This is a genomic window from Methylobacterium sp. 190mf, assembly GCF_900107945.1.
Lineage (GTDB): Bacteria > Pseudomonadota > Alphaproteobacteria > Rhizobiales > Beijerinckiaceae > Methylobacterium.
The window spans coordinates 1-104,886 of the sequence record NZ_FNVI01000024.1 but is presented as its reverse complement, the minus strand read 5'-3'; the positions used below and the strand labels follow the sequence as shown (position 1 = coordinate 104,886).

General features: G+C 70.2%; 104 protein-coding genes, 1 tRNA gene and 2 pseudogenes. 55 read left to right on the top strand and 52 right to left on the bottom strand.

What is annotated here, in order from left to right; all coding sequences use genetic code 11:
• On the bottom strand, positions 1-1,245 hold a 1,245-nt coding region (locus C4T42_RS24710; protein WP_103986036.1), incomplete at its 3' end, for a CHASE3 domain-containing protein.
• Positions 1,246-1,492: 247 nt separating this feature from the next.
• Between C4T42_RS24710 and C4T42_RS24705 the strand changes: the two genes are divergently transcribed.
• Positions 1,493-3,826 (top strand): EAL domain-containing protein, encoded by a 2,334-nt coding sequence (locus tag C4T42_RS24705; protein ID WP_020093570.1) that lies wholly within the window; start codon positions 1,493-1,495, stop codon positions 3,824-3,826.
• 7 nt (positions 3,827-3,833) lie between these two features.
• Here the strand turns inward: C4T42_RS24705 and C4T42_RS24700 are convergent, their stop codons facing one another.
• Positions 3,834-5,648 carry a thioesterase family protein gene (locus C4T42_RS24700; protein ID WP_026604997.1) on the bottom strand — a complete coding sequence of 605 codons (1,815 nt, stop codon included), beginning with the start codon at positions 5,646-5,648 and terminating at the stop codon, positions 3,834-3,836.
• Between the two features lie 197 nt (positions 5,649-5,845).
• Positions 5,846-6,730 carry a LysR family transcriptional regulator gene (locus C4T42_RS24695; RefSeq protein WP_020093572.1) on the bottom strand — a complete coding sequence of 295 codons (885 nt, stop codon included), beginning with the start codon at positions 6,728-6,730 and terminating at the stop codon, positions 5,846-5,848.
• Between the two features lie 213 nt (positions 6,731-6,943).
• Between C4T42_RS24695 and C4T42_RS24690 the strand changes: the two genes are divergently transcribed.
• The 5 genes from C4T42_RS24690 (at position 6,944) to C4T42_RS24670 (ending at position 12,557) form a co-directional block, all read left to right on the top strand.
• Positions 6,944-8,254: a dicarboxylate/amino acid:cation symporter gene (locus C4T42_RS24690; protein WP_020093573.1), complete on the top strand. Its 1,311-nt coding sequence runs from the start codon at positions 6,944-6,946 to the stop codon at positions 8,252-8,254.
• Between the two features lie 52 nt (positions 8,255-8,306).
• Positions 8,307-9,146: a bifunctional allantoicase/(S)-ureidoglycine aminohydrolase gene (locus C4T42_RS24685; protein WP_026604998.1), complete on the top strand. Its 840-nt coding sequence runs from the start codon at positions 8,307-8,309 to the stop codon at positions 9,144-9,146.
• Entirely contained in the window at positions 9,143-9,655 is a 513-nt protein-coding gene (locus tag C4T42_RS24680; RefSeq protein WP_020093575.1) for an ureidoglycolate lyase, read from the top strand. The genes C4T42_RS24685 and C4T42_RS24680 overlap by 4 nt, the downstream gene beginning before the upstream one ends.
• A 230-nt stretch (positions 9,656-9,885) precedes the next feature.
• Positions 9,886-10,920 (top strand): TRAP transporter substrate-binding protein, encoded by a 1,035-nt coding sequence (locus C4T42_RS24675; protein WP_020093576.1) that lies wholly within the window; start codon positions 9,886-9,888, stop codon positions 10,918-10,920.
• Positions 10,920-12,557 carry an acyl-CoA synthetase gene (locus C4T42_RS24670; protein WP_020093577.1) on the top strand — a complete coding sequence of 546 codons (1,638 nt, stop codon included), beginning with the start codon at positions 10,920-10,922 and terminating at the stop codon, positions 12,555-12,557. The genes C4T42_RS24675 and C4T42_RS24670 overlap by 1 nt, the downstream gene beginning before the upstream one ends.
• Before the next feature lie 523 nt (positions 12,558-13,080).
• Here the strand turns inward: C4T42_RS24670 and C4T42_RS24665 are convergent.
• From C4T42_RS24665 to C4T42_RS24655, 3 genes and pseudogenes are all read right to left on the bottom strand, one after another.
• A complete protein-coding gene (locus C4T42_RS24665) occupies positions 13,081-14,973 on the bottom strand; it encodes a TRAP transporter large permease subunit (protein WP_103986031.1) in 1,893 nt (630 codons plus the stop codon).
• A 247-nt stretch (positions 14,974-15,220) separates the two neighbouring features.
• A pseudogene (locus C4T42_RS24660) lies at positions 15,221-15,603 on the bottom strand (LysR family transcriptional regulator); the annotation flags it as partial.
• Between the two features lie 122 nt (positions 15,604-15,725).
• Positions 15,726-16,013 carry a hypothetical protein gene (locus C4T42_RS24655; RefSeq protein WP_042670616.1) on the bottom strand — a complete coding sequence of 96 codons (288 nt, stop codon included), beginning with the start codon at positions 16,011-16,013 and terminating at the stop codon, positions 15,726-15,728.
• A gap of 464 nt (positions 16,014-16,477) precedes the next feature.
• Between C4T42_RS24655 and C4T42_RS24650 the strand changes: the two genes are divergently transcribed.
• Positions 16,478-16,708: a hypothetical protein gene (locus tag C4T42_RS24650; RefSeq protein WP_020093582.1), complete on the top strand. Its 231-nt coding sequence runs from the start codon at positions 16,478-16,480 to the stop codon at positions 16,706-16,708.
• A gap of 11 nt (positions 16,709-16,719) precedes the next feature.
• On the opposite strand, the gene C4T42_RS32070 is transcribed toward C4T42_RS24650, so the two are convergent.
• From C4T42_RS32070 to C4T42_RS24640, 3 genes are all read right to left on the bottom strand, one after another.
• Positions 16,720-16,860, bottom strand: a complete 141-nt coding sequence (locus C4T42_RS32070; RefSeq protein ID WP_012319948.1) for a hypothetical protein — start codon at positions 16,858-16,860, stop codon at positions 16,720-16,722.
• On the bottom strand, positions 16,860-17,105 hold the full coding sequence (locus tag C4T42_RS24645; RefSeq protein WP_026604999.1) for a hypothetical protein: 246 nt from the start codon (positions 17,103-17,105) through the stop codon (positions 16,860-16,862). Before C4T42_RS24645 ends, C4T42_RS32070 begins: the two co-directional genes overlap by 1 nt.
• A 311-nt stretch (positions 17,106-17,416) precedes the next feature.
• Positions 17,417-18,634 carry a flagellin gene (locus C4T42_RS24640; RefSeq protein ID WP_103986030.1) on the bottom strand — a complete coding sequence of 406 codons (1,218 nt, stop codon included), beginning with the start codon at positions 18,632-18,634 and terminating at the stop codon, positions 17,417-17,419.
• A gap of 361 nt (positions 18,635-18,995) precedes the next feature.
• Here C4T42_RS24640 and C4T42_RS24635 point away from each other — a divergent pair, with 361 nt between their 5' ends.
• Both C4T42_RS24635 and C4T42_RS24630 read left to right on the top strand, forming a co-directional pair.
• The gene (locus C4T42_RS24635) at positions 18,996-19,565 is read left to right on the top strand and encodes a glycosyltransferase (RefSeq protein WP_020093585.1); all 570 of its coding nucleotides are present in this window, start codon (positions 18,996-18,998) and stop codon (positions 19,563-19,565) included.
• Between the two features lie 49 nt (positions 19,566-19,614).
• Positions 19,615-20,412, top strand: a complete 798-nt coding sequence (locus tag C4T42_RS24630) for a glycosyltransferase family 2 protein (protein ID WP_103986029.1) — start codon at positions 19,615-19,617, stop codon at positions 20,410-20,412.
• Between the two features lie 53 nt (positions 20,413-20,465).
• Here the strand turns inward: C4T42_RS24630 and C4T42_RS24625 are convergent, their stop codons facing one another.
• The 3 genes from C4T42_RS24625 to C4T42_RS24615 all read right to left on the bottom strand — a co-directional run bounded on the left by C4T42_RS24625 (position 20,466) and on the right by C4T42_RS24615 (position 24,498).
• Entirely contained in the window at positions 20,466-21,677 is a 1,212-nt protein-coding gene (locus tag C4T42_RS24625) for a hypothetical protein (protein ID WP_042670630.1), read from the bottom strand.
• 189 nt (positions 21,678-21,866) lie between these two features.
• Positions 21,867-24,179: a Tex family protein gene (locus C4T42_RS24620; protein ID WP_042670622.1), complete on the bottom strand. Its 2,313-nt coding sequence runs from the start codon at positions 24,177-24,179 to the stop codon at positions 21,867-21,869.
• A gap of 76 nt (positions 24,180-24,255) precedes the next feature.
• On the bottom strand, positions 24,256-24,498 hold the full coding sequence (locus C4T42_RS24615; RefSeq protein WP_020093589.1) for a hypothetical protein: 243 nt from the start codon (positions 24,496-24,498) through the stop codon (positions 24,256-24,258).
• Between the two features lie 427 nt (positions 24,499-24,925).
• Between C4T42_RS24615 and C4T42_RS24610 the strand changes: the two genes are divergently transcribed.
• Positions 24,926-25,126 carry a hypothetical protein gene (locus C4T42_RS24610; RefSeq protein ID WP_020093590.1) on the top strand — a complete coding sequence of 67 codons (201 nt, stop codon included), beginning with the start codon at positions 24,926-24,928 and terminating at the stop codon, positions 25,124-25,126.
• Positions 25,127-25,149: 23 nt separating this feature from the next.
• On the opposite strand, the gene C4T42_RS32065 is transcribed toward C4T42_RS24610, so the two are convergent.
• The 3 genes from C4T42_RS32065 to C4T42_RS24600 all read right to left on the bottom strand — a co-directional run bounded on the left by C4T42_RS32065 (position 25,150) and on the right by C4T42_RS24600 (position 29,283).
• Positions 25,150-25,317 carry a hypothetical protein gene (locus tag C4T42_RS32065; protein WP_020093591.1) on the bottom strand — a complete coding sequence of 56 codons (168 nt, stop codon included), beginning with the start codon at positions 25,315-25,317 and terminating at the stop codon, positions 25,150-25,152.
• A gap of 185 nt (positions 25,318-25,502) precedes the next feature.
• Positions 25,503-27,662: a glucans biosynthesis glucosyltransferase MdoH gene (gene mdoH, locus C4T42_RS24605; protein WP_181049212.1), complete on the bottom strand. Its 2,160-nt coding sequence runs from the start codon at positions 27,660-27,662 to the stop codon at positions 25,503-25,505.
• 52 nt (positions 27,663-27,714) lie between these two features.
• The gene (locus C4T42_RS24600; RefSeq protein WP_042670625.1) at positions 27,715-29,283 is read right to left on the bottom strand and encodes a glucan biosynthesis protein D; all 1,569 of its coding nucleotides are present in this window, start codon (positions 29,281-29,283) and stop codon (positions 27,715-27,717) included.
• Positions 29,284-29,450: 167 nt separating this feature from the next.
• On the opposite strand from C4T42_RS24600, the gene C4T42_RS24595 reads away from it, so the two are divergent.
• The 3 genes from C4T42_RS24595 to C4T42_RS24585 all read left to right on the top strand — a co-directional run bounded on the left by C4T42_RS24595 (position 29,451) and on the right by C4T42_RS24585 (position 30,982).
• Positions 29,451-30,044 (top strand): HPF/RaiA family ribosome-associated protein, encoded by a 594-nt coding sequence (locus tag C4T42_RS24595; RefSeq protein WP_026605000.1) that lies wholly within the window; start codon positions 29,451-29,453, stop codon positions 30,042-30,044.
• Between the two features lie 144 nt (positions 30,045-30,188).
• A complete protein-coding gene (ptsN, locus tag C4T42_RS24590; protein ID WP_020093595.1) occupies positions 30,189-30,656 on the top strand; it encodes a PTS IIA-like nitrogen regulatory protein PtsN in 468 nt (155 codons plus the stop codon).
• Positions 30,656-30,982, top strand: coding sequence for a hypothetical protein (locus C4T42_RS24585; protein WP_020093596.1), 327 nt, complete (start codon positions 30,656-30,658; stop codon positions 30,980-30,982). The genes ptsN and C4T42_RS24585 overlap by 1 nt, the downstream gene beginning before the upstream one ends.
• 26 nt (positions 30,983-31,008) lie before the next feature.
• Here the strand turns inward: C4T42_RS24585 and C4T42_RS24580 are convergent, their stop codons facing one another.
• The 3 genes from C4T42_RS24580 to ftsE all read right to left on the bottom strand — a co-directional run bounded on the left by C4T42_RS24580 (position 31,009) and on the right by ftsE (position 33,594).
• Positions 31,009-31,785 (bottom strand): YdcF family protein, encoded by a 777-nt coding sequence (locus C4T42_RS24580; RefSeq protein WP_020093597.1) that lies wholly within the window; start codon positions 31,783-31,785, stop codon positions 31,009-31,011.
• A 151-nt stretch (positions 31,786-31,936) separates the two neighbouring features.
• Entirely contained in the window at positions 31,937-32,905 is a 969-nt protein-coding gene (locus C4T42_RS24575) for an ABC transporter permease (protein ID WP_103986028.1), read from the bottom strand.
• Positions 32,902-33,594, bottom strand: coding sequence for a cell division ATP-binding protein FtsE (gene ftsE, locus C4T42_RS24570; protein ID WP_020093599.1), 693 nt, complete (start codon positions 33,592-33,594; stop codon positions 32,902-32,904). The genes C4T42_RS24575 and ftsE overlap by 4 nt, the downstream gene beginning before the upstream one ends.
• A 181-nt stretch (positions 33,595-33,775) precedes the next feature.
• Here ftsE and C4T42_RS24565 point away from each other — a divergent pair, with 181 nt between their 5' ends.
• Both C4T42_RS24565 and C4T42_RS24560 read left to right on the top strand, forming a co-directional pair.
• The gene (locus C4T42_RS24565; RefSeq protein ID WP_042670636.1) at positions 33,776-34,552 is read left to right on the top strand and encodes a zinc-ribbon domain-containing protein; all 777 of its coding nucleotides are present in this window, start codon (positions 33,776-33,778) and stop codon (positions 34,550-34,552) included.
• A gap of 122 nt (positions 34,553-34,674) precedes the next feature.
• The gene (locus C4T42_RS24560) at positions 34,675-35,616 is read left to right on the top strand and encodes a helix-turn-helix domain-containing protein (RefSeq protein WP_020093601.1); all 942 of its coding nucleotides are present in this window, start codon (positions 34,675-34,677) and stop codon (positions 35,614-35,616) included.
• Between the two features lie 5 nt (positions 35,617-35,621).
• On the opposite strand, the gene C4T42_RS24555 is transcribed toward C4T42_RS24560, so the two are convergent.
• From C4T42_RS24555 to C4T42_RS24545, 3 genes are all read right to left on the bottom strand, one after another.
• Complete coding sequence (locus C4T42_RS24555; protein ID WP_026605001.1) at positions 35,622-36,794, bottom strand: glycosyltransferase; 1,173 nt, start codon at positions 36,792-36,794, stop codon at positions 35,622-35,624.
• Between the two features lie 104 nt (positions 36,795-36,898).
• Positions 36,899-37,306: a thioredoxin family protein gene (locus C4T42_RS24550; protein ID WP_020093603.1), complete on the bottom strand. Its 408-nt coding sequence runs from the start codon at positions 37,304-37,306 to the stop codon at positions 36,899-36,901.
• 123 nt (positions 37,307-37,429) lie between these two features.
• Positions 37,430-37,744: a hypothetical protein gene (locus tag C4T42_RS24545; protein WP_020093604.1), complete on the bottom strand. Its 315-nt coding sequence runs from the start codon at positions 37,742-37,744 to the stop codon at positions 37,430-37,432.
• A gap of 223 nt (positions 37,745-37,967) precedes the next feature.
• Between C4T42_RS24545 and C4T42_RS24540 the strand changes: the two genes are divergently transcribed.
• The gene (locus tag C4T42_RS24540) at positions 37,968-38,645 is read left to right on the top strand and encodes a TetR/AcrR family transcriptional regulator (RefSeq protein WP_020093605.1); all 678 of its coding nucleotides are present in this window, start codon (positions 37,968-37,970) and stop codon (positions 38,643-38,645) included.
• A 57-nt stretch (positions 38,646-38,702) separates the two neighbouring features.
• On the top strand, positions 38,703-39,164 hold the full coding sequence (locus tag C4T42_RS24535; protein ID WP_026605002.1) for a DUF2852 domain-containing protein: 462 nt from the start codon (positions 38,703-38,705) through the stop codon (positions 39,162-39,164).
• Between the two features lie 62 nt (positions 39,165-39,226).
• Here C4T42_RS24535 and C4T42_RS24530 read toward each other — a convergent pair whose 3' ends face one another.
• Positions 39,227-40,918, bottom strand: a complete 1,692-nt coding sequence (locus tag C4T42_RS24530) for a methyl-accepting chemotaxis protein (RefSeq protein WP_103986027.1) — start codon at positions 40,916-40,918, stop codon at positions 39,227-39,229.
• 468 nt (positions 40,919-41,386) lie between these two features.
• On the opposite strand from C4T42_RS24530, the gene upp reads away from it, so the two are divergent.
• Positions 41,387-42,022 (top strand): uracil phosphoribosyltransferase, encoded by a 636-nt coding sequence (upp, locus tag C4T42_RS24525; RefSeq protein WP_103986026.1) that lies wholly within the window; start codon positions 41,387-41,389, stop codon positions 42,020-42,022.
• Positions 42,023-42,031: 9 nt separating this feature from the next.
• Here upp and C4T42_RS24520 read toward each other — a convergent pair whose 3' ends face one another.
• From C4T42_RS24520 to kaiC, 4 genes are read right to left on the bottom strand one after another with little or no spacing between them, the layout of a single operon-like run.
• Positions 42,032-43,783 carry an ATP-binding protein gene (locus C4T42_RS24520; RefSeq protein ID WP_103986025.1) on the bottom strand — a complete coding sequence of 584 codons (1,752 nt, stop codon included), beginning with the start codon at positions 43,781-43,783 and terminating at the stop codon, positions 42,032-42,034.
• Complete coding sequence (locus C4T42_RS24515; protein ID WP_020096506.1) at positions 43,783-44,055, bottom strand: circadian clock KaiB family protein; 273 nt, start codon at positions 44,053-44,055, stop codon at positions 43,783-43,785. Before C4T42_RS24515 ends, C4T42_RS24520 begins: the two co-directional genes overlap by 1 nt.
• 41 nt (positions 44,056-44,096) lie before the next feature.
• A complete protein-coding gene (locus C4T42_RS24510) occupies positions 44,097-44,438 on the bottom strand; it encodes a circadian clock KaiB family protein (protein ID WP_056528328.1) in 342 nt (113 codons plus the stop codon).
• Positions 44,435-46,123, bottom strand: coding sequence for a circadian clock protein KaiC (kaiC, locus tag C4T42_RS24505; RefSeq protein ID WP_181049211.1), 1,689 nt, complete (start codon positions 46,121-46,123; stop codon positions 44,435-44,437). Before kaiC ends, C4T42_RS24510 begins: the two co-directional genes overlap by 4 nt.
• A gap of 247 nt (positions 46,124-46,370) precedes the next feature.
• Between kaiC and C4T42_RS24500 the strand changes: the two genes are divergently transcribed.
• The 4 genes from C4T42_RS24500 to C4T42_RS24485 all read left to right on the top strand — a co-directional run bounded on the left by C4T42_RS24500 (position 46,371) and on the right by C4T42_RS24485 (position 49,909).
• The gene (locus tag C4T42_RS24500; RefSeq protein ID WP_103986023.1) at positions 46,371-46,997 is read left to right on the top strand and encodes a DUF938 domain-containing protein; all 627 of its coding nucleotides are present in this window, start codon (positions 46,371-46,373) and stop codon (positions 46,995-46,997) included.
• Between the two features lie 119 nt (positions 46,998-47,116).
• Entirely contained in the window at positions 47,117-48,358 is a 1,242-nt protein-coding gene (locus tag C4T42_RS24495; protein ID WP_103986022.1) for an ABC transporter substrate-binding protein, read from the top strand.
• Positions 48,359-48,479: 121 nt separating this feature from the next.
• On the top strand, positions 48,480-49,493 hold the full coding sequence (locus C4T42_RS24490) for an NAD(P)H-quinone oxidoreductase (RefSeq protein ID WP_020091846.1): 1,014 nt from the start codon (positions 48,480-48,482) through the stop codon (positions 49,491-49,493).
• A gap of 113 nt (positions 49,494-49,606) precedes the next feature.
• Positions 49,607-49,909: a hypothetical protein gene (locus C4T42_RS24485; protein WP_020091847.1), complete on the top strand. Its 303-nt coding sequence runs from the start codon at positions 49,607-49,609 to the stop codon at positions 49,907-49,909.
• 45 nt (positions 49,910-49,954) lie between these two features.
• Here the strand turns inward: C4T42_RS24485 and C4T42_RS24480 are convergent, their stop codons facing one another.
• From C4T42_RS24480 to C4T42_RS24435, 10 genes are all read right to left on the bottom strand, one after another.
• The gene (locus C4T42_RS24480; protein WP_026604743.1) at positions 49,955-50,836 is read right to left on the bottom strand and encodes a 3-hydroxybutyryl-CoA dehydrogenase; all 882 of its coding nucleotides are present in this window, start codon (positions 50,834-50,836) and stop codon (positions 49,955-49,957) included.
• A 183-nt stretch (positions 50,837-51,019) separates the two neighbouring features.
• Positions 51,020-51,973, bottom strand: a complete 954-nt coding sequence (locus tag C4T42_RS24475; RefSeq protein ID WP_020091849.1) for an FAD-binding protein — start codon at positions 51,971-51,973, stop codon at positions 51,020-51,022.
• 66 nt (positions 51,974-52,039) lie between these two features.
• Positions 52,040-52,789 carry an electron transfer flavoprotein subunit beta/FixA family protein gene (locus tag C4T42_RS24470; protein ID WP_020091850.1) on the bottom strand — a complete coding sequence of 250 codons (750 nt, stop codon included), beginning with the start codon at positions 52,787-52,789 and terminating at the stop codon, positions 52,040-52,042.
• Positions 52,790-52,956: 167 nt separating this feature from the next.
• Positions 52,957-53,529: a cob(I)yrinic acid a,c-diamide adenosyltransferase gene (locus tag C4T42_RS24465; protein ID WP_020091851.1), complete on the bottom strand. Its 573-nt coding sequence runs from the start codon at positions 53,527-53,529 to the stop codon at positions 52,957-52,959.
• Between the two features lie 13 nt (positions 53,530-53,542).
• Entirely contained in the window at positions 53,543-54,172 is a 630-nt protein-coding gene (locus C4T42_RS24460; RefSeq protein ID WP_020091852.1) for an acyloxyacyl hydrolase, read from the bottom strand.
• Positions 54,173-54,310: 138 nt separating this feature from the next.
• The gene (locus C4T42_RS24455) at positions 54,311-54,496 is read right to left on the bottom strand and encodes a twin transmembrane helix small protein (protein ID WP_020091853.1); all 186 of its coding nucleotides are present in this window, start codon (positions 54,494-54,496) and stop codon (positions 54,311-54,313) included.
• A gap of 67 nt (positions 54,497-54,563) precedes the next feature.
• The gene (locus C4T42_RS24450; RefSeq protein WP_244603273.1) at positions 54,564-57,212 is read right to left on the bottom strand and encodes a TIGR02302 family protein; all 2,649 of its coding nucleotides are present in this window, start codon (positions 57,210-57,212) and stop codon (positions 54,564-54,566) included.
• Positions 57,213-57,348: 136 nt separating this feature from the next.
• The gene (gene phaZ, locus C4T42_RS24445; RefSeq protein WP_020091855.1) at positions 57,349-58,557 is read right to left on the bottom strand and encodes a polyhydroxyalkanoate depolymerase; all 1,209 of its coding nucleotides are present in this window, start codon (positions 58,555-58,557) and stop codon (positions 57,349-57,351) included.
• A gap of 235 nt (positions 58,558-58,792) precedes the next feature.
• Entirely contained in the window at positions 58,793-59,038 is a 246-nt protein-coding gene (locus tag C4T42_RS24440; protein WP_020091856.1) for a hypothetical protein, read from the bottom strand.
• 170 nt (positions 59,039-59,208) lie between these two features.
• Positions 59,209-59,418 (bottom strand): hypothetical protein, encoded by a 210-nt coding sequence (locus C4T42_RS24435; RefSeq protein WP_020091857.1) that lies wholly within the window; start codon positions 59,416-59,418, stop codon positions 59,209-59,211.
• Positions 59,419-59,796: 378 nt separating this feature from the next.
• Here C4T42_RS24435 and C4T42_RS24430 point away from each other — a divergent pair, with 378 nt between their 5' ends.
• The 3 genes from C4T42_RS24430 (at position 59,797) to C4T42_RS24420 (ending at position 60,811) form a co-directional block, all read left to right on the top strand.
• The gene (locus tag C4T42_RS24430; RefSeq protein WP_020091858.1) at positions 59,797-60,450 is read left to right on the top strand and encodes a Maf-like protein; all 654 of its coding nucleotides are present in this window, start codon (positions 59,797-59,799) and stop codon (positions 60,448-60,450) included.
• The gene (gene yacG, locus C4T42_RS24425) at positions 60,447-60,632 is read left to right on the top strand and encodes a DNA gyrase inhibitor YacG (protein WP_020091859.1); all 186 of its coding nucleotides are present in this window, start codon (positions 60,447-60,449) and stop codon (positions 60,630-60,632) included. Before C4T42_RS24430 ends, yacG begins: the two co-directional genes overlap by 4 nt.
• Before the next feature lie 103 nt (positions 60,633-60,735).
• Positions 60,736-60,811: transfer RNA gene (locus tag C4T42_RS24420), tRNA-Phe, on the top strand.
• Positions 60,812-60,915: 104 nt separating this feature from the next.
• Here C4T42_RS24420 and C4T42_RS24415 read toward each other — a convergent pair.
• Positions 60,916-61,668 (bottom strand): Crp/Fnr family transcriptional regulator, encoded by a 753-nt coding sequence (locus tag C4T42_RS24415; RefSeq protein WP_020091860.1) that lies wholly within the window; start codon positions 61,666-61,668, stop codon positions 60,916-60,918.
• A gap of 212 nt (positions 61,669-61,880) precedes the next feature.
• Here C4T42_RS24415 and C4T42_RS24410 point away from each other — a divergent pair, with 212 nt between their 5' ends.
• On the top strand, positions 61,881-62,858 hold the full coding sequence (locus C4T42_RS24410) for a phosphoribosylaminoimidazolesuccinocarboxamide synthase (RefSeq protein ID WP_020091861.1): 978 nt from the start codon (positions 61,881-61,883) through the stop codon (positions 62,856-62,858).
• A 54-nt stretch (positions 62,859-62,912) separates the two neighbouring features.
• Here C4T42_RS24410 and C4T42_RS24405 read toward each other — a convergent pair whose 3' ends face one another.
• The 3 genes from C4T42_RS24405 to C4T42_RS24395 all read right to left on the bottom strand — a co-directional run bounded on the left by C4T42_RS24405 (position 62,913) and on the right by C4T42_RS24395 (position 65,901).
• The gene (locus C4T42_RS24405; protein ID WP_020091862.1) at positions 62,913-63,194 is read right to left on the bottom strand and encodes a DUF2312 domain-containing protein; all 282 of its coding nucleotides are present in this window, start codon (positions 63,192-63,194) and stop codon (positions 62,913-62,915) included.
• A 54-nt stretch (positions 63,195-63,248) separates the two neighbouring features.
• Complete coding sequence (locus C4T42_RS24400) at positions 63,249-64,454, bottom strand: alpha/beta hydrolase (protein ID WP_103986021.1); 1,206 nt, start codon at positions 64,452-64,454, stop codon at positions 63,249-63,251.
• An 82-nt stretch (positions 64,455-64,536) separates the two neighbouring features.
• Complete coding sequence (locus tag C4T42_RS24395) at positions 64,537-65,901, bottom strand: MFS family transporter (protein WP_091677151.1); 1,365 nt, start codon at positions 65,899-65,901, stop codon at positions 64,537-64,539.
• 23 nt (positions 65,902-65,924) lie between these two features.
• Here C4T42_RS24395 and C4T42_RS24390 point away from each other — a divergent pair, with 23 nt between their 5' ends.
• A complete protein-coding gene (locus C4T42_RS24390; protein ID WP_348529875.1) occupies positions 65,925-67,025 on the top strand; it encodes a DUF1236 domain-containing protein in 1,101 nt (366 codons plus the stop codon).
• Positions 67,026-67,079: 54 nt separating this feature from the next.
• Here C4T42_RS24390 and hrcA read toward each other — a convergent pair whose 3' ends face one another.
• Positions 67,080-68,135 carry a heat-inducible transcriptional repressor HrcA gene (hrcA, locus tag C4T42_RS24385; protein WP_020091867.1) on the bottom strand — a complete coding sequence of 352 codons (1,056 nt, stop codon included), beginning with the start codon at positions 68,133-68,135 and terminating at the stop codon, positions 67,080-67,082.
• Between the two features lie 167 nt (positions 68,136-68,302).
• On the opposite strand from hrcA, the gene rph reads away from it, so the two are divergent.
• Genes rph through hemW form a run of 3 tightly spaced genes read left to right on the top strand, consistent with a single transcriptional unit; the run spans position 68,303 to position 70,856 of the window.
• Positions 68,303-69,016, top strand: coding sequence for a ribonuclease PH (rph, locus tag C4T42_RS24380; RefSeq protein WP_026604745.1), 714 nt, complete (start codon positions 68,303-68,305; stop codon positions 69,014-69,016).
• On the top strand, positions 69,013-69,642 hold the full coding sequence (rdgB, locus tag C4T42_RS24375; protein WP_020091869.1) for an RdgB/HAM1 family non-canonical purine NTP pyrophosphatase: 630 nt from the start codon (positions 69,013-69,015) through the stop codon (positions 69,640-69,642). The genes rph and rdgB overlap by 4 nt, the downstream gene beginning before the upstream one ends.
• A 26-nt stretch (positions 69,643-69,668) precedes the next feature.
• Positions 69,669-70,856 carry a radical SAM family heme chaperone HemW gene (hemW, locus tag C4T42_RS24370; protein ID WP_244603272.1) on the top strand — a complete coding sequence of 396 codons (1,188 nt, stop codon included), beginning with the start codon at positions 69,669-69,671 and terminating at the stop codon, positions 70,854-70,856.
• On the opposite strand, the gene C4T42_RS24365 is transcribed toward hemW, so the two are convergent.
• The gene (locus C4T42_RS24365) at positions 70,857-72,119 is read right to left on the bottom strand and encodes a penicillin-binding protein activator (RefSeq protein ID WP_103986019.1); all 1,263 of its coding nucleotides are present in this window, start codon (positions 72,117-72,119) and stop codon (positions 70,857-70,859) included.
• 135 nt (positions 72,120-72,254) lie between these two features.
• On the opposite strand from C4T42_RS24365, the gene rsmI reads away from it, so the two are divergent.
• Positions 72,255-73,226: a 16S rRNA (cytidine(1402)-2'-O)-methyltransferase gene (rsmI, locus tag C4T42_RS24360; RefSeq protein WP_020091872.1), complete on the top strand. Its 972-nt coding sequence runs from the start codon at positions 72,255-72,257 to the stop codon at positions 73,224-73,226.
• Positions 73,223-73,612, top strand: coding sequence for a YraN family protein (locus C4T42_RS24355; protein ID WP_020091873.1), 390 nt, complete (start codon positions 73,223-73,225; stop codon positions 73,610-73,612). Before rsmI ends, C4T42_RS24355 begins: the two co-directional genes overlap by 4 nt.
• Positions 73,613-73,650: 38 nt before the next feature.
• On the opposite strand, the gene C4T42_RS24350 is transcribed toward C4T42_RS24355, so the two are convergent.
• The 3 genes from C4T42_RS24350 to C4T42_RS24340 all read right to left on the bottom strand — a co-directional run bounded on the left by C4T42_RS24350 (position 73,651) and on the right by C4T42_RS24340 (position 76,456).
• Positions 73,651-74,040, bottom strand: coding sequence for a response regulator (locus C4T42_RS24350; protein ID WP_012319888.1), 390 nt, complete (start codon positions 74,038-74,040; stop codon positions 73,651-73,653).
• Between the two features lie 270 nt (positions 74,041-74,310).
• Entirely contained in the window at positions 74,311-75,420 is a 1,110-nt protein-coding gene (locus C4T42_RS24345) for a L,D-transpeptidase (protein WP_043712288.1), read from the bottom strand.
• 76 nt (positions 75,421-75,496) lie between these two features.
• Entirely contained in the window at positions 75,497-76,456 is a 960-nt protein-coding gene (locus C4T42_RS24340; protein WP_020091875.1) for an extensin family protein, read from the bottom strand.
• Between the two features lie 183 nt (positions 76,457-76,639).
• Here C4T42_RS24340 and C4T42_RS24335 point away from each other — a divergent pair, with 183 nt between their 5' ends.
• On the top strand, positions 76,640-78,709 hold the full coding sequence (locus tag C4T42_RS24335; protein WP_103986033.1) for a M3 family metallopeptidase: 2,070 nt from the start codon (positions 76,640-76,642) through the stop codon (positions 78,707-78,709).
• Positions 78,710-78,793: 84 nt separating this feature from the next.
• On the top strand, positions 78,794-79,687 hold the full coding sequence (locus C4T42_RS24330; protein WP_020091877.1) for a hypothetical protein: 894 nt from the start codon (positions 78,794-78,796) through the stop codon (positions 79,685-79,687).
• A gap of 3 nt (positions 79,688-79,690) precedes the next feature.
• On the opposite strand, the gene C4T42_RS24325 is transcribed toward C4T42_RS24330, so the two are convergent.
• Positions 79,691-79,909, bottom strand: a complete 219-nt coding sequence (locus tag C4T42_RS24325; RefSeq protein ID WP_012319883.1) for a hypothetical protein — start codon at positions 79,907-79,909, stop codon at positions 79,691-79,693.
• Positions 79,910-80,083: 174 nt separating this feature from the next.
• A complete protein-coding gene (locus C4T42_RS24320; protein ID WP_012319882.1) occupies positions 80,084-80,476 on the bottom strand; it encodes a DUF2267 domain-containing protein in 393 nt (130 codons plus the stop codon).
• A 216-nt stretch (positions 80,477-80,692) separates the two neighbouring features.
• Between C4T42_RS24320 and C4T42_RS24315 the strand changes: the two genes are divergently transcribed.
• The 6 genes from C4T42_RS24315 to C4T42_RS24290 all read left to right on the top strand — a co-directional run bounded on the left by C4T42_RS24315 (position 80,693) and on the right by C4T42_RS24290 (position 88,021).
• Positions 80,693-81,436, top strand: coding sequence for a (Fe-S)-binding protein (locus C4T42_RS24315; RefSeq protein WP_020091879.1), 744 nt, complete (start codon positions 80,693-80,695; stop codon positions 81,434-81,436).
• Positions 81,433-83,004, top strand: a complete 1,572-nt coding sequence (locus tag C4T42_RS24310; protein ID WP_020091880.1) for a lactate utilization protein B — start codon at positions 81,433-81,435, stop codon at positions 83,002-83,004. The genes C4T42_RS24315 and C4T42_RS24310 overlap by 4 nt, the downstream gene beginning before the upstream one ends.
• Complete coding sequence (locus C4T42_RS24305; RefSeq protein WP_020091881.1) at positions 83,001-83,606, top strand: LUD domain-containing protein; 606 nt, start codon at positions 83,001-83,003, stop codon at positions 83,604-83,606. The genes C4T42_RS24310 and C4T42_RS24305 overlap by 4 nt, the downstream gene beginning before the upstream one ends.
• 218 nt (positions 83,607-83,824) lie before the next feature.
• Entirely contained in the window at positions 83,825-84,685 is an 861-nt protein-coding gene (locus C4T42_RS24300; protein ID WP_020091882.1) for a transglutaminase family protein, read from the top strand.
• Between the two features lie 716 nt (positions 84,686-85,401).
• Positions 85,402-87,132: a dihydroxy-acid dehydratase gene (gene ilvD, locus C4T42_RS24295; RefSeq protein ID WP_020091883.1), complete on the top strand. Its 1,731-nt coding sequence runs from the start codon at positions 85,402-85,404 to the stop codon at positions 87,130-87,132.
• Positions 87,119-88,021 carry a tetratricopeptide repeat protein gene (locus C4T42_RS24290; RefSeq protein ID WP_020091884.1) on the top strand — a complete coding sequence of 301 codons (903 nt, stop codon included), beginning with the start codon at positions 87,119-87,121 and terminating at the stop codon, positions 88,019-88,021. The genes ilvD and C4T42_RS24290 overlap by 14 nt, the downstream gene beginning before the upstream one ends.
• Before the next feature lie 35 nt (positions 88,022-88,056).
• On the opposite strand, the gene C4T42_RS24285 is transcribed toward C4T42_RS24290, so the two are convergent.
• Together C4T42_RS24285 and xth are read right to left on the bottom strand one after the other, a co-directional pair.
• Entirely contained in the window at positions 88,057-88,680 is a 624-nt protein-coding gene (locus C4T42_RS24285; RefSeq protein ID WP_020091885.1) for a glutathione S-transferase family protein, read from the bottom strand.
• Between the two features lie 23 nt (positions 88,681-88,703).
• The gene (gene xth / locus C4T42_RS24280; RefSeq protein WP_020091886.1) at positions 88,704-89,498 is read right to left on the bottom strand and encodes an exodeoxyribonuclease III; all 795 of its coding nucleotides are present in this window, start codon (positions 89,496-89,498) and stop codon (positions 88,704-88,706) included.
• A gap of 95 nt (positions 89,499-89,593) precedes the next feature.
• On the opposite strand from xth, the gene C4T42_RS24275 reads away from it, so the two are divergent.
• Complete coding sequence (locus C4T42_RS24275; protein WP_020091887.1) at positions 89,594-90,280, top strand: ceramidase domain-containing protein; 687 nt, start codon at positions 89,594-89,596, stop codon at positions 90,278-90,280.
• 139 nt (positions 90,281-90,419) lie between these two features.
• Here C4T42_RS24275 and C4T42_RS24270 read toward each other — a convergent pair whose 3' ends face one another.
• Positions 90,420-91,520 (bottom strand): site-specific integrase, encoded by a 1,101-nt coding sequence (locus C4T42_RS24270; protein WP_103986018.1) that lies wholly within the window; start codon positions 91,518-91,520, stop codon positions 90,420-90,422.
• Positions 91,521-91,652: 132 nt separating this feature from the next.
• Complete coding sequence (locus C4T42_RS24260; RefSeq protein WP_103986017.1) at positions 91,653-92,120, bottom strand: helix-turn-helix transcriptional regulator; 468 nt, start codon at positions 92,118-92,120, stop codon at positions 91,653-91,655.
• A 129-nt stretch (positions 92,121-92,249) separates the two neighbouring features.
• On the opposite strand from C4T42_RS24260, the gene C4T42_RS24255 reads away from it, so the two are divergent.
• The 14 genes from C4T42_RS24255 (at position 92,250) to C4T42_RS24190 (ending at position 103,022) form a co-directional block, all read left to right on the top strand.
• On the top strand, positions 92,250-92,474 hold the full coding sequence (locus C4T42_RS24255) for a hypothetical protein (protein ID WP_146074031.1): 225 nt from the start codon (positions 92,250-92,252) through the stop codon (positions 92,472-92,474).
• Between the two features lie 129 nt (positions 92,475-92,603).
• Entirely contained in the window at positions 92,604-92,873 is a 270-nt protein-coding gene (locus C4T42_RS24250; RefSeq protein WP_181049210.1) for a hypothetical protein, read from the top strand.
• Positions 92,874-92,950: 77 nt separating this feature from the next.
• Positions 92,951-93,355 carry a hypothetical protein gene (locus C4T42_RS24245; RefSeq protein ID WP_139257122.1) on the top strand — a complete coding sequence of 135 codons (405 nt, stop codon included), beginning with the start codon at positions 92,951-92,953 and terminating at the stop codon, positions 93,353-93,355.
• A complete protein-coding gene (locus C4T42_RS24240) occupies positions 93,339-93,686 on the top strand; it encodes a hypothetical protein (RefSeq protein WP_146074030.1) in 348 nt (115 codons plus the stop codon). Before C4T42_RS24245 ends, C4T42_RS24240 begins: the two co-directional genes overlap by 17 nt.
• Positions 93,686-94,984 (top strand): SNF2-related protein, encoded by a 1,299-nt coding sequence (locus C4T42_RS24235; protein WP_103986012.1) that lies wholly within the window; start codon positions 93,686-93,688, stop codon positions 94,982-94,984. The genes C4T42_RS24240 and C4T42_RS24235 overlap by 1 nt, the downstream gene beginning before the upstream one ends.
• Positions 94,981-95,520, top strand: a complete 540-nt coding sequence (locus C4T42_RS24230; RefSeq protein WP_103986011.1) for a hypothetical protein — start codon at positions 94,981-94,983, stop codon at positions 95,518-95,520. The genes C4T42_RS24235 and C4T42_RS24230 overlap by 4 nt, the downstream gene beginning before the upstream one ends.
• Positions 95,520-96,791 (top strand): DUF2800 domain-containing protein, encoded by a 1,272-nt coding sequence (locus tag C4T42_RS24225; RefSeq protein WP_103986010.1) that lies wholly within the window; start codon positions 95,520-95,522, stop codon positions 96,789-96,791. Before C4T42_RS24230 ends, C4T42_RS24225 begins: the two co-directional genes overlap by 1 nt.
• 11 nt (positions 96,792-96,802) lie before the next feature.
• Positions 96,803-97,423, top strand: coding sequence for an ssDNA-binding protein (locus C4T42_RS24220; protein WP_091928156.1), 621 nt, complete (start codon positions 96,803-96,805; stop codon positions 97,421-97,423).
• 66 nt (positions 97,424-97,489) lie between these two features.
• The gene (locus C4T42_RS24215) at positions 97,490-97,936 is read left to right on the top strand and encodes a hypothetical protein (RefSeq protein WP_146074029.1); all 447 of its coding nucleotides are present in this window, start codon (positions 97,490-97,492) and stop codon (positions 97,934-97,936) included.
• Positions 97,929-98,216, top strand: coding sequence for a DUF2312 domain-containing protein (locus tag C4T42_RS24210; protein WP_103986008.1), 288 nt, complete (start codon positions 97,929-97,931; stop codon positions 98,214-98,216). Before C4T42_RS24215 ends, C4T42_RS24210 begins: the two co-directional genes overlap by 8 nt.
• Before the next feature lie 173 nt (positions 98,217-98,389).
• The gene (locus tag C4T42_RS24205) at positions 98,390-98,731 is read left to right on the top strand and encodes a hypothetical protein (RefSeq protein WP_103986007.1); all 342 of its coding nucleotides are present in this window, start codon (positions 98,390-98,392) and stop codon (positions 98,729-98,731) included.
• On the top strand, positions 98,731-100,983 hold the full coding sequence (locus C4T42_RS24200; RefSeq protein WP_103986006.1) for a DNA polymerase: 2,253 nt from the start codon (positions 98,731-98,733) through the stop codon (positions 100,981-100,983). The genes C4T42_RS24205 and C4T42_RS24200 overlap by 1 nt, the downstream gene beginning before the upstream one ends.
• Positions 100,984-101,226: 243 nt before the next feature.
• A complete protein-coding gene (locus tag C4T42_RS31590) occupies positions 101,227-102,066 on the top strand; it encodes a hypothetical protein (RefSeq protein WP_146074028.1) in 840 nt (279 codons plus the stop codon).
• Between the two features lie 14 nt (positions 102,067-102,080).
• Positions 102,081-103,022 carry a methyltransferase domain-containing protein gene (locus C4T42_RS24190; protein WP_103986004.1) on the top strand — a complete coding sequence of 314 codons (942 nt, stop codon included), beginning with the start codon at positions 102,081-102,083 and terminating at the stop codon, positions 103,020-103,022.
• 601 nt (positions 103,023-103,623) lie between these two features.
• Here C4T42_RS24190 and C4T42_RS32785 read toward each other — a convergent pair.
• A pseudogene (locus C4T42_RS32785) lies at positions 103,624-104,886 on the bottom strand (collagen-like protein); the annotation flags it as partial.

The following is a 104,886-nucleotide window of genomic DNA, read 5'->3' as shown; positions in this document are numbered from 1 at the left end:
GGCCAGGAGCTTCATCTCCGAGGCCACCACCGAGAAGCTGCGCCCGCTCTCGCCGGCCGCGGCCGCCTCGATGGCGGCGTTCAGCGCCAGCAGGTGCGTGCGCTCCGAGATGTCGTTGACCGTCTCGATGATGTCGCCGATCGTCTGGGTCTTCTCCGACAGGCTGACGATGTTGCCCGCCACCGCCTCCGCCTGCTCGCGGATCGCGTCCATGGCCTTGGCGGTGTCGGACACCGCGCGCAGCCCCTGGCGCGAGGTCTGGGCGGTGGCCTGGGCGGTGGCGATCACCTCGGTGGCGCGCTTGGAGATCTGCGCCCCCGAATGGGTGATCTCGTCGACCGTGGCGGCGGTCTCCTGCACGGCGGCGAACTGCTGCTCGACCGAGGCCGCCTGCTCCTGCGCCGAGGCGCGGATCTCGGCCGCGGCCGCGTTCAGGTCCGCCGTCGCCGCCCGGTTCGTCCGCGCCAAGTCCGACAGACCCGAGACCATCGTGTTCAGCGTCGTGCTCAGACGGCCCACTTCGCCGCCGGCGCGGACATCGAGCGTGCTCGACAGGTCGCCCTCGCCGACCCGTCCCACGAAGCCCATCACCGCCACGAGAGGCCTGACGACGAGGCGGTTGATGGCGACCCCGATGCCCAGGCAGATCAGCAGCGTGATCAGCGTTCCGCCCCAGAGGGCGAGGCCCTCGTTGCGCTCGCTCCGCGCGACGCGCTCGGCCAGCGCGGCCCGAACCGCTCCTTCGAGACCCTCGATGGCCGCGAGCTTCTCGCGGAAGGTGTCGAACAGCCGCTTGCCCTGACCGTCCGCCTCGATCTTGACCGCCTCGTCACGCTTCGCCGGATCGGCCGCGATTCGCACGACGACCTCGCCGACCTCGGTCTGCCAGCTGCGGGCCGCGGCCACCGCGTCGGCCAAGAGGCGCGTCCGCTCGGGATCGTGGCCGATCAGGGTCCTGAGCCTGTCGATCGCCTCGTCCAGTGTCTGGCGCCCCGTGCGGTAGGGCTCCAGGCTGCCGTCGCGGCCCGTGATCAGGTAGCCGCGCAGTCCGGTCTCCTGATTGAGCATGGCCGCGCGGAAGCCGTCGAGGGCGCGGATCAGCTGGTTGGACCGGCTCCGGGCATCGGTCGCGTCCCGCAGCTGATCGGCCGTGATCAGGACCGCGCCGCTGGTCAGGACCGACACCAGGGCGATGACACCGATCGCACCGCCCAGGATGCGGTTGAGGCCCAGCGTTTGCGGCATCGTCTGCTTCATCCTACTCGGCCCCGCGGACGGCTCTGGCTGAGCCGCGACCGGGGCGCGCTCGCCTCTTAGCGCCGCCGCCCGGCGGATGCGAGCCGCAGCGCCGGGTGCTGGTGCGATATTTACGAGTTGTAAACCGACGAGCGACTTGTACTTGTGCAAGCGAGCGATTGTGTATGCATCTAAATAGCGAGAGCCGCAGTTTTCGATCGTAAAGGTTTTTCAGAGGGCGTTTGCGTCGCGCGAGATGTTGATTTCTTTCCTGATCGATACCGATCGCAAAGCGGATCCACTCGACGCGAACCTTCGCGCGCGGGCCCGCGTCGAGCAGCTCGACGTCGCGCTCCGCCTGGTTCCCTTCACGATTCTTGTGAGCCTCAGCGTCGTACAGGTCATCGTTTATCTGTTCTGGCAACCGGGCAACCGGGTCTACCTCGCCGGGCTCGAGGCGCTCGTCCTGCCCCTGGCGGTGGTCTCGCTCCAGCAGTGCTGGCGCTGGCGCTCCCGTCCGAAACCCCTCGAAGTGCCGTCCTCATTCGTCCAGGGCGTGGTGCTGGCCGCCCAGGCCTACGGCCTCCTGCTGGCCTCCATCCCGGTCATGCTCTTCGCCGGGGCCGACGCGCACGGGCGGCTCCTGATCGCCTCCAGCATCGCGGGCCTGATCGCGACCGGCATGAGCGCGGCGGTGCTGCCCCGCGTCGCCATCGGCTATTCCGGCCTGATCATCCTCGGCTCATTCATCGCCCTCGCGACGACCGGGGAGCCCTTCTACATCTACGTCGCGGTCCTGCTGTTCTTCTACGCGATCTTCATCTGCTTCACGATCGTGCATCTCAGCCGGCTGTTGACGATGCGGGTCATCGCGCAGATTGAGCTGGAACGGCAGCAGGAATTCACCCACCTCCTGCTCAACGAGTTCGAGGAGAGCGCCAGCGACTGGCTCTGGGAAACGGATGCCGACCTGCGCCTCCAACACGTCTCGCCGCGCCTGATCGAGGTCGCCGGCTCCTCCGAGCGCCAGCTGATGGGCCTGCCCCTGGAGCGGCTGCTGCTGCCGCCGGTGGCGCCGCCCAGGAGCCACTCGAGCACCACCCTGTGGGGCTGCATCGCCGAGCGGCGCGCCTTCCGGAACCTGCACCTGCAGCTCGACATCGCCGGCGAGCGGCGGACGTGGTGCCTCAGCGGCAAGCCGACCTTCAACCGGGCCGGCGCATTCTCGGGCTATCGCGGCGTCGGCTCCGACGTGACCGAGAAGCGGCGCTCCGAGGAGCGGCTGTCGTATCTCGCCCTGCACGATTCCCTGACCGATCTGCCCAATCGGGTCCTGTTCCATCAGCTCCAGGAAACGGCGCGGGAACGGCTCGCGCAGGGGGACCGGTTCGCCGTGCTCGCCCTCGACCTCGACGAGTTCAAGAGCGTCAACGACACCTTCGGCCACGCGGCCGGCGACAGGCTCCTGAAATCGGTCGCCGAGCGGCTGCGGAGCTTCGAGGCGTCCGATGTTCAGCTCGCCCGTCTGGCGGGCGACGAGTTCGCGGTCCTCGCGACCGGACGGAGCGCCCGTGACCTGCACGGCATCGAGTCGCTCGCGAACGGCATCGTCGAGGCGCTCGCGTCGCCCTTCACCATCGACGGCATCCGGCTGACCGTCAGCGTCAGCATCGGGATCGCGATCGCCCCGCAGGACGGGTGCCAGGAGATCATGCGGCGGGCCGACCTCGCCCTCTACCGCATGAAGAGCGAGGGCCGGAACGGCTACCGCTTCTACGAAGCGGAGATGGATGAGCGGATCGAGGCGCGGCGCGCCCTGACGGCCGACCTGCGGGGCGCCCTCGATCGGGACGAGTTCGTCCTCTACTTCCAGCCGATCGTGGCGGCCAAGGAGTGCCGCGTGCGCGGCTTCGAGGCGCTGATCCGGTGGAAACATCCGGTGCGCGGCTTCGTCTCGCCCGGCGAGTTCATCCCGCTCGCCGAGGAGACCGGGGTGATCATACCGCTGGGCGAGTGGATCCTCCGCGAGGCCTGTCGGATCGCGGCGGGCTGGCCGGGAGATGTCCGCATCGCCGTCAACCTGTCCCCGCGGCAGTTCCGCCACTCGGACCTGACGCAACTCGTCCGCTCCGCGCTGCGCACGAGCGGGCTCGCCGCGCCGCGCCTGGAGCTGGAGGTGACCGAATCGGTGTTCCTGGAGGCCACGCCGGCGATCAACGCCACGCTCGCCAAGCTCCGCGAGATGGGCGTGCGGCTGTCCCTCGACGATTTCGGGACAGGCTACTCGAGCCTGAGCTACCTGCGCCGGATCGCCTTCGACAAGATCAAGATCGACCAGAGCTTCGTCCGCGACCTGCCGCAGGAGCGGAGCGCTGCGGCGATCGTGAACGCGATCATCGACATGGCGACGAGCCTCGACATGACGATCACCGCGGAGGGCGTCGAGACGGATGCCCAGCGCGCCTGCCTGCTGGAGCAGGGGTGCCACGAGTTCCAGGGCTACCTGTTCAGCAAGCCGCTGCCGGCCGAGCAGGCCGCCGCGCTGGCGCGTAGCGGTCAACTCCTCCCGGCGGCGGTTCAGGCGGCGTGAGGCGCGTTCAGACGCCGAGCGGCGCGACGCCGGTCGTGCCGCTCCCGCCCGCGACGGCGTGCGGGGACGTCTTCGGCCAGTAGGGCAGGAAGCCCTCGATGATCGCCCGCGGAATATCGAGCGGGCGATAGTGGACGGTGTCCACGAACATCAGCGACTGCTCGCCCCGGCCGAGGAGGCCGTTGACCTCGCTGTGGATCTCGTGCGCCAGGGTCACGAACTTCCTGTTGTGGCTCGCGATCGAGATACGGACGGTGACCGGCTCGAACTCCATCGCCTCCCGGCGGAAGTCGTGCTGGAAGGACTTCGTCAGAATGTAGAAGTCCGTCGATTTCAGGTCGAAATCCGGCATGCAGATGTTGAAGAACAGCTCGCGGGCCTTGCCCACCCAGCGCACGTAATTGGCGAAGTAGACGTTCCCGACCGAGTTGGTGTCGTCGTAGGTCGGGATGAGGCGCAGGACGAACCAGTGCCCGTCGAACCCGTGCGACGCGACGGCGTCGGTCTGGTCCAACGCCACGGGCACCGGCGCCGCCCGCGGCGCCCGCTCCGCCGCCGGGATCAGCTCCGCGACCGGCGGCGGCGCGCGCCAGCCGAGGACCTCGGCGATCATCGGGAGAGCGCCGATCAGGCCGATCAGCGGCGCGATGGCCAGCAGCGCCCAGCTCGGGGCCAGATAGCCTGTCACGAATATCAGGCACGCCGTCGCCCCGATCATGGAGGTGAGAACCGGGTCGTAGCGGCGGGTCGCGCCGAGCGTCTCGCACACGAGACACGCCGCCGCCCCGACGAGGAGCGTGGCGAAGGGCATCATCAGGTAGAGGAGCGAGAGGTTCGCCCAGATCGCCGCCGCCGCTGTGGCGAGCGCGGCACCGAGGATCCAGACCGGCGACGCCACGAGGCCGGCCGGCACGAAGGCGAGGAGCGGGGAATTGCTGCGGGCCGTGACCGAGATCCCGAGCCAGCGCGTGGCGCTGTAGAAGCTGTCGATCGTGGTCGCGGCGGCGATCGCCGTCCAGATCACGAAGGCCACCGCGACGCCGGTCGCGGGTTCGCGCCCGATCGCCTGCGCCACGGCCGCGTAGGCTCCCGACAGGCCGTCGGACGAGACGACCGGCATGCCGAGCCCCGCCCGCGCGGCGATGAGCGCGTTGATCGTCAGGAGACCGAGGAAGAGGAGCGCGCCGGTCACGTAGGCCGCGCGCACCGACCCGCCCGAGCGCCGGATCTCGACCGCCCGCTGCCACTGCTGGATGTCCATCCAGGGGCCGAGCAGGAAGCCGACCAGCGAGGGGACGACGAGCCCGTAGAAGCGCTCGTCGAAGGCCTGCAGCGGGACGTCCCAGCCGTCCCGCTGCGCGGACAGCCCGCCGAGCAGGATCACGCTCGCGGCGAGCCCGACCGCCAGCGCCCCGCAATGGACGATGCGGATCCCGCGCAGCGGGACGGCATGGCCGAGCGAGCAGGCGACGAGGACCAATGCGATCACGCCCACGGCGGCGTCGTGGCCGAACAGGGGAAGCCACGCGTAGGCCGCGAAGCCGAAGATCGTGATCGCGACGGCGAAGAACTGGGCTCCCATGAACAGGAGCGCGTAGGGGCCCTGCACGGCGGCCACGATCGCGTCGATATTCCGACGCGGCGCGCCGAGCATCCAGCCGAACAGGCCGAGACCGGTCGCGTTCGGCAAGGCGAAGGCAAGGAACCCGAGCCAGCCGTATGTCAGCGTGACATGGATCGCGTAGAAAAACCCGAGCCCCCAGAACCACGACAAAGCAATCGTGGGTGCCCAGGCCGCGGAGCGGATGAACTGGGAAGGCATTGTGGCTTCAAGCGCTCCGGACCTTAAGCTGCAATAGCGTATCAGATTCGTTTCGGGAATATGGCGAACCCAAAAGAAGGCGGATACAAGAAATTCAGTGAGGGAAAAGCATCGGGCTGCTCCGCCACGGCCGGCGATCCGAGGGGGGCGCGTGTCCTATAGGCACCCGCCACGGCGCCGAGGCCCGGGTGATCCGCCTAGTCGGCGAGCGTCTTCCGACCGTCGCGGACCAGATCGACGAAGTTGCAGACCAGGGCGGCTTTCGCGGGCGACCACAGCGCGAAGACGTCGGCGCGGATGCGGGGTCCCTCGAGCGGCCTGTAGACCACGTCGGCATGCGCCAGCCGGGCGACGTATTCCGGGATGATGGCGATGCCCAGGCCGGATGCGACGAGGCTCGTCAATGAGGCCGCCTCGACGGCCTGATGGGTGATGGTGGGGACGAACCCGGACTCGACGCAGCAATCCCAGAGATACTTGGCGAACAGCGAATCGGACATCCGGAGGAACACGAACCGCTCGTCGCGCAGGTCGGCGAGCCGGAGGCTGCCCCGCGCGAGACGGTGCCCCCTGGGAAGGACGACCTGCACGGTCTCGCTCCACGCGCGGACCCGGACCAGATCGGCATCCTGCGGCGGGGCTCGCAGGAAGCTGACGTCGGTCTGCCCCGCCTTCAGCATCGCGATCTGGCGATCCGGCGACATCTCGTGGATTCGGAGATCCACCGCGGGATAGACCTGCGCGAAATCCCGGATCGCGTGCCCGAGCGGCCCCGCGAGCATCGAGCCCGTCAGGCCGACATTGATGATGCCGGCGGTGCCCCCGCCGATCGCCCGGGCGCGCTCGACGGCCTCGGCGGCCCGCTCCAGGAGCCCGATCGCCTGAACGTGAAAGTCATGACCTGCCCGCGTCAGCGCCACGCGCCGGGTCGTCCGCTCGAAGAGAGCCGTCCCGATCTCCGCCTCCAGATCGCGGATCTGCTGGCTGAGCGGCGGCTGCGCGACACCGAGGCTCTCCGCGGCGGCGGTGAAGCTCAGGTGCTTCGCCACAGCGACGAAGTAGCGGAGATGGCGCAGTTCCATGGGCGGATTAAAACTCTGAGCGTTTCAAACTAAATGAAATAGATATTTGACGTCTAGATCGTTCGGCACGATTTTGCCGCCGGGAAGGCCGAGCAGGCATCGCTTTGCACAATGGCGCCGCGCCGCGCGGTCGGGCTCGACCGGACCCGCCCATGAGAGGCGGGACGATCGCGGTCGGGTCGGGTCGGGTCGAGCCTTCCGAGGGAGATCGCGATGAAGCGCTTGTACGGGTCGCTGTTCGGGCAGGTTGTGGCCGCCCTGATGATCGGCATCCTCGTCGGCCGGCTCTGGCCCGACTTCGCCGTCACCCTCAAGCCGCTGGGCGACGTCTTCATCAAGCTCATCAAGATGGTGGTCGCGCCGCTGGTCTTCGGCGTCGTCGTGCACGGCATCGTCGGCGCGGGCGACCTCCGGAAGGTCGGTCGCGTCGGGCTCAAGTCCCTGATCTACTTCGAGGTGGTGACGACCATCGCGCTCGCGCTGGGGCTCGTCCTCGCCTACGTGTTCGCGCCCGGTCACGGCATGAACGTCGATGTGGCGACCCTCGATGCCAAGTCGCTCACCAGCTACACCGACCGCGTCGGGCAGGTGACGGGCACCGTCGACTTCCTGATGAAGATCGTGCCGACGACCTTCATCGACGCGTTCGCCAAGGGCGACATCCTCCAGGTCCTGCTCCTCGCGATCCTGTTCGGCGCCGGGCTCTCGCTCCTCGGCGAGCGCGGCAAGCCGCTGGCCGACAGCCTGGAGCGCATCACCGAGGTCCTGTTCCGGATCATCGGCTTCATCGTGCGGCTGGCGCCGCTCGGCGTGCTGGGCGCGGTCGCCTTCACGGTCGGGAAATACGGCGTCGGGTCCCTGAAGCAGCTCAGCATGCTGGTGATGCTCTTCTACGCCGGCGTCGCGCTCTTCGTGGTCGTGGTGCTCGGAAGCATCATGCGGCTCGCGGGATTCAGCCTCTTCAAGCTGCTCGCCTACCTGCGCGAGGAGTTGACCGTCGTCGCCGGCACCGCCTCGTCGGACTGCGTGCTGCCGCAGGTCATGCGCAAGCTGGAGCGGCTCGGCATCAAAGAATCCACCGTCGGCCTCGTGATCCCGACCGGCTACTCCTTCAACCTCGACGCCTTCTCGCTCTACCTGACCCTCGCCACCGTGTTCATCGCCCAGGCGACCAACACGGACCTGTCCTTCGGCCACCTGATGCTGATCCTCGGCATCGCGCTCCTGACCTCCAAGGGCGCCCACGGCGTGCCCGGCTCGGCGATCGTCGTCCTCGCCGCCACGTTGTCGGCGGTGCCGGAGATCCCGGTGATCGGGCTGGTCCTCGTCCTATCGGTCGACTGGTTTGTCGGCATCGCCCGCGCCCTCGGGAACCTGATCGGCAACTGCGTCGCGACCGTCGTCATCGCCGCCTGGGAGGGCGACATCGACCGAGTGCGGGCCAATCGCGTCCTGAACGGCGAGGACACCACCGACACGGCGGAGATCCTCGAGGCGCCCGTCGCCGAGCCGCGCACCGCGTGACCAGATCCCCGACAGACGTTTACAGCTTGAAGTCGAATTCTGGAGACCGACCATGAGCGCTGGAGCCTACAACCCCCCGTGCGGTGGCCTACCCGGCCAGACGCGGCTGATGACCGGCCGCGCGGTGTTCACCGAGGCCTACGCGGTGATCCCCCACGGCGTCATGAGCGACATCGTCACCAGCCTCCTTCCGGGCTGGGACAGGACCCAGGCCTGGATCGTGGCCCGGCCGCTCTCGGGCTTCGCCGAGACCTTCGCCCAGTACCTCATGGAGGTCGCCCCCGGCGGCGGCAGCCAAGCCCCCGAGCCGGAGCCGCAGGCCCAGGGCGTCCTGTTCGTGGTCGCCGGCACGGCCAGCCTCACCCTGGAGGGCGCGCGGCACGCCCTGCGGCCGGGCAGCTACGCCTACCTCGCTCCCGGGGCGGCCTGGGCGCTGCGCAACGACGGCGACGCGCCCGCGCGCTTCCATTGGATCCGCAAGGCCTACCAGCCCGCCGCCGGCCTCGACGCGCCGACGTCCTTCGTCACCCACGAATCGGCGGTCGAGCCGGCCGGCATGGTCGGCACCGACGGCGCCTGGGCGACGACCCGCTTCGTCGCCTCCGACGACCTGCGCCACGACATGCACGTCAACATCGTCAGCATGCGCCCGGGCGCCTCGATCCCGTTCGAGGAGACCCACGTCATGGAGCACGGACTGTTCGTGCTGGAGGGCAAGGCGGTCTACCGGCTCAACCGCGACTGGGTTGAGGTCGAGGCGGGCGACTTCATGTGGCTGCGCGCCTTCTGCCCCCAGGCCTGCTACGCGGGCGGGCCGGGCCCGTTCCGGTACCTGCTGTACAAGGACGTCAACCGCCACCCGGCGCTGGCGCCGCGCGGGCTCGGCCGGTGAGCGCTGGCGCCCGCACGGTCGTCGCCCGGCCGCTGACGGCCGAGGCGTTCGCGCCGTTCGGCACGGTGATCGACGTCGCCGCGGTGGCGCCGCGGCCGATGAACGGCGGGATGGCGCGGCGCTTCCACGATCTGGCGGCGGTCGAGGTCGTGGGCGAGGGGTCGCGGGTGGTGATCGGGCTGGTCGAGGCGCAGCCCTACCCGGTGCCGCTGCGGCTCGGCCTGGTCGAGCGGCACCCGCTGGGCGCGCAGGCGTTCCTGCCGCTGAGCGTGGCGCCGTTCCTGGTGGTGGTCTGCCCGGACGCGGAGGGCCGTCCCGGCCCGCCCCAGGCCTTCGTGACGGCGCCGGGGCAGGGGGTCTGCTACGCGCGCAACACGTGGCACGGGGTGCTGACGCCCTACGGCCAGCCGCAGGACTTCGTGGTGGTCGACCGCGGCGGCCCGGGCGTGAACCTCGAGGAACACACCTTCGAGGAACCCTGGACGGTGCATCTGCCCGGCCAGGACTGAGGCCGAGCGCGCCATCCGCGCCATCGTCGCGTCGCCACGGTCTCGCGCGGCCGGGGCCGCCTCCGGTCGCCCCGTATCAGCGGCGGCCGGATGCAATCATTCCCGGGGACGCGGCCGCGAAAGTCCGTTGACTGGCACCGGTCAGCGGCTATCGAGGCCGCAATCAGGAGTCCGCACCAACGCGGACCCGAGGAAACGTCGGGCCCCGCGCCCGCACCGGAAAGGCCGCCATGTCCCCGTACCGCACGCCCCTGTCCCGCCGCCGATTCCTGGCGACCGGCTCGACGGCCCTCATCGCCGGTACCGTGGCGGCACCGCACGTGGCGCGGGCGCAGAAGGCAGAATTCACGTACAAGTACGCCAACAACCTGCCCGACACGCATCCGATGAATATCCGCGCCCGCGAGATGGCGGAGGCGCTGCGCACGGAGACCGGCGGCCGGTTCGACCTCAAGATCTTCCCGACGAGCCAGCTCGGCTCCGACACCGACACGCTCAGCCAGCTGCGCTCGGGCAGCGTCGAGTTCTTCACGATGTCGCCGCTGATCCTCTCGACGCTGGTGCCGAACGCGTCGATCAACGGCATCGGCTACGCCTTCCCGAGCTACGACGCCGTCTGGCCGGCCATGGACGGCGAGCTCGGCGCCTGGGTCCGCCAGCAGATCGCCAAGGCCGGCCTCGTCGCCATGGAGAAGATCTGGGACAACGGCTACCGCCAGACCACCTCGTCGACCAAGCCGATCGCCACGCCCGACGACTTCAAGGGCTTCCGGATCCGCGTCCCGGTCTCGCCGCTCTGGACCTCGATGTTCAAGGCCTTCGACGCGGCTCCCGCGTCGATCAACCTGAACGAGACCTACTCGGCCCTGCAGACCAAGATCGTCGAGGGCCAGGAGAACCCGCTGGCGGTGATCTCCACGACGAAGTTCTACGAGGTGCAGAAGTACTGCTCGCTCACCAACCACATGTGGGACGGGTACTGGTTCCTGGCGAACCGCCGCGCCTGGGAGCGCCTGCCGGCGGACCTGCGCGAGACGGTGGCCCGCCACATCAACGCCGCCGGCATGAAGGAGCGGGCGGACGTCGCCCAGCTCAACGCAAACCTGCAGGCGGACCTGTCGAAGAACGGGATGGTCTTCAACAAGCCCGACCCGGAGCCCTTCCGCGACAAGCTGCGCAAGGCCGGTTTCTACGCCGAGTGGAAGGGCCGGTACGGCGACGAGGGCTGGTCGCTGCTCGAGAAGGCCTGCGGGAAGCTCACCTGATGAGCGCCGCGGGGGCGCCGCGCGGCGGGGTCGCGCCGTGCTCCCGGCGGGTGATGAATCTCGCCCATTTCCTGCGCCGCGCCGCGCGCCGGTTTCCGGACGCGGTGGGGCTCGCCTGGGGCGCGCGGCGCTGGACCTGGGCCGAGCTCGACGCCCGGGTCGACGCGATGGCGGCGGCGCTCGCCGCCCGTGGTGTGACCAAGGGTGATCGCGTCCTGGTCCAGGCACGCAACAGCAACCAGCTGTTCGAGTCGATGTTCGTCTGCTTCCGGCTCGGCGCCGTCTGGGTGCCGGCCAATTTCCGGCAGACGCCTGCGGAGATCGCCTATCTCGCCCGTGCCAGCGGCGCCTCGACGCTGATCTGCGGCGCGGGTTTCCCGGAGCACGCCGCCGCGGTGCGCGAGGCCTGCCCGGATCTGGACCGCGTCGTGGCGATCGGCGACGCGGCCTTCGGGGCCGGCTACGACGCGCTCGTCGCCGACCATCTCGGCGCGGCCGCGCCCGTCGCCGATGTCGAGCACGACGATCCGTGCTGGTTCTTCTTCACTTCCGGCACGACGGGCCGCCCCAAGGCGGCGGTCCTGACCCACGGCCAGATGGCCTTCGTCATCACCAATCACCTCTGCGACCTGATGCCGGGCACGACGGAGGCCGACGCGTCCCTGGTCGTGGCGCCGCTCTCGCACGGCGCCGGCATCCACCAGCTCGCGCAGGTCGCGGCCGGCACCAAGACGGTGCTGACCGCGGGCGAGCGGCTCGATCCCGAGGAGGTCTGGGCTCTCATCGAGGCGTGGCGCGTCACGAATCTCTTCACCGTGCCGACCATCGTCAAGCTGCTGACTGAGCACCCCGCGGTGTCGACGCACGACCATTCCAGCCTGCGCCACGTCATCTACGCGGGCGCGCCGATGTACCGGGCGGACCAGCAGCACGCGCTGCGAGTGCTCGGGCCGGTGCTGGTGCAATACTTCGGCCTCGGCGAGGTGACGGGCAACATCACGGTGCTGCCGCCCCGCCTGCACGCGGCCGAGGACGGGCCGGACGTCAAGGTCGGCACCTGCGGATTCGAGCGCACCGGCATGCAGGTCCAGATCCAGGACATGCAGGGGCGCGAGTGCCCGCCGGGCGTCACCGGCGAGATCTGCGTCTGCGGCCCGGCCGTGTTCGCGGGCTACTACGACAATCCGGAGGCCAACGCGGCGGCGTTCCGCGACGGCTGGTTCCGGACCGGCGATCTCGGCCATCTCGATTCCGAGGGCTTCCTGTTCATCACCGGCCGCGCCTCGGACATGTACATCTCCGGCGGCTCCAACGTGTATCCGCGCGAGATCGAGGAGAAGCTCCTCACGCATCCGGCGATCACCGAGGCCGCGATTCTCGGCGTCCCGGATCCCGGCTGGGGCGAGGTCGGCGTCGCGGTCTGCGTCGCCCGTCCCGGGGCCGCGGTGCAGGAGGGAGAGCTGATCGCGTGGCTGTCCGCGACTGTCGCTCGTTACAAGCTGCCTCGGCGCGTGTTCTTCTGGGAGGCCCTGCCGAAATCCGGCTACGGCAAGGTGACAAAGCGCGCGATCCGCGAGGGACTTGAGGCGCGGGGCGACCTGCCCCTCGCCGGGCAGGCGAGGCCGCAGGCCCGATAGGGCTGTCGCGATCCCATCCGGTTGATGCGGCATCCCGTCTTTGCGAGCGGAGCGAAGCAATCCAGTCAGCGCCACGATCTCAGTGGACGCGCCGCCCTGGATCGCTTCAATTCGCTCTCGAGGACGCCAGCGGCGGAATCGGCCTCCATATGCGGGATGCAGTTTCAGGAAGTCGCATCGACCTAAGGGGGTCCGACCGGTGGCAGGCATTCCGAGCGGAAAGTCGGGCCGGTCCACATCCCTCCGCGCACATCATGATCTCGTTGCATGACAGCTCCGAGATGCAGACCCTGACATGTCCCCGGAGCTGCGCGCATATTGCAGTGCAGCACGCCGGGCCCCCGCCCGGCCACGATCGGGATCTCGGCACGATGACCACCCTCGCGAATCTCGTCAGCCGGCTCGAGGGTGCAGTGCGGCGCGCCGCGGCCGAACGCTACGCCGAGCAGCGCGAGCGGATCGCGCGGACCGGCGGCGCCGGCATGATCTGATCGCGCGCGGCGCGTCCCCGCGGTGGAGATCGTCAGAGGAAGCCGATCGAGAACCAGGGGACGAGGATGATGGCGAGCAGCCCGATCAGCAGGGCCAGGATGTAGCCGACGATCGGGCGCATCCCGGCATCGGGATGGATCCGGCTGATGGCGCAGGCCGCGTAATAGCCGACGCCGAAGGGCGGGGCGAACAGGCCGATGCCCATCGCGAGGATGACCACCATGGCGTAGTGGACCTCGTGGACCGCGACTGCCCGCGCGATCGGGAACAGCAGCGGCCCGAACAGCACGATCGCCGGGATGCCCTCCAGCACCGAGCCCAGGATGATGAAGGCGAAGGCCGAGACGAACAGGAACCCGAGCGCGCCGCCCGGGAGGCTCTTCATCACCTCGGCGAGCGTCTGCGAGAAGCCCGACTGCGTCAGCGCCCAGGCCATCCCGGTGGCCGCGCCGATGATCAGCAGGATCGCCCCCGACAGGGTCGCGGTGGTCACCAGCATCGGGTAGAGCCGCCGCCACTCGAACTGACGGTAGATCAGCAGGCCGGCCAGCGCCGCGTAGACGATGCCGATGGTCGAGACCTCGGTGGCGGTGGCGATGCCCTCGACCACGGCGAAGCGGATCACGAAGGGCAGCGCGAGTGCCGGGATCGCCACCAGGAAGGCGCGACCGATGACCCGGCCGGACGGCCTGGCGACGTGGCTCAGGTCCTCGCGGCGGTAGCGCCACCAGACCAGCGCGCACAGCGTCGCGGCGAGGACGAGGCCAGGCATCAGGCCGCCGGTGAACAGCGCGGTGATCGACACGCCGGTGACCGAGCCGATGGTGATCAGCACGATCGAGGGCGGGATCGTCTCGGTCTGCGCGCCGGTGGTGGCGAGCAGGGCGACCAGATCGCCCTCCTTGGCGCCGCGGGCCTTCATCTCGGGGAACAGCACGGGGGCGACGGCGGCCATGTCGGCGGCCTTGGAGCCGGAGATGCCCGAGACGAGGTACATGGCCCCGACCAGCACGTAGTGCAGGCCGCCGCGGACGTGACCGAGCAGCGAGGCCAGGAAGCCGACCATGGCTTTCGCCATGCCGGTCATCTCGATCAGCAGGCCGAGGAACACGAACAGCGGCACCGCGAGCAGGATGAGGTGGCTCATGCCCTCGTCCATGCGGCCGACCACCACCATGGAGGGCGCGTCGGTGGTCAGCGTGATGTAGGCGAAGGTCGACAGGCCGAACGCGAAGGCGATCGGCACGCCGGAGAAGACCAGCGCGCCGACGCCGACGACGAAGAACAGCAGCAGGTTGAGGTTCCCGAGGTTGGCGAGCCACGGCTGCAGCGCCAGGAGCGCGGCGGCAACACCGCCCCCCAGGATCAGCGCCCCCACGGTCAGTTTCCAGTCGGCGGTCTCCAGGAGTCGGATCAGCGCCACGATCAGCATGAGGCCGAGGCCGATCGGCAGGGCGGCGGCGCGCCACGCGTTGTTCAGCTCCAGCGCCGGCGTCTGCACGAAGGTCTCCTCGCTGGCGAACTCGAAGGCCGGCTCCAGCAGCAGGGCGACGAAGATCAGGCCGGCGACCAGGGCGACCGTCTCCAGGAAGGCGCGCAGGCGCGGGCCGCTCATGGCCACGAAAGCGGTCATGCGCATGTGCTCGGCGCGCCGGAAGGCGACCACGGCGCCGAGCATGGCGAGCCACAGGAACAGGATCGAGGCGAGCTCGTCCGACCAGATGATGGGATCGCGGAACACGTAGCGGCTGACGACACCGCTGAGCAGAACCGCGATCTCGGCCAGGACGAGCAGTGCCGCCGGGATCTCCACGAGGTGGCCGAGCCCGGCATCCACCCGGCGCAGCCAGCCCCGGGCGCGCAGCGGCGGTCCCGAAAATTCAATCCCCGCCGTCGACTCGACGGCCGCAACATCGATCTGCATGGCGCCCCTCCGTCGGGGCCGCTCCCGATGCCGCTGGCGGCGGGATCGACCCCACATGCGTCTTCGCGTGTGTCTTGCGGTGCGTCTCGGCGCGCCTTCGTTCTCCGATACCGTTATCCGATCCTGCGGAAAACGGTCCCGGTCAGTTTGCCCGACGCATCTTCACGATGCGACCGCGCCCCATCGCCGTACTTCGTTTTCCAGTCCTTGTGGAATCTCTGCCGTTCAGCGGCGCGCGAATCCGCGCCAGCAGGTCGGCCGGCTCGCGGATGCGGGCCGCCCGAGCGGGTCGCGGAGCGGCGTGACAGTTTCCTAACCCAGCGGCATCCGCATTAAATTTTCGCCGCGGGGTGATCCTGAGACGTTGTCGGCGTCGAACGCGTCGGTGATGAGGTGGGCATAGTCCATGCGGGCGGCGACCCGCACCCCGAAATCCGGATGGGCGCTCAGGAATCGCGCCGGCCGCAGCGCCACGAGGTCGGAGGCGCGGTTCGACTCGGCGGAGGCGCGCCCGACATGGTCGCGCAACGCCTATCCCGCAGGGGTCCGCGGGATGCCCTGACCCACCTGCTCGAACAGAACGACGCCCAGCGTCTCTTCCGTCCTGCGCGATGCCTGACTGACTGCGCTCGGGGGAGAGGTTGGACGGCGGAGAGGGGTACGGACGGCCTCATTCCGGGCAGGATGGGCCGCGACCGGTGCCGCTGGGATCGGGCCCGGGCCGGCGATACGCCGGTCGCGGCGCGCCGGGATCAGGCCGACCGGTGGCCGCGGACCCGGACCGGCGCGGCGACCGGGACGATCTTGCCCTGCTGGGCAACCTCGCAGAGGACCGCCACCATCGTGTCGGCCTGCGTCTCGAGGTCGGGCGGCCCGACATCGTCGCGCGTGTTACGCCAGGCGATGAAGATGCAGGCCAGGATGGCCGACGCGCTGGCTGCCAGGGGTGCGATGATCAGCGCGGCGAGGGCGCTCACCGGCGCCAGGATCGTGGCTGTCGCGAGACCGCTGACGATGGCTGCGGCTATCAAGACGATCATCGGAGCCTCGCCCGATCTGCGTGGCCGGATCCCGTGCCCGTCCACCGTCCTAGGATCACGTCACAAAAGTTTACGCTTCGTTAACGGGAAGCTTCCATCCGCTAATTCCGTGGCAGCTGTCCCGCCGATTGCTTGACGATCGCCCGTTCAGCGCGCGCGAGGACAGGTCGGGGCGCGGATTCGTGCCCCCGGCTCCGGTCAGCCGGGTCGCGCAACACGACGAGCTGCGCCGTGGCCGGCCCGATCGCGGACGCCGGCACGCCGGTGGCCCCGGACTGTGCGGAGACTGTTCACGCCTTCGTGAGGTTACGCGCTGCAATCCGCTCGCGCAGTGTGTCGACCACATGCCCAGAAGTGTACAAACTGATACGATCGGATCAGGCCTAGTACAGGGCGATCCCTTGCTGCTCAGGGTTGGGCAATGATAGCCCTTGCGCGCCCGGCGTGTAGGAATTCTGTCTCCAATGGCCATCGATGTTCGAGCTGTCGCGCGCCTGCGCGAGATCGCAGCCGTCATTGGCTGTCCGGTCGAGGCCTTCTACGGACCGGATGGCGAGGCCGTCGACCTCGGCATGACGCACGAACTCTTTCACCTCTGGCACGCGATACAGGATCCGAATGCGCGTCAGCGGGTCCTGAACAGCGCGCGGCGTGAGGCTCTCGGCGACGCGGTCCCCGGGACGGCCGCCGAATAGCCGCCGCGCCGTCAGCGCCCCTGTGCGATCCAGCCCAGGACCGTCGCGCAGCGCTCGGCCTGCTCGCGGGTCAATCCCGACGCGACGGCGGCGCCGTTGCGGTAGACCACGAAGGTCCCGTCGTCGGTCGCGCGGATCTTGACGGACGCCATCACTCGGCTCCCGACGTGAGAGCCCGAAGCTGGGAGAGGCCGGCCGCGGTGATCTGCCAGACCGCCACTGGACCACCCGGATCCTCGAGCGGGTCGATCCGCCGGAGATGGCCGGTGCTCTCGAGCGCCGTCAGTCGGCTGTGGTCGCCGGGCCAGGACGCGTCCGCCCTCTGACGGATCGTGATCTGGTAATCCCGTGCCTCCGCTGCCTTGTTGAGGAGACGGCGCTGGTGGTTCACTCGCATCGGCACTCCGGCTCAGCTCGGGTCGGTACGCAGTAACTACGGACAGGCTGGCCGATACGGTTAAGCTTGGCAACCCCGCGGTCGCAACGGGCTCTGGATCGTCCTGTTCAGAGGGCGGGCGGCGGGAGCTTCGGATCACCGGCGCGGAGCCGCCCTGCCGCGTCGATCCTGCGCGGCGCTCCCTCGAGCCGGGGCGGTTGCCGGCGCGACGTCGGTTTCGGATGCGGGGCTCCACGATCGCGGGCGCGGACATAGTGAAAGGCCGACCGGGTTGCCCCGGCCGGCCTCTGTCGCTTCGCGGTGCGTGTCGCTTACCGCAGGAGCTGGAGGACGCCCTGCTGGGCTGAGTTGGCCAGCGACAGGGCCGAGATGCCCATCGACTGGCGGGTCGACAGCGCCTGCGAGTTGGCCGCCTCCTGGTTCAGGTCGGCGTTCGTCAGGTTGGCCGAGCCCGTCTGCAGCACGTTGATCAGCTGCTTGGAGAAGTCCTGGCGGTTCTGAACCACCGATAGGTTCGAGCCCAGGGTGCTCGCCGCGGAGTTCAGGGCGTTGCCGGCGGTGGTCAGGGTCGCCAGGGTCTTGTTGACGTCCGAGTTCAGCAGGAAGTTGCCGAGGCCGTTCTGGCTGGTCGAGTTGTTCGAGTTGGTGATCGACGACAGGCCGAGGCCGCTGGCGGTGGCGTCGACCGAGGCGACGTTGAGGTTCGAGCTGCCGGTGTCGTTGAACTTGATGTTCAGGTCATTGCCCTTGCCGGCAATGAGGTTGACGCCGTTGTAGCTGGCGTCGCTTGCGAGCTGCGTGATCTGGTTGAGCAGGTTGTTGTACTGATTGGCCAGCGAGGCGCGCTGCGTCACGCCCGAGATCGACAGGTCGCTGGACACCACGGTGCTGGCGGCGGTGCCGTAGGTCGAGGCGGTGGTGGCCGAGGCGGTGAAGCCGAGCGCCGTCTGGCTGCCGGAGTTCTGGAATTCTACGTCCGCCTGGGCGTTCAGGACGATCTTGGTGCCGGTGCTGTCGACCGAGAAGATCGCGCCGGCGCCGAAGGCGCCGCTCGACGAGGTCGAGGCCGAGCTGACCGCGGCGTTGAGGGCGGCGACGGTGGCGTTGATGCTGGAGGAGGCGGCGACCGTGGCCGAGACCGAGGTGCCGTTGATGGTCATGAGCACGGTCTGGGAGGCGGTGCTGGCGCTGTAGGCGTTGGCGGCGGTGCCGGTGGTGGAGAGCTGGGTCGAGAGCGCCTGGTTGGCGATCGACTTGGCTTGGTTGACGAGCTTCTGGATCGAGGTGATGCCCTGGTTAGCGGCCTGGATCGACTGGATGCCGTTGGAGACGCCGTCGAGGAGCGAGTTCAGGCTCGAGGAGCGTCCGTCGAGGGCCTGGGAGGTGAAGAAGTTGGTCGGGTTGTCGAGGGCGGAGTTGACGGTCTTGCCGGTCGCGAGCCGGTTCTGGGTGGTCGCCATCAGCTGGGCGGTGTCCTGCAGCGAGAGCAGATTCTGGCGCGTGGCGGCCGACAGGGTGATCGAGGACATAGGTCTTATCTTTCTGATTTGATGCACCCGTTTCTCGGGTACGCCAGTAATCGTCCTCCAAACGTTTCGCGGGGGTTAAATCAATTGCCGACTCCCAGTGTGTCCAAAGTGATCGTTAATGAATCGATCCTTGAGGCGCTAAGTATTTACGGATCGCGGAGTGTGTTCAAGATCCATTAACCATCCGCAGCCATAAGCTGTGACGCAAACCAAGTCTGTCGCGCCTGCCCGACCGGGGCCGATCCGGTTCGGTCGGCGCGGCGGGTGCGGGACGCACCTTGCAGGGAGCTCAGATGTGATCGCTCAAGCGTCCGGTGATGTTGGCGCCGCGACCCCTTCCGCGTCGCCGAAGTTGCCCCATGTGGCGATCGCGATCCCCTGCGGGACCATGGTCCACGCGGACTTCGCCGTGAGCCTCGGATCGATGATGCACTCGCTCGGCGAGATGCCGATGTCGATCGTCGTCGGAAAGTCGTCGATCGTCGCCGATGCCCGCAACCTCGGCCTCGAATACGCGCAGAAGTACGGGGCGGAGTACGTCCTGTTCATCGACAGCGACATGACCTTCCCGAAGGACGCACTCCTCAAGCTCCTCGTGCGGCAGGTCGACATCATCGGCGCGACCTATTCCCGCCGCACCGCCCCGTTCCACTTCCTGGGCGACATCCTCCCGGAGCAGCCGGCCGACGCGCCGAAGGGTCTGCTGGAGATGTCCCGGATCCCGACCGGCTTCCTGCTGATCAAGTCCACGGTCTTCGAGAAGCTGAAGAAGCCCTATTTCCGCTTCCGCGTCGACGAGGAAGCTGGCGTGAACATCGGTGAGGACTTCGACTTCAGCGACCGGGCACGCGCCGCCGGCTTCCGGATCTGGTGCGATCCGTATCTCAGCAAGGAGCTCGGCCATATCGGCGAGCAATCCTTCAAGCTCTGACAGCGTTCCGCGCCGCGGCGCGCGACCCCCGACACGGTGAGGCGTGGGAATGAGGATCGCGATCATCACGCCGTCGAGGCTCAAACCCTCGACCCTGGCCGGAAAGGCCGGCCAGTACTTTTTGGAGCACGCGATCGCGAGCGCCAACGCCCAGGAGCTCGACCGGCCGGCGACGATCCACTTCTTCGTCGGGATCGATCCCGGGATCGAGATCCCGGCGCGGCTCGCCGCGCACCCGCAGGTCACCTTCGCGCGCGGCCCGCAGAGGGGCCAGATCCCCGCACTGAACGCCGCCATCGGCGCCGTCGACGACAGCTGGGACCTCGTCGGCTTCCTCGAGGACGACGATCACTGGCTGCCGGCCTATCTGGGCTTCGCGCTGAGGGCCCTCGAGAGTTTCGATTTCGTCTCCTCGACGCAGCTCGAGACCGACGAGGCCGGCGAGGTGGTGCGGATCAACGACTTCGCGACGCCGTCGGGCTGGCTGATGCGGCGGGCCACTTTCGCGCAGGTCGGCGCGATCAGCCCGGCCGCGAAGTGGCACTACGACAACGAGTGGCTCGGCCGCCTCGCCGAGACCGGCCTGCGCCGCGCCCACCTCGTCGAGGCGACGGCGCCCGTCACGCTGCAGGACGCGATCCAGGTCCGTCCGTGGCTCGCCAACGTCCTGCGCAACGGCGGCCCCAACGTGCAGCTCGTGCGGCACGGTTTCGTCCTGCCGCTGGTGTGCCGCCTCGTGCATCCAGGCTCCGGGACCTCGGATGTCGGCTCGGGCGGCACCTCCAAGGCCGAGAGCAACGCCGAGTACCAGCGGCTGGTCGACCGCTTCGGTCGCATCCCCTGGTGAAGGCGCCGGGTGAAGCACCCGACGCCCGCAGCCCCCGTCCCGAGGCGGCCGACCTAGGCGGCCCGCCGCCGAGCCCGCCCCCGCAGCGCGTCCTGGAACGCGGCGAAGACCCGGCGCATCTGCGGGGCCTTGTAGGGAAACAGCTCCACCGAATCCATGTCGTGGACGACCATCCCGGTATCGGCCTCGAAGACCAGCAGACGGCCGTCCGCGCTCTCGGCGCAGTCGATGATCAGGTAATCGAGGCCGATCCTGCGGTGGATCTCGGCGAACGCGGCGCGGTGGCGCTCGGCGAAGTCGGTGTCGAACGTGGCCATGGCGGCGGCCTCGACCTGCCGCTTCACCGGATCCTCCAGCATGCCGGCGTTGAGGTAGTGGATCATCCAGTGATCGCGGATGGCCATGTGGCAGAGGTAGGGCACACCGTCGATCAGTACGATGCGCAATTTCCGATAGAGGCCGTCGGGACCGCGGTAATCGCAGAACTGCGTGACGTAGAACGCCTCGGCCTCCGTCTGCGCGAGGTAGAGATGCAGGTCCTCCGACCGGTCGATCTTCTGGAGGTCGTTGCCGGCGTGCGTGTCCAGAGGGCGCACGAGGAGCGGGTATGTCGGGCCCTCGGCTCTGCGGGACGCCGCGGCGCTCAGGATGGAGCGGCTCACGCGGACGACCTCCGGCGCCAGGATCCCATCCGCCCCGCGGAGCGCGTCCGCGATCCCGTGGCGGGACGTCTTGAGGACGTGGCGCGGGTGATTGACGATCGGCCGCGTCCACTGGTCCGCCGCCGCCGCGAGGGCTTCCAGGAGCGGCTCGGCGGTCCGCGCGTAGGCGATGCCCGTGACGATGACGTCGTGCGCCGGCAGGTCGTGCGGGATCGGCTCGCCGGGGCGGAGATAGAGGTAGGTGAGGCCGAAATCGCCGTCGTTCAGCAGGAAGTCGATCGGCGTGTTGGCCATCAGGTCGCCGGCCGTGACCAGGACGAGGACGCGGATCCGCGCCTGATCCGGGTTCGAGCGCAGCGAGAAGACCCGCTGTCCGTCCAGCACCTCGCTCTGGAGTGCGAGCCCCTCGGTGAAGCGGTGCTTCAGCAGCAGGATCGTCGCCATGTCCAGCGCCGTCCCGGCGTCGAGGGCGGAGTCTCCGCCCTCGGCAAGGATCTCGGCGGCCAGGGCGGCCATGTCGGCGCCCTCGAAGGCCGCCCGGATCAGGCGGGCCGGGCCGATCATCGGGTTCGGGTTGTCGATCCCCGCAACGTGCGCTTGCATCAGAGCCTCCGAGCCGTGGGGTCGCCGCAGCGATCCCGGAACCGCGATCAAGTGTTTCGAATCGCGCTCCGCGGCACGACGAACGCACTCTGACCGCACGGAGGTTTACGAAGCGCTAACCATGTTCTCGGTTCACCGGCGGCAGTCCCGGCCGCGACGCGGAGGCCGTGCGCGCGCGTCAGGCGTGCCTCACTCGCGCCGCGGCGCGGCGCCCGCGCGCCGGAGAGCGTCGGCCAGCGCCCTGCCGGGGGCCTCACCCGGGCTCGGTCGGCTCCGCGGCGCGTCCTGCCGCGGCTCGGCCGTCCTCCGGATCTGCTGGCCCGGCTCGACGGGATCGTCGAGCCGCAGCGACAGCGCGATGCGCTTGCGCGGGACGTCGACGCTGAGGACCAGCACCCGTACGACCTCGCCGATCCGGACGACCTCGGTGGGCGACGCGATCCGCCGCCGGGCCATCGCCGAGATGTGGACGAGCCCGTCCTGGTGAACGCCGATATCCACGAAGGCCCCGAAGGCCGCGACGTTGGTGACGACACCCTCGAGCTGCATCCCGGGCTTCAGGTCCCCGATCGTCTCGACGCCCTCCTGGAAGCGCGCCGTCTTGAATTCCGGCCGCGGGTCCCGCCCCGGCTTCTCGAGTTCGGCGATGATGTCGCGCACGGTCGGCAGGCCGAAGCGCGCGTCGACGAAGGGCTCCGGCGCGAGGCGGCCGAGGAGGGCGGCGTTGCCGAGCAGGACGTGGATGTCGCTCTTCGTCGCCTGGAGGATGCGGCGGACCACCGGATAGGCTTCCGGGTGGACGCCAGACCCGTCGAGCGGGTCGTCACCGCCCTGGATGCGGAGGAAGCCGGCGGCCAGCTCGAAGGTCTTCGGGCCGAGCCCCGGGACCTTCTTGAGCGCCGCCCGCGTGCGGAACGGGCCCTGGGCGTCGCGGTGGGCGACGATCCGCGCCGCCATCGCGCCGCCGAGGCCGGAGACCTGCGCCAGCAGGGCCGGGGAGGCGGTGTTGACGTCCACCCCGACCGCGTTGACCGCGTCCTCCACCACCGCCGAGAGCGACCGCGACAGCTTCGCCTCGCTCACGTCGTGCTGGTACTGCCCGACGCCGATCGACTTGGGGTCGATCTTGACCAGTTCCGCCAGGGGATCCTGGAGGCGCCGGGCGATCGACGCGGCGCCGCGATGGGACACGTCGAGGTCGGGCAACTCCTTGGCGGCGATCTCGGAGGCCGAGTAGACCGAGGCGCCGGCCTCGGAGACCACGACCTTCGCTAGCGGCAGGTCCGGGTTCGCCGCGATGATCTCCGCGGCGAGGCGCTCGGTCTCGCGGGACGCGGTGCCGTTGCCGACGGCGAGAAGCTCCACGCCGTGCAGCCGGCAGAGCCGGCCGAGCGTCGCGACGGCCTCCCGCCAGCGCCGCTGCGGCTCGTGCGGATAGGTCGTCTCCACCGCGACGACCCGCCCGGTCCGATCCGCCACCGCGACCTTCACGCCGTTCCGGTAGCCCGGATCGAGCCCCATCGTCGCCCGCCCGCCCGCCGGAGCGGCGAGGAGCAGGTCCTTGAGGTTCCCGGCGAAGACCGATAGGGCCTCGTCCTCGGCCCGCTCGAACAGCCGGCCGCGCAGGTCCTGCTTGATCCCGGCCCGGATCTTCGTTCGCCAGGCCGTGCGCACCGTGTCGAGGAGCCACGCATCGCCGGGACGCCCCCGCGCCGCGATCTCGAAGCGGCGGCAGATCGCCATCTCGAAGGGCCCGGGAAGGCCCGGCGCCGACTCCTCCCCCTCCGCGGCGAAGCCGACGTCGAGGACCTCTTCCCGCTCACCGCGGAAGATCGCCAGGATCCGGTGCGAGGGCATGCGCTCCAGCCGCTCGCTCCAGCCGAAGTAGTCCGAGAACTTCGCCCCCTCGTTCGCCATGCCCTTGCGCACCTGCGAGACGAGCTGGCCGGTCCGCCAGTAATCCGCCCGCAGGCGCCCCACGAGGTCGGCATCCTCGCCGAAGCGCTCGATCAGGATGGCGCGGGCGCCCTCCAGCGCGGCCTCGGTGTCCGGCACGCCCCGCGCGTCCGACACGTAAGCGGTCGCGACCGCTTCGGGCGCGCGGTCGGGACGGCTCAGCAGGGCCTGGGCCAGCGGTTCGAGGCCGGCTTCGCGGGCGGATTGCGCCTTCGAGCGCCGCTTGGGCCGGAAGGGCAGGTACAGGTCCTCCAGCCGCGCCTTCGTGTCGGCGGCGTCGAGGGCCGCCGCCAGGGGCGGGGACATCTTGCCCTGGGCCGTGATGCTCGCGACGATCGCGGCGCGCCGCTCGTTGAGATCGCGCAGGTAGGACAGGCGCTCCTCCAGCCTGCGCAGCTGCGTGTCGTCGAGGCCGCCCGTATTCTCCTTCCGGTAGCGCGCGATGAACGGCACGGTCGCGCCGCCGTCGAGGAGCGCGACGGTGGCCGCGACCTGCGCCTCCCCGACACCGAGTTCCTCGGCGATCAGAGCGTTCACGGATTTCATGGGTTCTCCGACTGGGCGCGCGGCGACGGACGGGCTGCCTGGGTGGAGCGCCAAGCCGTCGGAAACAAGGCACCGGTCAGGGGCGCGGCTGCGCGTCCGCTCCGGCCTCGGCCTTTACGGCCCGGGCACAATCCAGGATGCGGTGCCGGGCATCGGGATCCTTGATCGAGAACCACAGGGTCAGCAATTCTTCGGTCATCGAACGGTCGTCCTGCGGGTCCGGATCGAAGAAGACGTCGACCGAACATCCGAGAGTTTCGGCCAGATCGCCGAGAAGGCGGCGCGACCGTTCGTTCGGGACTCTGCTGTGATCTGCCATCACGTCGATCCGCCTCGCAGCGCCACCGGGTGCTGCCGCCAGAATGCCCTCGACCCCGCCCGCAACGGGTCAGAGCATCGAGATCCAGACAATCCAGTCAAGTCCACGCGTCGCAGGCCCGTCGCGGCGTCGGCCGCGCGGATGCCGAGGCGGCTGTCACGGAGCCAGCGCAGTTCCTGGGGATAGCTGGCCGGCTATCCGCTCAACCTGGCACGGATTTCGCACCCGATTGTTCGGGTCAGATCTCGATGGATAGCTGGCACGATGCTGAACCATCGATCTCCCCGCCCTCCGTCCACGAAGACAATAGTCTTCAGCGGAAGTTCGCGGCGGCCGGCGCGCCTTGACGGTCGCGAAACAACGTCATCCGGATGTCACCCGCGGATGCAAATCTTTCGCTTCGCATGTCCCGGACAGGGAGGCGTCCGTGCAATTCGAGATACGAGAGCGTAGCCGGTCGCTGTGGTCCTGGGTTCTCGTCAACGAGACTGACGAGCCCGTTCTCGAATCGCGACGCAGCTTCCCGTCCCGCGCCCAGGCCACGGCGGCGGCCCTGGCCTTCTCCCAGCTCGTCTCCCGTGCGGGGCGCAGCCTGGGCGGCGGCCCGCGTCAGGTCGGGTTCCTCTGACGGTAGCTTGCTCCGGTCCGGTGTCAGGTCGTCCGGATCCGGTGGCGCACGAGGCTCACGAGACTCGTGGCGGCGATGACGCAGCCAACGCCCATCGCGCCGAGGCAGCTGATGGTGCGGATCGGCTCGCCGCGGGCCAGGACGATGGCCACCGCGAGCGGCAGGAGCAGGAACACGAACAGCAGGGTCATGACCGGATCCGAATGACGATGCGCGAATCTAGGACCCGAATGGTTAATCACTTCTCACGGCTCGGTCCGGCTGGCGGCCTCGGTGGACCTCACGATCGGGGCGCACCGACACGTCTTCGCGAGCGGCGCTGAGCGATCTCGGGCGCGCGCCGCGACCCGTCACTCGGCGGGCGGACGGACCGCGATCACCGTTCGCGCGCGTCGAGGCGGACGAGACGGTCGACCAGGGCCCGGTCGTGCAGGAGCGCCATCCGCTCCTTCGGCGAGAGCCACGCCTGCGCCTCCGCCACCGTCTCGGCCTCGCAGACCTTGGCGGTGGCCAGGGTCTGGTCCGGATCGATCGCGCCCCGGGGCCGCCGCTGTCCGAGGGGCAGCATCCGCGTGTGGTCACGCGCGAGGTCGGGATCGGCGTGTAGGGCCGCGAGGGCATCCGTCTCGTCGAACCCGTGCTCCGCGTTGCGGGCCGCGAGGGACGCGGCGCGGACCGCGATCTCCGGCGGGGTGGCCTCTTCCGGCGTAGCGAGGAGCAGGCGTCGCTTGAGCGCCAGGCCGAGCCCGAGCTGGCCGCTCGCCCAGGAGATCGGGATCGCCAGTACGAGACCCAGGATCGTCGGGCTCATCCAGAGGAACAGCGAGGTGGCGATCGCGAAGGCGGCGACGCCCGCCACCAACCCCAGCAGCGTGTGCCAGCGATGGCGGACGACGATGTCGCGCAGCGGGATCGAGCCGTCGTCCCGCCGCTGCGGGTTCCATCCCGTGTCCCGTCCGAGCAGGATGCCCATCACGGAGCCCGACTGGATCACCATCGCCACCGGCGCCACCAGGGCGGATAGCAGGATCTCGACGAGGCTCGACAGGACGAGCCGTCCGGCGCCGCCGCAGGCGCGCCGCACCGGGCCGTCCAGCAGCGCCAGGATCAGGCCGAGGAACTTGGGTGCCAGCAGCACCGCCATGGTCAGGCCGAACAGCTGGAGCGCGCGGACCGGATCGAAGCGCGGGAAGACCGGCGAGAAGCCGGCGCCGCCGAAATAGTCCGGCCGCTCCGTGGCCGTCTGAAGCACCAGCAGGATACCGACCACCAGCTGCAGCAGCCACAGCGGTGAGGCGAGGTAGCCGGCGATGCCGGTGGCGAAGTGCTGCCGCGTCGCGGGATGCAGCCCGGCGGCGCCGATCACCCGCGCGTGCTGGAGATTGCCCTGCGCCCAGCGCCGGTCGCGCACCGCCACGTCGATCAGCGAGGGCGGGCTCTCCTCGTACGAGCCTGGCAGGCGATGGAGCATGTACACCGCCCAGCCCGCACGGCGGATCAGGGCCGCCTCGACGAAGTCGTGGGACAGGATGTGTCCGCCGAAGGGCGGCTTCCCGGGCAGGTCCGGCAGGCCGCAGGAATCCGCGAAGGCGCGGGTCCGGATGATCGCGTTGTGACCCCAGTAGTTGCCGTCCCGGCCCGACCACGCGGCGAGGCCGGCGGCGATCACCGGGCCGTAGATCCGGGCCGCGAATTGCTGGAGCCGGGCGAACAGGGTGTTGCGGTTGATGATCAGCGGCAGCGTCTGGATGATCCCGGCGTCGAGATCCGCCTCCATGGTGGCCGCGAGCGCCACGACGGCAGATCCGCTCATCAGGCTGTCGGCGTCCAGCACGAGCATGTGGTCGTAGCGCCCGCCCCAGCGGGTGACGAAATCGCCGATGTTCCCGGCCTTGCGGTGATGGTTCTTCGGCCGGTGCCGGTAGTAGAGCCGGGCCTCGGGGCCGAGCCGGCCGCGCAGGTCGAGATAGGCCCGCTCCTCGGCGATCCATGCATCGGGCTGGGTGGAGTCCGAGAGGACGAACCAGTCGAAATGATCGCCCAGCCCGGTCGCCTCGACCGCCTCGCGCATGGCCTCGATACCAGCGAAGGTGCGGGCCGTCGCCTCGTTGTAGACGGGCATCAGGACCGCGGTCCGCGTGCGCAGCGCGGCCGGGTTCGGCGCCGGCCGGGGCCGGCGCAGCAGCGTCGCGAAGCCGAGCACCGCGCTGGTGAAGGCGAGCGCGATCCACGAGAAGGTCAGGCAGAACAGGACGACCAGCACGAGCTGGAGGGCGGTCGGGCTGCCGGAGACCGACACGGTCTCGACCATCTGCCAGCCGCCGAAGGCCGTGAGCGCCAGGGCGCCGCCGAACACCAGGATCCGCTCAGGCCAGGGCGTCCGGACCCGGCGCTCCGGCCGGTGACCGAGCCCCGGATCCCAGCGCGCCAGATCCTGGACGGGCATCGACAGGGGAGCCTCGGGCGGCAGATAACGGCCGCCGTCGGTCACGGTCTCGCGCCCGGAACCGGCGTCCGTCGCTGGCGGCAACATCATGGTCTCGTCCAGTCGCACGGGGGAGGCCGTTCCTCAGCAATCGGGTCGGGGTTCAGGGTGTCCAGCGAAACAGCCAGGTCTCGCTGGCCCGGGCCTGGCCGCGCCGGAGCGCGAGACGCAGCTCGCTCGCGCGCTCGCTCCCCGGATCGAGCTCGAACAGGATCCGCAGCGTCTTACGATCGGGGTACCGAAACCGTTCCTGGCGCGTGATCGTCCCGGCCGAGGCGCCGAGGTCGACGTCGATGTCGCCGGGCTGGAACAGCGCGTCGCCCTCGAAATCGACGGCGAAGAGCCGGCGGTTCCCCGTGCTGCCGTGGCCGCAGCGGCTGTCGCGCACCCGGGCGATCTCCGGCGGCAGCGGGTCCGGCCAGCCCTTGGACCAGTGCTGCCGGCACTGGAAGCGCATCTCCGCGCCCTTCGCGAGCTTCGCCTTGGGCCGCCAGTAGGCGAAGACGTTCTCGTTGAGCTCGGAATCGCTCGGGATCTCCAGCAGCGTGACCGCGCCCTCGTTCCAGTCGTCGAGGGGCTCCAGCCAGAGGGACGGTCGCTGCTCCCAGTGGCGCCGGTCGTCCTCGAAATCGTCGTAGGCGCGGGCGCGCTGCATGAGGCCGAAGCCCTTGGGCCCGCGATCCACGAAGGCCGAGACCTGCAGCGCCTCGGGATTGTGAACCGGGCGCCAGATCGGCTCGCCGTAGCCGTTGTGGATCGCCAGGCCCTCCACCGAGAAGGCCGCGGCGCGCAGGTCGTCCACGCGGTTCCGGTCGAGGGGCCCGAACAGGTAGCTGCCCTGCATGCCGCCGAGACCGATATGGTCGAGCTCGGCGCGGGCGAAGACCGTCCCGTCGATCTGCGCCGTGGAGACGTCGCGGCCCGGCGTCAGCGTGATCTTGAAGGCCGCGGTCGCCGATTCCGATTCCGCGAGGGCGTGGACGATGACCGGCTGGCCCGCCCGCGGCGCCTCGACGAACAGGGCCCGGAACAGCGGGAATTCCTCGCCGCGGGAATCCGCCGGCCGCAGGGCGAGCGCCCGGGCGTTGATGCCGAAATCCTGGCCCTCGGCGACAAGGCGAAAGAACGAGGCGCCCTGGAACAGGGCGAAGTTCGACAGCCCGTCGGCACCGTCGAACCGGGCGCGCAGGCGGAAGCCCGAGAAGGCGGTGTCGGCGGTCAGGTCGGGCAGGTCGAGGCCCGGCGCCGCGATGGCGGACTTGTCGTACCCGACCGGCTGCACCACGCCGTTCTCCACGACGAATAGCGACACCGGCGTCTCGAAGATCGAGCCGCGCAGCAGCGGCTCCAGGACGTAGCCGGTATTCCGGTCGGCCCAGACCGCGCGGCCCTCCGCGGGACGGATCGCCTCGTAGGCCTCGCGGGAGAGGTTCTTGAGAACCGTCGGCACGTCGCCGGTCTTCGGGGCGGCGTAGGGGGCGGCGGCCCGGGCGCGGGCGAGGTCGGTCAGCGTGCCCGCCGCGAATGCCTCGCCGGCGCCGGGCAGGGGCGGGGCCTTCTCCGGGTCGGCCGCCCGCGCGGCTGCCGGGAGCAGGCCCGCGGCAGCGCCGAGCGCGCCCCCCAGGACGGCGCGGCGTGTCGCGGTGGCGGAGAATCCGGGATCGATCATCATGCAGGCGGTCGTCTCACGTCGCAAGGCAAGGTGCGGGAGGCCCCGTGTATACGGACAGGCCGGCTGAACCCAGCGTTAAGCAAGCGCTTGAACCGCAAGGGGCTCCGTTGACTTAACCCGAGCCGGCTCTCTAATTCGGCCGACTGCATCGGAACGGGGGAGGCAGCATGGGATCGTTGCGAGTGACTGGCCACGGCGTGGATCTCGGCGAGAGTCTGCGCGGCCGCGTCGAGGAACGGATGTCGGCGATCCAGGCGAAGTATCTCGACTCGCACATGCACGATTCCTGCAACGGCCACGTCACGCTCCGGCGCGACGGCACAGCCTTCCGGACGGATTGCGTCCTGCACCTCGTCTCCGGCCTGACGATCGAGGCCAACGGCTTCGCGCACGACGCGCGGTCGAGCTTCGAGCAGACCGCGGAGCGTCTGGAGACCCGTCTGCGGCGCTACAAGCACAAGCTGAAGCAGCACGCGACGGGCCCGGGGGACGACGCGGCAGTCGAGGCCGCCTACGCGGTGTTCGCCGCCCCGGAGGTGGAGGAGGACGACGCCGCCGAGGGCGACGCCCACCCGCCGATCGTCGCCGAGAGCACCAAGACCCTCCAGCGCCGCACCATCGGCGAAGCGGTGACGGCCCTCGACATGACGGGATCCCCAGTGGTTGTGTTCGTCCACGCTGGCACCGGCCGCGTCAACGTCGTATATCGGCGGAGCGACGGAGCGATCGGCTGGGTGGACCCGCCGAACGCCACCGAGTGACGCCGCGGGTCGGGAGGAACGGAGCCGGAACCGGCTGGTTTCCCCGCTTATTGAATCTGGTGGGGGCGCGGCCGGAACGGTCGTCGATGCCCCTGCGACGAGGCCCGCTTCCTCGCGAACGGGCGACGGGGCAACGGTCGTTCGATGCCAGTTCTGGAATTCCTCGACCCCGACTCGGTCGTGCCGGCCCTGCGCGCCCGCGCCAAGAAGCAGGTGCTGCAAGACCTCGCCGCGCAGGCTGCGCGGCGCCTGCCCGCCCTCGGTGAGCGCCCCGTCTTCGACACGCTGCTCCAGCGCGAGCGGCTCGGGTCGACCGGCATCGGCGACGGCGTGGCGATCCCGCACGGCAAGCTGCCCGGTCTCGACCGTCTCTTCGGGCTGTTCGCGCGCTTCGACCGGCCGGTGGACTTCGAGGCGCTCGACGGGCAGCCCGTGGACATCGCCTTCCTGCTGCTCGCGCCCGAGGGCGCCGGCGCCGATCACCTGAAGGCCCTCGCGCAGGTCGCCCGCATCCTGCGCGAGCCGGGCATGCTCGCGCATATCCGCGCCGCCCGGGACGCCGGCGCGCTCTACGCGCTCCTGACGCGCTCGACGGCACCGCAGGCCGCGTGATGATCCAGAGCTTCCGAACGGCCGCCGCCCTGACCCTCGCGGCCGGCATCTCCGGCGCCGCCGCCCAGGGCGAGACCACCTGCGCGCGCGACGTCCTGGTGGCGCAGTCGATGCAGCGCCAGGCCCTCGAGCAGCTCGAGCAGGCGGACGGGGACGACGCCAAGAACTGCCGCGTCTGGCGGCGCCACGTGGAGACGATGCGCCGCGTGGCGAGCGTCTACGGTCGCTGCCTGTCCGGTTCGGAGCGCGGCGAGCGCCTCGCCCAGGTCCAGGGGTCGGACCGCGAGTTCTCGGCCGCGATCAAGGCCCGCTGCAAGGGGCTGTAGGGGCGGGGGTGGCGCGCGCCGCGCCCTCAATCCACGCCGCGGAGCATGAGCGGCTCGGCCACCATCTTCACCGGCTTGCCGCGCCCGATCAGGATCGCCGCGCGGGAGCGTTCGGGATCCGCCTCGAAGCGCGTGCGGACCCAGCTGACCAGGAACTTCATGTATTCCGAGGCCAGGAGGCGCGCGGCCGGCGGGTTCTTCCACCAGCGATCGGCATCGAAGGCCTCGCTCACGACCGGATGCGGCAGGACGCGGTCGCTGTCCTGGAGGGCGTGGTCGAGTTCGACCAGCGTCCGCGGCATGTGGTAGTTCGAGGTCACGACCGCGACGGTGCTGAACCGGTGCGCGCGCATCCAGCGGCGCGTCTCGATGGCGTTCCCGATCGTGTTGCGCGCCCGGTAGTCGAGATCCACGCAGCAGGCGATCAGGGCGCGCTGGGTCGGGTTCAGCCGGGCGATCTCGTCGCGGCTGGTCCGCTCGTTGACCCCGGTGATGAGCAGGCGCCGCCCGTAGCCGCCCGCGAGCAGGTCGATCGCGTCGCCGATCCGCTGGGCACCGCCGGTCAGCGCGACGATCCCGTCGGCCCGGTCGGTCGGCGTCCGCTCCTGGCGGGCGAGCGCGCCGACGAACACGAGAAAGCCCGCGAACAGGGCCAGCATCCCGAGCCCGGCGCCGAGGCCGCAGGTCCAGAGCGCGATCCGCCGCCGGTCGCGCGGGCGCGCGGCGGCGCGGCGCGGGAGACCCCACTCGTGCCAGGCCCAGCCGACAACGTCGGTCGAGGGCGGATCCGATGCGCGCAGCATACGCGTGGTCATCCTCCGGAGAATCGGCGCCGATTGCGGCGGCTCGGAGGCCGGCGCGGTCGGCTGTTTCCACACCGCAACGATAAAGTTTCCAGATGGTAAACGCGCTCGGAAGCCCCCCTATTTCCACGTCTTCGTGACGCAGCAGGGATCAGGCCAGGAAGCGCCGCACGGTCACGCGCGAGACGACGCCCGTGACGAGGGACGCGATCACGCCGATCAGGATCACGCTGGCGTAGCCGCGCAGGCCGATATGGAACGCGCCGAACAGCGCCTCGACCTCCTGACCGGCCGGTCCGGAGCGCGCGGCCCGGGCGAGGAGCCCGGCGATCACGAAGGCCACGAGGGCCAGACCGGCGCCGATCGCGCCGCCGCGCAGGCCCAGGCCGAAGAACCGCCGCTGGAACGCGCGGGCGATGTAGTCGTCGTCGGCGCCGACGAAATGCAGCACTTCCACCACCTCGCGGTTGCTCGCCATGGCGCCGCGTGTCGCGAAGGTCACCGCGAGGCCGGTGGCGATCAGGACGAGCAGCACGAGCCCGATCCCGATCCCGACGAAGGCGTTGGCGGCGGTCGAGAGCCGCTGCAGCCAGAGGGCGTGGTCGTCGAGGCTGGCGACGCCCGGCAGCGCCTCGACGAGGCGTGATCGCAGCCGCTTCAGGTCGGCCGCCTGGCTGCTGGAGAGCTTGAGGGCGATGAGCCGCGGCACCGGCAGGTCGGACAGGTCGAGCCCGGTCCCGAGCCACGGCTCGAGCAGGCGCTCCGCCTCGGCCTTGCTGAACACCCGCGTCTCCGCGATCCCGGGTTCGGCCTTGGCGATGCCGTCGGCGCGCGCGACGTCGGCGTCGACGTCGCGGCTGGGACCGGGCCGGACCTGGATCGTGACCTCCCGCGCCACGTCGCCCTGCCACTGGGCGGCGTTGGTCGCGACCATCTCGGCCGCGCCCGCGCAGAGGCCGGCGAGGAAGGTGAGGATCGCGATGACCGCCGCGAGGGAGCGCCCCGCCGCCGTGTCGGTGGGCACCAGCGGCGCGTTGCGGCGCAGGTTGGCCGGCATCGACGGGTCGGGCGGCACGGCCGATCCACCGGCCTTCGTCCGCGGCATCGCCTGAGTGCTCATTCCTCGATCCGCAGCCGGCCTTCGCCCAGGACCATCCGGCGGGCATCGACGGCGTCCATGATGCCGAAATCGTGGGTGGCGATGATGACCGAGGTCCCGAGCTTGTTCAGCTCCAGGAACAGGCGCAGCAGCCGCCGCCCGAGGCCCGGATCGACGTTGCCGGTCGGCTCGTCCGCGAGCAGCAGGTCGGGCCGCGCGATCAGCGCGCGGGCGATGGCCGCGCGCTGCTTCTCGCCGCCCGAGAGCAGCGGGGGCAGGGCGTGCATGCGCTCGCCGAGGCCAACCCAGCGCAGCAGTTCCACCACCTCGGCCCGGTAGCTGGCCTCGGCCCGGCCCTGGACGCGCAGGGGCAGGGCGACGTTCTCGTAGGTGGTCAGGTGGTCGAGGAGCCGGAAATCCTGGAACACCACGCCCATCCGGCGCCGGAGCCCGGTCAGCGCCTTCGCGGAGATGTCGCTCACCTCCTCACCGAAGATCGAGACGAGCCCGCGGGTCGGCCGCACCGACAGAAGGATCAGGCGCAGCAGCGTCGTCTTCCCGGCGCCGGACGGGCCGGTCAGGAACTGGAAGGAGCGCGGCGCGATGCGGAAGCTCACGTCGGACAGCACCTCCGGCCCGAGGCCGTAGCGCATGCCAACATTCTCGAACTGCACCACCGGCCGCTCCGCGCCGGGCAGCAGGCTCTTCATGCTCGCCTGTAGGTTCAAAGCCGTGCCGTATCTCGTCTGTCCGTCCCTCGGGAATCGCCGGAGCGGCGGGCGTTTTCAAGGCCTCGGGGATTTCACGGCCCCTTAACCCTGTTCGGGCACACTTCTTCAAGCAATTCACAGTCCGGCCCGGTCGCGGCCGATCGATGCGAGTATGGCGCGGATGCTGATCGCCTGCCCGAGCTGCGCGAGCGAATATCGCATCGACGCCAGCAAGGTCGGCATGGAGGGCCGTTCGGTCCGCTGTGCCGCCTGCCGCGAGACGTGGTTCATCTCGCCCGCCGACGTCCTCGCCGGCCACGAGGCGGAGCTCGCCGCGCAGGCCGAGACCGATCCCCTCGCGGACGCGGCCTGGGAGGAGGCGACCGCCTCGGTGCGGAATGCCACCGACGTTCCGGCGCCCGAATCCCGACGGTCCGCCAAGCGCAAGTCCGCCGGGAAGGCCGCCGGGAAGGCGCGCCGCGCGATCCCGGGTCTGACCCCGTCGCTGGCTCTCGGCCTGACACTCCTGGCGGCGATCCCGCTCGTCTGCCTCGCCCGGACCAGCGTGGTCCGGGCCGTCCCGCAGACCGCCTCCCTGTTCGCGCGCATCGGCCTGCCGGTGAACGTGCGCGGGATCGAGATCCGCGACGTCGTCGCCTTCAACAACCCGGCCGAGGACGACAGTCCCGCGGAACTCGTCGTCGAGGGCGACCTCGTCGGCGTCGCGCGCTCGGACGCGCCCGTCGCGCCGCTGAGCGTCGAAATCCGCGACGCCGGCGGTCGGACGATCAAGACCTTCACGGTCGCGCCGCCGCGGACGATCCTCGCCGCGACCGAGACCGCGCGATTCCGCGCGAGCCTGCCGTCGCCGCCGGCCGCTGGGCGCGCGGTGGTGCTGCGTTTCGCCGACGCGTCCGCGACCCGCTCCGACCCTCGGGTGGCGGCGGCGGATCGGTGAGGCAGGTCCGCGCCGGCAATTAGCTCAGGTTGCGCCTCTCCCGCGGATCGGCAACCTTCTCGACGGCGCTCCCGTTGCGGGCGTGAGCGTCGGCCGACGTCGGCGTATGGGATCGCCGTGCCTTGAGTGTTCGCGAAACCGTTCCCATCGTCGTCGAGACGACCGACTCGGTCGATCAGAAGCGCGCCTTCGACTACTGGCGCAGCACGGCACTGGCGCGCGTCGACGCGACGCCGCTGGCACCCGACATCCCGTTCGCGGCGGGCCGCCGGCTCGCGATCACCCGTCACGGCGCGATCCTGCACACCCTGAGCAAACCGATCGGGGTCGAGCGCACGACGCAGCACGTGCGCCGGGACGGGCGCGACGACATCGCGATCGTGCTCCTCGTCCAGGGCAGCGGCTACATCGAGCAGGGCAACAGCGGCGCCGTGCTGGGCGCCGGCGACATCGCCGTCCATGCCATGGACCAGCCCTTCGCGATCGGCAGCCGCGATTCCTACGAGGAGATCCGCCTCCAGGTGCCGCGCGCCGCCTTCGTGAGCCAGGTCGGCAGCGTGCACGCCTTCGCCGGGCGCGGTCTCCGCGCGACGCCGCTCAGCGGCCTGTTCGCGACCTATCTGCGGTCGTTCTCCGAGACGGTCGGCGGTATGTCGGAGGCGGAAGCCGGCATCGCCCTCGAGGGCGTCCTGCACCTGCTGCGCGCCCTGGCCGACCGCCAAGGCGAGACGGCCGGCGACGAGCTGTCCGGGGACGCCGTACGGGCCCTGGCCCTCGCCCATATCGAGCGCCGACTGCACGATCCCGCCTTCGGGCCGGAATCGCTGCCGACGGCTCTGCGGGTCTCGCGAAGCCGCCTCTACGCGGCTTTCAGCGGCGACGAGGGCGTGGCGGCGAAGATCCGCGACGCCCGGCTCGACCGGGCCTACAGGCGGCTCCGCGGCGGCACGCGGATCGGGTCGGTGATGACGAGCTGCGGCTTCACCGACGCGGCCACCTTCAGCCGCGCCTTCCGCCGCCGGTTCGGCGTGGCGCCTCGGGACGTGCTGGAACGCCGCCCCTGACGGAGTCAGATGCGGCTGCCGCGCGGGTCGGAGACCGTCCGCCCGGGCGCGACCGCGCCCGCGAGCCGCTGCGCCACGCCGATGAACCCCAGGCCGAGGCGGATCGCGACGACGCCGACCCGCGCGATCCGGATCTGCCCGGGCAGCTGGCGCGGGCCGATCGGGCGGTAGGCGAGGCGCGGGCTGGCGCGCTCCGCCTCCGCGATGGCCTGACCCAGCGGGAGGGACGCGATGCGCCGCGCCTCCGGCGGAACGATGCCGATCGCCCGCGCCCAGCCGTCGCTCCGCGCGAGCGCCCCGCGCCCGTGCATCTGGCGGAATCGCCGCCGCCAGAGGTAGCGCCGCACGGCGCGCGGGAAGGTCTCCATCCGGGCATCGCAGAGCGCGTCGGGCTCCTCGCAGCGGGAGCGGATCGTGTCCGCCACGCCGCCCGGCGCGCGCCCGGCGAGGCGGGCCGAGATGGTCACGCAGACGTCGGTGGCGTGCCGGACCCGCAGCCCGTGTTCCAGCAGCCGGGCGATGAAGGCGCCGTCCTCGCCGAGCGGGATCTCGGGCATGCCGCCGACGGCGAGGTACGCGCTGCGGGTCACCGCGAGGGTCGCGCCGATTGCGGTCCGGTGGCAGGGCCAGGGGTCGTTCGGATCGGGATCGATCCGCGCCTCGGCCTCGGTGATCAGGGCGTCGTAGGTGTCCTCCAGCCGGCCGCGGGCGGGGAGCGAGGGCGGCAGCAGCGCCGCCTCCGCCGCGTCGAGCTCGACCCGGCCGGCCACAGCGTCGGCCCCGGCCTCAATCGCCGCGCGATTGCGCGCCACCCAGTTGGGCGGGACCCGGCTGTCGGCGTCGGTCGACAAGATGATCCCCGCATTCCCCGCATCACCCAGCCAGGCGGCGGCGGCGTCCATGGCCCGGCGCCGGGCCCATCCGGCATGGGCGCCGGAAAAATTCTCGACGGACACGCGGACCGGGATCGACAGCGTCGGCACCAGCGCGGTGACGAGGGCCTCGGTGCCGTCCGTGCAGTTGTTCAGGAACAGCACGAGCCCGACGCGCCCCGATTCGGCACCCTCCTGGGCGTCGATCGCCCGCAGGCACGCGGCGATCCGCTCCTCCTCGTTGCGCACGGGCACCGCCACGATCGCATCGGGACCCGGGACGTCTGACAAAGGGGGGCTCGACACCGGTGATCATCTCCGCCGGACCCGTCGTGCGGATCTGGATCGGGCTTATGCCGGAGCTTCCCTGAACGGGACCGGACCGGGGAGACCTAGCGACGCGCCGCCGGTCAGAGGGTCTTCTCGACGAAGCCCTCGATCCATTCCGGCTGGGTCTCGCCGACCGAGCGGCCGACCTCGGTCTCGCCCTTGTAGGCGATCAGCGTGCTCTGCATCCGCACGTTCAGGCGGCGCAGCAGCTCCTTCTGGCTATCGAAGTCGATGTCGAAGATCTGGAGATCCTTGAAACGCGGCTCGGCCGCGAGTTTCGCGAGGATCGGCTTCTGCGTCCGGCAGATCGGGCACCACGGGGCGCTGACCGCGATCAGCACCGGCTTCCCGCCCTTCTGCGCGGCCTCGAAGGCCGCGTCCGAGAACGGCCGGGTCTCGCCCGCCAGGGCAGCGGTCGGGACCTCGAGCAGGGCCGGGCCGGCGAGGGCGAGGCCGACGAGCGCGAGGACGTGACGGCGGCTCTTCATGGCATGCGATCCTCCCGCGACCCCGTCGGCGCGGGGGGCTGCTGGTGGCGGGATGCTACGTCGCGCGCCCGGCCCCGTCCCTGTGACCTGTGCGCCCCGGAGACGGAAAGCCCCCGCGCCGGATCACATTGTCGAGACGCCGGACGGCGGCGCGTCGGACGACCGGTCCTCCGCCACGAGCGCCGCGATGTCGTCGGGATCCACCGCGTCGATCGGGCGCCGGATCTTCAGGGCGCGCGTGGGCGCGCCGGCGCGCATCACCAGCACGATCGTCTCCATGTCGGGGCAGCCCGGATCGGCGCAGGCGATCTCGTTGACCGCCAGCGTGTCGGCCTCGCCGAGGCCGAGGGCCGTCCGCAGATCCTGCTTCAGGCGCGCCGCGATCGCGGCGCGCTCCGCCGAGCGGGCCCGCCACGCCTTGAGGCTCACGAAAGCCATGCGCGATGCTCGTTGTCCTGCCGTGGAAGCCCGGTTGCGGATGTGTAACACTGTTACAGTTTTCCGGGGGCGGTCAAGCGTCGCCCCATGCGCCTGAAACAACCGTCGTGTTCACCGGTCATGTAGAGGCCGACCTCGGAAAAACCGACTGCGTTGGTCTTCGGACTCGACAGGGGCGTAGAGGTCCGGTGTGGTGTAATAGGCGCGCGAAGGATGTGAGATCTTGCGACCCTGGCGGGACGGACCGGACGACCGGCGGAGCTACCATCACGGCAACCTGAAGGAGGCCCTGCTGGAGGCCGCGCGCCGGTTCATCGCCGAGCGCGGGATCGGCGGCTTCACCCTGGTCGACGCGGCGCGGCTCGTCGGCGTGACGCCGGCCGCCTTGTACCGCCATTTCCGCGGCCGCGAGGCGCTCCTCGAGGAACTCGCCGGGCGCGGCTTCGCGGAGCTCGCCGCGCGTCTGGCGCGGGCCCTGACGTCGCGCGGGACGCCGCTGGAGCGGTTCACCCGGATGGGTGAGACCTATCTCGCCTTCGCCGAGGAGGAGCCGGCCTACTACGCGGCGATCTTCGAGACCCGCGGGGCACCCGTCGGCGGGGCCGATCCCGACGCGCCGCCCGGCACCCCCGGTGCGGAGGCGCGGCCGAGTCCCTTCGACCTGCTGGTGGAAGCGCTGCAGGCGACCTTCGCGGACGGGTTCGGGGGCGTGGCGCCCCGCTTCATCGCCCTGGAAGTCTGGGCCCTCGCGCACGGCCTCGCCACCCTCTCGGCCGCCGGCCATCTGCCGCGCGGCCCCGGCTTCCCCGACAAGTACGAGTTGCTGCGGGCCGGAGTCCTCGCCCTGGTCCACGGGGCGGGGCGCCCCGGCGAGCGCGACGGCGGCGGTGGGCGGCCTTGAAAGGCCCCCGCCGGACCCGCATGTTAACCGCGTTCACATGAACAGCGGAGCACAGCCGTGACCTCTCAATCCTCCTCTCCCTGGGCGACCGGCAGGCTCTGCCGGTCCGGCCCGTTCCCGCGTCGGTCGCTGGAGATCGGCGCGATCGTGGTGGGCTTCATCTACTGGTGGCCGATCGGCCTCGCGCTCGTGGCCTGGAAATTCGCGGGCTACCCGGCCTTCGCCGAGATGCGGGACGCCGCGCGCCGGACGGTGTCGGGGTTCGAGGGCGGGCGCCCCGCGTCGCGCTTTGCCCGCGCCTTCGAGGCCGCGAACCGCCGCGGCGGCAGCGGGAACGCCGCCTTCGACGAGTACCGCCGGGCCGAGCTCGACCGCCTCGAGGCGCAGCGCCGCGCCCTCGAGGAAGAGAGCCGCGCCTTCTCGGACTTCGTGGAGGAGCTGAAGCGCGCCCGGGACCGCGAGCAGTTCGACGCGTTCATGGCCAAGCGCCGGACCGAGGGTGGCGGCCGCGCGGTCTGATTCTGCGACGCGGCGTCCGGGCTCATCGGCCCGGACGCACCCCCTGAACACCGCGTGCCGTCTCAGGCCGCGCGGACGCGATCGAGGAACCGCGCCACCTCGCCGTTCAGGTGCTCGGACTGCTCCGAGAGCCGCGACGCCTCGGCCAGAACCTGCCCGGCGGCCTGACCGGTCTTCTCGACGGCCCCAGCGACGCTGACGATGCTGCGGGTCACCTCGCCGGTGCCGGCCGCGGCCTGACCGACGTTGCGGACGATCTCGTGGGTCGCCGCGCCCTGCTGCTCCACCGCCGCCGCGATCGTCGTCGCCACGCCGTCGATGTCCCGGATCCGGGCCGTGATCGTCCCGATCGCCGCGACGGCCTGCCCGGTCGAGGCCTGCACCCGCCCGATCTGGCCCGCGATCTCTTCCGTGGCCCGGGCGGTCTGCTCGGCCAGCGCCTTCACCTCCGTGGCCACCACCGCGAAGCCGCGGCCGGCCGCGCCCGCGCGCGCCGCCTCGATCGTGGCGTTGAGCGCCAGGAGGTTGGTCTGACCCGCGATGGTCGAGATCAGCCCGACCACGTCGCCGATCCGCGCCACGGCCTCGCTCAGGTCCCGGACCAGCGCGCCGGTCCGGTCGGCCTCCGCGACCGCGGCCCGCGCGAGGCCGGCCGAGCCGTCGACCTGCCGGCCGATCTCCTGCACGGAGGCGCCGAGTTCCTCGGCCGCCGCCGCCACGGTGCCGACGTTGCTGGCCGCCTCCTCGGCCGCGGCCGCGACGGTGGTCGACTGCCCCGCGGTCTCGGCCGCGGTCTCCGTCATGCCGCGGGCCGTGGCCTGCAGGCCGGCGGCCGCCGTCGAGACCTGCGCGACGATCCCGCCGACGGCGTCGGCGAAGCGGTCGGCGACCTGCCGCATCGCGAGGCTGCGCTGGCGCTCCGCGTCCTGCCGCGCCGCCTCGGCCTCGGCCTCCAGCTGCCGGGTGCGGATCAGGTTGTCCTTGAACACCTGGACGGCCGCCGCCATGGCGCCGATCTCGTCGCGACGGTGCCGGAACGGGACCTCGGTGCCGGCCTCACCCCGCGCCAGCCGGGTCATCGCGGCGGTCATCGCGGCGATCGGCCGCGAGATGTAGAGGAGGCCGAAGATCGCCGCCGCCAGGGCGGACACCAGCGCGAGGCCGATGCTGGCGACGGCCGCGGCGGACGCGGCCTCGACCCGGATCATCGCCGCGTCCGCGTCCTGCTGCGCCGCTTTCTCGTCGTGGTCCGCCAGACGGGCCAGGGCCGCCCGGGCACCGTCGTACAGTGCCACGACGTCGGGCCGGATCAGCAGCGCGGTCGCCTCCGTCTGCCGCCCCGCCTCCACGAGGCGCCGCACGTCCCGATCCACCTCCGCGAATCGGGTCCAGGACGCGCCGAACGCGTCGTAGTGCCGCCGCTCCTCGGCGGTGGTGATCAGCGGTTCGTAAGCCCGGCGCGCGTCGCGCAGCCGCGCGTGCGTGTTCACCAGGGCGGCCTCATTGGCGTCCCGGTGCTCCGGCGTATCCGACAGCAGGATGAGCCGGTACTGCTTGATGCGCACCTCGGAGGCCGCCACTTCGATCGCGCCGACCTTCTCGAGGGAGGGCACCCAGTCCCTGGCCAGCGCCGTCGCAGCCTGCCCGATCCCGGCCAGCTGACGGAGGGACAGACCGCCCTGCGCCGCGGAGATCAGGGCAAGTCCCGCGAAGAGAAGGGCCAGGATTGCTTTGAGTGGAATGGATGCGCGCATGACGATCCTCGGCCAGATCCGAGTGCGGGATGGTCGCATCGGGAGGCCCGACGCAGGCGACTGCATCTAGCCACTTCGGGATCCCGCGCAACTCGCGCCTTAGAAACATCATAGAACGATTTTTGCTTATAAAAATACTGCAGAAACCGATAATTTACCGAGCAAAGCCACATTATCACATCAGATAAAGGTGAACCGTCGCGCAGGTTCGGGTATCCGGTTCGCCCGAAAAGCTCTCTTATCCAGACGAAAGCGTTGATCGCGACGAGACAAGTGACACTTGTCCCAGGCCCGCACGCGACGGTCCGCGGCGACCGAGACTCCATCCTTGCGAGAAGATTTCGCGCCCGGCCGCGACGCCTACCCGAATCCTCGCGCACCACCTTCGACCCGGCCTTCCGCCGGACGAGTTGCACCCCGGCCTTCGCTCCTGCATTGCTCCTCAACCGCAAGGGGAGGGTTCGGGGCATGTCGACGGCTCGGGTCACCGTGGTCGATCACCCGCTGGTGCAGCACAAGCTGACCCATCTGCGGGACAAGAACCGCTCGACCAAGGGCTTCCGGCAGATCCTCAACGAGATCGGGATGCTGCTGGCCTACGAGGTGACCCGTGACCTCCCGCTGGAGCCCGTCACCATCGAGACGCCCCTCCAGCCGATGCAGGGGCGGCAGATCCAGGGCAAGAAGCTGGTGCTCGCGCCGATCCTCCGCGCCGGAGTGGGCTTTCTCGACGGCATGCTGTCGCTGGTCCCGTCGGCCCGCGTCGCGCATATCGGGCTCTACCGGGATCCCGAGACGCTGGAAGCCGTGGAGTACTACTTCAAGGCGCCGTCCGATCTGGCCGACCGGACGGTGCTGGTGCTGGATCCGATGCTGGCGACCGCCAACTCGGCGATCGCGGCCCTCGACCGCCTCAAGGCCCGGGGCGCCTCCGACCTCCGCTTCGTCTGCCTGCTGGCGGCGCCGGAGGGCCTCGCCAAGTTCCAGGCCGCCCATCCGGACGTGCCGGTCTGGACCGCGGCGATCGACAGCCACCTGAACGACCACGGCTACATCGTCCCGGGCCTCGGCGACGCCGGCGACCGGATGTACGGCACCCGCTAGGAGCCGGCCTCAGCGCCGCCGCCGGGCTCCGGCGCGGCCCTTGCCGACGACCTTGCGGAGGGTCTGCGAGAGCTGATCCACCGAGTAGGGCTTCTGGATCAGGTCGAAGCCGTGGACGCCCTCCTGCGCCAGCACGTGGCTGTAGCCGGAGGTGAGGACCACCGGCAGGTCGGGCAGGCGCCGCTGCAGCTCGCGGGCCAGCGCGATACCGCCCATGCCGGGCATCACGACGTCGGAGAAGACGGCGTCGAAACGGAAGGGGATCCTCTCGATCTCGACGAGCGCCTCCTCGGCATTGGTCGCCCAGACGGTCTTGTGGCCGAGATCCTCCAGGATCTGCGTGGCGAAGCGGCCGACCTCGATGTTGTCCTCGACCACCAGCACGCAGAGGCTGGCGCCGTCGAGCCCGTTCTCCTCGCTCCGCGGCGTGACGGACATGTCCGGCGCATGCTCCGCCTGCGGCAGGTAGAGCGTGAAGGTCGTGCCGTGGCCCGGGCTGCTGGACACGTCGACGTCGCCCCCGGACTGCTTGGCGAAGCCGAAGACCTGGGACAGCCCGAGCCCGGTGCCCTTGCCGATGTCCTTGGTGGTGAAGAACGGTTCGAAGATGCGCGGCAGCACGTCGGACGGAATGCCGATGCCGGTGTCGGACAGCGACACCGCCGCGAAGGTGCTGCGCGACCCCGCGTGACCGCGGATCGCCGGCATGGGCCGGTCGCCCGAGAGCCTCAAGGTGAGGGTGCCCTCACCGCCCATCGCGTCGCGGGCGTTCACCGCCATGTTGATCAGCGCGGTCTCGAACTGGCTGAGGTCGGCGCGGATGTAGCAGGGGGTGGCGGGGATCTCGGCCAGAACGCTGATGCGCGCTCCGGTGACCGAATCCAGCATCTCCGCCACGGCCCGCAGCGAGGCGCCCACCTCGAAAACCTCGGGCCGGAGGGCCTGGCGACGCGCGAAGGCCAGGAGCTGGCCGGTCAGCTTGGCGGCGCGGTCGACCGTGTCGGAGATGGCCTCGACGTAGCGGCGACGGCGCTCCTCCGGCAGGTCCGGGCGCTTGAGCAGGTCGGTGGAGGATTTGATCACCGTCAGCAGGTTGTTGAAGTCGTGGGCGACGCCGCCGGTCAGCTGCCCCACCGCTTCGAGCTTCTGCGACTGCCGCAGCGCCTCCTCCACGCGCTCGCGCTCGGCGCTCTCGGACTGGAGTTTGGCATGAGCCTCCGCCAACGCCTGCATATTGCGTCGCTGCTCGGTCAGATCCGTCAGGATCCCGCAGAGGAGCGGCTGATCGCCCTGGCAGGCGAAGCGGCTGAGCGACAGGAAGGTCGCGCTCTCCGATCCCGCCGCGTGCAGCGCGATCTCCTCGCGGACGGGCCCGTCCATCGCGTGCCGGATCAGGCGCCCGAGGTCGACATCCGCGTGGACGAAATTCCGGAGCGCGCGGCCGGTCAGGCGCTCCTGCGGCTCGCCGAGCATCTCGGCCAGCCGCCGGTTGCAGTAGAGCAGCGTCCCGTCCAGCGCCAACGTGAACGCGCCTTCCTGCATCTGCTCGATCAGCGCCCGGTAGGGCAGGTCCGCGTTCTCGAGCGTGTAGACGAGACGCTCGTGGTTCGGACCCTCCACCACGACGGCGTCGAAATCGCCCCGGCGGATGGCCGCGAGGGTCTCCTCGCTCTCCTCCAGCCGGGCCTCGAGCTCACGGATATGGGCGCGATAGGCGTCGAGCCCGGGCTCTTCGCCGGGCAGCAGAGCGTCCACACCCATCAGAGCGGCTCCGCGGCGGACGCGATCTCGAGACTGCGCAGCACGCGGCCCTCGTCTAAGAGGTCGCCCGAGAGGCGCCGTTCCGGCCCCGGCGCCAGTCTCAGGAGCGTGGGTGCGGCGAGGATCCCGTCGCGCTCGGCAAGGTCGGGTTGCTGATAGATGTCGACGATCTCCAGCTCGTAGCGGCCCGGGAAGTGGGCTTCGCAGATGCGGCGCAGCACTTCGACCGCGCGCAGCGAGCGCGACGCGGTTCCGGCCACGAACAGCCGCAACCGGACGTGCTCCGCGACCGTCGGAGACGAGGCGGCCGCGTTCAAGGCCGGTCGGCCTTGGGACGGATGTCGAGGCCGACCAGAACCTTCTCGGTGTTCGACAGGTCGCCGATGATCCGCTTGAGCGGCGACGGCAGCCGGCGAACGAGGGTCGGGATCGCGAGGATCTGATCGCCGGCGGCGAGCTGCGGGTTCTTCATGAGGTCGATGACCTCGATGTCGTAATGGCCGGCCAGATGCTCCTCGCAGAACCGCTTCAGGTTGCTCAGGGCGGCGAGAGACTTGGCCGTCTGCCCGGCGACGTAGAGGCGCAGGTGATAGTGGCCGGAATCGCGGTCGGGATCCGTCTCGGGTGCTTGGTCGTCCGATGTCGTATCGCTCATTCCGCGGCACTCCGTCGTGCGCTCAACGCCTGCTGCTCCGCCGCGAGCGTGACGCCCCGCGCCGCGTCCTCGGCACGCAGGCTCTCCTCCTCGTCCACGGCCGCCTCGAGACCGGCCCTGAGCTCCTCGATCTGGCGCTCCAGGGCGGAGCGTCGGCGCGCCATATCCCGGAGCCGGCGCTCGGTCGCGTCCCGGTGCTGCTGCGCGGCCGCGCGTTCCTGAGCCTCCTGAACTAGGCGCGCGGTGCCGGTGAGAACACCTGAAGGACCAATATAGGCATCCACCAACTGGATCCCGTCCGACGACATCAGAAATTCGCGGATCTGGTTGGAGTGGCTCATACCCCGCGCCTTGATGACGTAGAGGGTCCGCGTCCGCTCGCCGTTCGCCTCCATGTTCTGGAGCTTGATCCAGGCATCCATCAGGGAGGACACGCCGAGATCGTTGTCCTCGATCAGGGAGCCGTCGCCGCGGAGGGTCGTGAAGATCGCCGTGATGCCGCGGGTCTTGATCAGGTCGATCATGCGCAGGAGCGTCGCCTGCAGCTCGCCCGACGACCCGCGCAGGGCCGAGATCGGGTCGAGCACCACCACGTCCGGCCGGAACTGGTCGAGGTCGCGGTGCATCCGCGCGAGATGCGTCTCCAGACCGAACAGGCTCGGCCGCGCGGCCTCGAAGCGGAGGCGGCCGCTCGCCACGTGCGCGGCGAGGTCGAGCCCGATCGAGCGCGCGTTGCGGATGATCTGGGCACCGCTCTCCTCGAACACGAAGGCCATGCAGCGCTCGCCGCGCCGGCAGGCCGCGTCGAGGATCGAGGCGGCGAGCATGCTCTTCCCGGTCCCGGCCTCGCCGGAGATCAGGATCCCGGAGCCGCGATGGAAGCCCCGCGGTCCCAGCATGGCGTCGAGCCCGGCGATCCCCGTCGAGAGGATGCCGTCGGGCACCCCGTAGACGAGATCCGCCGAGGTCACCGGCAGGACGCTGATCCCCGCGTGATCGATAAGGAACGGGTACTCGTTGGTGCCGTGGGCGGAGCCTCGATACTTGACGACGCGCAACCGTCTCGTGGTGATCTGGTCCTCGACGCGGTTGTCGAGCAGCACGACGCAGTCGGAGACGTACTCCTCCAGGCCCTGGCGGGTGAGCGGCCCGTCGCCGCGCTCGCCCGTGATGATCGCGGTGAGGCCGCGATCCTTGATCCAGCCGAACAGGCGGCGCAGCTCGGCGCGGAGCAGGGTCGGATCGGTGAAGCCCGCGAACAGCGTCTCGATCGTGTCGAGGACGACGCGCTCGGCCCCGATCGAGTCCACCGCGAAGCCGAGGCGGATGAACAGGCCCTCGAGGTCGTACTCTCCGGTCTCCTCGATCTCGCTCCGCTCCACGCGCACGTGGTCGATGGCGAGATGGCCGGCGGCGACGAGACCGTCAAGGTCGTAGCCGAGCGACGCGACGTTCGCCGCCAGATCCTCGGCCCGCTCCTCGAAGCTCATGAACACGCCGGGCTCGCCGTAGAGCGTCGCGCCGTTGACCAGGAAGGTCGTGGCGAACAGCGTCTTGCCGCAGCCCGCGGCGCCGCAGATGAGCGTCGGCCGCCCGGCCGGGAGACCGCCATGGGTCAGGTCGTCGAAACCGGTGATGCCGGTCGCGACCTTGGGTAGTGTCCGGGCGGCTTGCGGATCGGGCACGATGGGCGAATCCCTGGACGTCTCGGAGGACGGCAAGTCCGGAAGTGGGGCGGCGCTCTCAACCCTGCCGGGCCGATCGGGACGGTTCGCACCGCGAGAGACGCGGAGGCTGGCGCGAACAGCGCGTCGAACGGGCGGAACACCCGTGGAATGCGGTATGGCAACGGGTCCGCCCGCGCAATATGGGTGCGTGACGTGTCCGGCCGCCATCCCATCGACGGACTGCGCAGACCGATGGAGGGCCTCCATGCTCGGCTGGGACGTCGACGTCAACGAGGCCCTGACGGCGCCGGCCGTCGCGCGCAATCGCGACGCGATCCTGGCCGTGCTCCGCGAGATCCTGCCCGACAGCGGCACCGTTCTGGAGATCGCCAGCGGCTCCGGTGAGCACGCGGTCCACGTCGCCGCGGCCCTGCCGGGCCTGGACTGGCTGCCGAGCGATCCCGAACCCGCCGCCCGGCGCAGCATCGCCGCGCACGCGCTCCGGGCCGGGCTCGCCAATATCCGGCCGCCGCTCGCGCTCGACGCCGCCGCCGCGGCGTGGCCCGTCGCGCGGGTCGACGGGATCGTGTGCATCAACATGATCCACATCGCGCCCTGGGCCGCCACCGAGGGCTTGATGGCCGGCGCCGGACGCGCCCTGAGCGCGGGCGGCGTCCTGTTCCTGTACGGGCCGTTCCGCGAGGCGGACCGGCCGTTCGCGGAGAGCAACGCCGCCTTCGACGCCTCCTTACGCGCGCGGGATCCCGCCTGGGGCGTGCGGGACCTCGACGCCGTCGCGGCGGAAGCGGCCCGGCACGGGCTCAGCCTGGTCCGGCGCGTGGCCATGCCCGCCAACAATCTGAGCCTGATCTTCGGCCGCGCGGACAGGTGAGGGCCCGTCTGTCACGGCTTTCCGTATCTGCACACTGTATTCAAGCATCCGCGTATTGCACAATCCTGCCCTGGACCCGATGCGGCGGCAAAAGCCGCACGGGCCGCAGGAGGAAGCCCATGCCGATGGAACGCAGCGTCTCGAGCCGGGCCCTGGCCCTGCTCGCAGTGGCCGGATTACTGGGATCGACGCAGGCGCGGGCCGCGGATCCCATCAGGATCGGGGTGATCGCCGAGGCGCAGTCGGTGGTCGGGGCCTCGATCCCGCAGGCCGTTCAGCTCGCCGCCGACGAGATCAACGCCCAGGGCGGCGTCGACGGCCGCCAGATCCAGGTCGTCACCTACGACGACAAGTCCTCGGCCTCCGACGCGGTCCGCGCCTTCCAGCGGGCGGTCTCCGAGGACAAAGTCAACCTTGTCATCGCCAGCTACATCTCCGAGGTCGTGTTGGCGCTGATGCCCTGGGCGGCCCGGCTCAAGACGCCGATGATCACGCCCGGCGCGGCCTCGAACGAGATCAGCGCCGCGGTCCACAAGGACTACGCGCGCAACAAGTACACTTTCCACGGCTACCTGACCTCGGCGGCGCTCGCCCAGTCCATCTGCGATTCCACCAAGGACATGCTGATTGACCTGATGAAGGTGAAGACCGCCGCGATCATGAGCGAGGACGCGGCCTGGACCCGGCCGCTCGACGTCGGTTACGAGAAGTGCCTGCCCGAGATCGGCGTGAAGGTCGTCGACCACATCCGCTTCTCGCCGGACACGGGCGACTTCACGCCGATCTACAACAAGATCGAGGCGGCCAAGCCCGACCTGATCGTCACCGGCATCTCGCATGTCGGCGTGCAGCCGACCGTGCAGTGGCAGAATCAGAAGGTGCCGCTCGCCATGACCGGCATGAACTCGCAGGCGACGTCCTCGACCTTCTGGTCGAACACCAACGGCGCGACCCAGGGCGTGATCTTCCAGAGCATCGCGGTGCCGGGCGCGGCGATCACCGACAAGTCGCTCGCCTTCAGCGCCGCGTTCAAGAAGCGCTTCGGCAGCGACCCGTCCTACGCCGGGTACATGGCCTACGATCAGGTCTACTACGCCGCCGACGCGGTGAAGCGGGCCGGCACCACGGAGGCCGACAAGCTGGTCGACGCCCTGGAGAAGACCGACTGGGTCGGCACCGTCGGGCGCACGCAATTCTACGGCAAGGACGACCAATTCACCCACTCGATCAAGTACGGGCCGGGCTTCGTCACCGGCCTGATGGCGCAGTGGCAGGACGGCAAGCAGGTCGCGGTCTGGCCGAAGAGCCTCGCGCAGGGCGCGATCATCCTCCCGGCCGCCGTGAAGGCGGCGGCCCGCTAGGCGGCTCCCCGGACCGGCAACGGGCACGCGGCTTGCCAAGCGCGCCCGTTGCCGCAAGTAGAGCCGGGCCGCGACACCGTGAGCGCGGCCGAGACGACGTGCGCGCTGAGGACAATCGCTGATGGCCACCACCGACCTGCCCGGGACCATGCGCCAGATCCGTTACGCGGGTTCCGGGGGACCGGAGGTGATCAGCCTGGAGAACGCGCCCGTGCCGAGCCCGGGGCCCGGCCAGGTCCTGATCGAGGTGGTGGCGGCCGGGGTGAACCGGCCCGACGTCGCGCAGCGGTCCGGGGTGTACCCGCCGCCGCCCGGCGCCACCGAGATTCCCGGCCTCGAAGTCGCCGGCCGCGTGGTCGCGCTCGGCAGCGGGGTCGAGGGCCTGTCGGCCGGCGACGAGGTCTGCGCCCTGGTGATCAGCGGCGGCTACGCCGAGTACGCCGTGGCCGAGGCGGCCCACTGCCTGCCGCGACCGAAGGCCGTCTCGCTGGTCGATGCCGGCGGTCTGCCGGAGACCTTCTTCACGGTCTACTCCAACGTGGTCCAGCGCGGCCGCCTGACGCGCGGCGAGAGCTTCCTCGTCCACGGCGGGTCGAGCGGCATCGGCGCCACGGCGATCCAGATCGCCAAGCATGTCGGCGCCCGGGTCTTCGCGACGGCGGGCTCCGCCGAGAAGTGCCGGTTCTGCGAGGATCTCGGGGCGGATGCCGCGATCGACTACAAGCAGGCCGACTTCGCCGAGGAACTGAAGCGCCTCACCGACGGGCGCGGCGTCGACGTCATCCTCGACATGATCGGCGCCAGCTACCTCGCCCGGAACCTGAAGTCGCTGGCACCGGACGGGCGGCTGGTGATGATCGCGCTGATGGGCGGCTACAAGGTCGACGGGCTGAACATCACGCCGATCATGCGCAACCGCCTGACCTTCACCGGCTCGACGCTCCGGCCACGCGGGAAGGCCGACAAGGCCGCGATCGCCGACGGTCTCCGTCGGGACATCTGGCCCGAACTCGAGGCCGGACGCATCCGCTCCGTCACCCACGCCACGTTCCCGCTCGAGCGGGCGCGGGAGGCGCACGAGCTGATGGAATCGAGCGCCCATCTCGGCAAGATCCTGCTGACGACCGGCCGCTGAGCCGGCCCCGTCAGGAACCTGCCTCGGCGGCCCCGCGTTGGCGGCCGGTAACGAGATCGTGTCGCACAGCGCCCGTTCCGGCGTGTGGCGTCCCGCCGAGGAAGGTTTTGCACATGGCCGAGAGACTGAACCCCAACGAGAGCCGCCAGGGCGAGCGCGGCAAGCCGGTGCTCTGGGTCTTGGTGGCGAGCCTCGTCCTGCTGGCGATCGCCACCGTGGGCCTGCTCACGTGGAACGGCGCGAACTCGCCGAAGGACTACGCCAGCCAGAGCCAGGACGCGTCGCGCAAGGAGGTGACGGGCTCGGTCAACGGCCAGTCCGGCGGGTCGTCGCCGTCGAACAGCACCGCCGTCCCGGGCGGCAACCCGTCCTATCCGCAGCCGGCCCAGCCGGGCGCGAACGGCGCGCCGAAGTAAGGCGTCGCGCGCGGGACGGGATGCGCCGTCCCGCGGCCGACCCTCTCAGCGGGTCGGGATCGGCGTCGGGCCGCGGTAATCGTAGAAGCCGCGCTTGGCCTTCCGGCCGAGCCAGCCGGCCTCGACGTACTTCACGAGGAGCGGGCAGGGCCGGTACTTCGAATCGGCGAGGCCCTCGTAGAGAACCTGCATGACCGACAGGCAGGTATCGAGGCCGATGAAGTCGGCCAGCTGCAGCGGGCCCATCGGGTGGTTCGCGCCGAGCTTCATGGCGGTGTCGATCGACTCGACCGATCCGACGCCCTCGTAGAGCGTGTAGATCGCCTCGTTGATCATCGGCAGCAGGATCCGGTTGACGATGAAGGCCGGGAAATCCTCCGACATCGTCGACGTCTTGCCGAGTTTCGCGATGAACGCCTTGGCCGACTCGTAGGTCGTGTCCTCGGTCGCGATGCCGCGGATCAGCTCGACGAGCTGCATCACCGGCACCGGGTTCATGAAGTGGATGCCGATGAACTTCTCCGGCCGGTCGGTCGCCGCCGCCAGCCGGGTGATGGAGATCGACGACGTGTTGGTCGCCACGAGGGTCTCCGGCCGCAGCGACCCGCAGAGCGTGGTGAAGATCTCGCGCTTCGTCGCCTCGTTCTCGGTCGCCGCCTCGATGACGAGATCGCACGGGCCGAGGGCAGCGAAGTCGCGGGCGGGGACGATGCGCGAGCGGGCCTCGCCGCTGTCGCCTTCGGTGAGCGTGCCCTTCGAGACGAGGCGCGCGAGGCTGCCCTCGATCACCGACAGCCCGTTCTCGAGCCGGGCGGGATCGCGGTCGTTCAGCAGAACCTCGAAGCCGGCGGTGGCGCAGACTTGCGCGATGCCGCTGCCCATCTGGCCCGCGCCGACGATGCCGACCCGCTTGATCTCCATATGCATGTGCCGACCTGTGCCCCCAAGGCGGATGCCGCAGCGCTGCCGCCCAGCTCTCTGGACGGCACGGACGCGACGGCACCGCGCGAAGTCTCGCCGCTGCTGCCTTCTAGACCAATCCTCGATCCGGAAGGAACCCGTGAAGCCGCGTTCTGCGACAATGCTCGCGGGTTGCCAGATCCGGTGCCGTTACTGGCCCTTGGCTTTGCCGATCTCGGATTGCAGCTCGGGAACGACCTGGAACAGGTCGCCGACGAGGCCGTAATCGGCCACCTGGAAGATCGGCGCGTCCTCATCCTTGTTGATGGCGACGATGACCTTCGAGTCCTTCATGCCGGCGAGGTGCTGGATCGCGCCCGAGATCCCCACCGCGACGTAGAGGTCCGGCGCCACGACCTTGCCGGTCTGCCCCACCTGCCAGTCGTTCGGCGCGTAGCCCGCGTCCACGGCGGCGCGCGAGGCGCCGACGGCGGCGCCCAGCGAGTCGGCCAGCGGCTCGATCAGCTCGTGGAACTTGTCCGAGGATCCGAGCGAGCGGCCGCCGGAGACGATGATCCGCGCCGAGGCCAATTCCGGCCGGTCGGACTTGGCGATCTCCTCGCCCTTGAAGCTCGAGCCGCCCGCCTCAGGCGCGGCCGCCGAGACGGCCTCCACCGGCGCCGGGGCGCCGCCCTCTTCGGCCGCCTTGAAGGCCGCCGTGCGCACGGTGATCACCTTCTTGCCGGCGGGCGCCTGCACGGTCTGGATGGCGTTGCCGGCGTAGATCGGCCGCTCGAACGTGTCGGGCGAGACCACCTTGATGATGTCGGACACCTGCGCGACGTCGAGCAGGGCGGCCACGCGCGGCAGCACGTTCTTGCCCGTGGTCGAGGCCGAGGCGATGATCGTGTCGTAGGGCTCGGCGATGGCGGCGATGAGCGCCGAGACCGGCTCGGCGAGATCGTGGTCGTAGACGCCGTCCTCGGCGTTCAGGACCTTCTCGACGCCGTCGAGCTTGCCCGCGGTCTCGGCCACGGCCTTGGAGCCGGTGCCCAGCACGAGGGCGTGGACCGGCGCGCCGATCTCCTTGGCGGCGGCGAGCGCCTTCAGCGTGCTGTCCTTGATCTGGCCGTTGCCGTGCTCGACGAAGAGAAGTGTCGTCATGGTCTGCTGGTGCCCTCGAAGGTGGTGGCGCGGGGCTCGACCGTCGACCGGGAGCCCCGCCTCGGATCAGATGACGCCGGCTTCGACCTTGAGCTTCTGGACGAGCTCGGCCGCGGAGGCGACCTTGACGCCGGCCGAGCGGCCCGGCGGTTCGGCGGTCTTCAGCACCGTGAGCCGCGGCGTGACGTCGACGCCGAGCGCGTCGGGTGCCAGCTCCTCCAGGGGCTTCTTCTTGGCCTTCATGATGTTGGGCAGCGACGCGTAGCGCGGCTCGTTGAGGCGGAGGTCCGTCGTCACGATGGCCGGCAGCTTGAGGCTCACGGTCTGCAGGCCGCCATCGACCTCGCGGGTGACGTCGAGGCTGCCCTCGCCGGGCTCGATCTTGTACGCGAAGGTGCCCTGAGGCCAGCCGAGCAGGGCGGCGAGCATCTGGCCGGTCTGGTTCGAGTCGTCGTCGATCGCCTGCTTGCCGAGGATGACGAGCTCCGGCCTCTCCTTCTCGACGACGGCCTTCAGGAGCTTCGCGACGGCGAGCGGCTCGCAGTTCACGTCGGTCTTCACCAGGATCGCCCGGTCGGCGCCCATGGCGAGTGCCGTGCGCAGCGTCTCCTGCGCCTGCTGCGGGCCGATCGACACGGCCACGATCTCGGTGACCTTGCCCTTCTCCTTCAGGCGGATCGCCTCCTCGACGGCGATCTCGTCGAAGGGGTTCATGGACATCTTGACGTTGGCGAGCTCGACGCCGGAGCCGTCGGCCTTCACGCGAATCTTGACGTTGTAGTCCACCACCCGCTTGACGGGCACCAGCACCTTCATGGCGGTCACGATCCTTCCCCGGAGGATTCTTGTCGTCGTGCAGGCCACTCCCACGGGCGCGCGAGGCGCAGCGTGGCCGGGGCACGCAAGGCGCCGGACCGTAACGGCCACATTTCCGCCTTGTCAACGCGGCGCCGTGGCGGCCCCGCGAAAACCGCGATGCCGGCTCAGCGATTGGCGCCGGGCACCCAGAGCACGTCGTCGGCCCCGTCGCCGTTCGCCGCCCGGCTCGCCACGAACAGGAAGTCCGACAGGCGGTTGAGGTAGCGCAGCGCCTCGGACGAGACCGTCTCGTCCTCCCGCGCCGCGAGGCTCACCGCGAGCCGCTCGGCGCGCCGGCAGACGGTCCGGGCGAGGTGCAGGGCCGCGGCAGCCGGCGAGCCGCCGGGCAGCACGAAGGATTTCAGCGGCGGGATCGCGGCGTTGAGCGCGTCGATGTCGCGCTCCAGCCGGTCGACCTGGCTCGCCACGATCCGCAGCGGCTCGTAGGGGAGGGGCTCGGGGGTCGGCGGCGTCGCGAGGTCGGCGCCGAGGTCGAACAGGTCGTTCTGGATCGCCCCCAGCATCCCGTCGAGGGGGCCCTGCGTGTGCAGGCGCGCCATGCCGATGCAGGCATTGGTCTCATCGACGGTGCCGTAGGTCTCGACCCGCAGGTCCGCCTTCGAGCGCCGCTGCCCGTCCGCTAGCGCGGTCGTCCCCTTGTCGCCGGTCCTCGTGTAGATGCGGTTGAGCTTGACCACGGGGTGGCGTGCCTCAGAACGTGTAGCCGATCTTGCCGCCGAAATTGGTCAGGCCGCGGTTGTTGGCGCAGAGCCCGGCATTCGACATGTGCTCGACCGTCGCCATGATGCTCCAGTGCTCCGTCAGGCGGAAGCCCAGGGCGGCCGCCTCGCGGAACATCGGCGAGCAGCCGAGGGTGTTGAAGCCGTAGGGCGTCTCGGCCTTCGGGCCGGTCCAGCCGTTATGGGCCACGCCGCCGAAGAACCCGTCGAGGAACACGCGGCGGTTGAAGGTCTCGGGGAAGATCTCGAGCGTCCAGGTCGCGCCGAGATAGGCGTAGCTGGTCCGGCCGCCGGTGTTGTAGCTGCCGCCGACGGTCGGCCGCGGCACGAAGGCCTGCCAGAACGGATCGTCGCTGATGCGCGGCTTGGCGAACAGGATCTCGCCGTTGACGTTCGCCTTGCTGAAGCCGGGGAGCTTGCCCTCGGCGCTCCCGGGATCCTGCACCGAGCCGCCGATCCGGATCTCCGACACGATGCTGAGCGGCTGGACGGGGGCCGCGTAGGCGGCGGGCGGCGGCGGCGCGAGGTCGGCGGCCGAAGCCGGCAGAATCGCCGCCCCGGTCAGAAGGCCGAACAGACGGAGGCGGGAAGGGGCAGTCATGCGGGCTCGGCCGGTTAGGCGCAGCGATTTGCTTCTACCGAGCGTAGCAGAGGCCCGCGCGGCGGGGCGGCCTATTCATCCTTCACCGGATCGAAAGGTGTTCGGTGCGGCGGCGCGGTCACACCCGGCCCGACGACGTCACGCCGAGCGCCACCAGACGACGCCCATGATGATCACGATCGCGACGAACTGCAGGAGCACCCGGAGGCGCATCAGCTTCTGCGAGAGGTTCACGCTGCCGCCGCGCATCATGTTGGCGAGGCCCGCGACCAGGACCGCGGCGACGGCGAGGCAGGCGATCAGGACGAGGGTGTTGGACGACATGCGGTCGGGGATCCGGGTGGGGCGCAAGCCGCGATGCGGCTCGGCGCGTCGTTGAGGTGTCGGGCGCTCAGTTGCGGCGGAGCAGGCGCTCGAAATAGTCGAGTTCCTCGCGGGGGCGACTCGGGTCGCCGAGCTTGCGCCGCAGCTCCTCCATGATGCGCCGGGCGCGCTGGACCGCGGATTCGTCGGCCGTGGGGACGCGGACCCGCCCGTCGCTCATGTCGCGGCCGCGGGTCGGGCGCCCGAGGGGATCGTCGTCGCGCGCGCCGGCCTGACCCTGCTGGCCCGGCTGCTGGCCGCCCTCCTGCTGGCCCTCGCCCTGGCCCTCGGCCATCTCCTGCATCTGCTGGGCCATGCCGTCGGCGCCGCGCTTGAGGCCGTCGAGGGCGCGGCCCTGCGCGTCGACCGCGCCGTCCGAATCGCCGTCCTTCAGCGCGTTCTCGGCCTCGCGCATGGCGTCCTCGGCGTCGGAGAGGCCCTGCTCGCCGCGCATGCCGTTCTCCTTCATGCGCTTCTGAAGGTCCTCCAGCCGCTGCCGGAGCGCCTGCTGGCGCTCGCCGACGCCGCCCTGCTGGCCCTCGCCCTGCTGCCCCTGACCCTTCTGGCCCTGTTGGCCCTGACCCTGCTGGCCTTGCCCCTGCTGACCCTTCTGACCCTGCTGGCGCTGGCCCTGCTGCCCCTGGCCCTGCTGGCCGCGCTGTCCCTGCTGCGGCTGGCCGCGGTTCTGCGGGCGCTGGCCGTCGCGCTGCTCCTCGCCGTCCTTGAAGGTCTCGTCGCGCAGGCCCTGCTGCTCGCGCGACATCGCGTCGAGATCGCGCATCTGCTTCTGCATCTCGCGGGACGCCTGATCGGAGCGTCCGCCGCGCTCGGCGGTCTGGAGATTCTCCAGGATGTTGCGCAGCTGCTCCATCAGGCGTTGCGCCTCGGCGGTGTCGCCGCGCTTCATCGCCTCCGCCATGTCCTGGATCATCTTGTCGAGATCCTCCGGCGTGACGGTCTTGGTCTGCCCGTTGCTCTGGCCGCGCTCGCTCTGCTCGCGGGGCTCGCGGCCCTGCTTCTGCGCCATCTCGGACAGGAACTTGTCGAGCGCCTGCTTCAGGTCCTGCGTCAGGCGCTTGATCTCGTCGTCGGGCGCGTTGCGCTCGATCGCCTCCTTCAGCCGGTCCTGGGCCTGGCGGAGCTGCTTCTCGGCGTCCGACAGGTCGCCGTCCTCGATCTTGAGAGCCATCTCCCAGAGGAGGTCGGCCACCGCGACGAGGTCGGCATCCGTTCGGGCGCGGCGCAGGCGCTCGGTCGCGGTCCGCAGGCCGAGGAAGATCGCGGGCTGCGGCGTGTACGTGTCGGGCGCGACCAGCAGGGCGTCCAGCGCCCCCTGGACCCAGCGGCGATCCGTGTCGGGCGCGATGACGAGCCGGCGGCGCTGCTCGGCGAGCGCCCGCGCCAGCGGCTCGCGGAACGGCCGCGCCGGCAGGACGATCTCGGTGTCGGGCGTGCGCCCCTCCTGGCCGGCCTCGTCCTTGACGACGATGTGGTAGCGGACCTTCGCGCCGGACCACGGGCTGTCCGTGAGGTCCACGAGGGTCTTGGTGTCGGTGTCGCCGCTCGCGTCGCCCGGCAGCGCCAGGTTGATCTGCGGGACCGGGACCAGGGCCCGCGCGGATTTCAGCGGCTCGATCACCGCCTCGGCCGAGCTGATCCCGTAATCGTCCTTCGCCCGGTAGGTCAGGTTGAAGGTGCCGCGCCCGTTCACCTCGGGGCCGCCCACGGCGGTCACCTCCGGCGGCCGGTCGGGGATCGCGTCGACCGTGAGACGCTGCTTGCCCGCCGGGGTGACGATCGTCAGCGCGGCGCCGCCGACGATGCGGTAGCGCTCCTCGCGCAGGTCGGCGCGCGCCTCCTGGCCCGGCACCGGGACGAGGCCGGCATTCGGCGTGAGGGTCGTCTCGGACGCGGCCTTGCCCTGGCCGGCGATCCGCACGATCAGCTGCGCGTTGACCGGCGCGCGCAGGTGCTGGTCGCTCCCGTCCATCGCGATCAGCAGCGGCGGAAGCCGCGTGTAGAGCGGCGGGTCGATCCAGCCGTCCACGCGGAAGTTCGGGCCGGGCGCCGCCGGCTCCTGCCAGTCGAAGGCGGCGCCGATCCGCTGGCGCCACTCGGGGCCGGCCACGAACAGGCTGGCGACCGCCGCGACCACTAGGCCGGCGCGCAGCGCGAAGGGGTCGTGCCGGGTCATGCCCGGCCGCGGCAGGCCGACCCGCAGGGCCGAGATCGCCTGCGCGGCGCGGCGCTGGTGGAGGTCCCACAGCAGCCGGCTCCCCGGATCGGCGGCGCCGACGGCGAGGCTGTCCTGGGCGGCCGAGGCCGGCCCGTGCCGCAGCTTCGGATCGCGGGAGGCGGCCTCGCGGTCGAGCCGCGCCAGGGCGAGGCGACGGTCCGGCCGGGCGATGTGGATCAGCGGCAGGAGCGCGGCAACGAGCAGGATGGCGAGGGCGCCGAGGCCGATCTGGCGCCAGAGCGGCGTGAGGTCGAGCCAGACGCCCGCCCAGGAGACGACCAGGAAGAGCAGGAAGACGCCGATGCCGCGCCAGAGCACGGGCCAGGCCTGCTCCCACAGGGCGGCGGCCCGCGCCTGCGCCACGAGCCGGTCGAGCCGCGTGGACGCAGCGTCCGCTCCGCCCACCCGGGTCTTGCTCTCGGTGCCGTTGCTGCCGATCACGCCGACCGTTCCGCCTCACGCCGAAGGAGTGGCCCACGGAGCCGCGCCCGGCGGGCCCCGTCACACGTGCCTAGCATGGTGGGCCGCGCAGGTCGGCGGGTCAAATCGGCGCGACGCCGACCCGACCGGGGCGCGGTCAGTTGTGCGCCTGGATGAAGTTCCGCACCTGCGGGTAGATCTGCGACTCCCAGCGCCGGCCGGCGAAGACGCCGTAATGGCCGACGCCGGCCTGGAGGTGATGGGTCCGCATGTACGGGGCGAGGTCCGAGCACAGGTCGTGGGCCGCCATGGTCTGGCCGACGGCGCAGATGTCGTCCCGCTCACCCTCGACCGTCATGAGCGCCGTGCGGCGGATCGCGCGCAGGTCGATCGGCTCGCCCCGATACGACACCGCGTTCCGGGCCAGGGCGTGGTCCTGGAACACGGTCTTGACCGTCTCCAGGTAGAAATCGGCGGCGAGATCGAGCACGGCGAAATACTCGTCGTAGAAGGACTCGATCGCCTCGGCCTTGTCGTGCTCGCCGTTGGCCATGTGCCAGAACAGGTCGGCGTGGCCCTGGACGTGGCGCTTGGCGTTCATCGCCATGAAGGCCGAGACCTGCACGAAACCCGGATAGACCTTGCGGCCGGCCCCCTTGTGGCGCGACGGCACCGTGGCGATCAGGTTCTTCTCGAACCACTCGATCGGCTTGGAGGTCGCGAGCTCGTTCACGCCCGTCGGGTTGATCCGGCAATCCACCGGTCCGGCCATCAGGGTCATGCTGCGCGGGGCGGCCGGGTCCTTCGACTGCGCCATCGCGGCGGCGGCTACCAGGGCCTGCACGGCGGGCTGGCACACCGCCACCATGTGGGCGCCTTCGCCCATGGTCCGCAGGAACTGGATGAGGTGGCTCACGTAGTCGTCGAAGCCGAAGGTCCCGTCGGAGAGCGGCACGTCCCGGGCGTTGTGCCAGTCGGTGATGTAGACGTCGTGGTCGGGCAGCATCGTGCGCACGGTGGCGCGGAGCAGCGTGGCGAAGTGGCCCGACATCGGCGCCACCATCAGCACCTTGGGCTGCTCGGTGTGGATGTCCTTCTTGAAGTGGAGCAGCGTGGCGAAGGGCGTGACCTCGACCGCCTCCTCGGAGACCGGGACGCTCCGGTTCCCGACATTCACCGACTCGATGCCGTAGGGCGGCCGCGCGAAGGTCAGGCCGGCGCGCATCATCATCCGGGCCCCGGCGGACATCCAGGTCGCCGGCTCGCCCCACCCGACCCAGGGCGACCAGATGTCGTTCAGCAGCCGCCCCCACGCCCGGGTCTGGGCGGCCATGTCGGTCTGCAGATCGAACGCGTCGTACAGCATCGGGCAGGCACTCGCTTGAGCCCTGCCCGGCACGCGGGCCATCGGGGCGGCAACGTTGGCGGATGCCGGAGTGAGGGTTGCATCAGCGTGGCCGTGCAGGATGGGTCCCGTTCCCGGGGGCGGCAACTGTCCGATAGGCGGATGCGAACAAGAATTGTCGTGACGTGACTTTGATGCACCACGCGCCGCGCCGATCACATTCGGGTGTGCCGAATCGTCCGGCACACCCCCGCCGTCACGAGGCGCGGCGAATGACCGGGCGCGGGTCGGACTCGCTCCGACGATGCTCGCAGGCGACCTTGAGGTACCGGTCGCTGCCCCCGGGCAACCCGGCCTGGGCGGCCATCGTCTGGGCGTGCATCAGGCATTCCATCGGCGTGTGCGCCGGCGCGACGATGACGTCGAGGGCGGTGTCGCGCGAGCAGTCCTGGGCCAGCAGCGTGCCGGCACAGACGAGGGCAACGGAGAGCAATTCCGACATGACGGACCTCAGCTTCGAGTGATCGAAAGGTCCGCGGGGTGCTCCGGCGTGCGAGCCACCGCGTTGTCGTTGCCTGGTCGCTTCCTCCGGTTGCTGAAGACTTGAAGCACGTCATGTGCCAGCGCAGCACGACGCGTCCCTTGAGAGGTGCAGTGCCGTCCGGGCCGGCCTCAGTCGCGGGCGGGAAGCCAGCGCGTCTCCGGCTCGTCGGCGGGCAGGAGCGCCGCGACCGCGTCGAGGTCGACCACGTACTGATCGGTGAGGCGCTGCCACATCTCGACCGGCGAGGCGACCTGCGGCCGGAGCCCGTCGAGGGCGCGGGCGAGCAGAGCCGCATTGACGAGCTTCGGGCGCGGCACGAGCGGGTCAGCGTTCAGCATCGATGACGATCCCATTGGAGTGACGCCATCCTGCGTCGATCGTGGTTAACGATGGGTTACGTGCCGCCTCGACATCTTGCGCTGTTCTTGCGGACGCTTTCGCGCCGGGCTCTGAGCTGGATTCGTCGGCGCCCTCGGTCACGCCGAGGCGCCGCCAGACCTGAGTAACGCTGCCCGCGGACGCACCGGGCCGCGTGGGACGCCCAGGCGAATCCACGCGCGTTCGCCAGGGCGTCGGCACCCGCTCGAGTTCACAAGCCGGACCCCTTCCCTTATCAGGCAGGCGCATCGAGCCTGTCCCGGCCGACGAAGTGCCGCCGCGCAGGGCGCGCACGGCTCCGGTCGCGCGGCTCCGGTCGATTGTGCGAACGGGACATCATGGACGCCAAACCTGAAGCGATCGGCGCGACGCATGAGCCGACGGCGCGACTCGTGCTCGCGTCCGCTTCGCCCCGCCGTCTCGCGCTGCTCCAGCAGATCGGGATCGAGCCGGCGGCGCTCCTGCCCGCCGAGATCGACGAAACACCGCGCAAGGCCGAGCCGCCGCGCGAGCTGGCGCGTCGCCTCGCGCGGACGAAGCTCGCCACCGCCGAGGCGGCGCTCCACCTGGAGGACACGACGACGCCGACCTGGCTTCTCTCGGCCGACACGGTCGTCGCGGTCGGGCGGCGCGTCCTGCCGAAGGCCGAGATCCCCGACGAGGCCGCGGATTGCCTGCGCCTGCTCTCGGGCCGGCAGCACCGGGTCTACACGGCGGTCTGCGTGCTCTCGCCCCGCGGGCGCCGCGAGCGGATCGTCGAGAGCCGCGTCCGGTTCAAGCGGCTCTCGGGCCGGGACATCCAGGGCTACGTGGCCTCGGGCGAGTGGCGCGGCAAAGCCGGCGGCTACGCGATCCAGGGCCTGGCCGGGGCCTTCGTGGTCAAGCTGGTCGGCTCGTACAGCGGCGTGGTCGGCCTGCCGCTCTACGAGACCCTGAGCCTGCTCGACGGCGAGGGGTATCCTGTGCGGGCCGGGTGGGGCGCCCTCGCATGAACCGCGAACGCCGGCCGCCGCCCTGTCCGATCTGCCGGAAACCGTCCGCGCCGGAGTTCCAGCCGTTCTGCTCCCAGCGCTGCGCCGACGTCGATCTGGGGCGCTGGCTCAACGAGCGCTACGCGATCCCCGAGGAGCTCGATCCCGACGCGCCGCCGCCCCCGCCGGATCCGGAGCGCTGAATTTTTCGGCCTTCCGGTCCCGTCAATGTCACGCGAGGCTGGACAGGCCGCCAAGCACTCACTATACCCCGCGACGTCCGAGGCCGGCACCGGCGCGGACGACGCCCAGGTAGCTCAGTTGGTAGAGCATGCGACTGAAAATCGCAGTGTCGGCGGTTCGACTCCGTCCCTGGGCACCATCATCCCGCTGAGCCCCCGACCATCGGATCGGTAGAGCCGGCGACAGGATCCTCGATTTTCTGACAATACTCGGCTGCAGGTCGCGCGCGTCCGCGCGTCCCAATCAGCGCGTCTCCGCGTCGCGCAGGTGCAGGTAGGTCGGATCGAATTCGGCCGCTTCCTGCAGCCCGGCCCAGTCGTGGACGGTGAGGCGGCGACCCCGGAGCGTGATCAGGCCGGCGGCTTTGAGATCGCGGATCGTCCGGTTGACGTGGACCGACGTGATCCCGAGGGCATCCGCGAGTTCGGGCTGCGTCATCGGCAGGTCGCAGGTCCGGTCGGGTGCCAGCCCGACGGCGTCGAGGCGGGTCATCAGCTCGCAGAACAGGTGGGCCATCCGCGCATACGCTTCCCGGCGCCCGGTGTTGAGCATCCATTCCCGGACCAGGGCGGCGTCCATCAGCGTCGCGCGCCAGAACACCTCGTTGAGGCGCGGGTGCGCCCGCAGCATCGCCCGGACCGTGTCGTGCTGAACGAAGCCGAGGCGGCAGGCGCTCACCGTGGCGATGTTGATGTCGAGCACCTCCAGGAACAGGCTCTGGAAATCCGGCACGTCCCCGGGGACGTGGTAGCTCATCACCTGCCGCTTGCCCGCGCGTGTCGACTTGTAGGTGCAGGCGATACCGCTGAGCAGCGTGAAGCTCCGGGACGGCCGGTCGCCCTCCCGAATGATGTCCTGGTTGGGCTCGAACTGGGCGACCTGCAGCGGGAGCGCGACGAGGGCGGCGCGCTCCGCGTCGGACAGCCGGAACAGGGCCACGGTCTCGATCCGGCGCAGGAACGGATCTCTGACCGACGGTTGGGGTGTCTCGTTCATCGCGCCTCGGCCGTCCGGCAGAAGCGCTCGGCGTCGCGCGGCCGGTCGTCCACCGTCGTTGGTCCCCGCGTAAGTGTAGGGTCCCGGTCGGGCGCGACCAGGGCGAGGGCCGGCACCGGGCGCCCTCGGTGAGGCCGGGACTGGAATTTCCCGCCCCGTCCGCGCACAGAAGTCCGGCGGCGCGGTCGCCGTTCAGCCTGACGGAAAGCCCGATGAACACGGCAGATCTCGCCCCGCACGCGCATCAGGTCCTGCGCGACGCGACCCTGCCCGAGCTGCCCCGGCACTACCGCGGCAAGGTCCGGGACAATTACGACCTTCCCGACGGCCGGCGCATCCTCATCACGTCGGACCGGATCAGCGCCTTCGACCGGGCGCTCGCGGCGATCCCGTTCAAGGGCCAGGTCCTGACCCAGACCGCCCGGTACTGGTTCGAGCAGACCGCCGACCTGTGCCCGAACCACGTCCTCGCCTATCCCGATCCCAACGTGGTGGTCGGCCGGCGCCTGGATATCCTGCCCGTGGAGGTGGTGGTGCGCGGCTACCTCGCGGGCACCACGTCGACCTCGATCCTGACGCGCTACCGCGCGGGCGAGCGGGACATGTACGGCCACACCTTCCCCGACGGGATGCGGCCGAACCAGCGCCTGCCGGAGGCGATCATCACGCCGACCACCAAGGCGTTCGACGGCGGCCACGACGAGCCGCTCACCGAGGCGGAGATCCTCGAGCGCGGGTTGCTGACGCGCGCGCAGTGGGAGACCGTGTCGGGGGCGGCCCTGGCGCTGTTCGCGCGCGGCACGGCCCTGGCGGCGGAGCGCGGCCTGATCCTGGCCGACACGAAGTACGAGTTCGGCACGGATCCCGAGGGCCGGATCGTCCTCGCCGACGAGATCCACACGCCGGACAGCAGCCGGTACTGGTTCGCGCAGAGCTATCCCGAGCGCTTCGCCGCGGGTTCGGCCCCGGAGAGCTTCGACAAGGACTTCGTGCGCAACTGGGTCGTCGCCCGCTGCGACCCGTACAAGGACGCCATTCCGGAGATCCCCGCCGAGGTCGTCCTGGAGACCGCGGCGGTCTACATCCGCGCCTACGAGACGATCACGGGCAAGCGCTTCGTCCTGCCGGACCCGGCCGAGGAGCCCCTGGAGCGGATCCGGCGCAACATCGCCGCCTATCTCGCGGCGTAGCCTCGGGGTCGGGACAGGAGGTGCGGCGCCCGGCGCCGCACCCGGTCGAGCCTGTCAGGCCGCCGCGGCGATCGGGGCCGGCGACGGCGCGTCCATGGCGCGCAGGTAGACGTCGAGCAGCGTTTCCTGCTCGTCGCGCTCGTCCTTGTCCTGCTTGCGGATCTTCAGGATCTCCTTGAGCACCTTCACGTCGAGACCCTCGCCCTTGGCCTCGGCGAAGACCTCCTTCTTGGCCTCCATCAGGTCCTTGATCTCCTCCTCCAGCCGTTCCACGCGCTCGATGATCGAGCGGATGCGGTCGCCCGCGACGCCCACGGTGTCGGTCATGTCGGTCATGCAGTCCCTCGTCGGATGACGGGGGCACCCTCGCCCGACAGGGTAAGCGGCGGGTTAAGGCCGGGCCGGCGCTTCGACTTGGCCCTGGACCGGGCCCTGGACCCGGTTCCGGATCCACCCGGCGATCGCGTCCGCCACGGCGTCGCTGTTCGATTCCAGCATCATCATGTGGCCGTTTCCGCGGATGCCGTGCTCGGCGAGCGCCAGCCGGTCCGGCTTCGCGCCCGCCTGAGTCAGGAAGGCCGCCGTGCAATCGTCCATCGTCGCCCGGAACGACGCCTCGGCGGTCACGATCACCGCCGGCACCCGGGCGAGGTTCGGCAGTTGGCGCGCGGGCTCGGCCTGGAGCCAGCAGCGGATCCGGTCGGGCGCGGCGGCGCTCTCCGCCTGGACCACCGTCAGGTCCGCCGGGCCGCTCACCGGCGGCTCGAAGTGCAGCGGCACCCGGGTGATGCCGTAGGGCCGCGCCCGGGCCTCGCCGACGCGCTCGTACCAGTCCGCGCCGCCCTTGAAGCGGATGTCGTAGAAGGTCGGCCCGTTCGGCTCGACGGCGACGTGCGCCTTCACGAGGTCGGGCCGCTGATCGGAGACCGCCCAGCCGAAGACGCCCGCCTGCGAGTGCGTCAGCAGGATCGCCGGGCCGATCTTCTCCAGCAGGGCGATCAGCGCCGGGTCGACCAGCTCCTCGCTCCGCAGCGCGCTGGCGATGTAGGGCACCTGGGAGAGGTAGAACTGATCGAAGGCGGCGTTGCCGCGGATCCCGGCGCCGCCCGGCCACTGCGTGTGGAGCTTCGCCTGCGGGTAGAGCGCGGACCGCTCCTGCCCGGTGAACACCGTCTCCAGATCCTCGGCGGGCAGGCGGGCGTAGGGGCCGTAGGTGTCCGGGTCGCCGCCCGAGCGGCCGCGACCGACTTGGTCGACGACGTAGAACGCGAAGCCCTGCGCGGCGAAGCGGTCGGCCCAGCCCGGCCGGCCGTCGGGCGTCCCGAGGAAGTTGGTCCCGGTCTGGGCGGTGCCGTGCACCAGGACGATCGGGTAGGGCTGCGTCACCCGCTCCGGAACGCGGTACTCCACGAACATCTGGCCGGACGCCGTCGTCTTGCCGCCCGCGGTGGCGTAGCGGCCGCCGACAAAGAAGTAGCCCGCGGGCTGCGTCGGCCTGAACGGCCCGTCGGCGGCACCCGGCTCGGCGGCCCCGGACGGGGATGCAATGGCGAGACAGAGCAGGGCCAGCGCCCCGGCGGCGGCGTTCCTCGACATGGCGTCCTCCCGCGGGCGTCTGGCGCGCCCGGCGGGAGGCATATCAGCTTGAAAGTCCGGCCCGGTCCAGCCGGACGGCCGATCAGGCGTGGGCGAGGCGCGGCTTCTTCCCCAGCGCCTCCTCGACGGTGCCCGCGCCGTCGAGATAGCCGTGGACCTTGGGGTTCGGCATGATCAGCGAGGCCACGAAGGCGATCGCCATCAGGACGGTCACGTACCAGAAGAACGTGCTCTCCATGCCGGCGTCCTTGAACCACAGGGCGACGAACTCGGCGGTGCCGCCGAAGGTGGCGTTGGCGATCGCGTAGGAGAGGCCGACCCCGAGCGCCCGGACGTTGGTGGGGAACAGCTCGGCTTTCACGATGCCGCTGATGCCCGTGTAGAACGACACCACGGCGAGCCCGAGGGTGATCAGCGCGAAGGCGAGGTAGGGGTCCTTGTTGGTGCCGAGGGCCGTCATCAGCGGCACCACCATGAGCGTGCCGAGGCCGCTGTAGAGCAGCATGTTCGCCTTGCGGCCGATCTTGTCGGAGAGCGCGCCGAAGATCGGCTGGATGATCATGTAGACGAACAGCACAACCGTCATCGTCTGCGACGCCGAGGTCTTCGGCATGCCGGCGGTGTTGACGAGGTACTTCTGCATGTACGTCGTGAACGTGTAGAAGCTCAGGGAGCCGCCGGCCGTGTAGGCGACCACGACCAGGAACGCCCGCCAGTGCTTGGCCAGCGCGGCGAAGGTGCCGGCGGTCTCCTTGTCGCTGCTGTCCTTCGTCTCGGCCAGGGAGCGCCGGAGATAGAGCGCGACGACCGCCAGCGCGGCGCCGATGAAGAACGGGATGCGCCAGCCCCAGGCGGTGAGTTCCGGACCGGTCATCACCGTCTGCAGCAGCACCAGGACCAGCGAGGCGAGGAGCTGGCCGCCGATCAGCGTCACGTACTGGAACGAGGCGAAGAAGCCGCGCCGCCCCTTGATCGCCACCTCGCTCATGTAGGTCGCCGAGGTGCCGTACTCGCCGCCGACCGACAGGCCCTGGAGCATGCGCGCGAGCAGCAGCAGCACGGGCGCCAGCGTGCCGACATGCTCGTAGGTCGGCAGGATGCCGATCAGCAGCGAGCCGAAGCACATCATCAGCACCGAGATGACCATCGAGGTCCGACGGCCGACGCGGTCGGCGATGCGCCCGAACAGCCAGCCGCCGATCGGCCGCATGAAGAAGCCCACCGCGAAGATGCCGGCGGTCTGCAGGAGCTGACTGGTCGAATCGCCCTTCGGGAAGAAGGCCGGCGCGAAATAGAGCGCGAAGAACGCGTAGCAGTAGAAATCGTACCACTCGACGAGATTGCCCGACGACGAGCCGACGATCGCCCAGATCCGGCGCTTGCGGTCCGCGGCATCATCGAGGTCGCTCGGTGCGATACCGATCGTATCGTCGCGCGAGGCGGACATGGCGTCTCCGTCGATCAATCTTGGTGCCGGCCGAGGCCGGTCTCTTCTTGGTGCGGCGCGACGTTACAGGTGACGCGCCTGATCGCAAGACCGTGATCCGACTTAGCCGAGGACAGCGCAGGGCGGTGTCACCGGCCGCGCGTCCACGGTGCCGCGGGAGGGAACGGTTCGGCCCGGGGCCCCGTTGCGGGCCGGCGTGGGCGTCGATGGCGTTCCGACCACCACAGGAGGAAGAAGCCATGAAGCGAGTTCTGAGAGACGCGGTCGCGGCCGCCATCGTCGTCGCCGGAGCGGCGACGGCGTTCGCGCAGGGCGGACCGGGCGGCGGCGGGGCCGGACCCGGTGGTGCGGGCGGCGGCGCCGGCGGTCCGGGTGGTGGGGCCGGCGCGGGCGCGGGTCCGTCCGGCGGCGGCCCGGCCGGCGGCCCTGCTGGCGGCGCCGGCGGCGGGATGCGGGGCGGCGCGCCCGAAGGCGGGGCGGTGCGCGGTCCCGGCGGTGCCGAGGGTGGGCCGCGCGGCGCCGAGGGACCGGGTCGCCCGGGCGGCGCGGCCGAGCGCAACGGACCGGCGGACCGGGGCGGCGCGGCCGCGAATCCAGGTGCGGGCGAACGCGGTGCGGGCGAACGCGGTGCGGGCGAACGCGGTGCGGGTGAACGCGGTGCGGGTGAACGCGGTGCGGGTGAACGCGGTGCGGGTGAACGCGGTGCGGGTGAACGCGGTGCCGGCGATCGGGGTGGCCGCGAGCCGGGTGCCGGACCCGAGCGGGGCAACCGCGACGCGGCCGGTCCCGAGCGCGGCGGTCGCGGTCCGGCCGGCGAACGGGACGGCCGTGCCGGTGCCCGCGACCGCGGCGCCGTCCGCGGCGCTGTCGGCCGCCTCGACACCCGTCAGCGGACCGAGTTCCGCAGCTCGATCACGCGTCTGGGCGTCTCGCCGCTCCGGGACGTGGCTTTCGGCTTGGCGATCGGCACCGCGATCCCCCGCTCGGTCAGGCTCCACAGGCTGCCGCCGGCGATCATCGAGCTGGTGCCGGAATACGAGGGCTACGACTTCGTCCTGGTCCGCGACGACATCGTGATCATCGATCCCGACACCTACGAGATCGTGGACGTGATCCCGGCCTGAGCGGGCAATCACAGGAAGATCGGTGGGCCGGGCGGATCCTCTGCCCGGTGCCCTCTATCGTCCGCCGTCCAGGAGTTTCGACACCACGCGCGCCGTGTAGTCGACCATCGGCACGATCCGCGCGTAGTTCAGCCGGGTCGGACCGATCACGCCGACGACGCCCACGATCTTCTGCGAGCCGTCGCGGAACGGCGCCGCGATCAGCGAGGATCCGGAGAGCGAGAACAGCTTGTTCTCCGAGCCGATGAAGATCCGCACGCCCTCGCCGCCCTCGGCGCGGGACAGGAGGTCGATCACGTCCTTCTGGGTCTCCAGATCGTTGAACAGAAGGCGGATCCGCTCGAGATCCTCGACCGCGCGCAGGTCGTCGAGCAGGTTCGCCTGCCCGCGCACGATCAGCTGGCGGGCCTCCGTGGGGCCGACCGGCGTGGCGAGCCCGGCATCGACGAGGCGCTCGGTGATCGCGTCGAGCTCCCGCTTCATCGCCTTGCGGCCGGCCTCGATCTCGGCGCGCAGCGTGCCGAGGGTGCGGCCCTGCAGGCGCGCGTTGAGGAAGTTCGTCGCCTCTTGGAGGGCCCCGGCCGGCAGGCCCGCCGGCAGGTCCACGAGGCGGTTCTCCACCGAGCCGTCGTCCGAGACGAGGATGACGAGGGCGCGGGCGGGATCGAGGCGCACGAACTCGATGTGCTTCAGGTTGACGTTCGCCTTGGTGGTCAGGACGACCCCGGCGCCCCGGGAGACGCCGGACAGCATGGTCGAGGCTTCGGCCAGGGCCGAGTCGAAGGTGTGACCCGAGGCGGCGGCGCGCATCTGCGCCTCGATGCGCGCCTGCTCGTCCTGGCTGACGTCGCCGAGCTCGAGCATCGCGTCCACGAAGAAGCGCAGGCCGAGCTCCGTCGGCAGGCGGCCGGCGGAGGTGTGCGGCGCGAAGATGAGTCCGGAATGCTCCAGATCCGCCATGACGTTGCGGATCGAGGCCGGCGACAGCGCCATCGGGAGGATGCGCGCGAGATTCCGGGAACCGACCGGCTCGCCGGTCGTGAGGTAGCTCTCCACGATCTGCCGGAAGATCTCCCGGGCACGCTCGTTGAGGGCGGCGAGCGCCTGCATCGCTTGGCCGTTAGAGAAGTTGGAACTGGGGTGTGTCACGGGGTCATCCTGTGGTCCGATCATGTCCAACCGTCCCGCGCGGATCAATCCGTACGGCGATGCTTGCCCGCGGTGGCGCGGCGGCCTAAGAGCCCGGCCCTCGACACTCTCGACAGAAGGGGCCCGCGATGCGGCCTTCCAAGCGTGCCGCCGACGAGTTGCGGCCCGTGAGCCTGGAGCGCGCGGTCTCGCGCTACGCCGAGGGCTCCTGCCTCGTCAGCTTCGGCAACACCCGGGTGCTCTGCACCGCGTCGCTGGAAGAGCGCGCGCCGCCGTGGCTGCGCGGTTCCGGCAAGGGCTGGGTCACGGCCGAGTACGCCATGCTGCCGCGTGCGACGCACGAACGCACCCGCCGCGAGGTCGGTTCCGGGAAGCCTTCGGGGCGGACGCAGGAGATCCAGCGGCTGATCGGCCGGTCGCTGCGCGCCGTCACCAACCTCCCGGCCATGGGCGAGCGCCAGATCACGATCGATTGCGACGTGATCCAGGCCGACGGCGGCACCCGCACCGCCGCGATCACGGGCGCCTGGGTGGCGCTGCACGACTGCTTCGCCTGGATGCGGACCCGCTCGATCATCTCCGTCGACCCGCTGCGCGACCACGTCGCCGCCGTCTCGTGCGGCCTCTACAAGGGCATGCCGGTCCTCGACCTCGACTACGCCGAGGATTCGGCGGCCGAGACCGACGCCAACTTCGTCCTCACCGGCCGGGGCGGCATCGTCGAGGTGCAGGGCACCGCCGAGATGGAGCCCTTCACGCAGGAGCAGCTTCTCGAGCTCCTCGGCCTCGCCCGCGCCGGCACCGAGCGGCTGGTCGCCCTGCAGAAGGAGGCCCTCGCGTGAGCCGCCGTCTGACCGGGAAGGTGGTCATCGCCACGCACAATGCCGGCAAGCTCGCCGAGATGCGCGACCTGCTCGCGCCGTTCGGGATCGAGGCGGTGTCGGCGGGCGAGCTCGGCCTGCCCGAGCCCGACGAGACCGGCACGATGTTCGCCGAGAACGCGGCGATCAAGGCGCGGGCGGCGGCCGACGCCACCGGGCTGCCGGCCTTCGCGGACGATTCCGGCCTGTGCGTCGACGCCCTGGACGGCGCGCCGGGCATCTTCTCGGCCCGCTGGGCCGGCGCGACCAAGGACTTCACCGGCGCGATGGCGCGGATCTTCGCCGAACTCGACCGGCGCGGGGCCGCCGAGCGCCGGGCGCACTTCGTGTCCGCCCTCGTGCTGGCTTGGCCGGACGGGCACACCGAGCTGTTCGAGGGACGGGTCTTCGGCGACCTCGTCGCCGCGAAGGGCTCCGCAGGCTTCGGCTACGACCCGATCTTCCGGCCGGACGGCCACGACCGCACCTTCGGCGAGATGAGCGCCGAGGAGAAGCACGGGGTCGACTGGCAGCAGGGGCGGGGCCTGTCGCACCGGGCGCGGGCCTTCGTCGAGCTGAGCCGCGCCTGCCTCGCGCCCGGCGCCTGATTGCCAAACGGCGCGCGGGCGCTCACATGCCCGCCATCATGTCATCGATCGGCCCGGACCATCCGACCCGCGACGCGGGCTTCGGGATCTACCTGCACTGGCCCTTCTGCGCCGCGAAGTGCCCGTACTGCGACTTCAACAGCCACGTCCGCCACGCGGGCGTGGACGAGCCGCGCTTCCTGGCAGCCTTCCGCGCCGAGATCGCCCACATCGCCGCCCGCACGCCGGGCCGGACCGTGACCAGCATCTTCCTCGGCGGTGGCACGCCCTCGCTGATGCAGCCCGCGACCGTGGCCGGCCTGCTCGACGCGGTGGCGGAGCATTGGGCGGTCGCGCCGGACGCGGAGGTGACCCTCGAGGCCAACCCGTCGAGCGTCGAGGCGGGCCGCTTCCAGGGCTACCGCGCCGCCGGGATCAACCGGGTGTCGCTCGGGATCCAGGCCCTCGACGACGCCTCGCTGCGGACCCTCGGGCGCCTGCACGACACCGCGCAGGCGCTCGGCGCGATCGCCCTGGCGCAGTCGGCCTTCGCGCGGACCTCCTTCGATCTGATCTACGCGCGGCCCGGACAGACGCCGGACCTGTGGCGGGCGGAGCTTAGCGACGCGCTCGCGCGGGCCGCCGAGCACCTCTCGCTCTACCAACTCACCATCGAGCCCGGGACGCCGTTCCACGGGCTCGCCGCCGCCGGCAAGCTGATGACGCCGGACGACGAGGTCGGTCGCGCCCTCTACGACGTCACCCAGGAGCTCTGCGCGAAGGCCGGCCTCCCGGCCTACGAGATCTCGAATCACGCGCGGCCCGGGGCGGAATCGCGGCACAACCTGCTCTACTGGCGCTACGGCGAGTATGCCGGCATCGGTCCGGGCGCCCACGGACGGCTCGTGACGGGCCGGGGCCGGGTCGGAACCGTGACGGAACGGTCGCCCGAGGCGTGGCTCGCCCGCGTCGAGGCCGAGGGCCACGGGATCGTCGAGACCGAGAGCCTCTCGGCCGCCGACCAGGCCGACGAGTTCCTGGTGATGGGCCTGCGCCTGCGCGAGGGGATCGATCCCGACCGCTACGCGGCGCTCAAGGGCCGGCCCCTGAACGGCAACCGCATCGGCATGCTGATCGGGGACGGCCTGCTCGAGCGGCTGCCGGGCGGCCGCATCGCCGCCACGGCGCGGGGGGCGCCGGTGCTCAACGCCCTGGTCGCGGAGCTCGCCGCCTGATCAGATCGCCGGCTTCGCGAGAACCCGGGGCGCCGGGCTGACGGGCGTCGCGGCGTTGTTGCGGATCTCGTAGACCGCGAGGGACCGCTCGCTCTGACCGTCCGGCCGGAACCGGAACGTCCCGTCGACGCCGGCGAAGCCCAGGCCGTTGGTCAGGGTGGCCTCGGCGAAGCGCTGCGAGCCGTAGCGCCGCGACAGGGCCGCCGCGAGCAGCACCGCGTCGTAGGCGAGCGAGGCCACCCGCGGCGGGACGGCGCCGAACCGGGCCTGGTAGCGCGCGCTGAAATTCGAGAAGCCGACGCGGTCCGGCGCGGCGAAGCGGCCACCCTGGAGGGCCGGCAGCGCGAACAGTGACGGCTCGTTCCAGAGGGCGGTGCCGAGGGGGCGCACCCGTGCCGGCGAGAAGCCCGCCTTCGTCAGCGCGGCCGCCACGGCGGGCATCGCGTCCGCGGTCTCGGGGATGAACAGCGCGTCGGCGGTGGCACCGGGCCCGGCGATCACCCGCGCGAGCCGCTCGACCGCCGGGCCGGGCGCGCCGGCCGGGTATCGCTCCACGGCGGCGACGCGCGCGCCCTTGCGGGCGACGACCTCCCGGAACGCCGCCTCGACGGCGTTGCCGTAGGCGGTCTCGGGGATCAGCGCCGCGAAGGACCTCTTTCCGCCCGCGACCGCGTCCTCGACCACGCGGTCCACCTCCGGCTGCGGCAGGAAGCTCAGCAGGTAGACGCCCTGGTTCGCCACGGTCGCGTCCGTGGAGAAGCCGATCACCGGCTTGCCGGCGGTCCTGGCGACGGCCGCGGCGGCCTGGACGCTGCCGGCGAAGAGCGGGCCGAGGACGATCTCGGCGCCCTGCCGCAGCGCCTCCTGGGTCGCCTCCCGGGCGCCGTCCGGACTGCCCCGGTCGTCCTCGACGATGAGCGTCAGGTCGGGCTGCTGGGCCTCGTCGTAGGCGAGCTGCGCGGCGTTGCGCATGGCGGCCCCCACGGTCGATCCCTGGCCGGTCAGCGGCAGCACCAGGGCGACCTTCACCGAGCCCGCCCCGATGCGCCCGCTGCCGCCCGCGGCCGGCATCGGCGCCGCGGGCGCGGTGCCCGGTGCATCCGGCACGGCGGCCGGCGGTGACAGCTCGGCCTGCGGCCCGGTCACGCGTCGCGCGAGGTCGCTGCCGACGCAACCGCCGAGCGTGAGCAGGATCGCGCAGAGCGCGGCGGTCTGGGCGGTGACACGCACGAGACGGTCCCGCGCGCTTGTCGGGCGCGCCATGGCGCGTACTCCTTCGGGCAGGCTCCGCAGCCTGACCGGCGGATACTCAAATGTAAACGCGGCGGCGGGGACTTGCCCCCCGGCCACGCGGCCTCGCCGCGACGAGAGGCGACCAGTGTGGCAAGATCGCCGGTGATGACCCGCAGATTCGACGACCCGGGGCCCGCCGCCCCGACCCGAGCTCCGTCCCCGAAGCTCGCCCCCGACCGCCCGCGCAGCACGACCTTCACGGCCTTCGGCCTCGCGAGCGAGACCGAACCCCTGTCGCCGGGCCTGCACATCGTGGCGACGCCGATCGGGAACCTGCGCGACATCACCATCCGGGCGCTGGCGACGCTGGCGGCCGCCGACGCAGTCCTGGCCGAGGACACCCGCGTCACCCGGAACCTGCTGGCGCATTACGGGATCACGACGCCGCTGCTCGCCTATCACGAGCATTCAAACGACGCGGTGCGCGAGCGGATGGTGGCGCGGCTCACCGCCGGCGAGGCCCTGGCGCTGGTCTCTGATGCCGGGACGCCGCTCGTCTCGGATCCCGGCTACAAGCTGGTCCAGGCCGCCATCGAGGCCGGGATCGCCATCACGCCCGTCCCGGGGCCGTCCGCGGTGATGACCGCGCTGGTCGCGGCCGGCCTGCCGACCGACCGGTTCTTCTTCGAGGGCTTCCTGCCGCAGAAGGCCGGAGCGCGGCGCAACCGCCTAGAGGCGCTGATCCAGGTTCCCGGCACCCTGGTCCTGTTCGAGTCGCCGCATCGCCTGCCCGACATGCTGGCCGACGCCGCCGCGGTGCTCGGTCCGGAGCGGCCGGCGGCCGTGACCCGCGAGCTGACCAAGCTCTACGAAACCATCCGGCGCGATACGTTGGGCAGCCTGAGCGCGCGCTTCGCCCAGGAGGGACCGCCGAAGGGGGAGATCGTGGTGATCATCGGTGCGGCGACGGCGCCGGAGCGCAGCGCGGATTCGGATGCCGCCCTCGACGCCCTGATCCTGGCGGCGCTGGAGCGGCATTCGATCAAGGATGCCGCCAGCCTCGTGTCCGACGAGACCGGTCAGCCGCGGCGCCTCGTCTACACCCGCGCGCTGGCGCTGGCGCGGGACCAGGGATGACCGGGGCCCTGCCGGACCGGGCCGGCCGGCGCCGCGCCGCCTACCGGCTCGGCCACCGCGCCGAGTGGCTGGCGCTCGCCGCGCTGATGCTCAAGGGGTACTGGCCGATCGGCCGGCGCGTGAGCGTCGCGGGCGGCGAGATCGATCTCGTCGTCCGGCGCTGGAAGACCGTCGTGTTCGTGGAGGTGAAGGCTCGGGCGCGCCGCGACGATGCCCGGGAAGCGATCGACGCTGCCAAGCGGCGGCGGTTCTCCCGCGCGGTCCGCGCCTGGATCGGACGCAATGCGTGGTGTGCCGGGTCGACGTTCCGGGCCGACGCCGTGTTCGTCGGATCCCGCACCTGGCCCGCCCATGTCGAGCGGGTCTTCACCATCGAGGGTCTCTGACGGGCGGCCCGAGGCCGGCGGAGCCGACGCGCCGGGTCTCAGTCCCGGGCGGCGCGGATCGCTCCGATCAGGGTCCGCTTCAGGTCGGCCTGGCTGAACGGCTTCTGGACGACGGGCCTGTCGCGGAACGGCTCGCGGATGCCGGCACCGCCGTAACCGGTCGAGAAGACCAGAGGCAGGTCGCGCTTGGCGATGGCCTCGGCCACCGGGTAGATCGGCTCACCCGCCACGTTCACGTCGAGAATGGCGACCTCGAACGCTTCCTGCGACGCCATCTCCAGCGCGGAGGACAGCCGCGCGGCCGGCCCGACCACGGCGCAGCCGAAATCGAGGAGCATGTCCTCCAGCAGCATCGAGATCGCGGCCTCGTCCTCGACGACGAGAACACGGACGCCGTTGAGGACGTCGTCGTTGGGGTCAGCAATCACGCCGGGCCGTCTTCCCTTCGAATGCCCCCGTCGCCGGGGATCTTGCCATGCGGCTGGTCACGCCTTGCGCACCGCGTGAGCAGCGTCCGGACGGGTGAACGCGGCCCGAGGGTCAGCCCGCGAGACAACCTGAGGCGTCGCCCGTAATGCGCAATGTGTCAAGCGTTCCCGGCCCGTTCCGACACCCAGACCGGGCGCTATGTTAACCGATGATACATTTTTGTGCGGGCGGGTTCGCGCGGGCGTATGCGAGTGTCGCCGCGCTGCCGCTCAATCGTCCTTGAACGTGACCGTGGCGCCCCGTGTCACATGCGCGGCGAGGTCGCGTGCGTTCCAGTTGGTCAGGCGGATGCAGCCGTGGGACTCCGTCTTCCCGACCTTCTCGGGCTCGGGCGTCCCGTGGATCCCGTAGCTCGGAATCGCCAGGTCGATCCAGACCAGGCCGACCGGGTTGTTGGGCCCCGACTGGATGGTGAATTTGTGCTGCGCCTTCACGCCCTTGAACGCGTATTTCGGGTTGTAGGTGTAGTCCGGGTCGAACGCGACGCCCTTCACCTTGGTCTCGCCGCTCGGGGCCGGCTTCTCGGCACTGCCGATCGACGCGGGGTAATAGGCCACGAGCTTCCCGTCGGCGCCGTAGGCGCGGACGTCGAGGCTCGACTTGTCGACCTCGATGCGTTCGACCTTCGGCTCCTGGGGCAGATCCTTGCCCTTCGGCTTGTCCGTGCCCATCGGGTCCACCGCCGCGACCGCGATGGTCGTGCCGGCCTTGTCGAGGGGCTTGCCGGGATTGAGCGCGCTGACGAGGTCGCGGCTCATGTGGAAGCGCTCGGCCAGCATCTCGCGGGGATTGGTGTAGCCCAGCGACTTGAGCTCGGCCTGCTCCTCCATCTTGGGCGGGATCCGCTCGACGTAGGGGCCCGCGGCGTCGGCCTCGGAGAGCGTGTAGTCGGTGACGGCGGGCTTGTCGCTGGTCGCCTGGAGCTTGTCCCAGATCTCGGGCGTCAGGGTCTCGCCGGCGGGAAGCCCCTGGGCCACCGCGAAGGCCGAGAGGGCGTGACGGTAATTGTCGCCCTTCCGGCCGTCGATCGCTCCGGGATAGAAGCGCGCGCGATCGAGCAGCACCTGGGCCTTGACGATTAGCGGATCGGGCTTGTCGTCCGACGACTTGGCCCGACGCGCCTTCTCAGACTTCGTGCCCTCGGTCTTCCCGGCGCCCGGCTGCGCCAGGGTCGCGGCGTTCACCGCCTCGGCGGTCAGCGCCGGCGGCTGGGCCGTCTCGGCCTTCCGGCCCTTCCCGGTCCGGGCGGCCGCGCCGTGCGCGGCCAGACAACTCGCCAGGAGGGCCACGCAGACCGGCCGCCAGGGTTTCGGGATCATCGCCGTCGTCATTCCGGGGAGCGGACGCGCTCCCGAGCCGAGAAATGCCGGACCTGCGGGAACGTTCCACCCGGTTCTACTGGCACAGGCGGTGACCGCCATTGCGCTCGCGCTCGTCGAGGTGGAAATGGTTGGCGTGGGCGGCGTTCGAGCCCGGGCCGAGGACGGTGCGGAAGAAGCCGCAGGCCTTGGCGCGCACCGCGCCGAGGAACTGCGCCTCCTCGGAACCGTCCGGCATCGCCTTGACGGGGATACTCGCGCGTCCGGCGAAGGCGAAGCCCATGATGTCGGCGGCGTTGGCGAAGGCGTGCTCGCTGAGCTTGGCGTCGACGTCGTGGTTCTGTCCCCGGCAGACATAGGAACCGCCGAGTTCGAGCGCGGTCAGCGGATGCTTCAGCGTTCGATCGGCCTCGATCTGAACCTCCGTGACCCAGCGAGCCAGCGCCTCGGCGGTTCGGCAGGTCAGCGTGGCGCCCTGCGGCAGCGTCACGCCGTCGGCGAGCTTCGTCACCTTGAGCGGCAGCGGCGCGGTGCACTGGCCTTCGGAGATCGGCGGCAGCGGCTCGAACTCGACCCCGAGGCGCTTGAGGCGTGTCCGGCAGGCGGAATCGTCCGGCGGTGTCACCTTGAGCGCCAGGGCTGCGGCGCCCGACAGCTCCGGCGGCCGCGCGGGCGGCGCCGGCGGCGGTGCGGGGATATCGGGCTTCGCGGTCTCCTTCGCGGTCTCCTTCGCGGTCTCCTGCGCCGACTCTGTCGGCTTGTCCCGGCCGGTCTCCCTCGACGGCTCCCTGCTCGGCTCAGCCGCGGCAGGTTTCAGCTCGGGCGGCCGCGCCGGCGGCGTCGGTGGCGCCGGCTCGGCGACGGGCGGCTTCAGCGCCTCTGGGCGCTCCGGCGGCAGGGGCGGGGGCGTCGGCACCGTGGCCGCCGGCGTCTCGACGGCGCCGACCGGCGTGGCGGAGAGGGCGAGCCCCGCGGCGAGGGCGCCGCCCGCCAGGAGCGTCGCGGATCGGAGGATCGACAGGCTGCGTCCCGGCATGGGGCCTCGAAGCGTGGGCGTTGGCCTCTACAACGGGCGAGACGCCATTCGGATCGCCCGGACCCGGTTGACGGCCGCGCCGATCGGACCACTGTCTTCCGGATCGCGCCGGCACACCCCATGTCGGCGCACCTGCGGCGCGGACGATCGCGCCGTCGCGTGGACGTCGAGATCGAGGACTGCATGTCGGACGCAGCTGATGCCGGGCTCCCGAGCCTGCCGCCGGACAATCCCTTCCGCGAGGCGCAGTGGAGCACCCCGCACGGCCTCCCGCCGTTCGAGCGGATCCGGCCGGAGCACTACCGGCCCGCGTTCGACGCCGCCCTGGCGGCGCACGATTCCGAGATCCGCGCCATCGCGAGTGAGTCCGCTACCGCCACCTTCGGCAACACCGTCGAGGCGATGGAGCGGGCCGGCCTCGCCCTCGAGCGCGTCGCCGGTGTGTTCTACAACCTGACAGGCAGCCACACGAACCCCGAGTTGCAGGCCATCGAGCGGGAGATCGGGCCGAAGCTCGCCCGGCACGGCAGCGCCATCTACCTGAACCCCGAGCTCTGGGCCCGGATCTCGGCGATCGACGCCGAGGGCCTGAGCGCGGAGCAGCGCCGGGTCCTCGACCGGTACCGGATCCGCTTCCGCCGGTCGGGGGCGGATCTCGGGCCCGAGGACAAGGCCCGCATCGCCGAGATCGCGGCGCGTATGTCGGAGCTCGGGACCACGTTCAGCCAGAACCTCCTGGCCGACGAGAGCAGCTTCACCCTGCCGCTGCAGGGCGAGGAGGATCTGGCCGGCCTGCCGCCGTTCCTGCGGGCCGCGGCCGAGAGCGCCGCGAAGGAGCGCGGCCTCGACGGGCACGTCATCACCCTGTCCCGCTCGCTGATCGAGCCGTTCCTGGTCTGCTCGACCCGGCGCGACCTGCGCGAGCGCGCCTACGCGGCCTGGACGCGGCGCGGCGAGAACGGCGGCGCGACCGACAACCGGGCGATCATCGCGGAGATCATCCGGCTGCGCGCCGAGCGGGCGCGGCTCCTCGGCTTCGAGAGCTTCGCCCATTTCGCCCTCGACGACACGATGGCGGCGAGCCCGGACGCGGCGACCGGGCTGCTGCGGGACGTGTGGACGCCGGCCCGCGCGCGGGCGGCGGAGGAGCGCGACCGTCTCCAGGCCACCATCCAGGCGGAGGGCCACAACTTCGCCCTCCAGGCGCACGATTGGCGGCACTACGCCGAGAAGGTGCGGCGCGCCGAGCACGACCTCGACGAGAGCGAGATCAAGGCGTACCTACCGCTGGAGCGAATGATTCAGGCGGCGTTCGACACGGCCTCGCGGCTGTTCGGTCTGACCTTCACGGAACTCGCCGACGTGCCGCGCTACCATCCCGATGTCCGGGTCTGGCGGGTCGGCAATCCCGACGGGTCCGAGGTCGGCCTGTTCCTGGGCGACTACTTCGCCCGCGCCTCGAAGCGGTCCGGCGCCTGGATGAGCGCCTTCCGCTCGCAGGAGCGCCTGAACGGGACGGTCACGCCGATCATCGTCAATGTCATGAACTTCGCCAAGGCGCCGGACGGCGAGGCGACGCTGCTGTCCTTCGACGACGCGCGCACCCTGTTCCACGAGTTCGGCCACGCCCTGCACGGGCTGCTCTCGGACGTGACCTACCCGCTCCTGTCGGGGACGGCGGTGTCGCGCGACTTCGTGGAGCTGCCCTCGCAGCTCTACGAGCACTGGCTGGAGCAGCCGGAAGTCCTGCGGACCCACGCGCGCCACCATCGCACGGGCGAGCCCATGCCCGACGCCCTGCTGCGGAAGCTGCTCGCCGCGCGGACCTTCAACCAGGGTTTCGCCACCGTGGAGTACACGTCCTCGGCGATCGTCGACATGACCCTGCACCTCTCGGCGGAAGGCGAGGGCGGTCTCGACGTGCCCGCCTTCGAGGCCGAGGCGCTGCGGCGGATCAGCATGCCGGCCGAGATCAGCATGCGGCACCGGACGCCGCACTTCGCCCACATCTTCTCGGGGGACGGCTACGCCGCCGGATACTACAGCTACCTCTGGTCTGAGGTGCTGGACGCGGACGCCTTCGACGCGTTCCGCGAGGCCGGCGACATCTTCGATCCGGAGACGGCGAAGCGGCTGCGGACCTTCGTGTACGGGGCCGGCAATTTGCGCGACCCGCGCGAGGCCTACACGGCCTTCCGCGGGCGGATGCCGAGCATCGAGCCGCTCCTGAAGAAGCGCGGGCTCGCGGCCTGAGCCACGGGCGTGCGGTAAGGGTTTCGTAAACAAACGTCCTTAACGAACGCTTGCAGCGCGAGGCCGCGTGCGGAGTTCGGGGCGATGACGAAGATCGAAGCCAAGCAGGGCGTTTCCCAGGGCATCTCGCCGGCCGACCTGCTCAAGGCCGCGGTGACCGGCAAGACCGACGCAGCGGCCGCCGCGACCGAGACCGCAGCCTCGCCGGCCGGCGGGAAGCTCGCGCTGGCGTCGCTGGCGCGCCTGGATCCGAAGCGGTTCGCGATCCCGGGCGCGACTCTGGCGGTCGGCGTCCTCCTGGGCGGGGGCGTGATGGCGCTTTCCCGCCCGGCCTCGGTCCGGCCCGACGCGCTCGCGGCCCTCGAGACGACGCTCGATGCCGGCCGCACCGAGACCGTGCGCCTCGCCGCCGACATCGCGCAGCTCCACACCGTGCTCGCCGACCTGCGCGCCTCGACCGACGTGGCGCGGAAGGAGGCGGCCAGCCGCAGCACCGCCCTCGGCGAGCGCCTGGCGCAGGTCGACAAGAGCCTGAACGGCAAGGTCACGGCCCTCGGCGAGCGGCTCGAGCAGGTCGAGCGCGACCACAACACCCGCCTCAGCGGCCTCGCCGCGCAGCTCGACCGCCGCGCGGCCGCGACTCCGGCCGCCGCGAAGGCGGAGCCGACCCAGACCGGCAGCATCGGCGAGCCCGCCCGCGCCGCCGAGGCGAAGCCCGAGGTCAAGGTCGCGGACGCCAAGGTGAGCGAGCCCAAGCCGAAGCCGGCGGCGGCCGACAAGCCGCCGGTCATCGAGGGCTGGGCCCTGCGGGACGTCTACGAGGGCACCGCGATCCTGGAGAACCGCCGGCGCCGCCTCGTCGAGGTCGCGCCCGGCGACGTCATCCCGGGCGTCGGCCGCGTCGAGGGCGTCGAGCGCCACGGTCGGGAATGGGTGGTGGTGACCCGCCAGGGCCTCGTCACCGCGCAGGCTTGGTAGACCTCAGCGGCCCGTGAACCCGGTCGGCGCCAGCTCGCCGGGCGCGATCGGGAAGCGCGGCTCGATCGTCATCGGATCGGCCAGGGCCGCCGCGCGCTCAGCGCGCCGGCGACCGTGCCTCAGGGCCCGGGTCTGCGCCGCGCGGGTCGGGTGCAGGATGGCAGCGAGCAGGGACTGCCCTTCGAACTCGCTGTCCAGGTTCTTGGCTTCGAAGACGGGCATGGCCGGCCTGCTTGAGTGCGGTACCGGACACTGCCGAAGGCGTCGATCCGGGCCACATCCCCAATAACGGGGATCGCGTGGACAGGTTCCGTCAAGCTTTCGCTCCGCAACCTCTTTTTTACTTTCGTCCAGGCGTCACCCGAATGCAGTGCGGCCGCGCACACCGGCCCGCGGTCAGACGAACTGGTTCAGCCCCGGGATCGAGCCGATGATCGGGCCCATCGCGTCCTCGCCGACCTTCTCGCGGCCGAAGGCGAACAGCTCCTGGCCGAGCGGCTGCATCTGACCCATCGGCACGCCGGCGGCCATCAGCTTCTGGCCGAGCGCCATGACGCCGCCGCCGCCCATCATCCCGCCGAGCATGCCCATCAGCCCGCCGCCGCCACTCTCGCCGGCATTCGACTCGGCGATCAGCGCCTCGGAGCCCGGCAGGGCCGCCAGCAGCTGGCCGACCTCGGCGGCGGGCCCTTCCTTCTGCAGGAAGGCCAGGATGTGCCCGATGGCGGTCTGAGCGGTCGCGGCGTCGAGCCCGGTGCGGGTGGTGACGCGGGCGAGCAGTTCTTCCATGGTGATGATCTCTTCGGAACGCTTCCAGACGTCCTTCGACTCTGAGGCGTCGGAAATCAAGCGCGCGGCATCGCTTCCCAGGAAAACTCCCCGGTTACAGCGGGCACGGTGACGCAGCGGGCAACCTCGCCAAGGGCCGCCCCTTCCGGTAGACCCTCGGTCAGTCTTGAACCGTTCCAGGCCGCCGCGCCGGGCCATCCAGGGAGTTGCCGGACCATGCGGGTGGGCCTGTTCGTGCCGTGCTACGTCGACGCCTTCGAGCCCGAGGTCGGGATCGCTACCCTGGAGCTCCTCGAGCGCCTGGGCTGCACGGTCGAGTATCCGTTTGACCAGACCTGCTGCGGCCAGCCGATGACCAACACTGGCTGCCACGCCGAGGCCGCGGCGACCGAGGCCTTGTTCGTCAAGAACTTCTCCGGCTTCGACTACGTCGTCGCCCCGTCGGGCTCCTGCGTTCACCAGGTGCGCGAGCACCTGACGGCGATCCCGCAGACCGACGAGGTCCGACACGTCCGCGCCAGCACCTACGAGCTGGTGGAGTTCCTGCACGACGTTCTGAAGGTCGAGGACCTGCCCTGGGCGAACTTCCCCCACAAGGTCGCCTATCACACCAACTGCAACGCCCTGCGGGGCATCCACCACGCGCGGCCGACCGAGCTGGTGAAGCCCTACTACTCGAAGCCCCTCGACCTGCTGCGCCTCGTGAAGGGCGTCGAGCTCGTCGATCTCGCCCGGCCGGACGAGTGCTGCGGCTTCGGCGGCACCTTCTCGGTGTTCGAGCCCGCCGTCTCGGCGAAGATGGGCTACGACAAGGTCGCCGATCAGAACCGGGCCGGGGCCGCCTACGTCGTCTCGGCGGATTCCTCCTGCCTCATGCACCAGAAGGGCTGCGCCGAACGGCTCGGCTTGCCGCTCAAGTACATCCACATCGCGCAGGTGCTGAACGGAGCCGCCGCATGAGCGTCGAGGACCTCAACCCCCGCGAGCGCGAAGGCGTCATCCACCCCGAGGTGCGGGCCGGCCACGACGAGAGCGAGCGGGCGCCGGACGGCCGGCGCCTCCAGCACGCGGAAGCCGCTTCGAAGCCGATCCGCGCCCCGCAGACCCGGGAGCCGCAGCCGCGCGGCGCGAAGATCCGGGGCGACCGGCCGATCAACCAGTCGGAGGCCGCCGAGCGCTTCCTCGCGGCGCCGCTGCACCAGGCCGCCCACGACGAGCGCCTGTGGGACCTGCGCAAGAAGCGCGACGCCTCCGCGCACGGCATCCCGGAGTGGGAGGAGCTGCGCGAGCTCGCCTCGCAGATCAAGACCCACACGCTGAGCCACCTTGACCGGTACCTCGAGCAATTCGAGGCGGCCGCGAAGGCCAACGGCGTCCACGTGCACTGGGCGAAGGACGGCGCCGATCACAACCGGATCGTGCTGGACATCCTGCGGAGCCACGGCGCCAAGACGCTGGTGAAGTCGAAGTCGATGCTCACCGAGGAGTGCGGCTTCCGCCACCACATGGCGGCCAACGGCATCGAGGTCATCGAGACGGATCTCGGCGAGCGGATCCAGCAGCTCGACAACGAGGAGCCGAGCCACGTCGTGGCGCCGGCCGTCCACAAGACCCGGATGGACGTGGCCGAGGTCTTCGCCAAGACGCTCGGCACCGATCCGGACAACGACGACGCGCACTACCTCGCCGAGAGCCAGCGCGAGACCACCCGGCCCTACATCCTGAAGGCCGATGCCGGCATGACCGGATGCAACTTCGCGATCGCCGAGACCGGCACGGTCGTGACCTGCACCAACGAGGGCAACGCCGACCTGTCCGGCAACGTGCCGCCGCTGCAGATCCACTCCATCGGCATCGAGAAGATCATCCCGAAGGTCGAGCACCTCGGGGTGTTCATCCGCCTGCTGTCGCGCTCGGCGCTGGGCTCGCCGATCACCCAGTACACCTCGCATTTCCGCGGCCCCCGCGCGGGCACCGAGATGCACATGGTGCTGGTCGACAACGGCCGCTCCGAGCGCCTCGGCATGGAGGAGTTCTGGACCTCGCTGAAATGCATCCGCTGCGGCGCCTGCATGAACACCTGCCCGGTCTACCGGCGCTCGGGCGGCCTCTCCTACGGCGCGACCTATTCGGGGCCGATCGGGCTGATCATCGATCCGACCTTTAACAAGCGGAAATACTCGACGCTGCCGTTCTCCTCGACGATGAACGGCTCCTGCACCAACGTCTGCCCGGTGAAGATCAACATCCACGAGCAGATCTTCGCGTGGCGGAAGGTGCTGGTCGAGGAGCACCAGATCCCGGCGCTCAAGCAGGGCATGATGAAGGCCGCGGGCGCCGTGCTCTCGCGCCCGGCCGCCTACCGGGCGGCGATCGGCGCGGCGGATTCCGCCCTGAAGGTCCTGCCGCGCTTCGCGGTCTACAACCCGCTCAACACCTGGGGGAAGAAGCGCGAGATGCCCGACGCGCCGCGCCAGACCTTCCACGCCTGGTACAAGCAGAACCGCATGAAGGACACGGGTCGATGAGCGCCCGCGACGCGATCCTCGACGGTATCCGCAGGAACCGGCCGGCCGGCGACTTCCCGCTGCCGGAGGTGCCGCTGTTCGCGCCGCTCGTCGGCGAGGACCTGGTCGCCGAGTTCGGCGAGCGGCTGAAGCGCATGGGCGGCCGCGTGGCCGAGCCCGGCGCCGCCGACGTGTTCGCGGGCGTGCGCGAGCGCCTCGACGCCGCCAAGGTGATCGCCTCCGCGGTGCCGGAGCTGACCGGCAACCGCGACCTGCGGAGCGTGCGCGCGCCCCAGGAGGTCGAGGACGTGGACGTGGCGGTGGTCCGCGCGGTGTTCGGCATCGCCGAGACCGGCTCGGTGCTGTTCACGCAGGACCAGCTGATCGTCAACGCCGTCGCCTATCTCGCGCAGCACCTCGTCGTGCTGCTCGACCCGGCCGACATCGTGCCGAACGTGCAGGCGGCCTACCGCCGGCCGGAATTCGGCCGCTCGGCCTACGCGGTGCTGCATACCGGCCCGTCGGCCACCGCCGACATCGAGGGCGTCCTCATCCACGGCGCGCAGGGCGTGCGCTCTCTGACGGCGGTGCTGCTCCCGCGGGATGCCGCCGAGCGCGGCTGAGACCGGCTCCATCGCTTCAGCCGTCCTTGCGAGCGGAGCGAAGCAATCCAGGGACGCGCTGCTCTGGCTCGCTTCGCTGCGCTGGCGATGACGGTGGCGCCGTCCGACGCACGCGGCGCCGCCGTCTCGCCCGCGACCCCCCGATCGAGCCGGAACCGACGGTCGGGCGCGCCCCTTGCTTGGACGGCGGATGGGCCGTCATCCGGCAAGGAGATCCGATGCGCTACACCCTCGGTTGCAGCCTGTCCTACAACATCCTCTCGGACACCACCTTCATCTTCAATCTGGAGGTGGCGAAGCTGAAGAGCGTCGAGATCCTGAGCGAGAGCCTGGTCCTGACGCCGAACCTCAAGCGCGATCTCTACACGACCCCCGATCTCCAGAACCGCTATCTCGCGGTCAACGTCCCGACCGGTCAGTTCGCGCTGGAGTACAATGCCGAGGTCGACCTGACCGTGCACCGGGCCGACCCGGCGACCGTCAACGAGACGCCCATCGGGCAGCTGCCGCTCGACATCCTGCCGTTCCTGCTGCCGAGCCGGTTCGTCTCCTCGGACCGGCTGACGCCCTTCGCGCTCGCCGAGTTCGGGGCGCTCCCCAAGGGCCACGCGCGCGTGAACCAGATCTGCAACTGGATCCACGACCACATCGCCTACCAGCCCGGCTCCAGCGACGGCGAGACGACCGCCCACGAGTCGCTCCTGAAGCGCGCCGGCGTCTGCCGCGACTTCGCGCATATCGGCGCCGCCTTCTGCCGGGCGCTCGGGATCCCGGCCCGGTTCGTGAGCTGCTACGCCCACGGCCTCGTCCCGAGCGACTTCCACGCGGTGTTCGAGGCCTATCTCGACGGGCGCTGGTGGCTGTTCGACGCCACCCGGCAGGCCGACCTCGACGGGCTGGTGCGGATCGGCGTCGGGCGCGACGCCGCGGAGATCGCCTTCTCGACGCCCTTCGGCAACATGCAGCCGGTCAATCAGCAGGTCCGGATCCAGCGCGCGGACGGGCAGGGCAGCCCGATGCCGCGCACGGTGGACGCCATCTCGACCGAGATCCCGGCGCCGCACGCCGGAGCGGCCTGAGCGCGGATCCGGCCGGGATCACGTCGTCCTGTGATCCCGTGATCCCGGCCGCGCCGCGGCGAAGCGGGTGCCGGTGCAGGACGCCCGATCCCGGCCTGCGTCGGCGAAGAGCGGCACACGGGCTCCATTCGATCAGGCCCGCGACGCCGCCACGGACGCGCGCCGGACCCGCCGTTCCGCGCGAGCGAAGACCGCGCGGCGCACAAGCAGATTGGCGCGCGGGACCCGCCGCGGCGGCGGCGCGACATGTCGTTCCGCCCGTCGGTCGGCGTATTGCCGGCGCCGGTCCCGCACAGGGATAGTGATACAGCGACTTTCCGGGTGCCGGATTGCCGCGTCCCGCCCGGATCGCGGCCGGGAGATCCTCGGCTTGCCCGAAGACAAGTTGCGTCTCGGGGAAGCGTCTCGTCAGCGCCGCGCCATTGTCCTTCATCTTGTCGTCGCCGCCGAAATGGCCGCAAGCGTGGCTGTGGCGGGGTCGCAACACCGTAAAACGATCCCCGCTCCGCCCCGAGACCTGCCCGTAAACGCCGCGATCCCGCCATAGTCCGGGCCCACCTCAACATCCGCGGTAAACGGCAAATTCGACAACGGTTTACCGTTCGGAAACGAGGACTTCCCGAGCACGCGGACGGATCTCCCGGCGCCTCGCGAACGGCGACGCGCCGCGGTTCAACGCACCCTCGGGATCGGCTGCGAAGGCTTGGTCTGAAGTCATGGTGACGCGTTTGAACGACAAGTCGAAGCTGCCGAGTCGCCACGTCACGGAGGGGCCCGACCGCGCCCCGCACCGCTCCTACCTCTACGCCATGGGCCTGACCCGTGAGCAGATCCACCAGCCGCTGGTGGGTGTCGCCTCCTGCTGGAACGAGGCCGCGCCCTGCAACATCTCGCTGATGCGCCAGGCGCAGGCGGTGAAGAAGGGCGTCGCCGCCGCCAACGGGACGCCGCGCGAGTTCTGCACGATCACCGTCACAGACGGCATCGCCATGGGCCATGGCGGCATGCGCGCGTCGCTGCCGTCGCGCGAGGTCATCGCCGACTCGGTCGAGCTGACCATGCGCGGCCACGCCTACGACGCCCTCGTGGGTCTCGCGGGCTGCGACAAGTCGCTGCCCGGCATGATGATGGCGATGGTCCGGCTGAACGTGCCCTCGATTTTCATCTACGGCGGCTCGATCCTGCCCGGCTCGTTCCGCGGCAAGCCCGTGACCGTCCAGGACCTGTTCGAGGCGGTCGGCAAGGTCGCCGTCGGCGACATGAGCCTCGAGGACCTCGACGAGCTGGAGCAGGTCGCCTGCCCGTCGGCCGGCGCCTGCGGCGCGCAGTTCACCGCCAACACCATGGCGACCGTCTCCGAGGCAATTGGCCTGGCGCTGCCCTACTCGGCCGGCGCCCCGGCCCCCTACGAGATCCGCGACAAGTTCTGCGCCACGGCCGGCGAGAAGGTGATGGAGCTCCTGGAGAAGCGCATCCGCCCGCGCGACATCGTCACCCGCAAGGCGCTGGAGAACGCCGCTACGGTGGTAGCGGCCTCGGGCGGCTCCACCAACGCGGCGCTGCACCTGCCGGCGATCGCCCACGAGTGCGGCATCGAGTTCACCCTGTTCGACGTGGCCGAGATCTTCCGGCGCACGCCCTACATCGCCGACCTGAAGCCCGGCGGGCGCTACGTCGCCAAGGACATGTTCGAGGTCGGCGGCATCCCGCTGCTGATGAAGACGCTCCTCGACCACGGCTTCATGCACGGCGACTGCCTGACGGTCACCGGCCGCACCATCGCGGAGAACATGGACCGGGTAACCTGGAACCCGGACCAGGACGTGGTCTATCCGGCGAACCGGCCGATCACCCCGACCGGCGGCGTCGTCGGCCTCAAGGGCAACCTCGCCCCCGAGGGCGCGATCGTGAAGGTCGCCGGCATCCCGGCCGAGAAGCAGGTCTTCACCGGCCCGGCCCGCGTGTTCGACGGCGAGGAGGCCTGCTTCGCGGCCGTGCAGGCCCGCAGCTACGAGGAAGGCGACGTCCTCGTGATCCGCTACGAGGGCCCGCGGGGCGGCCCCGGCATGCGCGAGATGCTGTCGACCACCGCGGCCCTCTACGGCCAGGGCATGGGCGACAAGGTCGCGCTGATCACCGACGGGCGCTTCTCGGGCGCGACCCGCGGCTTCTGCGTCGGCCATGTCGGACCTGAGGCCGCCGTGGGCGGCCCGATCGGGCTGCTGCGCGACGGCGACGTCATCACCCTCGACGCGATCCAGGGCACGCTCAGTGTCGCCCTGTCGGACGCGGAGCTGGCCGAGCGGCGCAAGGCCTGGACTGCGCGGCCCAACACCGCGACCTCCGGCTACCTCTGGAAATACGCGCAGGGCGTCGGCCCGGCCTTGTACGGCGCCGTCACCCATCCGGGAGGTGCCAAGGAGACGCAGAGCTATGCGGACGTCTAGGACTGACCTCAGCCGGCGCAGGGCGCCGGCCGGGGCCGATCCCGGTCGGTTCCGGTCCGTCGGCGGCCTCGCGGTCGCGGCCTGGGCGCTCGCCCTGGTCGCGCTGCCGGTCGCGCCGTCGCGCGCCCTCGACGCCAATGTCCGCACGCCCGTGCAGGTCCCGGTCGCCGACAAGAGCTACCGCTCGGCCAAGGACGCGCTGCGCGCCGGCATGCGCGAGTACAATGCCGGCGACAAGCAGGGCGCCGCCCGCGCGCTGGAGTACGCGGCCGGCCAGGGCCACGCCCTTGCGCTGTGGAAGCTCGGCCGGATGTACGCCGACGGCGACGGCGTCCCGCACGACGACCTGAAGGCGTTCGAGTTCTTCTCGCGGATCGCCGACGCCAGCACCGATGACGGGCCCGATCCGCAGAACTCGGCGGTCCTGGGCAGCGCCTTCACGGCGCTGGGCACGTACTTCCTGGAGGGGATCAAGGGCACCTACGTGCGCCCCAATCCCGAGCGCGCCTACGACATGTTCAACTACGCGGCGTCCTACTACGGGGACCCCAACGCGCAGTACAATCTCGCTCGGCTCTACCTCGACGGCACCGGCGTCGAGGCCGACCCGCGGCAGGCCGCGCGCTGGTTCAACCTCGCCGCCGAGAAGGGCCACCACCCGGCGCAGGCGCTGCTCGGCGACATGCTGGTCAACGGCCTGGGCGGCATCCCGGTCCAGCGGGTGCGCGGCCTGATGTGGCTCTCGCTCGCCCGGGAAGGCGCCGAGAGCCGCAAGGACGACTGGATCGTCGCGCTCTACGAGAAGAACTGGGCGGCCGCCAGCGAGGACGACCGCGCCGAGGCGCAGACGCAGCTCCAGACCGTGGGCTCGATCCGCAAGCGGCGCTGAGCCGCCCTCGACTGTGCAAGCGGCGCTGAGCGGCCTCAGCTCTTCGCCGCGGCGATCGCCGCGGTGAAGGACGGCCGCTCCAGCGTCGCCGCGACCCAGTCGGCGAGCTTCGGCCACCGGGCGCCGTCGACCGCGACCTTGGCCAGCCGCAGGTTGTGGAACGGCGCCGCCACGGCGATGTCGGCGATGCCGAACCGGCCTCCGACGAGGTAGGGCCCGTCGATCTGCGATTCGAGGTAGTCGAACAGCGGCGGCAGCGCCGTGTCGACGGTCCGCTGCGCCAGGGCCTCGTCGCCCTCGACCTTGAACAGGCGGGGCTTGAGGAAGCGCTCGACGAACGGCACCAGCACCTGCCGGGTCAGCTCGCACTCGCCGAACTTGTCGAACCAGCGGGCGCGGGCGGCGTCCCGCGCGTCCTCGGGGATCAGCGCGGGCGCCGGATGCAGCCGCTCGAGATAGTCCACGATGGCGCTCGAATCGGCGAGGCGATACCCGGCATCCTCCATCGCGGGGATCTTCCCCATCGGGCTCGCCGCCCGGAAGCCGGGATCCTGCGCGTGGAAGCCGACCGGGCGGTGCTCGAAGGCGACGCCCTTCTCGTAGAGCGCCGCGAGCACCTTGCGCACGTAGGGCGACACGCTGCTGCCGTAGATGATCATCGTCGTTCCCCCCGATCGCGGCTCTAACCGGCCGCCAGTTCCGCCGTGACCGGCACGTGGTCCGACGGCTTGTCGAGCCCGCGCATGTGCTTCTGGACCGAGGCCGAGACCAGGCGGTCGCCGGCCTGGGGCGAGAGCAGCAGGTGGTCGATGCGGATGCCGGCATTCCGCTGCCAGCACCCGGCCTGATAGTCCCAGAAGGTGTAGAGCCCGTCGCGCGGGTCGCAGGCGCGCAGGGCGTCGGTGTAGCCCTCGGCGAGGATCGCCCGGAACGCCGCCCGGGTCGTCCCGAGGAACAGGGCGTCCGAGCGCCAAGCCTCCGGATCGGCCGCGTCGGCCGCCTCCGGGATGACGTTGTAGTCGCCCGCCAGCACCACCGCGATCTCGTCGTCCAGCAGCGCCCGGGCGTGAAGCCGCAGCCGCTCCATGAAGGCGAGCTTGTACGGGTATTTCGGGCTGTCCACCGGGTTGCCGTTCGGCAGGTAAATCGACGCCACGCGCACCGGGCGGGTGTCCGCGCCCGAGATCAGCGCCTCGATGTAGCGGGCCTGCTCGTCGGCGGCGTCGCCCGGCAGCCCGCGCCGAATCTCCGACATGGCCAGCGGCGCCCGGACCAGCAGCGCCACGCCGTTATAGGCCTTCTGGCCCAGCGTCTCGACCGCGTAGCCCGCCGCCTCGATGTCGGCGCGCGGGAAGGCCTCGTCCTGGCATTTCAGCTCCTGCAGGCAGACCACGTCGGGCCGCGCCTCCTCCAGGAAGCCGAGGAGGTGCGGGAGCCGCTGCTTGATCGAGTTGACGTTCCAGGTGGTGATCCGCATCGCCTCGCTTCCGGTCGCCGCCCGGCCGTCATCCGCGCTTCGCGTCGCGCTGACAAGGCCATCCCGGCGCAAGGACGGGGAAGTAGGGTCGGCGAATGGACTGGTTCGAGCCGGTGTCGGCTTACTGCGAGCGGGGCGGGCCGGACTTCTGGGCCGAGCCCGCGAACGCGCTGTCGAACTCGGCCTTCCTGCTGGCCGCCGCCGCCGCGGCGCGGCGCGCCGCCGTCACCGATCCGCCGGACCGGACCTGCCTCGGGCTGGCGGCCCTGATCGCCGTGGTGGGCGTCGGCTCGTTCCTGTTCCACACCCTGGCGGTCTACTGGGCGATGCTCGCGGACGTCGTCCCGATCGCGCTGTTCATCTACGCCTTTCTCGCGCTGGCCCTCTCGCGGTTCCTGCGCTTGGCGCCGGTCCGGGTCGCGGCGGCGACGGGCGGCTTCGCGCTCCTCGGATTCGCGCTCACGCCCCTGCTCGACGGGCTGACCGGCCTCGACGTCGCGCGGCTCACCAACGGCTCGGTCGACTACCTGCCCGCCCTGCTGGCGCTGTTCGGCGTCGCCTGGGCGGCCGCGCGGCGGCCGGAGGAGCGCTTCGTCGGGACCGGGCGGCGGCTCGCCAGCATCGGCCTGCTCTTCCTGATCTCGCTCGCGGCGCGAACCGGCGACCGGGCGGCCTGCGCGCTGCTGCCGACCGGCACGCACCCGCTCTGGCATGTGCTGAACGCCGTCGTCCTGTACGCCCTCGTGGCGACGGCGATCCGCCACCGGGAGACCGCCGGGTGACACGCCCCACGGTCCCGGGCCAATTCCTTGCGGGCGGGGCGGAATTCTTGCAGAAGTGCGACGCCAGACAGTTAAGACACTGAAAAGACGGATCAGACGAGGAAACGCTCCACGCCTGTCTGATCCTATCTGACAAACATCAGACGGAAAGTGCGCCCAAATCGTCGTTTGCGCTCACATTTGGGCGCACCGCCTGGGCCGGCTTCCGGGCCGCCGAAATGTGCTCCACGGCATCGGCGAGCCCGTCCGGCGAGTGCTTCGCGTAGACCTGCTCGACCATCTGCATCGTGTTCCCGAGGATGCCGGCGATCTTCCAGAGCGGGACGCCCCGGCGCGCCATCCAGGTCGCCGCGGTGTGCCGGAGGAGGTGAGGGTGGAAGCCCTTCACGTCTGCCGCTCGTGCGATCCGTTCGATGTGGTGGTAGATGTCGGATGACGTATCCAACACATAGGACGTGATTCGCTCCTCATAGGCGCGCTCCAGGATCGGCCGCAGGCGCGACGAGATGGGCACGCTCGGGCGCTTCTTCTTAGAGCGCAGGTCGCCGTGCCGGTGGTAGTGGATGACGCCGGCCTCCAGGTCGACCTGATCCCACTGGAGGTTCTCGATCACGGCCCGCCGCGCTGCCGTCTCGATCGCGAGGTGCAGGAAGCGTTCGGCCCGGGACAGGCGGCCGCCCTCGCGGCGGGTCTCAGCCTCCGCGATGATCCTGTCGACTTCCTCCGGCCGGAGCCAGCGGTCCCGCACCTCCGGCGGCTCCAGGCTGTCCAGCTCCAGGCGCGCAGTCGCCGGCAGCTTCCGGCGCTTGATCGCGAAGTTCACGGCCGCCTTGAGCTTCGCCACCTCCAGCCAGATCGTGCTGAGCTTGGCCGGCCGGCCGATGCGGCCGGCGCGCCGATCGCGCACGTAGTCGTCGAGATGGGCTTGCCCAATGTCTGCGACCGGCAGGTCGCCGAAGGCCTCCAGGAGGTGCCGGCCGCTGCGCGCGGTGTTCTCGCCGGAGACGAGCTTCGGCAAGGCCTCCTTCGCATAGAAGGCCCACACGTCCGCGAAGTCTAGGCCCGCCCCTTTCGGGTCGCGCGCGGCCCTTTGCTCGTTGATGAGCCACTCGCCGAAGTAGATCTGAGCCGCAGCCATTTCGCTCTTGCCTGTCGACGCACGGCGAGTTCGTCTTCCGTCGATCCAGTGGATGTAGAATTTCCCGTTGGCGTGCTTTTTGAGTTCGGGCGCTTTAGACATATTTCAGTCTCCAGAAAATGCTCAAAGTCGCGCTCGCGAATTAAAACGGGCCGGCCGGGAATAAATGCTAGGCGGCCCGCGGATCTGAGCTTTCGCACCTTTGAGACTGAGCACCTCAGTCTCTGGGCTATCTCAGCCTCTGTCAGCAGCGTCTGCGTCATCTTCGGCGATGAGCTGGAATATCTTAAGCGCCGTGGCCGTCTTGAGCATCCGGTTGATCTGGACGGCCATGTAGCCCGGCCGACCCTTGGCTTCCGTGAGGCTGAGCGCAGCCGGCGCCCGGTGGTGCGCCTCTATGACGAACACGTCCGTCAGCTCGTTCAGCTCGATCCCGAGCGCGCTCGCCATGCGGGCGAGGTTCTCCCGGGTCGGGAAGCTCGTCTCGTTCTCCGTGGTGTTGACGACGTTCCGGTTGAGCCCAGCCCGGCGCGCCAGTTCGGCCTGCGTCCAGCCTCGATCCCGGCGCAGCTCCGCGATGCGGCCTGCGATCATGTGGAGCTTGTTCTTCCGGACGTTGTCGTCCTGCGGCTGGAAGCTGGGCTCGCGCACGGGCTCGTCATGCCCGGACCCACCAGACATATCCTCTGTGTTCGCGATCATCACGTCCTGATCCTCGCGGCAGTGGCGCCGCAACACCGTCGTAAGACATTTTGTCCGAAAGCGCAAATCCGACCGTTGACGCCGGACAATATGTCCGTTACCTGTCTGATCCAACGGACGGGAGGGGCCATGGCCGGGTTCAACAGCACGAAGTTCCTCAAGGCCCACTTCCCGGACTGCACGACCATGCGCAGCCTGCTCACGGCCTACGGCTTCGAGCCGCCGGCCGCGGACACCGCCGAGAAATGGTGGCGTCGCGGGTCCGTGCCGGGCGCGTGGCTTCCTGTCCTACTCGGCATGCTGGAGCTGGAGCACGGAAAGCCTGTCAGTCTGCTTCCGTACCTGGACCGCTAACGCTTCCGTGATGAGCGCAATCGCGCTATATGTCACTGTTCTCGTTTTGTGTCGCTAGAGCTAGGAAGGTGAGCCGTGAGCTTACAGTCGGAATGCGCATTCTATTGGCGTTTCGCGCCCGTCCTTGAGATGGCGAAGACTTCCTGGATAGCTGGTCCGATCTTAGCGGAAGCTAGGGATGAGATCCAGAGCATTGCGATGCACACCCGTAATGCTCTGCTCCGCGAAATGTGCATCAGCCTCTTGGACGCCACCACCGAGGATCGGATCGTCAACTTTCCGACGGAACAAGTGGTGAACGAAATCCTAGAAGCCATCGTTCGGGGCAACGGTGCGAAATTTCCAGGCATATTCGAGGGAAAAGATGTCGCACATCTAGACGTGCAGGCCTTCGGCTAATGCGCATCCTAGGTGTGGATCCCGGGGCAAAGGGGGCCCTAGCGCTCGTGGAGAACCACGCTGTACGCATCTTCGACATGCCGCGCCTCACGGTGCGGCGTGGTGGGAGCGATAAGGACGAAGTCGACGGCTTCGCCCTTATGGACCTGCTGTCTGATCTGTCACCCGACGTAGCTTATCTGGAGCAGGTCGGCGGGATGGATGGTCAGTCGGCGTCTGCTGCCTTCAACTTCGGAAGGGCCGCTGGAGCCCCGGAATACCTGCTGATGGGCCTGCGCATCAGACACACGCGGGTGCCGCCGCAGGTCTGGAAGAAGGCCCTCAAGATCAAGGGCGGGAAGGACGACGCCCGCATGGAGGCGATGCGCCGCTGGCCGGCGCTCGCGAAGGAGTTCCGCGTCCGCCGGCCCGACTTCGCCGAGGCCGCGCTGATCGCTGAGTACGGACGGCTCCAGGAGGGCGCCAATGACCTGTTTGCCTGACTTCTCCCAGCCGGCCCCGCACCGCGCCGACGCCCGCTTATCCGGGGCGCGCCGGTCCGAGCCCAACGCTCCCGGGATGGGCACGCTAAGCCCCCGCGAGCGCGAGGCGCTTCTACTGCGCCTGGAGGCCTTCGCAGACGCCCCGCGCGAGCCCAGCCGCTACGCCGCCAACACCGTCCAGGCCGATCTGGTCTCCGCGTTCCGCGACGGCGAGCGCCACTACCTGCTGGTCGTGCCGGCCGGCGGACAGCCTGTCCGGGTCGACGTGACCGGCCGGCTCGGCGCCCTGTTCGCCTACCTGGGTGAAGTGATCGAGAAGGCCGGCATCTGATGCAACCGGTCCCGCTCCCGCACCAGATCGTCGGCGGCCAGTTCCTCGCGAACGGAGGCCTGCTGCTGGCCGACGAGCCTCGCGTCGGCAAGACGGGCGCCTCGATCCTGGCGCTCGACTTCCTGATGGCCCGGCGCGTCCTGGTCGTCACGACGGCGTCGGGGCGGTTCAACTTCGGCCGCGAGGTGCGCGAGTGGCAGGCCTTCCCGCGGGAGGTCCAGGTCATGATGGGCACGGCCGGCCGCGTGCAGCCGCAGACCGACGTGGCGGTCGTGGGCTGGTCGACGGTCGGGAACGAGCAGCAGCAGGCCCATCTGCTCGACTGGCGCCCCGAGCTGGTCGTGCTCGACGAGAGCCACTACGCCAAGAGCTTCGAGGCGAAGCGGACCGTCGCGGCTATGGCGCTCGCGGACGCGGCCGACCGGACATTCTGTCTGTCCGGCACGCCCATGCCGAACAGCCCCCTCGATCTCTGGCCCATGCTCCGGACGCTGGCGCCGGAGCGGGTGAGCGATCTGAGCTTCGACGACTTCATGGGCCGCTACTGCGTCGTCCGCCACAAGTTCGTGGCCGGCGAGTGGAAGCCGATCGTCAAGCGCGGGAAGAACGAGGTCGAGCTGCGCCAGCGCCTCGACGGGCTGCTCCTGCGCCGGACCCAGCAGGACGTGGGGATCCGCGAGCCCATCTTCTCCACCCTGGCGCTCGACGGCGGTGCGGTCGGCACGGCCGCGATCCGGGCCGCGCTGGCCGAGCTGCCCGAGGCCGACGAGATCCTCGACGCCGCGGAGACCGGCGACACGAAGGCGCTGGAGCACCACCTGGGCACGCTCCGGCGCGTGACGGGCATCGCCAAGGCCCATGCGGTCGCCGAGCTGGTGAAGGAGGAGATCGAGACCGGGAAGATGCACTGCGTCGTCCTGATGTGCTGGCACACGGGGGCGATCGAGGCGCTCCGTGGCCTGCTCAAGGCCTACAACCCGGTCGTCCTGGACGGCTCGACCCCGGCGGCGAAGCGGGCCGGCGTGATCGAGGCCTTCCAGAACAATCGCTCCCAGGTGTTCATCGGTCAGATCATCGCCGCGGGCGAGGCGATCGACCTATCAGTTTCGCGCGACCTGATCTTCGTTGAGCAAAGCTTTGCTCCGAAAGACATGAAGCAGGCCGCGCTCCGGATCACTAACCACGGCCAGAAGGCTCAGTGTTTGGTGAGAGTAGCCGCGCTCGCGGGCTCTATAGACGAGGCCTTGACTGCGGTGTTAGTGCGCAAAGTCGCTTCAATCAAAGAGGTTCTCCAGTGAGCATTTCGATCACCATCAACGGCGACAACGCTTCCGAGGCGATCCGCGAGATCTTAACGCTGGCGGGCAGCATGGGCATGTCGCGGGGGACCGACACGTCGGCCGCCGCACTCGCGACCGGCATGTCTGATGCGTCATCCGACACTCGCCAGACGGCCGAGCCCGCGAAGGAGCCGGCGAAGTCGACCCGGAAGAAGGCGGACAAGCCCGCCCCGGCCGCCCCGCCCGAGCCCGCCCCCGAGGTGAAGGCTGCCGACGCCGCCGACGAAGCGGCCGAGAGCGAGAAGGTCGTCGAGGCCAAGGCCGAGGAAGCCAAGGTCGAGCCCACGGAGGTGTTCGACCGGAACGTCATGCGCAACGCGGGCGGCGAGTACGCCAAGCTGTACGGCATGGCCGCGGCCCAGGAGGACGGGCCGAAGATCATCGGCTACCCCGCCTTCTCGAAGGTGCCAGATGAGGAGATCGAGAAGGCCACCCGAGCGCTCCGCGCGGCCATCGCCGAGAACCCCTACGGCCGCACGAAGGCCGTCGCCTGATGTCCGCCGGCCACGCCCAGCGGGATCATGCGCAATGGTCCGCCAGCGCAAGCGCCCGGCTCTGGGCGTGCGCCGGCAGCCTCGCCCTGTCCGGTCGCACCGGACGGGCTGACAACGAGAGCGAGGCGGCTGCCTGGGGGACCGCCTGCCACGAGGTGTCCGAGGACTGCCTTCGCCACGGGCGGAAGCCCGAGGAGTGGATCGGACGCTTCATCCAGACCAAGCGCCACCGGATCGAGGTCGACGAGGAGATGGCCGAGACGGCCCAGGTCTACGTCGACTACGTGATGGAGGCCGGCGTCTTCGGGCTCAAGCCGACGTGGATCGAGCAGCGCTTCAAGCTCGACGCGATCAACCCGCCCTTCGAGGCCGGCGGCACGGCCGACACCGTCATCTACCACGACGGCGAGCAGCTCCTGGAGGTCGTCGATCTCAAAGGCGGCCGTGGCATCGTGGTCGAGGCGCTCGGCAATAAGCAGGCCCGGACCTACGCGCTCGGCGCCGTGCTCAACAACCCTGGGCTCGACATCCAGGAGGTCAAGGTCACGATCGTCCAGCCCCGGGCGCCGCACCGGGACGGGCCCATCCGCTCGGAGACCTTCCACGTCACCGACCTGATCGACTGGACGACCGAGCTGCTGGCGGCGATGCGGCTCGCGAAGCTGGCCGACGACACCTACGGCTCGAACGGGTCCGAGGATGGGTCCTTTGACGAGTGGGCCGAGCGGTTCCTGCACCCCGGCGATCACTGCACGTTCTGCCCGTGCGCCGGGTCCTGCCCGGCCCTGGCGGTCGCCGCGAAGTCGAAGGCGCTCCTGTTCTTCAAGGATGAGAGCGGCGTCGAGCAGGAGAACACGGTCGGCAAGCTCACGCCGGCCGAGGTCGCCGAGATCCTCGACCGGGCCGACATGATCCAGAACTGGCTCAACGCCGTGCGGGCCCACGCCCACGCGGAAGCGGAGGCCGGCGTCGAGATCCCGAACTATCAGCTCGTCGCCAAGGTCGGGCGCGAGCGCTGGAACGACGGCGCCGAGGCCGACGTGATCGCCGCGTGCGAGTGGGCCGAGCTGCCCCTTAGCGAATACCAGAATGCTCCGAAGCTGAGAACGCCTAAGCAAGTACGCAAGGCGCTCGGCCCGGATCTCGCCAAGCTCGTCGAGAGACACTCGACGGTGCCCACTGCCGGAACATCCCTGGTCCGGCAGGATAAGACGGTGCGCACTCCGGTCCAACCGAAGGCTCACCTGTTATTCGACGTGATTGACGACTGAAAGGACACAATATGACTTCCCGTACCGAAGATTTTCGCTCCCCGCTGGCCCGTCTGTCCCGCGTGAACCTCTACAAGCCCCGGGCGAACAAGAAGAACCCGGACAAGCTCAAGTACGAGGTGAACCTGCTCTATCCGAAGTCGGCCGACCTGTCGGCGATCAAGGCGGCCGTGATCCAGGCCGCCAAGGCCGAGTGGGGCGAGAAGGCGGTCGACCTGCTCAAGAACGGCGTCATCAAGCAGCCGATCCTGGACGGTGACGGCCCGCAGGGCGTGAACAAGACGACCGGCGAGCGCTACAAGGAGCTGGAGGGGATGTTCTTCATCCGCTGCGCCTCGAACCTCAAGCCGGCGCTGCTGAGCCCGAAGGTGACGGCCGCGGTCGAGGGCGAGCACCTCTACTCGGGCTGCTACGGCTACGCGGCCATCCACGCCTACACCTGGGAGAGCGACGAGCAGGGCAGGGGCGTCTCGATCGGGATCAGCATGGTCCAGCACGCGAAGGATGGCGAGCGCCTGGGCGGCGGCCAGCAGGATCCCTCGAAGTTCTTCGAGACGATCCCGGACGACGACAGCGGCACGGGAGGCGCGGCGGCCGACACGGGCGACGGCGCGGGCGCGCTGTTCTCCTGATCGTCTGATCCGTCATGCGACGCCGGGCATGGTGTCCGGCGTTGCCCCGCAGTAGGAGATCCTCAGATGTCACGCATGAAGTCCCTCGCCGTCGCCGCCCTGGGAGCTGGGCTCGGAATGGCCGCCGCCGCGTCCTCCGCGCTCACCAACGCCGTCACCGCGGGCGCGGAGCTGATCTCGGGCGAGCCCCGGGCCGCGCGCCGCCGGCAGGCCCGCAAGGGTCATCGGCTGGTCATCGGCCGCCGCGGCAGCCGGAGCCGCTATCAGCCCCACCAGGGCTCCCGGGAGATCGCCCGGCGCGTCCGGCAGATCATGGACGGCCAGCTCGTCGCCTGGACGCCCCCGGGCACCGAGGCGCCGGCCGCAGACGCCGCCCTGCGCGCGGAGAAGGCGATCCCCGCCCAGGTGCTGATCGACGCCGGCCTGGAGGCCGAGCGCCGGGCCAAGCGCAGCGAGGCCGCCCGCAAGGCCGCCGCGACCCGCGCGCGCAAGCGGGAGGCGGCCAATGGCTAAGGGGCAGCCCGACGCCGGCATCGGCCACAACTCGGACAGCATCGCTGCCGACGAGCTTCGCTCGTTCATCGAGCGCCTAGAACGCCTCGCCGAGGAGAAGGCGGGCATCATGGGCGACATGAAGGAAGTCATGGCCGAAGCAAAGGGCCGTGGTTTCGACGCCAAGACCATCCGGAAGATCTTGCGGATCCGTTCGCGCGATCATTCCGAGATGCAGGAGGAGGCTGCGGTACTCGAACTGTACTGCCAAGCGCTCGGCATGGAGAACTTCTTCGCATGACCGCGCCCACTCGCAAGGTCCGGGGCGGCTGCGGCTTCTGCGCCGTGGTGTTCGCCGCCGGCCTGATGATCGCCGGCTACGCCCTGGCCTTCTTCGTCACCCTCCACGGCTGATCGACCCGCCCCGCCCCGGTCCGCCGGGGCGGTCCTGTTTCCGAAGCAAGGATGCCTGCCATGTTCGATGCAGACGACACCCCCGGCTACCTCCACGACGCCTACCGCGCCGCCCTCGACAACGGGCTGCTGAGCCTCAACCTGACCCGCGTGGGCACGGACAACCGCATGTGGCAGGCCTCCAGCCGCTTCGCGAAGTCCAGCGGCTTCCACGTCGAGATCGAGGCAGACGCCCTGGAGGCGGTCATGAAGGCGCTCGGGGCCTGGGCCCGGATCGGCGCTCCGGCGCCCGCCGGCCTGTTCGACGACGAGCCCGCCCCCGAGGGCGACCTGCGCGAGGACATGACGCTCGCGGACCGGCAGGCGCCGGCCGAACCCGAGGGCGCGGGCCTGTTCGACTGATGTCCGGCCTGGAGATCGACTTCGAGACCCGCTCGCCCGTCAACCTCAAGGTCGAGGGCGTCTACCGCTACATGGAGCACCCGGAGACGGCGCCCCTGATGGCGAGCTACACGATCGACGGGGGCCCGGTCCGCCGCTGGCGCCCGCCGGAGCCGTGCCCGGACGACATCGTCGCCCACGTCGAGAAGGGCGGGACGATCGTCGCGCACAACGCCGGCTTCGAGCGGCTCCTGTGGCAGATGATCCTGTCGAAGCGCTACGGCTGGCCGGCGGTTCGCCTCCGGCAGTTCCGCTGCACGGCCGCCACCGCCGCCGCCCTGTCGCTCCCGCGCGACCTGGATGGGCTTGGAGTGGTGCTCAACCTGTCGGTCCAGAAGGACAAGACGGGCAAGACCTTGATCGACCGCTTCTCGAAGCCGCGGAAGGTCACGAAGGCCGACCTGGAGCGCTACCAGGGCGGGCCCATGCCGGCGCTCTTTCACGAGCCGGCCGACTTCCCGGAGGATTTCGAGCGCTTCCACGACTACTGCGACGTGGACGTGCTGACGGAGCAGGCGGCCGATCGGCGCATGATACCGCTCCGGACCGAGTGCCAGGAGGCCTACTGGCGGTCCGAGCAGATCAACGACCGCGGCCTACGGATCGACGTGGAGAGCGCCAAGGCCGCGCTGCTCCTGGTCGACCGGGCGAAGCTTCGGCTGGATCGCGAGATGCGGCACCTGACGGAAGGGGAGGTCGAGGCCTGCTCCCAGGTCGCCAAGCTCAAGGACTGGTGCGCCGTCCGGCTCGGCCAGGGCCCGGCGATGCAGGCCGCCCTGGAGTTCTTCGACGGCGTGCTGCCGGAAGGGGAGGGCGAGGAGATCGCCAGCCTGGGCAAGGCCGACATGGACGACCTGCTGGAGCGGGAAGACCTGCCGCCGCTGGTCCGGAAGGCGCTGGAGCTGCGCCGCGACTACGCCAAGGCCTCCACGGCCAAGATCAAGGCGTTCCTGTCCCGCGCCGGCCAGGACGGCCGCATCCGGGGCGCCTTCCTGTTCCGGGCCGCCGGCACCGGCCGCTACAGCTCGACGGGCGCCCAGGTCCACAACCTGCCGCGGCCCCGCAAGGTGTTCGACGACGCGCACCTCGACCCGCGCGACCTGTTCGACGCGATCCGGAAGTCGAACGTCGAGTGGCTGGAGATGCTCTACGGCGAGGAGCTGGGCAAGCCGCTCCCGCTGCTCTCGGACAGCATTCGCGGCTTCATCTGGGCCGACCCGGGCAAGGAGCTGCTCGCCGCGGACTACAGCGGTATCGAGGGCTCAATTCAGGCGTGGTTTGCCGGCGAGGAGTGGAAGGTCAAGGCGCTATTCGACCTGATCGCCGACCCGAGCCTGCCCGATATGTACCGGCGGGCCGCGGCCGGCATCTTCAACACGACCACGGATCTGCTGACGAAGAAGGACAAGCGCCGGCAGGTAGGCAAGGTGTCCGAGCTGAGCCTGGGCTACCAGGGCGGCGTCGGCGCCTTCCGGAGCATGGCCCGGAACTACGCGATGAAGCTCGGGCCCATCTTCGGCCCTGCCTGGGAGGCCGCGGACCCGGAGCGCCGCGAGCGCGCCGCCAAGCGCTATGAGGAGTGCTGCGAACGCGGCGAGCTGCTGACGAAGCAGCTCACCCGGGAGGAGTGGATGGGCGCCGAGCTGGTCAAGATCGGCTGGCGCGCCACGCACCCGGCGATCGTCGCGAGCTGGAAGGAGCTGGAGGCCGCCGCGCGCGAGGCGGTCGTGTCGCCCGGCACGAAGGTGACGGCGCTCAAGGTGTCGTTCCTGGTCGCCCGGGGCTTCCTGTGGTGCCGGCTGCCGTCCGGCCGGTGCCTCGCCTACGGGGCGCCCTCGATCCGCGAGGTGGAGGTGCCGTGGGCCGACAAGGCCCTGACGCCAGAGCTGCGCGAGAAGCGCCCGGTCGTGACCTGCCTGGGCGTGGACAGCCAGACCCGCAAGCTCGTCCGCTACGCGCTCTACGGCGGCCTCACCTTCGAGAACATCGTCCAGGCCATCGCGCTCGATCTCCTGGACAACGGGATCGAGATCGCCGAGCGCGCCGGCTACCCCGTGGTCGGGCACGTCCACGACGAGATCATCACGGAGGTGCCCCGGGGCTGGGGCGATCTCGCGTGGTTCGAGAAGGCGATCTGTGAATTGCCGGGATGGGCCCGCGGTCTGCCGCTGACTGCTGGCGGATGGCGCGGCAAACGCTACAGAAAAGACTAGGCGTCATAAGGCTGTGTGCCGATTACCCACATCTGACACTTATGCTGCGAACATGGGCAGGCGCACCTGTCAACCTCACGCCTACTAAATAACCTGATCGACAGACATAACGGGGGCGTGATAGCGCCGTTATGGCGCCAGTGTGGCGTCTCAGCCATAGGTTCTGCTGAGATGAGTGAAGGTCCCAGATACGAAGCCCCCTGGGCTAACGCTCTAAACGAGCGTTCGTATTGGTATCACACCATGAAGTTTCCGGACGGAGACACTGTTCGTGGTAGCTGGACTATCGCGGACTTTAGTCAGTACATCGGCGGGTACGATCTCACGGCAAAGTCTGTCCTGGATGTAGGCACAGCTTCTGGCTTCCTGGCCTTCAATGCTGAGAAGGCCGGCGCGCAAGTCACGGGCTTGGATGCGGCTTCGACCGACGAGTTTAGGCACGTCCCTTTTTCAGACAGCCTGTCATACAGGGACATCCGACAATTCAAAAATACGTGGACGATCCACAACCTAATCCCGATAAAGAACTCTTGGTGGCACGCATGGTATAAGTACAACAGCAACGCCAAGTGCGTGTATGCGCCCATGCCCGAGCTGTATGAATGGCCGGAGCAGATGTTCGACGTGGTCATGGCCGGCGCGATCGTCGAGCACCTGTCGGAGCCCGTATACGCGATCGGAGCCTGGGCCCGCCTCGCACGCGAAGCCGTGCTGATCCCGTTCACCGACGTTGTTCCGGTAGACGACCTGATGATGCGGCCGATCACGCCGCTGGACAACAGCGCGATCAACTACGTCTGGTGGCACCTTTCGCGCGGCCTATACAACAAGATCTTCGACAATCTCGGCTTCGACGTGCATTACACGCTCGCGCGTGCTGAGCACCACGACGCCGAGGGTGGCACGCAGCTCGCCACCCGTCCGTCGATCATCGCGATCAGACGGGGGACGGACGCGGCCAGACGCTTCGATGCCTCGAAGCTTGAGGATCCGTTCCCGAGCGTGCTGGTGTCTGCCGTGCCGGCGCCGCCAGACACGGTCGTCCCGGGCGGGAAGAAGCGCTGGTGGCGCGGCAAGCTGTAGCGGGTGACGGTCCGATGGCCGACGACATCCACCCCGCGGACCGGCGAGCGTTTCTGCTCGCCGGCCTGTCGAAGTCCAGCAAGCTCGTCGAGGTCGGGCCCAGCTACAACCCGCTGGTGCCCAAGCGCGACGGCTGGAACACCTTCATAATCGACCACGCTTCGCGCGAGGATCTCGTCGCGAAGTATGAGATCCACGCCAAGGCGATCGACGTAATCGAGGAGGTCGACTTCATCTGGCGCGGAGGATCACTGGCGGATGCTCTGCCGGAAGACCAGCGCGGCACGTTCGACGCCTTCATCGCGTCGCACGTTATCGAGCATACGCCCGACATCGTCACGTTCCTACAGGCGGCGCGGACCGTTGTGCGCCCGGACGGCCTTGTCATCCTGGCCGTGCCGGACAAGCGGAAGTGCTTCGACTTCTACCGGCATCCATCCTCGACGGCCGATGCAGTCGTCGCGTTCGAGGAGCGCCGCGATCGGCACGAGCTGCGCACCCATATCGAGTATTCGATCCGGACCGTTCTGAAAGGCGGCATGCCGGCTTGGTTCGATACCGATACCCGGCCGGTCGAGATTATCAAGGGCCTGGACGATCTACCGATCACGCTGTCGCTGAGATTCAACAACGACTACGTCGACGCCCACAACTGGATCTTCGTCCCGTCGAGCTTCCGCCTGATGATGCTGGAGTTGGGGCAAACCGGCTACATCGATCTCGAAGTGGACGAGCTGGTCGAGCGGCCGGACACGGAGTTTCTGGTGCGGATGCGCCCCGGCTTCCGGAAGCTCGACCTGCCCGAGCTACAGGCCCGACGCCGGGCGCTGAGCGATCAGATCCTGATCGAGATCGCCGAGCAGACGCGCCAGATCGAGGGCGCGCCGCTCTACGTCGCCAGCCAGCCGCCGCCACCGCCGCGGCCTCGACGCCGCTGGTGGCAGCGCGGGGCGTAGTGATCCAAACTCATGCTTATTGCGCGCAGACTGGAGCTTCAAAAACTGGCAGTGGACGCATGGGCAGGAGTGCTACCATGTTGAAGTCGGTCGTCAGGACAATAGCTCTTGCTGCTCTAGCCGGCGTAGCGTTCTTTGCTATATTTTTCTTTGTCATTACGCATATCGGATCGGGTGGGCCTAGCTGCGATGTCGGGTTGTTCATGACTAAGTGCATCGATTGATCTTCCCTGCTAAGGTCGCGGCCCTTCATGTGGCTCAGGTGTGTTGGCGATCCTTCATTGGATGGATTTTATGATCAGTCTTTATGACTTCCTCAGTGAGTTCTTTTTGGACGTCCCGACCCTTGGTGTGGCGACTTTACGAAGTGTGAAGATATGCTTTGCAGGTATATTTGTAATATTTATTTTTATGTTCATTCAAGTCCCGGCTGAATTGGCCGCAATTATCGCCATAATTGTTGTAGTTTCACCAGCTTTGCTTGTGTCTCGATATTTTCATCAGAAATCTCAGTCGAATCTTGACCGAGATTAGGATGCTCTTTCGACCTCGCGTAGCTGCTGCCCTCGCACGAATGGCTGCTTCTATTGGGGCAACGCCATTATACAATATCGCCGGACAGAAGGGCGATCTGGAACGCAGCCCGGTCCACCGGCAGGTTGGCGACGACCGCGTCGGAGTAGAAGATCATCCGGACCTGATCGCCCTTGTTGAAGTGGGCCATACGTGAATACTGGCTGACGAACCGGCCGTTATTAGTCGGACGGAACGTCCAATTCATGTGTGACCCATCTTCCTCTGCGGTATGGACGCCGAAGCCGTAGAAGAACGAGCCTGTGCCGTCCGGGAAGCGCAGCGAGCCGGTGATGTTGTAGACGCCGGACATGGGCACGAGGTAGTAGCTCTGCCCCGAGCCCGTCTTAAACAGCCCCTCGACATCCGCCTCCGTCGCGTTGAGCATGATCCGCTGGAAGCCGTTGCCGGCGGACGCGGTCAGGCCCGAGCTGCCGAGCCCGACCGCCGCGCAGAAGTGCGCGCCCGTCGCGAGGTTCTCGATCCGCTTCCGGCCGAACGACTGCCCCAGGAGCTGATCCGTCCAGATTGCGCCCTGCGCGAGGCCGTCGATCGACAGGAGCAGCGCGGCCGTGTCGATCCCGGCGGCGTTCTTGATCGTCCCCCAGCCGACCGACACGGTGTTGGTGCCCTGGCCCGGCCCGGTGCCCTGCTGCACCGGCTGAAAGCCGAGGCTGCCGACCGGCCCCTGCGGGCCCTGATCGCCCTTGTCGCCCTTCGGCCCCTGGACGCCCTGGATCCCCTGGTCGCCCTTCGGGCCCTGAATGCCCTGGTCGCCCTTGGAGCCCGTGTCACCCTTCGGGCCCTGGGAGCCGGTGTCGCCCTTCGGCCCGGCCGCGCCCGGGTCGCCCTGGACACCCTGGATCCCCTGGTCGCCCTTGGGCCCCTGAATGCCCTGGTCGCCCTTGTCGCCCTTGGGCCCCTGCACGCCCTGCGCGCCGGCATCGCCCTTTGCACCCTGCGCGCCGGGCTCGCCCTGCACACCCTGGAGCCCCTGGTCTCCCTTGTCACCCTTCGGGCCGGCCACGCCCTGCGGGCCGCGGATCTGGCCCACGTTGGTGAAGCCCGAGCCGGTCCAGGCGTAGCCGTCACCGGCCGCGTAGCCCGAGCCCGAGCTGGTGACGATGTACGTGTCGCCCGGGGTGTTCCCGGAGGCGGGGAGGTCGGCCGGCGTGGGCACGCTTCCCTTGATGACGACGCCCGCGCCCTGGTCGCCCTTCGCGCCCTGCTCGCCCTGATCGCCCTTCGGGCCCTGGATCCCCTGGTCGCCCTTGTCGCCCTTCGGGCCCTG

Bases quoted from the DNA above. Each gene is read 5' to 3' on its own strand.
- C4T42_RS24320 (WP_012319882.1), bottom strand. From the start codon at position 80,476: ATGGAAGAACTGCTCGCCCGCGTCACCACCCGCACCGGGCTCGACGCC.
- C4T42_RS24470 (WP_020091850.1), bottom strand. From the start codon at position 52,789: ATGAAGGTGCTGGTGCCCGTCAAGCGGGTGGTGGACTACAACGTCAAG.
- C4T42_RS24310 (WP_020091880.1), top strand. From the start codon at position 81,433: ATGAGCGTCGAGGACCTCAACCCCCGCGAGCGCGAAGGCGTCATCCAC.
- C4T42_RS24220 (WP_091928156.1), top strand. From the start codon at position 96,803: ATGACTTCCCGTACCGAAGATTTTCGCTCCCCGCTGGCCCGTCTGTCC.
- C4T42_RS24580 (WP_020093597.1), bottom strand. From the start codon at position 31,785: ATGCTGCGCGCATCGGATCCGCCCTCGACCGACGTTGTCGGCTGGGCC.
- C4T42_RS24645 (WP_026604999.1), bottom strand. From the start codon at position 17,105: ATGCGAGTGAACCACCAGCGCCGTCTCCTCAACAAGGCAGCGGAGGCA.
- C4T42_RS24205 (WP_103986007.1), top strand. From the start codon at position 98,390: ATGTTCGATGCAGACGACACCCCCGGCTACCTCCACGACGCCTACCGC.
- C4T42_RS24345 (WP_043712288.1), bottom strand. From the start codon at position 75,420: ATGATCCCGAAACCCTGGCGGCCGGTCTGCGTGGCCCTCCTGGCGAGT.
- C4T42_RS24460 (WP_020091852.1), bottom strand. From the start codon at position 54,172: ATGACTGCCCCTTCCCGCCTCCGTCTGTTCGGCCTTCTGACCGGGGCG.
- C4T42_RS24240 (WP_146074030.1), top strand. From the start codon at position 93,339: ATGACCTGTTTGCCTGACTTCTCCCAGCCGGCCCCGCACCGCGCCGAC.
- C4T42_RS24290 (WP_020091884.1), top strand. From the start codon at position 87,119: ATGCGGACGTCTAGGACTGACCTCAGCCGGCGCAGGGCGCCGGCCGGG.
- C4T42_RS24495 (WP_103986022.1), top strand. From the start codon at position 47,117: ATGCCGATGGAACGCAGCGTCTCGAGCCGGGCCCTGGCCCTGCTCGCA.
- C4T42_RS24315 (WP_020091879.1), top strand. From the start codon at position 80,693: ATGCGGGTGGGCCTGTTCGTGCCGTGCTACGTCGACGCCTTCGAGCCC.
- C4T42_RS24510 (WP_056528328.1), bottom strand. From the start codon at position 44,438: ATGAGCGATACGACATCGGACGACCAAGCACCCGAGACGGATCCCGAC.
- C4T42_RS24415 (WP_020091860.1), bottom strand. From the start codon at position 61,668: ATGAACGAGACACCCCAACCGTCGGTCAGAGATCCGTTCCTGCGCCGG.
- C4T42_RS24530 (WP_103986027.1), bottom strand. From the start codon at position 40,918: ATGCGCGCATCCATTCCACTCAAAGCAATCCTGGCCCTTCTCTTCGCG.
- C4T42_RS24620 (WP_042670622.1), bottom strand. From the start codon at position 24,179: ATGAAATCCGTGAACGCTCTGATCGCCGAGGAACTCGGTGTCGGGGAG.
- C4T42_RS24440 (WP_020091856.1), bottom strand. From the start codon at position 59,038: ATGTCGGAATTGCTCTCCGTTGCCCTCGTCTGTGCCGGCACGCTGCTG.
- C4T42_RS24355 (WP_020091873.1), top strand. From the start codon at position 73,223: ATGACCGGGGCCCTGCCGGACCGGGCCGGCCGGCGCCGCGCCGCCTAC.
- C4T42_RS24650 (WP_020093582.1), top strand. From the start codon at position 16,478: ATGGCCATCGATGTTCGAGCTGTCGCGCGCCTGCGCGAGATCGCAGCC.
- C4T42_RS24665 (WP_103986031.1), bottom strand. From the start codon at position 14,973: ATGCAGATCGATGTTGCGGCCGTCGAGTCGACGGCGGGGATTGAATTT.
- C4T42_RS24225 (WP_103986010.1), top strand. From the start codon at position 95,520: ATGTCCGCCGGCCACGCCCAGCGGGATCATGCGCAATGGTCCGCCAGC.
- C4T42_RS24500 (WP_103986023.1), top strand. From the start codon at position 46,371: ATGCTCGGCTGGGACGTCGACGTCAACGAGGCCCTGACGGCGCCGGCC.
- ptsN (WP_020093595.1), top strand. From the start codon at position 30,189: ATGCCAGTTCTGGAATTCCTCGACCCCGACTCGGTCGTGCCGGCCCTG.
- C4T42_RS24200 (WP_103986006.1), top strand. From the start codon at position 98,731: ATGTCCGGCCTGGAGATCGACTTCGAGACCCGCTCGCCCGTCAACCTC.
- C4T42_RS24545 (WP_020093604.1), bottom strand. From the start codon at position 37,744: ATGGCTTTCGTGAGCCTCAAGGCGTGGCGGGCCCGCTCGGCGGAGCGC.
- C4T42_RS24485 (WP_020091847.1), top strand. From the start codon at position 49,607: ATGGCCGAGAGACTGAACCCCAACGAGAGCCGCCAGGGCGAGCGCGGC.
- ftsE (WP_020093599.1), bottom strand. From the start codon at position 33,594: ATGAAGAGCCTGCTGCCCGGCGCGGAGCGGCCGGTGGTGCAGTTCGAG.
- C4T42_RS24625 (WP_042670630.1), bottom strand. From the start codon at position 21,677: ATGCAAGCGCACGTTGCGGGGATCGACAACCCGAACCCGATGATCGGC.
- C4T42_RS24615 (WP_020093589.1), bottom strand. From the start codon at position 24,498: ATGGCAGATCACAGCAGAGTCCCGAACGAACGGTCGCGCCGCCTTCTC.
- C4T42_RS24235 (WP_103986012.1), top strand. From the start codon at position 93,686: ATGCAACCGGTCCCGCTCCCGCACCAGATCGTCGGCGGCCAGTTCCTC.
- C4T42_RS24685 (WP_026604998.1), top strand. From the start codon at position 8,307: ATGAGCGCTGGAGCCTACAACCCCCCGTGCGGTGGCCTACCCGGCCAG.
- C4T42_RS24340 (WP_020091875.1), bottom strand. From the start codon at position 76,456: ATGCCGGGACGCAGCCTGTCGATCCTCCGATCCGCGACGCTCCTGGCG.
- C4T42_RS24655 (WP_042670616.1), bottom strand. From the start codon at position 16,013: ATGATCGTCTTGATAGCCGCAGCCATCGTCAGCGGTCTCGCGACAGCC.
- rsmI (WP_020091872.1), top strand. From the start codon at position 72,255: ATGACCCGCAGATTCGACGACCCGGGGCCCGCCGCCCCGACCCGAGCT.
- C4T42_RS24695 (WP_020093572.1), bottom strand. From the start codon at position 6,730: ATGGAACTGCGCCATCTCCGCTACTTCGTCGCTGTGGCGAAGCACCTG.
- C4T42_RS24245 (WP_139257122.1), top strand. From the start codon at position 92,951: ATGCCGCGCCTCACGGTGCGGCGTGGTGGGAGCGATAAGGACGAAGTC.
- C4T42_RS24300 (WP_020091882.1), top strand. From the start codon at position 83,825: ATGCGCTACACCCTCGGTTGCAGCCTGTCCTACAACATCCTCTCGGAC.
- C4T42_RS24585 (WP_020093596.1), top strand. From the start codon at position 30,656: ATGATCCAGAGCTTCCGAACGGCCGCCGCCCTGACCCTCGCGGCCGGC.
- C4T42_RS24405 (WP_020091862.1), bottom strand. From the start codon at position 63,194: ATGACCGACATGACCGACACCGTGGGCGTCGCGGGCGACCGCATCCGC.
- C4T42_RS24305 (WP_020091881.1), top strand. From the start codon at position 83,001: ATGAGCGCCCGCGACGCGATCCTCGACGGTATCCGCAGGAACCGGCCG.
- ilvD (WP_020091883.1), top strand. From the start codon at position 85,402: ATGGTGACGCGTTTGAACGACAAGTCGAAGCTGCCGAGTCGCCACGTC.
- C4T42_RS24480 (WP_026604743.1), bottom strand. From the start codon at position 50,836: ATGCATATGGAGATCAAGCGGGTCGGCATCGTCGGCGCGGGCCAGATG.
- C4T42_RS24490 (WP_020091846.1), top strand. From the start codon at position 48,480: ATGGCCACCACCGACCTGCCCGGGACCATGCGCCAGATCCGTTACGCG.
- C4T42_RS24700 (WP_026604997.1), bottom strand. From the start codon at position 5,648: ATGCCTTCCCAGTTCATCCGCTCCGCGGCCTGGGCACCCACGATTGCT.
- C4T42_RS24455 (WP_020091853.1), bottom strand. From the start codon at position 54,496: ATGTCGTCCAACACCCTCGTCCTGATCGCCTGCCTCGCCGTCGCCGCG.
- C4T42_RS24670 (WP_020093577.1), top strand. From the start codon at position 10,920: ATGAGCGCCGCGGGGGCGCCGCGCGGCGGGGTCGCGCCGTGCTCCCGG.
- C4T42_RS24325 (WP_012319883.1), bottom strand. From the start codon at position 79,909: ATGCCCGTCTTCGAAGCCAAGAACCTGGACAGCGAGTTCGAAGGGCAG.
- C4T42_RS24675 (WP_020093576.1), top strand. From the start codon at position 9,886: ATGTCCCCGTACCGCACGCCCCTGTCCCGCCGCCGATTCCTGGCGACC.
- C4T42_RS24215 (WP_146074029.1), top strand. From the start codon at position 97,490: ATGTCACGCATGAAGTCCCTCGCCGTCGCCGCCCTGGGAGCTGGGCTC.
- C4T42_RS24575 (WP_103986028.1), bottom strand. From the start codon at position 32,905: ATGAGCACTCAGGCGATGCCGCGGACGAAGGCCGGTGGATCGGCCGTG.
- C4T42_RS24410 (WP_020091861.1), top strand. From the start codon at position 61,881: ATGAACACGGCAGATCTCGCCCCGCACGCGCATCAGGTCCTGCGCGAC.
- C4T42_RS24255 (WP_146074031.1), top strand. From the start codon at position 92,250: ATGGCCGGGTTCAACAGCACGAAGTTCCTCAAGGCCCACTTCCCGGAC.
- C4T42_RS24640 (WP_103986030.1), bottom strand. From the start codon at position 18,634: ATGTCCTCGATCACCCTGTCGGCCGCCACGCGCCAGAATCTGCTCTCG.
- C4T42_RS31590 (WP_146074028.1), top strand. From the start codon at position 101,227: ATGAAGTTTCCGGACGGAGACACTGTTCGTGGTAGCTGGACTATCGCG.
- C4T42_RS24335 (WP_103986033.1), top strand. From the start codon at position 76,640: ATGTCGGACGCAGCTGATGCCGGGCTCCCGAGCCTGCCGCCGGACAAT.
- C4T42_RS24260 (WP_103986017.1), bottom strand. From the start codon at position 92,120: ATGATCGCGAACACAGAGGATATGTCTGGTGGGTCCGGGCATGACGAG.
- xth (WP_020091886.1), bottom strand. From the start codon at position 89,498: ATGCGGATCACCACCTGGAACGTCAACTCGATCAAGCAGCGGCTCCCG.
- C4T42_RS24365 (WP_103986019.1), bottom strand. From the start codon at position 72,119: ATGGCGCGCCCGACAAGCGCGCGGGACCGTCTCGTGCGTGTCACCGCC.
- C4T42_RS24520 (WP_103986025.1), bottom strand. From the start codon at position 43,783: ATGGGTGTGGACGCTCTGCTGCCCGGCGAAGAGCCCGGGCTCGACGCC.
- C4T42_RS24550 (WP_020093603.1), bottom strand. From the start codon at position 37,306: ATGAAGAGCCGCCGTCACGTCCTCGCGCTCGTCGGCCTCGCCCTCGCC.
- C4T42_RS32065 (WP_020093591.1), bottom strand. From the start codon at position 25,317: ATGACCCTGCTGTTCGTGTTCCTGCTCCTGCCGCTCGCGGTGGCCATC.
- C4T42_RS24190 (WP_103986004.1), top strand. From the start codon at position 102,081: ATGGCCGACGACATCCACCCCGCGGACCGGCGAGCGTTTCTGCTCGCC.
- C4T42_RS24330 (WP_020091877.1), top strand. From the start codon at position 78,794: ATGACGAAGATCGAAGCCAAGCAGGGCGTTTCCCAGGGCATCTCGCCG.
- C4T42_RS32070 (WP_012319948.1), bottom strand. From the start codon at position 16,860: ATGGCGTCCGTCAAGATCCGCGCGACCGACGACGGGACCTTCGTGGTC.
- C4T42_RS24600 (WP_042670625.1), bottom strand. From the start codon at position 29,283: ATGATGATCGATCCCGGATTCTCCGCCACCGCGACACGCCGCGCCGTC.
- C4T42_RS24395 (WP_091677151.1), bottom strand. From the start codon at position 65,901: ATGTCCGCCTCGCGCGACGATACGATCGGTATCGCACCGAGCGACCTC.
- C4T42_RS24275 (WP_020091887.1), top strand. From the start codon at position 89,594: ATGGACTGGTTCGAGCCGGTGTCGGCTTACTGCGAGCGGGGCGGGCCG.
- yacG (WP_020091859.1), top strand. From the start codon at position 60,447: ATGAACCGCGAACGCCGGCCGCCGCCCTGTCCGATCTGCCGGAAACCG.
- C4T42_RS24705 (WP_020093570.1), top strand. From the start codon at position 1,493: ATGTTGATTTCTTTCCTGATCGATACCGATCGCAAAGCGGATCCACTC.
- C4T42_RS24210 (WP_103986008.1), top strand. From the start codon at position 97,929: ATGGCTAAGGGGCAGCCCGACGCCGGCATCGGCCACAACTCGGACAGC.
- C4T42_RS24595 (WP_026605000.1), top strand. From the start codon at position 29,451: ATGGGATCGTTGCGAGTGACTGGCCACGGCGTGGATCTCGGCGAGAGT.
- C4T42_RS24430 (WP_020091858.1), top strand. From the start codon at position 59,797: ATGGACGCCAAACCTGAAGCGATCGGCGCGACGCATGAGCCGACGGCG.
- phaZ (WP_020091855.1), bottom strand. From the start codon at position 58,557: ATGCTGTACGACGCGTTCGATCTGCAGACCGACATGGCCGCCCAGACC.
- hemW (WP_244603272.1), top strand. From the start codon at position 69,669: ATGCCCGCCATCATGTCATCGATCGGCCCGGACCATCCGACCCGCGAC.
- upp (WP_103986026.1), top strand. From the start codon at position 41,387: ATGTCGACGGCTCGGGTCACCGTGGTCGATCACCCGCTGGTGCAGCAC.
- mdoH (WP_181049212.1), bottom strand. From the start codon at position 27,662: ATGATGTTGCCGCCAGCGACGGACGCCGGTTCCGGGCGCGAGACCGTG.
- C4T42_RS24270 (WP_103986018.1), bottom strand. From the start codon at position 91,520: ATGTCTAAAGCGCCCGAACTCAAAAAGCACGCCAACGGGAAATTCTAC.
- C4T42_RS24435 (WP_020091857.1), bottom strand. From the start codon at position 59,418: ATGCTGAACGCTGACCCGCTCGTGCCGCGCCCGAAGCTCGTCAATGCG.
- hrcA (WP_020091867.1), bottom strand. From the start codon at position 68,135: ATGCAGGCGCTCGCCGCCCTCAACGAGCGTGCCCGGGAGATCTTCCGG.
- C4T42_RS24565 (WP_042670636.1), top strand. From the start codon at position 33,776: ATGCTGATCGCCTGCCCGAGCTGCGCGAGCGAATATCGCATCGACGCC.
- rph (WP_026604745.1), top strand. From the start codon at position 68,303: ATGCGGCCTTCCAAGCGTGCCGCCGACGAGTTGCGGCCCGTGAGCCTG.
- C4T42_RS24285 (WP_020091885.1), bottom strand. From the start codon at position 88,680: ATGATCATCTACGGCAGCAGCGTGTCGCCCTACGTGCGCAAGGTGCTC.
- C4T42_RS24630 (WP_103986029.1), top strand. From the start codon at position 19,615: ATGAGGATCGCGATCATCACGCCGTCGAGGCTCAAACCCTCGACCCTG.
- C4T42_RS24475 (WP_020091849.1), bottom strand. From the start codon at position 51,973: ATGACGACACTTCTCTTCGTCGAGCACGGCAACGGCCAGATCAAGGAC.
- C4T42_RS24400 (WP_103986021.1), bottom strand. From the start codon at position 64,454: ATGTCGAGGAACGCCGCCGCCGGGGCGCTGGCCCTGCTCTGTCTCGCC.
- C4T42_RS24690 (WP_020093573.1), top strand. From the start codon at position 6,944: ATGAAGCGCTTGTACGGGTCGCTGTTCGGGCAGGTTGTGGCCGCCCTG.
- C4T42_RS24250 (WP_181049210.1), top strand. From the start codon at position 92,604: ATGGCGAAGACTTCCTGGATAGCTGGTCCGATCTTAGCGGAAGCTAGG.